Source organism: Streptomyces sp. NPDC045695 (assembly GCF_056432025.1).
Window position 1 is genome coordinate 57,672 of sequence record NZ_JBWKJU010000019.1, and the last position, 84,443, is coordinate 142,114.

Annotated in this window: 56 protein-coding genes, 3 pseudogenes and 1 riboswitch (1 of these 60 only partly in view); of the genes and pseudogenes, 32 read left to right on the forward strand and 27 right to left on the reverse strand. The window is 73.7% G+C overall.

What is annotated here, in order from left to right; genetic code table 11:
• Positions 1-2,775, forward strand: the 3' portion of a protein-coding gene (locus AC07DU_RS26735; RefSeq protein WP_479114060.1) for a polymorphic toxin-type HINT domain-containing protein. It extends 4,377 nt beyond the left edge of the window; the window shows 2,775 of its 7,152 coding nt (coding positions 4,378-7,152); its start codon lies beyond the left edge, outside the window; its stop codon occupies positions 2,773-2,775.
• A gap of 636 nt (positions 2,776-3,411) precedes the next feature.
• On the opposite strand, the pseudogene AC07DU_RS26740 reads toward AC07DU_RS26735, so the two are convergent.
• Both AC07DU_RS26740 and AC07DU_RS26745 read right to left on the reverse strand, forming a co-directional pair.
• Positions 3,412-4,183 (reverse strand): annotated as a pseudogene (locus AC07DU_RS26740) (site-specific integrase); the annotation flags it as partial.
• Positions 4,066-4,436: pseudogene (locus tag AC07DU_RS26745) on the reverse strand (replication initiator); the annotation flags it as partial. The pseudogenes AC07DU_RS26745 and AC07DU_RS26740, both read right to left, overlap by 118 nt.
• A 157-nt stretch (positions 4,437-4,593) precedes the next feature.
• On the opposite strand from AC07DU_RS26745, the gene AC07DU_RS26750 reads away from it, so the two are divergent.
• On the forward strand, positions 4,594-5,061 hold the full coding sequence (locus tag AC07DU_RS26750) for a hypothetical protein (RefSeq protein ID WP_479114062.1): 468 nt from the start codon (positions 4,594-4,596) through the stop codon (positions 5,059-5,061).
• Positions 5,062-5,189: 128 nt separating this feature from the next.
• Here AC07DU_RS26750 and AC07DU_RS26755 read toward each other — a convergent pair whose 3' ends face one another.
• Positions 5,190-5,612 (reverse strand): tyrosine-type recombinase/integrase, encoded by a 423-nt coding sequence (locus AC07DU_RS26755; protein WP_479114139.1) that lies wholly within the window; start codon positions 5,610-5,612, stop codon positions 5,190-5,192.
• 291 nt (positions 5,613-5,903) lie between these two features.
• On the reverse strand, positions 5,904-9,563 hold the full coding sequence (gene cobN / locus AC07DU_RS26760) for a cobaltochelatase subunit CobN (RefSeq protein WP_479114064.1): 3,660 nt from the start codon (positions 9,561-9,563) through the stop codon (positions 5,904-5,906).
• A 40-nt stretch (positions 9,564-9,603) separates the two neighbouring features.
• Positions 9,604-9,731, reverse strand: a riboswitch (cobalamin riboswitch).
• A 392-nt stretch (positions 9,732-10,123) separates the two neighbouring features.
• Between cobN and AC07DU_RS26765 the strand changes: the two genes are divergently transcribed.
• Genes AC07DU_RS26765 through AC07DU_RS26775 form a run of 3 tightly spaced genes read left to right on the forward strand, consistent with a single transcriptional unit; the run spans position 10,124 to position 13,579 of the window.
• On the forward strand, positions 10,124-11,425 hold the full coding sequence (locus AC07DU_RS26765; protein WP_479114066.1) for a cobalamin biosynthesis protein CobG: 1,302 nt from the start codon (positions 10,124-10,126) through the stop codon (positions 11,423-11,425).
• 4 nt (positions 11,426-11,429) lie between these two features.
• Positions 11,430-12,077, forward strand: a complete 648-nt coding sequence (locus tag AC07DU_RS26770) for a precorrin-8X methylmutase (protein WP_479028144.1) — start codon at positions 11,430-11,432, stop codon at positions 12,075-12,077.
• On the forward strand, positions 12,074-13,579 hold the full coding sequence (locus tag AC07DU_RS26775) for a precorrin-2 C(20)-methyltransferase (RefSeq protein ID WP_453372208.1): 1,506 nt from the start codon (positions 12,074-12,076) through the stop codon (positions 13,577-13,579). The genes AC07DU_RS26770 and AC07DU_RS26775 overlap by 4 nt, the downstream gene beginning before the upstream one ends.
• A 115-nt stretch (positions 13,580-13,694) precedes the next feature.
• Here AC07DU_RS26775 and AC07DU_RS26780 read toward each other — a convergent pair whose 3' ends face one another.
• The 3 genes from AC07DU_RS26780 to cbiE are packed head-to-tail and all read right to left on the reverse strand — an operon-like array spanning position 13,695 to position 16,501.
• On the reverse strand, positions 13,695-14,507 hold the full coding sequence (locus AC07DU_RS26780; protein ID WP_479114067.1) for a cobalt-precorrin-6A reductase: 813 nt from the start codon (positions 14,505-14,507) through the stop codon (positions 13,695-13,697).
• Positions 14,497-15,246 carry a precorrin-4 C(11)-methyltransferase gene (cobM, locus tag AC07DU_RS26785; RefSeq protein WP_453372210.1) on the reverse strand — a complete coding sequence of 250 codons (750 nt, stop codon included), beginning with the start codon at positions 15,244-15,246 and terminating at the stop codon, positions 14,497-14,499. Before cobM ends, AC07DU_RS26780 begins: the two co-directional genes overlap by 11 nt.
• Position 15,247: 1 nt before the next feature.
• Positions 15,248-16,501, reverse strand: a complete 1,254-nt coding sequence (gene cbiE / locus AC07DU_RS26790; RefSeq protein WP_479114068.1) for a precorrin-6y C5,15-methyltransferase (decarboxylating) subunit CbiE — start codon at positions 16,499-16,501, stop codon at positions 15,248-15,250.
• A gap of 144 nt (positions 16,502-16,645) precedes the next feature.
• Between cbiE and AC07DU_RS26795 the strand changes: the two genes are divergently transcribed.
• Complete coding sequence (locus tag AC07DU_RS26795; RefSeq protein WP_479028134.1) at positions 16,646-17,605, forward strand: oxidoreductase; 960 nt, start codon at positions 16,646-16,648, stop codon at positions 17,603-17,605.
• A gap of 55 nt (positions 17,606-17,660) precedes the next feature.
• Here AC07DU_RS26795 and AC07DU_RS26800 read toward each other — a convergent pair whose 3' ends face one another.
• Complete coding sequence (locus tag AC07DU_RS26800; protein ID WP_479114070.1) at positions 17,661-18,623, reverse strand: trypsin-like serine peptidase; 963 nt, start codon at positions 18,621-18,623, stop codon at positions 17,661-17,663.
• 228 nt (positions 18,624-18,851) lie between these two features.
• Here AC07DU_RS26800 and AC07DU_RS26805 point away from each other — a divergent pair, with 228 nt between their 5' ends.
• A complete protein-coding gene (locus AC07DU_RS26805; RefSeq protein ID WP_360901396.1) occupies positions 18,852-19,916 on the forward strand; it encodes a phosphatidylinositol-specific phospholipase C domain-containing protein in 1,065 nt (354 codons plus the stop codon).
• 80 nt (positions 19,917-19,996) lie between these two features.
• On the opposite strand, the gene AC07DU_RS26810 is transcribed toward AC07DU_RS26805, so the two are convergent.
• Positions 19,997-21,133 (reverse strand): DUF5937 family protein, encoded by a 1,137-nt coding sequence (locus AC07DU_RS26810; protein WP_479114072.1) that lies wholly within the window; start codon positions 21,131-21,133, stop codon positions 19,997-19,999.
• 98 nt (positions 21,134-21,231) lie between these two features.
• Between AC07DU_RS26810 and AC07DU_RS26815 the strand changes: the two genes are divergently transcribed.
• Positions 21,232-22,536, forward strand: a complete 1,305-nt coding sequence (locus AC07DU_RS26815) for an MFS transporter (protein ID WP_479114074.1) — start codon at positions 21,232-21,234, stop codon at positions 22,534-22,536.
• A gap of 55 nt (positions 22,537-22,591) precedes the next feature.
• Here the strand turns inward: AC07DU_RS26815 and AC07DU_RS26820 are convergent, their stop codons facing one another.
• Positions 22,592-23,122 carry a GNAT family N-acetyltransferase gene (locus tag AC07DU_RS26820; RefSeq protein WP_360901405.1) on the reverse strand — a complete coding sequence of 177 codons (531 nt, stop codon included), beginning with the start codon at positions 23,120-23,122 and terminating at the stop codon, positions 22,592-22,594.
• A 137-nt stretch (positions 23,123-23,259) separates the two neighbouring features.
• On the opposite strand from AC07DU_RS26820, the gene AC07DU_RS26825 reads away from it, so the two are divergent.
• From AC07DU_RS26825 to AC07DU_RS26840, 4 genes are all read left to right on the forward strand, one after another.
• On the forward strand, positions 23,260-24,567 hold the full coding sequence (locus tag AC07DU_RS26825; protein ID WP_479114076.1) for a hypothetical protein: 1,308 nt from the start codon (positions 23,260-23,262) through the stop codon (positions 24,565-24,567).
• Positions 24,564-26,603, forward strand: coding sequence for a VMAP-C domain-containing protein (locus AC07DU_RS26830; protein WP_479028117.1), 2,040 nt, complete (start codon positions 24,564-24,566; stop codon positions 26,601-26,603). Before AC07DU_RS26825 ends, AC07DU_RS26830 begins: the two co-directional genes overlap by 4 nt.
• 66 nt (positions 26,604-26,669) lie before the next feature.
• On the forward strand, positions 26,670-27,758 hold the full coding sequence (locus AC07DU_RS26835; RefSeq protein WP_479028115.1) for an AAA family ATPase: 1,089 nt from the start codon (positions 26,670-26,672) through the stop codon (positions 27,756-27,758).
• Positions 27,755-31,405 (forward strand): SAV_2336 N-terminal domain-related protein, encoded by a 3,651-nt coding sequence (locus AC07DU_RS26840; protein ID WP_479114078.1) that lies wholly within the window; start codon positions 27,755-27,757, stop codon positions 31,403-31,405. Before AC07DU_RS26835 ends, AC07DU_RS26840 begins: the two co-directional genes overlap by 4 nt.
• Positions 31,406-31,428: 23 nt before the next feature.
• On the opposite strand, the gene AC07DU_RS26845 is transcribed toward AC07DU_RS26840, so the two are convergent.
• Complete coding sequence (locus tag AC07DU_RS26845) at positions 31,429-32,373, reverse strand: ion transporter (protein WP_479114081.1); 945 nt, start codon at positions 32,371-32,373, stop codon at positions 31,429-31,431.
• A gap of 294 nt (positions 32,374-32,667) precedes the next feature.
• On the opposite strand from AC07DU_RS26845, the gene AC07DU_RS26850 reads away from it, so the two are divergent.
• From AC07DU_RS26850 to AC07DU_RS26895, 10 genes are all read left to right on the forward strand, one after another.
• Positions 32,668-33,267, forward strand: coding sequence for an acyltransferase (locus AC07DU_RS26850; RefSeq protein ID WP_479028107.1), 600 nt, complete (start codon positions 32,668-32,670; stop codon positions 33,265-33,267).
• 430 nt (positions 33,268-33,697) lie between these two features.
• Positions 33,698-34,864 (forward strand): hypothetical protein, encoded by a 1,167-nt coding sequence (locus AC07DU_RS26855; RefSeq protein WP_479114083.1) that lies wholly within the window; start codon positions 33,698-33,700, stop codon positions 34,862-34,864.
• Complete coding sequence (locus AC07DU_RS26860; RefSeq protein ID WP_479028102.1) at positions 34,861-35,631, forward strand: WecB/TagA/CpsF family glycosyltransferase; 771 nt, start codon at positions 34,861-34,863, stop codon at positions 35,629-35,631. The genes AC07DU_RS26855 and AC07DU_RS26860 overlap by 4 nt, the downstream gene beginning before the upstream one ends.
• On the forward strand, positions 35,631-36,887 hold the full coding sequence (locus AC07DU_RS26865; protein ID WP_479028099.1) for a nucleotide sugar dehydrogenase: 1,257 nt from the start codon (positions 35,631-35,633) through the stop codon (positions 36,885-36,887). The genes AC07DU_RS26860 and AC07DU_RS26865 overlap by 1 nt, the downstream gene beginning before the upstream one ends.
• A gap of 4 nt (positions 36,888-36,891) precedes the next feature.
• Positions 36,892-38,001 carry a non-hydrolyzing UDP-N-acetylglucosamine 2-epimerase gene (gene wecB, locus AC07DU_RS26870; protein WP_479028097.1) on the forward strand — a complete coding sequence of 370 codons (1,110 nt, stop codon included), beginning with the start codon at positions 36,892-36,894 and terminating at the stop codon, positions 37,999-38,001.
• Between the two features lie 60 nt (positions 38,002-38,061).
• Complete coding sequence (locus AC07DU_RS26875) at positions 38,062-38,817, forward strand: YveK family protein (protein ID WP_479114085.1); 756 nt, start codon at positions 38,062-38,064, stop codon at positions 38,815-38,817.
• Positions 38,814-40,277, forward strand: coding sequence for an oligosaccharide flippase family protein (locus AC07DU_RS26880; protein WP_479114087.1), 1,464 nt, complete (start codon positions 38,814-38,816; stop codon positions 40,275-40,277). The genes AC07DU_RS26875 and AC07DU_RS26880 overlap by 4 nt, the downstream gene beginning before the upstream one ends.
• Positions 40,274-41,359, forward strand: coding sequence for a hypothetical protein (locus AC07DU_RS26885; RefSeq protein ID WP_479114089.1), 1,086 nt, complete (start codon positions 40,274-40,276; stop codon positions 41,357-41,359). The genes AC07DU_RS26880 and AC07DU_RS26885 overlap by 4 nt, the downstream gene beginning before the upstream one ends.
• Positions 41,360-41,374: 15 nt before the next feature.
• Complete coding sequence (locus AC07DU_RS26890; RefSeq protein WP_479114091.1) at positions 41,375-42,178, forward strand: glycosyltransferase family 2 protein; 804 nt, start codon at positions 41,375-41,377, stop codon at positions 42,176-42,178.
• Between the two features lie 63 nt (positions 42,179-42,241).
• A complete protein-coding gene (locus AC07DU_RS26895; protein ID WP_479114093.1) occupies positions 42,242-43,219 on the forward strand; it encodes a hypothetical protein in 978 nt (325 codons plus the stop codon).
• Positions 43,220-43,241: 22 nt separating this feature from the next.
• Here AC07DU_RS26895 and AC07DU_RS26900 read toward each other — a convergent pair whose 3' ends face one another.
• Together AC07DU_RS26900 and AC07DU_RS26905 are read right to left on the reverse strand one after the other, a co-directional pair.
• The gene (locus tag AC07DU_RS26900) at positions 43,242-44,183 is read right to left on the reverse strand and encodes a glycosyltransferase (RefSeq protein WP_479114095.1); all 942 of its coding nucleotides are present in this window, start codon (positions 44,181-44,183) and stop codon (positions 43,242-43,244) included.
• A complete protein-coding gene (locus tag AC07DU_RS26905; RefSeq protein WP_479114097.1) occupies positions 44,171-46,276 on the reverse strand; it encodes an O-antigen ligase family protein in 2,106 nt (701 codons plus the stop codon). Before AC07DU_RS26905 ends, AC07DU_RS26900 begins: the two co-directional genes overlap by 13 nt.
• A gap of 74 nt (positions 46,277-46,350) precedes the next feature.
• Between AC07DU_RS26905 and AC07DU_RS26910 the strand changes: the two genes are divergently transcribed.
• On the forward strand, positions 46,351-47,091 hold the full coding sequence (locus tag AC07DU_RS26910; RefSeq protein ID WP_479114099.1) for a hypothetical protein: 741 nt from the start codon (positions 46,351-46,353) through the stop codon (positions 47,089-47,091).
• Between the two features lie 17 nt (positions 47,092-47,108).
• Here the strand turns inward: AC07DU_RS26910 and AC07DU_RS26915 are convergent, their stop codons facing one another.
• Genes AC07DU_RS26915 through AC07DU_RS26945 form a run of 7 tightly spaced genes read right to left on the reverse strand, consistent with a single transcriptional unit; the run spans position 47,109 to position 56,702 of the window.
• A complete protein-coding gene (locus AC07DU_RS26915) occupies positions 47,109-48,158 on the reverse strand; it encodes a glycosyltransferase family 2 protein (protein WP_479028074.1) in 1,050 nt (349 codons plus the stop codon).
• The gene (locus AC07DU_RS26920; RefSeq protein ID WP_479114101.1) at positions 48,155-51,454 is read right to left on the reverse strand and encodes a DUF4082 domain-containing protein; all 3,300 of its coding nucleotides are present in this window, start codon (positions 51,452-51,454) and stop codon (positions 48,155-48,157) included. The genes AC07DU_RS26915 and AC07DU_RS26920 overlap by 4 nt, the downstream gene beginning before the upstream one ends.
• Positions 51,455-51,486: 32 nt before the next feature.
• Complete coding sequence (locus tag AC07DU_RS26925) at positions 51,487-52,602, reverse strand: DegT/DnrJ/EryC1/StrS family aminotransferase (protein ID WP_479114103.1); 1,116 nt, start codon at positions 52,600-52,602, stop codon at positions 51,487-51,489.
• Entirely contained in the window at positions 52,599-53,378 is a 780-nt protein-coding gene (locus AC07DU_RS26930) for a NeuD/PglB/VioB family sugar acetyltransferase (protein ID WP_479114105.1), read from the reverse strand. Before AC07DU_RS26930 ends, AC07DU_RS26925 begins: the two co-directional genes overlap by 4 nt.
• Positions 53,375-54,562, reverse strand: a complete 1,188-nt coding sequence (locus tag AC07DU_RS26935) for a DegT/DnrJ/EryC1/StrS family aminotransferase (RefSeq protein ID WP_479114107.1) — start codon at positions 54,560-54,562, stop codon at positions 53,375-53,377. Before AC07DU_RS26935 ends, AC07DU_RS26930 begins: the two co-directional genes overlap by 4 nt.
• Positions 54,559-55,554, reverse strand: a complete 996-nt coding sequence (locus AC07DU_RS26940) for an NAD-dependent epimerase/dehydratase family protein (RefSeq protein ID WP_479114109.1) — start codon at positions 55,552-55,554, stop codon at positions 54,559-54,561. Before AC07DU_RS26940 ends, AC07DU_RS26935 begins: the two co-directional genes overlap by 4 nt.
• Positions 55,555-55,613: 59 nt before the next feature.
• Positions 55,614-56,702 (reverse strand): Gfo/Idh/MocA family protein, encoded by a 1,089-nt coding sequence (locus tag AC07DU_RS26945; protein ID WP_479028056.1) that lies wholly within the window; start codon positions 56,700-56,702, stop codon positions 55,614-55,616.
• Positions 56,703-57,030: 328 nt separating this feature from the next.
• On the opposite strand from AC07DU_RS26945, the gene AC07DU_RS26950 reads away from it, so the two are divergent.
• The 5 genes from AC07DU_RS26950 to AC07DU_RS26970 all read left to right on the forward strand — a co-directional run bounded on the left by AC07DU_RS26950 (position 57,031) and on the right by AC07DU_RS26970 (position 64,402).
• Positions 57,031-57,996, forward strand: a complete 966-nt coding sequence (locus tag AC07DU_RS26950; RefSeq protein WP_479114111.1) for a glycosyltransferase family 2 protein — start codon at positions 57,031-57,033, stop codon at positions 57,994-57,996.
• Positions 57,997-58,164: 168 nt separating this feature from the next.
• Positions 58,165-59,553, forward strand: a complete 1,389-nt coding sequence (locus tag AC07DU_RS26955; protein WP_479114113.1) for an MFS transporter — start codon at positions 58,165-58,167, stop codon at positions 59,551-59,553.
• Positions 59,550-60,563 (forward strand): TolB family protein, encoded by a 1,014-nt coding sequence (locus AC07DU_RS26960; RefSeq protein WP_479114115.1) that lies wholly within the window; start codon positions 59,550-59,552, stop codon positions 60,561-60,563. The genes AC07DU_RS26955 and AC07DU_RS26960 overlap by 4 nt, the downstream gene beginning before the upstream one ends.
• A gap of 159 nt (positions 60,564-60,722) precedes the next feature.
• The gene (locus AC07DU_RS26965) at positions 60,723-62,972 is read left to right on the forward strand and encodes a CHAT domain-containing protein (RefSeq protein WP_479114117.1); all 2,250 of its coding nucleotides are present in this window, start codon (positions 60,723-60,725) and stop codon (positions 62,970-62,972) included.
• Between the two features lie 11 nt (positions 62,973-62,983).
• Positions 62,984-64,402, forward strand: coding sequence for a lipase/acyltransferase domain-containing protein (locus AC07DU_RS26970; RefSeq protein WP_479114119.1), 1,419 nt, complete (start codon positions 62,984-62,986; stop codon positions 64,400-64,402).
• Positions 64,403-64,456: 54 nt separating this feature from the next.
• On the opposite strand, the gene AC07DU_RS26975 is transcribed toward AC07DU_RS26970, so the two are convergent.
• The 4 genes from AC07DU_RS26975 to AC07DU_RS26990 form a co-directional block, all read right to left on the reverse strand.
• Positions 64,457-65,272, reverse strand: a complete 816-nt coding sequence (locus tag AC07DU_RS26975) for a VOC family protein (RefSeq protein WP_479114121.1) — start codon at positions 65,270-65,272, stop codon at positions 64,457-64,459.
• A gap of 140 nt (positions 65,273-65,412) precedes the next feature.
• Complete coding sequence (locus tag AC07DU_RS26980) at positions 65,413-66,369, reverse strand: ABC transporter ATP-binding protein (RefSeq protein ID WP_360900816.1); 957 nt, start codon at positions 66,367-66,369, stop codon at positions 65,413-65,415.
• Positions 66,366-69,281 (reverse strand): hypothetical protein, encoded by a 2,916-nt coding sequence (locus AC07DU_RS26985; protein ID WP_479114123.1) that lies wholly within the window; start codon positions 69,279-69,281, stop codon positions 66,366-66,368. The genes AC07DU_RS26980 and AC07DU_RS26985 overlap by 4 nt, the downstream gene beginning before the upstream one ends.
• Positions 69,278-72,601, reverse strand: a complete 3,324-nt coding sequence (locus AC07DU_RS26990) for an FtsX-like permease family protein (RefSeq protein ID WP_479114125.1) — start codon at positions 72,599-72,601, stop codon at positions 69,278-69,280. The genes AC07DU_RS26985 and AC07DU_RS26990 overlap by 4 nt, the downstream gene beginning before the upstream one ends.
• Before the next feature lie 197 nt (positions 72,602-72,798).
• On the opposite strand from AC07DU_RS26990, the gene AC07DU_RS26995 reads away from it, so the two are divergent.
• From AC07DU_RS26995 to AC07DU_RS27010, 4 genes are all read left to right on the forward strand, one after another.
• Positions 72,799-73,599: an ABC transporter ATP-binding protein gene (locus tag AC07DU_RS26995; protein ID WP_479114127.1), complete on the forward strand. Its 801-nt coding sequence runs from the start codon at positions 72,799-72,801 to the stop codon at positions 73,597-73,599.
• Positions 73,600-73,725: 126 nt separating this feature from the next.
• On the forward strand, positions 73,726-79,578 hold the full coding sequence (fxsT, locus tag AC07DU_RS27000; RefSeq protein WP_479114129.1) for an FxSxx-COOH system tetratricopeptide repeat protein: 5,853 nt from the start codon (positions 73,726-73,728) through the stop codon (positions 79,576-79,578).
• 3 nt (positions 79,579-79,581) lie between these two features.
• Positions 79,582-80,865 (forward strand): CHAT domain-containing protein, encoded by a 1,284-nt coding sequence (locus AC07DU_RS27005; protein ID WP_479028021.1) that lies wholly within the window; start codon positions 79,582-79,584, stop codon positions 80,863-80,865.
• A 41-nt stretch (positions 80,866-80,906) separates the two neighbouring features.
• On the forward strand, positions 80,907-81,923 hold the full coding sequence (locus AC07DU_RS27010) for an alpha/beta hydrolase family protein (protein ID WP_360900831.1): 1,017 nt from the start codon (positions 80,907-80,909) through the stop codon (positions 81,921-81,923).
• Between the two features lie 135 nt (positions 81,924-82,058).
• Here the strand turns inward: AC07DU_RS27010 and AC07DU_RS27015 are convergent, their stop codons facing one another.
• The 3 genes and pseudogenes from AC07DU_RS27015 to AC07DU_RS27025 form a co-directional block, all read right to left on the reverse strand.
• The gene (locus AC07DU_RS27015; RefSeq protein WP_479114131.1) at positions 82,059-83,336 is read right to left on the reverse strand and encodes an NAD(P)/FAD-dependent oxidoreductase; all 1,278 of its coding nucleotides are present in this window, start codon (positions 83,334-83,336) and stop codon (positions 82,059-82,061) included.
• Between the two features lie 155 nt (positions 83,337-83,491).
• Positions 83,492-84,217 carry a response regulator transcription factor gene (locus AC07DU_RS27020; protein ID WP_479114133.1) on the reverse strand — a complete coding sequence of 242 codons (726 nt, stop codon included), beginning with the start codon at positions 84,215-84,217 and terminating at the stop codon, positions 83,492-83,494.
• Positions 84,214-84,443: pseudogene (locus AC07DU_RS27025) on the reverse strand (sensor histidine kinase); the annotation flags it as partial. The gene AC07DU_RS27020 and the pseudogene AC07DU_RS27025, both read right to left, overlap by 4 nt.

Below are 84,443 nucleotides of genomic sequence, written 5' to 3' on the forward strand. Positions count from 1 at the left end.
GGCGCGGAGACACTGACGTACGGGATCAACTCCGTCGGCAGCTTCACTTCGCTCGACGGCACCATCGGTTCTACGATGACGCCGTATGTCGTGGACATGCGCTACGACCCCTTCGGCAGGGCCATCCGCACCACTGTCGGTGACACCGGCCGACAAATCGTCTCGACCGTCGACTACGACGAGGCCACGGGCCGGCCGGTCCGGTCCACCCTCGACAAGCAGACCGCGGCCACGGCGAGCGTCGATGTACTCGACTACACCTACAACCGGGTCGGCCAGCTGACCTCGATCAGCAACACGCAGGACGGCACTGCCCGTGACCTGCAGTGCTTCACGACCGACTACCTCGGCCGGCTGACCCAGGCCTGGACCGACACCGGCACCACCACGACGGCGCCCCAGCCGAGCGTGCGCGGTATCGGCGGCTGCACCAACTCCACAGGGCCCAAGGTCGACGGGACCGGCAAGCCGAGTGTGGGCGGTCCGGCCCCGTACTGGCAGCAGTACGAGTACGACAAGATCGGGAACCGCACCAAGCTGGTGAAGAAGGACGTCACCGGCAACGCGGCCAAGGACACGACGGTCACCCAGACCTTCGGTGCCGGTCCCAACACGCCTTCCTCCGACCCGAAGACGGGCGGCGGCACGGGCGGTCCGCACGCGCTGATGGCCTCCACGCAGACCAGCAGCACGGGCACCATCGTCACCTCGTACACGTACGACGCGACCGGTAACACCGCCTCGATCACCAGCACTCCGGGAACCAAGACCCTGACCTGGAACGACCAGGGCAAGATCGACAAGATCACCGGTACCGGTGAGAGCGGTGGCACCAGCTACCTCTACGACACCGGCGGCAATCAGCTCATCCGCCGTGAGCCCGGTAAGACCACGCTCAACCTCGGCACCGACCAGATCACTCTGGACACCGCCACCACCAATGTCTCCAACGTCCGTACGTACGGTGCGCCCGGCGGCCTGTCCGTCACCCGCACCACGACCGCCGGCGTCTCGTCGCTCGCTTACCAGTCGTCGGACCACCACGGCACAAACGGCGTGCAGTTCAACGCCACGGACCTGGCCCAGGTCCGTCGCCCAGCGGACCCGTTCGGCAACGAGCGCGGCACCCCGCCGACGCCGGGGGCCTGGGCCGGAGACAAGGGATTCGTCGGCGGTACCAAGGAGAAGTCCACCGGCTTCACCCTCTTGGGCGCCCGTGAGTACGACCCCACGACGGGCCGGTTCATCAGCCCCGACCCGATCATCGACGGTGGCGACCCGCAGCAGTGGAACGCGTACGCCTACTCCAACAACGATCCGATCAACAAGTCGGACTCGACCGGCCTCAAGGTCTACTGCGACAACTTCTCCACCTGCGCCACGAACACCCACACGGGCAACACCAACGACGCCGCGGCGACGCAGTACAGCGGAAGCGGCAGCAGCAGCAACTTCAACCCCGTGGAGGAGACCACCCACGAGCTCAACAAGGCCAAGAAGAAGCGCGATGAACTGAAGTACGCCGTGATCGATCTGGTCATGGACCTGATCGGCTACAACGATGCCCGTGACTGCTTCACCAAGGGCGACGTCATGGCGTGCATCAACACGGCGCTCAATGCGGTTCCCTGGGGCAAGCTGGCCAAGGCCATCAAGATCGGCATCAAGGCCTTCAAGATCTACAAGGAGCTCAACAAGGCCTACGACGCGGTCAATGCCGCTGAGCGTAAGGCCTCCAAGGCCATGGAGGCCTTCACCAAGGCCAAGAAGGCCGAGGACGAGGCATCCGCTGCAGCGGCTCAGGCACGAAAGGCCGGGGACCAGAAAGCAGGGACCGAGACAGCCACCGACAGCGCCGGTACAGAATCCAAGGCCGGCAGAGGCGAGGCCGACGCCGAGGCGAGTGGCGGAGGAGCGGAAGCCCGTGCAGCCGACTCCGAGGCCGGAGCCGGGTGCTCCGTCAAGAGGAACAGCTTCCCCACGGGCGCACGCGTCCAAATGGCCGACGGCACGAGCAAGGCCATCGAGGACGTCCAGGTAGGCGACAAGGTCCTCGCCACCGACCCGCAGACCGGTGAAACCGAAGCCAAGACGGTCACGGCCACCATCACCACTCCCGATGACAAGGAGTTCACGGACCTCACTCTTACCGACGACGCGAACCCCCGCGGCCCGCCGGCCACCCTCACCTCCACCTCACACCACCCGCACTGGAGCGAGACCCGCCGCCAGTGGCTCGACGCCGGCGAATTCGCCGAGGGCGAGCAGCTCCGCCAGCCCGACGGCTCAACCCTGACCGTCCGGGCGACCCGCGATTACCCGCTCGCCGTCACCACGCACAACCTCACCGTCGACGACTTCCACACGTACTATGTGCTGGCTGGGGCCACGCCGGTCCTCGTTCACAATTGCGAGCTCAGCTACGGCGAAGCCTCAGAGAAGGCGAACCAGGCACTGGCCGCTAAGCTCGACGAAATGCACTCAACGATGTCTCGCTCCAAGATTCGTGAATTTGCAATGGGGTCTGCCGCTGTCGACCGGAAAACTGGGAACGTAGCAGTCGGCATGAAGAAGACCGGAGATGGCGCCTTCTGCGCGGAGGACATTTGTCGAGCCGATCTTGTCGCCAGAGGCGCGAATCCGGAAGACATCGTCTATAGCGTGCCGCTTCGCCCATTGAAGCGCACCCCTGCCCCTGTGTGTACGCGTTGCGAAAGTCGAACTACTCGTGATCAATTCGCTCCTGGAACCGAATGGGAGAGTGATCTAGGGTGAAATCGTCCGAAGAGTGGGATTGGGAATCCCTCACGACCCTGAGTGTTCCTTCGAACCAGCTTCGACAGCATCTTGGGCGACTGCTCGGGAGTGATGCAGAGGAGCGCAACCGTGCAGGCGGGCTGCTCTACTGTGAGGTCGCTAATCAAGGGCAGCTGTACAGTGCCGCTGCTCCGTGCGTCGACATCATCGCAGAGCACGTAGCATGCGGAGGGGACCTTAATTCAGACTCTGTAGCCTTGCTTGAATCGATCCTCAATGCCAGGTCTCGTGGACTCCAAGCACTAGTTAACGGAGTCTCAGTGGATGTTGCCGATTACTGCAGAAGAAGAATCCTTGATCTCCTTCCGGGGATTCTCCAGAAGGCTGATGGGGAGGATTTTGAGCTGTTCCGAGAGGTCTGCTTCCTGATTCCTCAGCTCGCCGATTCGTCGAATGAGGTTGTTAAGTTCCTCAGTAATTCGATCTCGCGATTCGAAGGTGAATTGCGACGCGTCTCCAGTGAGGCCTTGGAAGAGGCTGAGGAAGTTCTACGCGACGGGCATATGCCCTAATAGTGGCAGCAAGCGATAAGCCCCGCCGGGCATGTCCTGGCGGGGCTTATCCGTGGGGTGACGGCAGTAGCTGACGGCAACGTCAGCAGATGGGGAGAGCGCAGGGCGCCGGGTTGTCACCGTCATCGGGTTGGTTGGTGGTCACGGCGGGGTTGTGGAGTGTGCGGCCGAGGAGGTCGATGGCGTCGCGTTGGAGGCGGAGTCGGACGTGGGCGTAGACGGTGGCGGTGACGCCGATGTGGGCGTGGTCGAGGAGTTCCTTGATCACGACGAGTTCGACCCCCTGCTCCAGGAGCAGGGTGGCGGTGGAGTGCCGTAGGTCGTGGAGCGGATGCGGCGGAGCCCTGCCCGATCAAGGAGGGCGCGGAAGCTGCGATTGTGGTTCGCGGGATCGATCGGCCCTCCTGTCGGCGTGCTGAAGACGAGGCCGTTGTCCCTCCAGTTCTCCGCTGCCGCCTCTCGTTCCCCTTCCTGTACCTCACGGTGCTCCTTGAATGAGTGGATGCACTCGCCGGGGAGGGCGATGCGGGCTTCGGATGCGCGGGTCTGGTGGGCAGGGCGGTCAGCCCGCCGGTCTGGGTGCGCTGAAGGGTGCGGCGAATGCTGGCAATGCCGTTATGGAGGTCGAGGTATTCCCACTGGAGGCCGGGGAGTTCGCCCTTGCGGAGTCCGGCGCGGAGGGCGAGTTCGTACAGCGCGAACAGCCGGTCATTGCGGACAGCTGAGAAGCTGGCGGGCTGCAGGGAATTGGGCTCCCGTGAGGCAGGACGGTGGCGCCGCGTCCCTGGCAGGGGCGGCAGAGCAGGGCGCGGTCGAGAGTTCCGGAAGCGTCGGCGGATTTGGTGGCGTACTTGGCCACGTAGGCGGCGACGGCCTGGTCGGTCAGTTCGGCGTCGGTGCCGAATGCGGCGATCTCGCGTACGTCGAGTTGTTCGCCCCAGGCGAGTTCGTGTTCCCCGTTCGCTCCGACACGACGACTACACGGACGCGGGCGGCAGCAGCCCGGATGGCATCGGCGAGCAGGGTGACGGTGGCGGACGGCGGTGGGGACTGGGTGCCGCCGTTGGAGCCGTCGAGCCGGATGACGGCATGGAAGTGGACCAAGCCGGGCCGATTTCGAAGCGGCAGTGAAACGTCCCCTTCAGTTGACGGACGTTAAATTCCTGACCGTCCGCAGCTCAACGGGTGCTCCGGAAGCGGCATGTCTGTCCTGTCAGAGTGTCCTCGTACGTCGTGGTGCGACAGATCTATCGAGGTGAGAAGAATGCGCGAGCCGGAGATGGAGGAATTTCTCAGCTCGTTCGGCTGGGAGGCGGGTGGGGTGCGTCGTGAAACGGCTTCCATCATGGCAGGTCTGGAGCGTGTGGGCTTTGCCTCTCATGAGGAGTCGAGAAGCTTCTTGGGCGAGTATCTCGGCCTGAAGATCGACCACCTTCCAGCCCTAGTTATCGCTGGAGAGAGGATCTCGAGCTGGACGCATTTCGATCCGTCTGTCGTGTGCACCACCCGTGATTCGGACGTGGCTCGCCGATGCTCAGAGGTAGCTGGCGCGGATCTGTCTCCGATCGGAGTGGACAGCTTTCACCTGACCGTGTATTCGGGAAGTGACGGAAGGTTCTATGCGGGGTTCGATTCATCGGTCCTTCGGTATGGGGAAGATCGTAATGCGATGTTCTCGATGATGAAGGCTGGAGTCCGTCCAAGCCCATTCGGTGAGTGGACGTTGCAGTAAAGGCGATGCGTCGTCACCTTGCTGACCACTCGGTGGCGATGATTCAGAACCCTGAAGTAAGCGCGAGCCCTCATCGAAAGTGATGTCGATGAGGGCTCGCGCCTTTGAGGGCAACGCTGACGGCAACGTCAGCGGACGACGGTTTCGGCGGGCGGATCGTTGGGGTCGTCGTCGTTGGGGCCGAGTGGGTGGCCCAAAGCATCGATGGCTTGGAGGTGGAGTCGAAGTCGGTGGTGGGCGTAGACGCTGGCGGCGACGCCGGTGTGGGCGTGGCCGAGGAAATCAGTGAAGATGACGAGGCGGGCTCCTCGCTCCAGGAGCAGGGTGGCGGTCGAGTGCCTGAAGTCGTGGAAGCGGATGCAGCGCAGGCCGGTCTTGCGGAGGAGCGTGGTGAAGGTGCGGGTGAGGTTGGTCGGGTCAGTCGGTCTGACTGTGCAGTGGTGAACCCGTGCCGCGGTGGTGCCACGTGGTGCCCGCCGTCTCGCGCTCGCCAGCCCCGAGGACGCCTGCAGGGATCCTTTTCTTCGCCCTATGCGGATCTTGTCGAGCAGGCGGGACTTCGGGCTGCTCTCGTATCAATCACCAGCGAACGCCAGACCGACACTGGTGCCACCGCGAAGGGGGGAGAGCTGAGGCTCAGGCGTGGAGCGCGCGACCGTCGTCGACTTCGGGCAGTTGAAGTATGTGCGGTGGGTGCAGGCGCTTGGCGTGCTGTGACGGACCGGCAAGGGGTAGCGGGCCGGTTCGGTCGTGTGCTTGGGGGTGGGGGAGTCGGGCGCATGCGAAAGGCGTCCCCCTCCCCGTGGCGGGTGAGGGGGACGGCCTTGGGATGGTGAGCCGGCTTAGTCGGACTCGCCCTCGAGGTTGCCCTCCGTCTCCAGGTAGACCTGGCGGAGGGATTCGAGGATCTGGGGGTCCGGCTTTTCCCACATGCCGCGGGACTCGGCCTCCAGGAGGCGTTCCGCGATGCCGTGCAGGGCCCAGGGGTTGGCCTCCTCCAGGAAGGCGCGGTTCTCCGGGTCCAGGACGTAGGTCTCGGTGAGCTTGTCGTACATCCAGTCCGCCACCACGCCCGTCGTGGCGTCGTAGCCGAAGAGGTAGTCGACGGTGGCCGCGAGCTCGAAGGCGCCCTTGTAGCCGTGGCGGCGCATCGCCTCGATCCACTTCGGGTTGACCACGCGGGCGCGGAAGACGCGCGACGTCTCCTCGACCAGGGTGCGGGTCTTGACCGTCTCCGGGCGGGTGGAGTCACCGATGTACGCCTCGGGAGCCGTGCCGCGCAGGGCGCGGACCGTGGCCACCATGCCGCCGTGGTACTGGAAGTAGTCGTCCGAGTCCGCGATGTCGTGCTCGCGGGTGTCCGTGTTCTTCGCGGCCACGGTGATGCGCTTGTAGGCCGTCTCCATCTCGTCGCGGGCCGGGCGGCCTTCGAGGCCGCGGCCGTACGCGTAGCCGCCCCAGACGGTGTAGACCTCGGCCAGGTCCGCGTCCGTACGCCAGTCGCGGCTGTCGATCAGCTGGAGGATGCCGGCGCCGTACGTGCCCGGGCGCGAGCCGAAGATACGGGTCGTCGCGCGGCGTTCATCGCCGTGGGAGGCCAGGTCCGCCTGGGCGTGGGCCCGGATGAAGTTGTCGGACGCCGGCTCGTCGAGCGAGGCCGCGAGGCGGACCGCGTCGTCCAGCAGGCCGATGACGTGCGGGAACGCGTCGCGGAAGAAGCCCGAGATGCGCAGGGTCACGTCGATGCGGGGGCGGCCCAGCTCGGCGAGCGGGATGGCCTCGAGGCCGGTCACGCGGCGCGAGGCCTCGTCCCAGACGGGGCGGACGCCGAGGAGGGACAGCGCCTCCGCCACGTCGTCGCCCGAGGTGCGCATCGCGCTCGTGCCCCACAGGGACAGGCCGACCGAGGCCGGCCACTCGCCGTTGTCCGTGCGGTAGCGGGTCAGGAGGGACTCGGCGAGGGCCTGGCCCGTCTCCCACGCCAGGCGGGAGGGGACGGCCTTGGGGTCCACGGAGTAGAAGTTGCGGCCCGTCGGCAGGACGTTGACCAGGCCGCGCAGCGGCGAGCCGGAGGGGCCGGCGGGGACGAAGCCGCCGTCCAGGGCCGAGACCACGTGGGCGATCTCGTCCGTCGTCCCGGCCAGGCGCGGGACCACCTCACGGGCCGCGAAGGTCAGGACGTCCGTCACGGACTGCGGGTGGCCCGCCGTGACGGAGGGCACGGCGTCGAGGGACCAGTGCGCGTCCTCCATCGCCTGGACCAGGGCGCGGGCCTGCTCCTCGATGGCGTCCGCCGAGGTACGGGTGGCCGCGGACTCGTCGAGGCCCAGCGCCTCGCGCAGGCCCGGGAGAGCCGTTGTACCGCCCCAGATCTGGCGGGCGCGCAGGATGGCGAGGACCAGATTGACGCGGGCCGGACCGGTCGGGGCGCCGCCCAGGACGTGCAGGCCGTCGCGGATCTGGGCGTCCTTGACCTCGCACAGCCAGCCGTCGACGTGCAGCAGGAAGTCGTCGAAGCCGTCGTCGTCCGGGCGTTCGGCCAGACCCAGGTCGTGGTCGAGCTTCGCGGCCTGGATCAGGGTCCAGATCTGGGCGCGGATGGCCGGGAGTTTGGCCGGGTCCATCGCGGAGATCTGGGCGTACTCGTCCAGGTGCTGCTCCAGGCGTGCGATGTCGCCGTACGACTCCGCGCGCGCCATCGGCGGTACGAGGTGGTCGACCAGGGTGGCGTGCACGCGGCGCTTGGCCTGGGTGCCCTCGCCCGGGTCGTTGACCAGGAAGGGGTAGATGAGGGGGAGGTCGCCGAGCGCGGCGTCGGGCGCGCAGGACGCCGAGAGGCCGGCGTTCTTGCCCGGGAGCCATTCGAGGTTGCCGTGCTTGCCCAGGTGGATCATCGCGTCGGCACCGAAACCGCCGTCCTGCGCGCCCGCCTGGATCCAGCGGTAGGCCGCCAGGTAGTGGTGCGACGGGGGGAGGTCCGGGTCGTGGTAGATCGCGATCGGGTTCTCACCGAAGCCGCGCGGCGGCTGGATCAGGATCAGGAGGTTCCCGCGGCGCAGCGCGGCCAGGACGATGTCGCCCTCGGGGTTGGCGGAGCGGTCGACGAACATGTTGCCGGGGGCCTCGCCCCAGTGCTCCTCGACGCTCGCGCGCAGGTCGGCGGGGAGCTCGGCGAACCAGCGCTTGTAGTCGGCGGCCGGGATGCGGACCGGGTTACGGGCCAGCTGCTCCTCGGTCAGCCAGTCCTGGTCGTGGCCGCCGGCCTCGATCAGGGCGCGGATCAGCTCGTCGCCGTCGCCGGACACCAGACCGGGGATCTCGGGGACGGGGCCGAAGTCGTAGCCCTCGGCGATGAGCGTGCGCAGCAGCTCGACGGCACTGGCCGGGGTGTCCAGGCCCACCGCGTTGCCGATGCGGGAGTGCTTGGTGGGGTACGCCGACAGGACCAGGGCGATCTTCTTGTCGCGGCGGTCGATGTGGCGCAGGCGGGCGTGGCGTACGGCGATGCCGGCGACGCGGGAGGCGCGCTCGGGGTCGGCCACGTAGGCGGGGAGGCCGTCCGCGTCGATCTCCTTGAAGGAGAACGGGACGGTGATCAGGCGGCCGTCGAACTCGGGCACGGCGACCTGGGTGGCGGCGTCGAGGGGGGAGAGGCCCTCGTCGTTCTCCTCCCAGTTGCCGCGGGAGCCGGTCAGGCACAGGGCCTGGAGGATCGGCACGCCGAGCGCGGCGAGCGCGCCGGCGTCCCAGGACTCGTCGTCGCCGCCGGCGGAGGCGGTCGCGGGGCGGGTGCCGCCGGCCGCGAGCACGGTGGTGATGATCGCGTCCGCGGACTCCAGGGCCTGGATGAGTTCCGGCTCCGGGGTGCGCAGGGAGGAGACGTAGAGGGGGAGCGGCTCGGCGCCGTGGGCCTCGATGGCGTCGCACAGGGCGTGGACGAAGGCGGTGTTGCCGCTCATCTGGTGGGCGCGGTAGTAGAGGACGGCGACCTTGGGGGTGGGGGCGGCCGCGGCTGTGCCGGGTGCGGTGCCTGGGCTGTTGCCCGTGCTGGGTGCCGGGCGGTCCAGGGGGCCCCAGGTGGGGGAGGCGGCGGGCGGCTCGAAGCCGTGGCCGGTGAGCAGGACGGTGTCCGAGAGGAACCGGGCCAGCTGGTCGAGGTTGGCGGGGCCGCCGTGCGCGAGGTAGCCGTGGGCCTCGGCCGCGATGCCGATCGGGACCGTGGAGGCCTCCATCAGCTGGGCGTCCGGGGCCTGTTCTCCGGTGAGGACCACCACCGGGCGGCTCTGGCCGGGGGCGAGGAGGACGTCGAGGCCCTCCTGCCAGGCGCGGAGGCCGCCGAGGAGGCGTACGACGACCAGGTCGACTCCGTCGAGGAGGCCGGGGAGGTCGTCGAGAGGGAGGCGGGAGGGGTTCGCGAACCGGTACGGGACGGGGGCGTCAGCCGTGTTCGCGGCGCGAGCGCTGAGCAGATCGGTGTCGGACGTCGACAGCAGCAGGATCATGCGGCGGCAGGCCTTCCTCGGGGTTTCCGCGCCCCGGGCAGTGAGGACAGCGGGAGTTCCTGACTTGCCCGGCGGTGTGACTCTGCCGGGTTCACAGTGGCGGGACCGCGCCGGAATCTCACCGGGCTTCCTCCCATGTCGCCGTCCTCGGCGACGGCGGGCCGTGTGGTCCGCCGGAAGGTCATCTTAGGGCGTGACTTTGTGCGCCGTTGCCGGGGCTCTGTCGGCGGGGGTGGGGGTGGGGGGCGTGCCTTGGTTGCCGGGGGCTGGGGGGCTTTGGCCGGGGTGGCGCCGTGAGTGTCGGCGCGGCGCCGTTGCCGGGGCTCTGCCCCGGACCCCGCGCCTCAAACGCCGGCGGGGCTGGAAGTGGGGCCCGCGCCCTGGATGCCGGGGGCTGGAGGGGCCTTGCCCGGGGTGGCGCTGTGAGTGTCGGCGTGGCGCCGTTGCCGGGGCTCTGCCCCGGGCCCCGCGCCTCAAACGCCGGCGGGGCTGGAAGTGGTGGGGGGAGGGTGGCGACGGACACAGGTCGGGGGAGGGGAATCGTGGGTATGCTCGCCGCCATGCCCCAGCCCCCCTCCGCCGTATCGCGGGACGAACCCGTCATACGGGATCGCGGTGACGCATGCCCCGGTGCGCTGCGGCTGCACGCGGCGGACGACGGGTACCTCGCGCGCGTCCGGATCCCCGGCGGAGCGCTGACCGCGCGCCAGGGATCCCTCCTCGCGCTGGCCGCCGACCGGTTCGGCGACGGGCACCTGGAGCTCACCTCGCGCGGCAACGTCCAGGTGCGCGGCCTCGCCGAGGGCTGCGGCGTCGGGCTCGGGAAGCTGCTCGACTCCGCGGGGCTGTTGCCCGCGCCCGGTCACGAGCGGGTGCGCAACATCGTGGCCACGCCCGCCTCGCAGGACGTGCTGCCCTGGGTCCGCGAACTGGACCGGCTGCTGTGCGCGAACGCGCGGGTCACCGCCCTGTCCGGGCGGTTCCTGTTCGCCTTCGACGACGGGCGCGGGGACGTGGCCGCCCTGGAGCCGGACATCACCGTGCTCGGCCGGCCGGGGGCGGGGGAGCGGGCGCTGGTGCGCCTGGGGCCGGCCGCCGCCGGCGCCGTGGCCGTCGCCGCGCAGGACGCCCCGCGCGCCGCGCTGCTCGCCGCCGAGTACTTCCTCGACGCCGCTGACGCGGCCGGCACCCGGGCCTGGCGGGTGAGTGAGCTTCCCGGAGAACACGGCCTGGATGAAGGTGAGTTCGGCGAGAGGCTGGCCGCCGCCGGTATCGACGCGACGCGCGAGACCGCGGTGGACTGGCCGTACTGCCCGCCGCCCCAGCCCTGGGGCCGGGGCCCCGGCCCGCGCGGAGCCCTGTGCGTCCTGCCCCCGCTGGGGCGGCTGACCACCGAACAGTGGCGGGTCCTGGTGCGGGTCGCCGGCCACGGCGCCGGGCTGCGGATCACCCCGTGGCGCACCGTCATCCTGCCGGACGCCCCGCTCGGGGAGCCCGTCGACGGCCCGGCCCTGCTGGAGGCCGCCGGGCTGGTCGTGTCCCCCGACAGTCCCTGGCTGTCCGTCACCGCCTGTACGGGGCGCCCCGGTTGCGCGAAATCCCTCGCGGACGTACGCGCCGACGCGCGCGCCCTCGTGGAGCGGGCCCGGGGGCCGCTGCCCGTGCACTGGTCCGGGTGCGAGCGCCGGTGCGGGCACCCGCGGGGGACGCAGTGGGTCGACGTGGTCGCCACCCAGGACGGCTACCGGCTCTCCGCGCACGGGCGGGCCCTGCCGCACCAGCCGCACCTGCAAGACCTGGCGGCCGCCCTGACGGCCGCACGCGAGATCACCTCATCACCTCAGAGTCCGAAGACGCAGTGAAGAAATGAGCGAGTACACCGTGTTCGAGTACGAGAAGGACGGCGCCGCGATCTACCGCCAGTCCTTTGCCACGATCCGCGCCGAGGCGGACCTCTCCGGGCTGCCCGCCTCGGTCGCCCAGGTCGCGGTGCGCATGATTCACGCCTGCGGGATGACCGACCTCCCGCAGGACCTGGGGTACACCCCCGAGGTGGTGCTGCGCGCCCGCGCCGCGCTGGAGGCGGGCGCGCCGGTCCTGTGCGACGTCCAGATGGTCGCGAGCGGGGTCACCCGTAAGCGGCTGCCAGCCGGCAACGAGGTGATCTGCACCCTCTCGGACCCGGCGGTGCCGGAGCTCGCCGCGAAGATGGGCACCACCCGCAGCGCCGCCGCGCTCGAAGTGTGGCGCGACCGCGGCCTGTTGGAGGGCTCGGTGATCGCCGTCGGCAACGCGCCGACCGCACTGTTCCGGCTGCTGGAGATGATCGAGGAGGGCGCCCCGCGCCCGGCCGCCGTCATCGGAGTGCCCGTCGGCTTCATCGGCGCGGCCGAATCCAAGGACGCCCTCGCCGCCCATCCCTCCGGGCTCGACCATCTGATCGTGCGCGGCCGCCGGGGCGGCAGCGCCATCGCCGCCGCGGCCGTCAACGCCATTGCGAGCGTGGCCGAATGAGCAGCGTGACCGGCGACGCCAAGGGGCGCCTCTACGGGGTCGGGCTCGGGCCCGGCGATCCGAACCTGATGACCCTGCGCGCCGTCGAGGTGATCGGCGAGGCCGACGTCGTCGCCTACCACAGCGCCCGGCACGGCCGCTCCATCGCCCGCTCGATCGCCGCGAAGCACCTGCGCGAGACGCACATCGAGGAGCCGCTGGTCTATCCGGTCACCACCGAGACCACCGACCACCCCGGCGGCTACCAGGGTGCGATGGAGGAGTTCTACGAGTCCGCCGCCGCCCGCCTGGCCGTCCACCTGGACGCCGGCCGGACCGTCGCCGTGCTCGCGGAGGGCGACCCGCTCTTCTACAGCTCGTACATGCACATGCACAAGCGGCTCGCGGACCGGTACGAGACCGAGGTCATCCCCGGTGTCACCTCGGTCAGTGCCGCCGCCGCCCGGCTCGGTACGCCGCTCGTGGAGGGTGAGGAGGTCCTGACCATCCTCCCCGGCACCCTGCCCGAGGAAGAGCTCACCGCCCGCCTCGCCGCGACCGATTCGGCGGTCGTGATGAAGCTCGGCCGGACCTTCCCCGCGGTGCGCGCCGCCATGGAGAACAGCGGCCGGCTCGCCGAGGCCCGCTACGTGGAACGCGCCACCATGCCCGGCGAGCGCACCGGCGTCCTCGCCGACACCGACCCCGGCAGCGTGCCGTACTTCGCCGTCGCCGTGGTTCCCAGCCGCATCGGCAACCCGGGCAGCGTGCCGTCCGGTCCCGGCGAGGTCGTGGTCGTCGGCACCGGCCCGGCGGGCCCGCTGTGGCTCACCCCGCAGACCCGGCGGGCGCTGGCCGACGCCGAGGTGCTGGTGGGCTACACCACCTACCTGGACCGGGTCCCGGTGAAGCCGGGCCAGATCCGGCACGGCTCCGACAACAAGGTGGAGTCGGAGCGCGCCGAGTTCGCGCTCGACCTCGCCCGGCGCGGACAGCGGGTGGCCGTGGTCTCCGGCGGCGACCCCGGGGTCTTCGCCATGGCCACCGCCGTCCTGGAGGTGGCCGGGCAGGCCGAGTACAAGGACGTGCCCGTACGGGTGCTGCCCGGGGTGACCGCCGCCAACGCGGCGGCCGCCGCGGCCGGGGCCCCGCTCGGCCACGACTACGCCACCATCTCGCTGTCCGACCGGCTCAAGCCGTGGGAGGTCATCGCGGAGCGGCTGCGCGCCGCCGCCTCCGCCGACCTGGTGCTCGCGCTCTACAACCCCGGCTCGCGCAGCCGGACCTGGCAGGTCGCCCAGGCCCGGGAGCTGCTGCTGGAGCTGCGCTCGCCGCAGACCCCGGTGGTCGTGGCGCGCGACGTGGGCGGCCCGGCGCAGTCGGTACGGATCGTCACGCTCGCCGAACTGGAGCCGTCCGAGGTCGACATGCGCACGCTCCTGCTGATCGGCTCCTCGCAGACCCAGGTCACCGAGCGGGCCGACGGCTCGCGGATCACGTGGACGCCGCGCCGCTACCCGTGACCGGGTGGGGCGTTGCGGGACCCGTGGCCCGGGGCGGTTCACCGCCCCGGGCCACGGGTCCTTCCGCGTCGTCCGGCCTCGCGGGAGTGCGCCGGACCTGGGCGGCCTACGCGGCCTACGCGGCCTCCGCGAGCCAGCGCAGGGCGGCTGGCACCGAGTCCGCCTCCGGTACGCCCTGAGGGACGGGCGGACGGCGTACGACCAGGACCGGGATGTCCGCCTCGCGGGCGGCGGTGAGCTTGGGGGCGGTCGCGGAGCCGCCGCTGTCCTTGGTGACCAGGACGTCGATCCGGTGGCGGGCGATCAGTTCCCGTTCGTCGTCGAGGGTGAACGGGCCCCGGGCCAGGAGGGTTTCCAGGCGCGGCGGCACGGGCCCCGCCGGCGGGTCCACCGAACGCACCAGGAACCAGGTGTCGGTCAGGTGCGCGAAGGTGTGCAGGCCCATCCGGCCGGTGGTCAGGAACGCGCGGGAGCCGAAGCCGGGCAGCAGCTCCGCGGCCTCGGCGAGGGAGTCGGTGAAGGTCCAGTCGTCGCCCGGCTGCGGGCTCCAGCCGGGGCGCCGCAGCGCCAGCAGCGGGACGCCCGTGAGAGCCTCCGCCTCGGAGGCGTGGAAACTCATCCGCTCCGCGAACGGGTGGGTGGCGTCGACGACGTGGGTCACGTCGTGGCCGACGATCCAGCCCGCGAGGCCCGCGATGCCACCGAAGCCGCCGATGCGGATCCCGCCCGGCGGGAGCACCGGCGCGGTGACGCGGCCCGCGAGCGAGGTGGTCACACAGACCGAGGGGTCGGGCGCCAGCGCTTGCGCGAGCTGCCGGGCTTCCGTCGTACCGCCGAGGATCAGCACGTGGCGGGGCGGCCCGGGCTGGGCCCGCCCGGGGTGGGGCTGCACGCGGTGGGGCTGCCCCGGGCGGGGTTCAGCAGACATGCCGGTCCCGCTCGGGGGAGTACAGGTGGCTGTCGCGGAACTGCTCCGCGCCCAGCGTGCGGCCCACCACGATGACCGCGGTGCGGACCAGTCCGTGCTCCTTCACCTGGGCCGCGATGTCGGCCAGGGTGCCGCGCAGGATCAGCTCGTCGGGACGGCTGGCCATCGCCACCACCGCGACCGGGCACTGGGCGCCGTAGTGCGGCAGCAGCTCGTCCACGACCCGGTCCACGTAGCGGGTGGCCAGGTGCAGCACCAGCAGGGCGCCGCTGCGGCCCAGGGTGGCCAGGTCCTCGCCGGGCGGCATCGGGGTGGCCTGCTGGGCGATGCGGGTCAAGATCACCGTCTGGCCGACCGTGGGGACGGTCAGCTCCCGCTTCAGCGCCGCGGCGGCCGCGGCGAAGGCCGGGACGCCCGGGACCACTTCGTACGGGATCGCCGCCGCGTCCAGGCGCCGCATCTGCTCCGCGACCGCGCTGAAGATGGACGGGTCGCCGGAGTGCAGCCGCGCCACGTCCTGGCCCGCCGCGTGGGCCCGTACGCACTCGTCGATGATCTCGTCCAGGTTCAGCTGCGAGGTGTCGACCAGCCGGGCGCCGTCCGGGCACTCGGCCAGCAGCTCTTGCGGGACGAGGCTGCCCGCGTACAGGCACACGGGGGCGGCGGCCAGGGTCCGCGCCCCGCGCACCGTGATCAGGTCGGCGGCGCCCGGGCCCGCACCGATGAAGTACACGGTCATGTCAGAGATCCTTCTCGCTCGTCGACTTCGTCACTGACCACTGGGTGACCGCCATCGCCTGGCGCCAGCCCGTGAAACCGCCGACCGGCACGGCGTGCGCGACCGCCAGTTTCACCAGTTCGCCGCCGTGGCGCCGGTAGCGGTCGGTGAGGACGGCCTCCGACTCCAGGGTGACCGTGTTCACCACCAGCCGGCCGCCGGGGGCCAGCGCCACCCAGGCCGCGTCCAGCAGGCCCGGCGCGGTCAGCCCGCCGCCGATGAACACCGCGTCGGGGGCCGGGAGCGCGCCGAGCGCCTCCGGGGCAGCGCCCACCACCACGCGCAGGCCGGGCACGCCGAGGGCCGCCGCGTTACGGGAGATCCGCGCGGCCCGCTCCGGGACGCGCTCCACCGCCACCGCCCGGCACGAGGGGTGCGTGCGCATCCACTCGATGCCGATGGACCCGGAGCCCCCGCCGATGTCCCACAGGAGCTCGCCGGGGGCCGGGGCCAGTGCGCACAGGGTGGCCGCGCGGACGTGGCGCTTGGTGAGCTGGCCGTCGTGTTCGTACGCGGCGTCCGGCAGGCCGGGGGTCGCGCCGAGGCGCGGTGCGTCGTGGGCCGGGTCCCGGCGGCAGTCGAGGGCCACCACGTTCAGGGGGTCGCCGGGCGCGTGGTCCCAGCTGTCCGCACGGCCCTCGTACGCGTCCTCGCGCTCGGACCCGAGCTGTTCCAGCACCCGCATCCGGCTCGGGCCGAAGCCCCGCTCCCGGAGCAGAGCGGCGATCTCGCCCGGGGACGCCGCTCCGGCGCTGAGCACCAGAACCCTGCGTCCTTCGTGCAGCGCGGCCGCGATCCGGGCCACCGGGCGGCCGACCACCGTGATCACCTCGGTGTCCTCCACCGGCCAGCCCAGGCGGGCGCAGGCGTAGGAGACGGACGAGGGGTGGGGATGGACCACCAGGGCCTGCGGCCCGAGCTCCTCGGCGAGGGCGCGGCCGATCCCGTAGAACATCGGGTCCCCGCTGGCCAGCACCGCGATCCGGCGGCCGGCGTGCTCGGCCATCAGCTTCGGTACCGCCGGGCGCAGCGGGCTCGGCCAGGAGACGCGCAGGCCCGGGCAGGCGTCGGCGGGCAGCAGGTCCAGCTGGCGCGGCCCGCCGATCAGCACGTCGGCCGAGGCCAGCGCGGACCGGGCGGCGGCGGTGAGCCCGGCCCAGCCGTCCGCGCCGAGACCGACGACCGTCACTGGTATGGGGGGCGGTGCGGAGCTCACTGCGCGATACCTCGGGGACGGGAAGGGACAGGTGCGGACCCGCAGCCTACTGGCCTGCACGGACGAGCCCCGCTGCCGCCCCCGCTGCCGCCCCTCGCCGAGACCCGTCTACCCTCGGTAACCACCGCTCGTGAGGGAGTCGCCATGCCCGGCTGGAACGCCACGAACATCCCCGACCAGAGCGGCCGGACCGCCGTCGTGACGGGGGGCAACAGCGGGATCGGCTACGTCACCGCCCGCGAACTCGCGCGGCGCGGCGCCCGCGTCGTGCTGGCCTGCCGCAGCACGGCCCGCGGGAAGGCCGCCGAGGTCCGGCTGCGGGCGCAGGTGCCGGGCGCCGAGGTGGAGTTCCTCCCGCTGGACCTGGCCGACCTGGCCTCCGTACGGGAGTTCGCCGCGGCCTACGCGAAGCGCCGCGCGTCCCTGGACCTGCTGGTCAACAACGCGGGCGTGATGGCCCTGCCGTACGGGCGCACCGCCGACGGGTTCGAGACGCAGTTCGGGGTCAACCACCTCGGCCACTTCGCGCTGACCGGGCTGCTGCTGCCGAGGCTGCGGGCCGCCGGCCCCGGCGCCCGGATCGTGAACGTCTCCAGCGGCCTCCACGTCCTGGGAAGCCTCCGCGGCCACGACCTCGTCGACCCCGAGGCCCTGGGCAGCGGCGGCGGCCCGCACGGCTACCGGCGCTGGGCGGCCTACGGCCGCTCCAAGACGGCCAACCTCCTCTTCACGCACGAGCTGTCGCGGCGCTTCGCCGCCGCCGGCTCCACGATCACCGCCGCCACGGCCCACCCCGGCTACGCCTCCAGCAACCTGCACGCCGGAGCGTCGAAGCTGGAGGGCCCCAGCCTCACCTCGCGCCTGGCGGCGTTCACCAACGCCTTCGTCGCCCAGTCCACGGCCGCGGGCGCGCTGCCCACCCTGTACGCGGCCACCGCGCCCGGGGTCCGGCCGGACGCGTTCATAGGGCCGCGGTTCGGCTGGCGCGGAGCGCCGGTGCGGTCGCGGCGGGCCAAGTGGACCCTCGACGACAGGTCCGGCGAACTGCTCTGGGCCGCTTCCGAGAAGCTCACGGGCGTCTCGTACGGCTCCCTGCCGGGCTGAGCGGGGCTGAGCCGGCTGCTGCCCGTACCGGCTGCCGGACGCGCCCCGCCGGGACTTACTTGGTGGCGCGCTCGTACAGGGCCCGGGCCGCGTCGCCGAAGTAACTGCTGTACGAGGTCTCGTCGTCGCCGCCCCCGTCGCGGCCGCCGATCACCCCGATCAGCGTGCGCCGGTCGGTCAGCACCGGGCCGCCACTGGTGCCGTTGGGGACGTCCGCGCAGTCCAGCCGCACCTGCGTCGGCCCGGCCGCGACGGCGGTGTTGCGGCACTCCAGGGGCTGCTCGGATGAGTTCGAGTAGCCCACGAGCCGCGCCGGCGCGGGCAGTTCGGGCCGGAAGGCGATGGTCTCGGCCCCGGTGACGTCCTCCAGCCGCTGGCCCGGGTACCCGGGGCGGCGCAGCCGGACGAAGGCGATGTCGTGGTCGGGGTCCTGGTCCTCGGTCCAGCGCGGGTCCACGTCGATCCGGGTGGGCACCCAGACGCCGTACGGCGCCACGCCGTCCCGGTAGCCGGGGACGAAGGCGAGGTTGGTGCGGAAACCGTGGCCGTACACGCAGTGGGCCGCGGTGGCGATGAGGTCGCCGGCGGGGGAGTGGACCACGACGCCTGAGCAGTGGTGGTCCGGGTCGCCGTCGGTGCCGGGGGAGAAGAGCGCGCCGATCGCGGGCTCGGCGGCGGCGGGCCGGGCCTCCAGGGGGTCCGAGGGCTGCCACCCGGCGGACCGCCAGTCCACCGCGGCGCCCCCGTCGGCGAAGGCCTGGCCGTCCGTCGGCGGCTCCGCGTCCTCGCGGACGATCCCGTCGAGCACGGCGGCAGCCGTCTTGTCCGCGCGCTCGGGGTCCTGCTGGTAGGTGCCCTGGGACGCATCGCCGTCCGCGCGGTTGGCGGCGATGCCGCGCAGCTCCCAGGCGACGTACCCGGTGCCCGCGAGCACCACGGTGCACAGGAGGCCGAATACGACGGAGCCGCGCGCGGCCCGGCCCCGCTCCCGTCCCCGCCCGTGAACCTTGCTGACCATGTGGCACTCCCACCCCGCAGACACGTCCGACTCCTCGTTCGATGGGAGCGCGCCGTCCCGGGTTCCGGCTACGGGACGTGTCCGTTCTCACAACCCGCCCCCTCGCCCCGTGCACGTCACTGCGCGGCCTTCCGCTCGTCATCCAACTGGCTTACGCTCCACGCGATTTGACGTGCGCATGATCGAGTGGTCCAGCTGGCGGACGGCCACCTGGCTGACGGGAGTCGGATGATGAGAATACGGAACCGGGTGGCGGGCGCGGTGACCGCCGGACTGGCGGCCGTGGCCCTCGCGCTGGGCACGGCCCCGGCCGGCGCGTCGGCGGCCGCGACGGCAGCGGCCGTCGACGGTCTCCCGTACGCGGGATCGACCGGTGTCGGCGTGCACAACGCCTACGAGAAGGCCAAGTACCCCTACTTCGCGGACGCGTTGGACTCGGGCGCGGCCATGCTCGAACTCGACGTGTGGACCAACTTCTTCGGAAGCTCCTGGCGGGTCTCCCACAACAACCCGTTCGGCAACGACAGCAACTGCGAGAACGCCACCACCCCGGCCCAGCTGCGCACCAAGTCCCGCAACCAGAACCTGGCGGGCTGCCTCGCCGACATCCGCAGCTGGCACGACGCCCACCCGGGCCACCGGCCGATCGTCCTCAAGCTGGAGCTCAAGGACGGCTTCGCCGCGAACCTCGGCCGCGGCCCGGCCGACCTCGACGCGCTCGTGACCGGCAAGCTCGGCGACGCCCTCTACCGCCCCGGCCAGCTCGCGGCCGGACACCCCGACCTCGACACGGCCGCCCGCGCCGGGGCGTGGCCCAGCCGCGCCGCGCTGGCGGGCAAGTTCATCGTCGAGCTGATCCCCGGCACCGTGGAGGAGGGGAACAGCTCCGACACCCTGTGGACCGACCGCGAGTACGCCACCCACCTGCGCTCCCTCGCCGCCCAGGGCCGGCTCGGGCAGGCCGCCGCCTTCCCCGCGGTGCACCGGGCCGAGGCGGGCGACCCGCGCGCCCGCTACGCCGACGCCGGACTGCGCCCCTGGTTCGTGGTCTTCGACGGGGACGCGAGTGCGTACGCCGGGGGCTCGATCGACACGGGCTGGTACGACCGCAACCACTACCTGCTGATCGCCACCGACGCCCACAACGTCGCCCCCGCCATCGACGGCACCAACCCGACCGAGGCCCAGGCCCGCGACCGCCTCGCCTTCCTGGCCGGACACCACGCCTCCGTGATCTCCGCCGACTGGTACCCGCTGCCCCAGGTGCTGGCGACTGTGGTGCCGCGCGGTTAGTGCTGTGGCCGGAAAGGTTCACCGCGATGCGGGCGGTCGGGCCGGTCCCGCTCGCAGAGGTTCCGGCAGACCGGGCGCACTCAGCGCAGTACCGCCGCCAGCAGGTCTGTTCCCAGCGCCGTCAGATCGGGCAGGTTGAGGGTGTGGCGGACGTAGCGACCGCGCCGTCGGGCCGTGAGCAGGCCCGCCCGGCGCAGGACGGCGAGGTGGCGGGAGACCTCCGGGGGCGAGAGTTCCCAGGTGTGGGCCAGCTCGCCGGTGGTGTGCGGGCCGCGGGCCAGGGTGCGCAGCAGCCGCAGCCGTACGGGATGTGCGAGTGCCTCCAGCCGGAGTGTGACCGTCTCCAGCGGTACCGGCTCGGACGGACTCGGTTCGGCCACGGGGTACTGGACCACCGGGTGCCACCCGGGCGCGTGCACCGCCACCAGGTGCGGGCGGCCGAAGACACTGGGGATGAAGGTGACCCCGGTGCCGTGGGCGGCGGTCGACTTGTCCTGCAGCTTGTCCACGACGATGCAGTCGCCGTCCGGTGCCAGCGTGACCGCGCCGGAGACCGACGCGAGCGCCGCCCCGACGCCCTGGTGCCTCAACAGGTCGTTCTTCAGGCGCAGGTCGGTGGCGAGTTGCACGGCGACGCCCGCCCAGGCGGCGTCGAAGAAGGCCTCGGCGCACTGTTCGAGGGTCCGGCGCACCCGAGCCCGCACGGCGGCCGGGTCCGCGAGCAGCCGTTCCGCGAAGGCCTCCTGCCGCCCGCCGCGGGCCTGGGCCAGATCCAGGGCCCGCTCGCGCGCCCTCGGGTCGGTGAGCGGCGAGGGCGCTGACGACGGCGTCGACGGTGACGACGGTGACGACGGCGACTGCGACCGGCCGGCGGGATGGAAGCGGCTGCTGCCGCACGTGGTGACGAGCGCGGCCGTCACGTACGTCTCGTCGTCGAGCCGGTCCACGTCGTCCAACTCCTCCGCGAGGGTCGGCCGGGGCCGTGCGGGGATCAGGAAGTCGGCTTGTGAGGAACGCCAGAGGAACTCCGCCTCCCGCAAGCGCTCGGCCAACTCGGGCCGCAACCGGGCCCAGACGTCCCCGGCCCAGCCGGCGAGGTGCGGATGGTGTCCGGGTTCGGCCAGTACGTGCAGCATCGCGGTCAGCTCGGCCAGCGGGGAGGCGGCGAACCGCAGCCGCTCGGACGGCAGCCCGCTGATGTCGATCCTCAACGTCACCCCGTCATCATCACTGACCGGACGGTCGGCGACGGCGTCGGTTGACGATGTCCGTCAACCCACGTGCCCGGTCCGGCGGCCGAACGCACGGTGACGCCATGACCACCACCATCAAGATCCGGCTCGGCGCCCTCGTCCGCGCCTCCGGCGGCTCCCGCTATGCCGTCGCCCTGCTCGTGGACGCCCTCGGCACCGGCCTGCTGCGGCCCTTTCTGCTGCTCTACGGGGTGACGGTACTGAGGCTGTCCGCGCCGGCCACCGGCATCGCCATGACGGCCGGCGTCGTCGTGGGCCTGGTGTGCATGCCCGCGGTGGGGCGGTGGCTGGACCGGGGCGCACGCAGCACGGTCGTGGCAGCGTCGATGCTGGTACGAGTACCCGGCGTGGCGCTGCTGCTGGCCACCCCGGCGGGGCACGTCTGGCCGTTCGCGACGGCTGCGCTCTTCCTCGGCATCGGCAACCAGGCATGGCCGGCCGCCCACGCGGCGCTCGTGGCCACGGTCGCCCACGGCCGCGACCGCGACACCGCTCTGGCGGCGGGCCGCGCCCTGCGCAACGCCGGCATGGGCGCGGGCGCGCTCCTCGCCACCGCCTGCCTGGCGGGCGGCGCCACCGCCTTGCAGGCGCTGGCCGCCGTCACCGGGCTCGCCTATCTCACCGCGGCGGCGTTGGCGTGGTCGGTCCGGCTGCGCGCGCGACCGGCCGCCACCCGGGCCGAGGGGAGGGACGACGAGCCCGCCCCCCGGATGCGCGCGCTGTTGGCCGCCAACGTGGTCTACGCGTTCTGCCTCAACGTCCCCGAGATCGCGCTCCCGCTGGTCCTGGTGACACAGCTGCACGCGTCCCCGGTGTGGTCGGCGGCCATCTTCGCGGCCAACACGGTGCTGGTGGTCACCCTCCAGGTTCCCGTCACCGTCCTGATGTCCCGCTTTTCGCGGCGGACCGTGCTGGCCCTCGCCGGCGTGGTACTCGCCGTGTCCTACCTCGGCTTCCTGGCGGCGACCGCACTGGGACACGGCTGGGGCGCCCCGGCCGTCGCAGCGGTGTCCGTGCTCTGCACCCTCGGCGAGATCGTCTACGCCGGCAGTGCCACCGCGCTCGTCACCGTCCTCGCCCCGGCCCATGTCCTGGGACGCACCCTCGCCCGCTTCGAGCTCTCCACCGGCTTCGGCCTCGCGGTCTCCCCGGCGGTCATCACCGGCCTCGCCCCCCACGGCCCGGCCACGTTCTGGGGCGGCCTCGCGGCCGCGACGTTCCTCTCCGCCGGAGCCGTCGCCACCGAAAGGGATCGGGGAACGCGGCTCGACGGGCACGACCGGCACGACAGGCACGGACACCAGGAGCCCGGCATCCGTGCCGCCGGAGCCAGGCCGTTCCTCTCGGATCACCGGATCGTGGGTTGATGCGTGTCGTTGACTGACGCCCAGTGGGCCCGCATTGAGCCGCTATTGCCGCTCTCTAGCCGCCCGGCTGCGCACCCGGCCCGGGCGCGCGCCGTCGGGTCAGGACGCGGGTGGCGCTGCCGTCCTCCTCCCGCACGTCCCGGACGTGCACGAAGCCGATGCGCTCCAGCAGGGCCAGGGAGCCCGCGTTGGGCGCGGCCACGGTGGCGTGCACCTCGGTCAGGCCTAGGGAGTCGAAGCCGTACGCGACGATCGCCTCCGCGAGCTCCGTCCCGAGGCCCGATCCCCAGGCCTCGGGGGCCAGCGCGTAGATGATCTCGTGGCCGTCGACCTCGTCGGTCCGCTTGATCTCGGCGTGCCCGATCAGCCGGCCGTGGCGGCGCACGGCCCAGACGTCGAAGAGGTCCTCGGCGTAGACCTTCGTGAAGACCCGTCCGAACAGGGCGCGGTCCTCGGCCTCCGTGGTGGGGCCGTCCCCCATCCACCGGGACACGCGGGTGTCCTGGAAGAGGGCCACGAAGGCCTCCTCGTCCTCGGGGACGTACGGGTCGAGGACCAGGCGGGCGGTGCGCAGTACGGGGGTCACGAACGGCGAGGCTACCTGCCAGGCCGCGCGGGGCCCCGTACGGGCCCAGGGCTGAACTCGGCGTTCCGGGTCCCCGGTTCGCCCCGCGGCGCTAGGGTGCCGGGCGGGGGCGACTGCACGAGGGGGGCGGGCCTGCGATGCGTTTTCTCTTTGTCCACGGCACGGGGGTGCGGCGCGAGCGGCACGACAGGCTGTTCGCGCTGGTCCGGGAACGGCTGACGGCCCGGTTCCCCGAGGCGGCCGTCGAATCCTGCTACTGGGGCGACCGGTTCGGCGCGACGCTCGGCGCGGGCGGCCGGTCCGTGCCGGGCCTGCGGCCGCGGCCGCTGCCGCACGGCGCGCCGTACCCCGACGACGCGGGCACGGCGGACCCCGTCGACGCGGAGACGGCCGAGTGGGCGCTGCTGCTCGCCGACCCGCTGTGCGAGCTCAGAGTCCTCGCCGAAGCGGGCTGGGACCGGGCAGGGGGCGGAGCGGACGGCGTGGACGGACCGGACGACGACGCCCACGACGACGGCTTCGCGATGCCCGGCGTACAGCCCGCCGGCCAGCGCGTGCTCGGGCTGCTCGCCGCGTTAGCGCCCGCGCCGCCGCCCGACGGGGACGAGCTCGGCTCCCTGCTGCACACCACCGGCCTCGCGGCGGACTACCCCGCCGCCCTGGAGTGCGCCACCGGCTCCGCCGAAGCCGCCGGGGCCGCGGCCCGCGCCACCGGCGAACCGCAGGCGCGCGAGGTGGCCACCGCGCTCGCCCGGGCCGTCACCGCCGCCGCGCTCGCCCTGGCCGGAGCCGAGGCCGACTGCACCGGCGCCGAACGTGACCGGATCGTCGAGCTGCTCACCACCCGCCTCGGCGGCGACGCCCGGGTCCCCGGCGGCCGCGCGGCCGCCGTCCTCGGCCGGCTCGCCCTGCGGGTCACCACCCAGCCCCTGCTCAACGCCCGGCGCGGCGCCCTCACCGTCGGCGCCACCCCCGCGCTCGGCGACATCCTGCGCTACCAGGCCCGCGGCCACGGCCTGCGGGACTTCCTGCACGAGCGGATCGCCGCCCGCCCGGGGCCGACCGTACTCATCGGCCACAGCCTCGGCGGGATCGCCCTGGTGGACCTCCTCGCCCTCGCCGCCGCCCGCGGCGCGGCCGTCCCCGGGGCGCACCTGCTGGTCACCGTCGGCTCCCAGGCGCCGTTCCTCTACGAACTCGGCGCGCTGACCGCGCTGGAGCCCGGAGAGAAGCTCCCGCACGGCTTCCCGCGCTGGCTCAACGTCTACGACCGCCACGACGTCCTCGCCTACCTCGCCGGGCCCGTCTTCCCCGGCGATCCCCGCGTCAGCGACCACGAGGTCACCAGCCGGCAGCCCTTCCCGGCCTGCCACAGCGCCTACTGGAAACAGGACTCCCTCTACGAGCGGATCGAACAGGCGGTGGCCGAAGCGGAGATCGGGTGACCCCCGCCGACCTGCTGCCCCCGTCCCTCGGGCCGCGGCGCACCTTCGCGCTCGTCGCGGGGGTCGAGCGCTACGACATCAGCCACCGCTGGAACCTGCGCGGTCCGGCCCGGGACGCCCTGCGCTTCGCCCACTGGCTGACCGGGCCCGCCCAGGTCCCGCCGGGCAACGTCCGGCTGCTGCTGTCCCCGCTCGACGCACCCGAGTCCCTCGACTGGTCGCACTCCCCGGCCATGGCGGCCCTGCGGACGGCGCACCGGCCGGCCACCGAGGAGAACGTGAAGTCGGCGCTGCTCGACGAACTCCCGCAGTGCGACGGCGACCTGCTGTGGATCTTCTGGGCCGGGCACGGCTACCTGGGGCCGCGCCAGGAGCTCATCCTGCCCTGCGCGGACGCCCGTCCCGGCCAGATCAGACACCTCAACCTCGATTCGGCGCTGCGCTGGTGGCGGACCGACCTCGTCAAACAGCGCCGCTTCCCGCTCCAGGCCGCCCTCGTGGACTCCTGCCGGGTCGACGCTCCCCGCGACACCCGCTGGAACTTCGGCACCACCGATTACGGCGGCGGCAGTTCGGTCCCCGGACGGCGGCAGTTCCGGCTCTACGCCTCCCGCGAGGGCGAGGCCGCGCAGAACGACGCCGAGCGCGGCGCGGGCCGCTTCACCGAGGCCCTGCTCGGCGAACTGGGGCAGTGCTCCGTACGGGAGAGCGTCACCGGGCTGCCCGGCGCGGCGCGCAGCATCCACCGCACCTTCCAGGAGCGGCGCGAGCGCGGCGAGGGCTGGCAGCTGCCGCAGTTCGTCGTGGACCGGGACTGGGACGCCTGTTCCTTCCTCGGCCTGCCCGGCGAGGATCCGCTCGGGGCCCTCACCTGCCGGGCGGCCCGGCTCGACCAGCAGGCCTGGGACGGGCTCGGTGAGCTCTTCGAAGGCCGCGAGCTGCCGCGGTGCGCCTACGAGGCCTACGTCTGGGCGTTCAAGGTGGCCGGCTGCGCGGCCCCGGTGGGCGTCGGCCTGCCGTGCGACAGCCTCCTCGACGTGGTCCAGGACCTGGACGAGCGCCAGGGCGGGCGCGGTGGGATGCCGCTGGCCGTGCCCTTCGTACGGTTCCTCGCGGAGCGGGCCGCGGCGGGCGACGCGCCGTGGTCCGCGCGGCTGCGGGCCTGGGTGGGCGCCACCCGCGAGCGCCTCGCCCTGCCGGCGCTGCCCCCGCCCCCGCCGCCGCCGCGCCGCGCGGTCGTGCACGTCCGGCTGGAGACCCCACCGGGCGGGGAGCCGGGCTTCCTGGCCCGGATGTGGCTGCGGGGCGAACGGGCCGAGCACATATGGGAGTCGCAGGGGGAGCGCCTGCGGCTGGGGGGCGTACGAGAGGAGCTCGTACGGCAACTCGCCCTCCTCGGCGGGGAGCCGCACGGCGTCGTGGACCGCATCGAGTTCCACGTGCCGTACGAGCTGCTCGACGCCGACTTCGACCAGTGGCCGGTGCCGCGCGGCCGGGCCGGCAAGCACCGCGCCCTGGGCCTGCTCTACCAGGTGGTGGTGTGCTGCCCGGAGGAACGGGCGGACACCCGGGCCGAGTGGCACGCCAGCTGGCGCTGGCTGTGCGCCCGCGGCGGCCGGCACCCCGACGCCGTCCGGGTGGTGGAGGACGCCGAGGTCACGGACGCGCTCGGGATGGAGCTGGCGGCGGGGCCCGCGCCCGCCTGCGTCCTGGCGCACACGACGGCCGCCCCGGACGCCGGGCTGCTGGAGGCCGTACTCGAAGCGGGCGTTCCGGTCGCGGTCTGGCGGCGCGGGGGCGGCGTACCGGCTCCCGCGCTCCTCGACCTGCTGGCACCGGCCGGGGCGGACGGCCGCCCCGACCCCGGCGCACTGGACGTACTCGCCCTGCCCGCCCGCGTGCGGGAGGTGCGCCGGGCGGCCGCGGGGGCGGCCGCGGGATCCTTACGCGCCCCCCAACCACCGGCGGGGGCAGACCAGTTGGTGCTGTTGTGGGACGATCCCGACGACGCGCCGGGCCTGCGGTCCCTGGCCTGACGCACCTGACCTGCCGACCCCCGACCCCCGACCCCGACCCCCGATCCGTGACGGACGGCAACACCGATGATGGAGGCACAGGCAGTGGCGAAGGACTGGTGGCTGTACCGAGGGGCCGGTGAGGGCGCGGACCGGCGCGCACGCCTGGAGGCCGGATCCCCGCCGCCCTGGCGGGACTTCACCGGCACCCCCGACCCCGGGTACGCGCCCCCCGGGTGCGAGGGGCCGGCCTGGGAGCGCACCTGGCGGCGCGGCGAGGGCTACGTACCCGACGAGCCGGAGAAGGACGTGGTGAACACCGCCCTGCACCTGCGCCGGCCGCTGCTGATCACCGGAAGGCCGGGCGTCGGCAAGTCCACACTCGCCTACAGCATCGCCGCGGACCTGGGCCTGGGACCCGTCCTGCACTGGCCGATCACCAGCCGGACCGTACTGCGGGACGGGCTGTACCTGTACGACGCGATCGGGCGGCTCCAGGAGGCCGGGCTGGAGCAGCTGCGCACCCCGGGCGCCGTCGCACCGTCCGGCACCGTCCTCGCCCCAGCCTCCGCCCCGGCCCCCGCGCCCTCGATCTCCCGCTACCTGCGCCTCGGGCCGCTCGGCACCGCCCTGCTGGCGCAGGACCGGCCCCGCGTCCTGCTCGTCGACGAGATCGACAAGAGCGACATCGACCTCCCGGGCGACCTCCTCACCGTCTTCGAGGACGGCGGTTTCGTCATCCCCGAACTGGCCCGCCTCGCCCAGGAGGACCCCACCGTCGCCATCGGCACCGACGACGACCCCGACGCCGTCGTCCGGATCACCCAAGGCCGCGTCCAGTGCCGGTACTTCCCTGTGGTCGTCCTCACCAGCAACGGCGAACGCGACTTCCCGCCCGCCTTCCTGCGCCGCTGCGTCCGCCTCCATCTGGAACCGCCCGGACCGGAGAAGCTGGCCCGCATCGTGCGCCGCCGGCTGGGCGTCGACATCGAGGACAGCGCGGAGTACCAGGAACTCGTCCGCAGCTTCCTCGACCGCGCCGAGGACGGGGACCTGGCCACCGACCAGCTCCTGAACGCCATCCAGCTCCGCCTCGCCGGCGCCTGGTCGGCGGCCGGCGACCGCGACCGGTTCCTGGCCACCGTCATGCAGCACCTGAACGGGCCCTCGGTGTGATCGAGGAGCTGCTCGCCGCCTTCGCCGACGGCGCCGACGACAGCGGCCCGAGCCCCGGGATCGGGGCGGAGGAGATCGCCGACATCCTGTGGCTGGCGGCCCGGGTCGACGCGGGCCGCGAGGCCGCCGCGCCCCCCGCGCCCGCCACCGGCCCGGCGGGCGCGGGGCCACCGGAACCCGAACCCGGACCTGCGTCGCCCGAGGCCGGTCCGGCCCCCGACCCCTCACCCGCGCCGGGTGGCCCCGCGGGGGGCGAGAGCGCCGTACGGCTCTTCCCGGCGACGGTACGCGAGCCCACCGCGATACCCGCCGGCGCCGCCACGGGACTGCGGGGCACACCGCTGCGGCTGCCCCGGGCCGCCTCCCTCGACGACCCGCTCGCCCTGATGCGCTCCCTGCGCCCCATCGGCCGGCGCTCCATCGGCGGCCCGGGAGAGGAGCTGGACGAGCAGCTCACCGTGGAACGCAGCATCGAGCGCATGGTGGTGACCCCGGTCCTGCGCCCCGCCGAGAGCCGCTGGCTGGACCTGGCGCTGGTCGTCGACACGCACCACTCGATGCTGCTCTGGTCGGACCTCGTGGACGAGCTGCGCCGCGCGTTCACCCGCAGCGGGGTCTTTCGCGACGTCCGCACCTGGCAGCTGACGGGCACCGGCTCCGGCGCCACCCCGATGGTCACCCGCGGCCGCGGCGGACCGCCCCGCAACCCCCTGGAACTGGCCGACCCGGCGGGGCGCCGGCTGATCCTCGTCGTGTCCGACACCGTGGCGGAGGGCTGGCGCGAGGCACCCGCGCAGGGCGTGCTCCGGCAGTGGTGCGCGCACAACGCCGTGGCCGTCCTGAACGTCCTGCCCGAACGGCTCTGGACCCGCGGCGCCGTACGGCCGGCGCCCTTCGCCGTCCGCGCCGACCGGCCCGCGGCCGCCACCCGCTCCTGGCAGCAGGTGCCGGCCGTCCGCCGCGCCCGCCCCGGCCGCCGCCGCGCCGCCGCGGCCGTGGTCCCGGTGGTCGGCGTCGCTCCGGGCAGCCTGGCCCGGCTGGTGCGCGTGGTCTCCGGGGACGGCCGGTGGCGGCGGCTGGCCTGCCTGCGCCTGGACGCGGAGCCGGGGTACGTGAGCGCGGGGTCCGCGAGCCGCCCGGGCGAGCCCGCCCCGGGCGGCGGCGGGCGCAGCGCACTGGAGGCCGTGGAACACTTCCGCGCCCACGCCTCCCCGACCGCGCAGCAGCTCGCCGCCCACCTGGCCGCCGTACCGCTGACCCTGCCGGTGATGACCCTGGTCCGGCGCTCCCTGCTGCGCGACTCCGAACACGGCCACCTGGCGGAGGTCGCCCTGGGCGGGCTGTTCGAGCCGTGGGGGGCCGGACAGGACCCGGAGAACGTGGAGTTCGCGTTCCTGCCCGGCGTACGGGAGGCCCTGCTCGGCTCTCAGCTGCGCGGGGACGTGGCCGCCGTACGGGAACTGGTGCGCCGGCGCGTCTGGGAGTTCATGTCCCGCAACCGGGGCTCCGGCCCGGACTTCTCCGCGACCCGGGTCACCGGGCGACGGGACGGCCGCCGCCGGGTGGCCGACGGGGCCCTGCCCTTCGCGGCGAAGCCGCAGCCGCACGACCTGCCGGAGCCCGGCCTGCGCGAGCGCGTCGTACGGGTCCGCTACGACACCCTGCCGGAACCGCAGGAGGTGGGCACCCTGCTGACACCGCGGCTGGTGCTCACCGTCGGGGACGCGGCGCTCTCCCGGTCCACGGTCGCCTGGGTGCGGGCCGGTGACCGGGAGGTCCCCTGCCGCCCGGTGTGGTGGGACGACGCGGCGCCCCGGGTGTTCCTGCTGCTCGCCGACGAGGACCTGGTGGAGCGGCGTCCGGACCGGGATCCGGCGCTCTGGTCCGATCCTCTGGCCTGGTCGACGGCGGAGCCCGGCGCGGGCGCCGTCCGGCTCCGCGTCGACGGCCGCACGGACCAGGGGGAGCCGGTCGCGCTCACGGGCGAGGTGGTCCCGTACGAGGGGGCCCGCAACGGCGAGCTGGTGCGGCTCTCCGCCGAGCCGGAGAGCTGGACGCACTACCGCGGCGGCCCGGTCTCGGGCGACGGGCTGCTGACCGGCGTCGTCCACGGGGTCTGGCCCGACCGCATGGTGTTCCTGTCGGGCCGCGCCCTCCTGGAACAGCCGGGCTTCCGCGCGGCCCTGACCGACCACGCGCGGGCGCACCTGACGGCGGCCGCCGGGTCCGGGTCCGGCGACGCGGTACGGGAGGTGTGCCTGGCGGTACAGCCCGGTGACGCCGGCGCGTACCCGATCGGCGGTTCGCCGGACCAGGAGGTGGTCCACGTGCTGACGCGGCTCATGGGGGACGCCGGCGTGGCCGGGGAGCTGACCGGCGGGGAGGGCGGGCCGGTCCTCGTGCTGCTGGACGCGCCCGGCGCGCTGGCCAAGGCGGGCCGGCTGCTGTCCGAACTGCCCGGCGCGTGGGCCGCGTCGGGCGACCGGCGGACGGAGGGGCTGCAGCCCCCTCTCGGCGTCAGCGTGGCGACGGGAGCGGCGGAGGCCGTCCGGCTCGTCGAGCACCCGCAGTTCGTGGAGGCCGGCCGGCGGTCCGGGAGGTCACGCTCACCCCTCCTCGCGCTCTCCCGCCACCTCGGCGGGGACCTCGACGCGCTGCTGTCGCCCGGCGCGCTGAGCTCCCTGGGATCGCAGGCCTGGTTCTTCGACGGCGACTTCGCGCGGCTCGGACGCGCCCTGGTGGAGGCCGCCGGACGCCTGGACGAGGGTGTCAGCTGGCCGGCCTGCGGCCTCGGTGCGGCGCAGGCCGACCCTGCGGGGTGCACCGGCGTCCGGCTGACCGGCTACGACCACTGCCTGGCCCATGTGGAGGGCCCGGAGCGCAGGGCCTACCTCGGGACGATGAGGCACCTGCCGAGGGTGGACCTGCGGGGCACCACCTTCGAGGACGGGCTGCTCGGCGAGGTCCTGGGAGCCTTGAAGGAGCAGGAGTCGGGACGCGTCCTGCTGGGCGGGGCCGCCTTCGACCACGCGCGTTTCGTGGACGACTGGCCGGCCGTGCGGTCCACGTTCAGTGGCCGCAGTTCCTTTCAGTGTGCGGTCTTCGAGGGACGGGCAGGGTTCGAGGCGGCCTCGTTCGGGGGAGCGGTCTCCTTCGACGACGCGGTGTTCCGGCAGGGCGCCGCCTTCGACCGGAGCCGTTTCCATCGGGGGGCCTCCTTCCGGCGGGCGCGCTTCGGTGACGGCACCGGGTTCGTGCGGGCGGTCTTCGTGGAGGACGCCTCCTTCGCGCGAGCGGTGTTCGAGGGGGTGGCGGACCTCACCGGGATCCGGGCCATGGGTCCGGCGGACTTCACCCTCACGGCCTTCCGGGGGCCGGTCGCACTGGACACGGCCGACTTCTCCACCGCCGTGTCCTTCGCGCATGCGAGGTGGGAGCGAGAGCTGGTGGCCCGCGAGATCTCGTTCGGGGGGCCGGTGAGTCTGCGCCACGCGCGGTTCCGGGGGCCGGCGCGGTTCGAGGCCGTGCGCCTGGGGTCCGAGGCCGGTGGCGGGATGCCGTTCGGCGACGGGGCCGACCGCTGGGTCGTGCACCGCCGCGCGCCCGGCGCGTGGGACATCACGCTGGCGGACCCCGGCGGGGCCTGAGCCCGCGCCCCCGCGGCCCCTCGTCACGGCCCGCTGTGCGAGGCCTCCAGCCGGCGCGACGGACGGCCGTCGGCGGCGTCGAGGCCCGCCTCGATCTCGTCCAGGGCGCGGCGGGCCGTGGCGATCCGCTCCTTGACGTCCGCCGTTCCCGCGTCGGGGCCGTGACCGGGGCCGGGGCCGTGGGCGGGGCCCGCGGTGGGGGAGCCGGGCCGTTTGGGGTTCCGGTCGGCCGCCTCCTCGATCTCGCGCGCCTCGTCGAGGGAGTTGAGGACCACCCCGATGAGCACGTTCACCAGGACGAAGGAGGCGAGCAGCGCGTACGAGGCGTAGTAGACGATGCTGAGCCGGGAGATCTCCAGTCCGGCGCGGACCGCGTCGGTCAGGCCGTCGAGGGTGGTCAGCAGGAACAGGGTGAGCATGGCGCGGCCCACGGAGCCGTAGTGCCCGGGGTCGGAGCCGGCGAAGCAGACCCAGCCGACCATGGCGTACACGTACAGGACCAGCGCGCCGACGAACAGGAAGCTGGCCGTGCCCGGCAGGCTGCGGCCGACGGCGATCAGCAGGATCCGCAGGTGCGGCAGGAACCGGGCGGTGCGCAGGACCCGGGCCAGCCGCAGCAGCCGCAGCAGGGTCGCGTTCTCGCGTACGAGCGGGACGAAGGCCGAGGCCACGACCGCGAGGTCGAAGAGGTTCCACGGGTCGCGGAAGAATGCTTTCGGCCGGTCCGCGAAGGCGCCGAGGCGCAGCAGCATCTCCACCGTGAACAGGGTGAGGCAGCAGTCCTCCGCGGCCCTCAGCACCTGCTGGTGGTCGTGGGCGAGCCCGCTGTAGGTCTCGGCGCCCATCAGCGCCGCGTTGAACAGGATCGCGCAGAAGACGACCAACCCGAAGGCGGGCGCCTCCGTGGCCACCCGGCACCGGGCAGCCAGCTTCATCCGGCCGCGTCCGGCCGGCCTCGGGTTCGTCATCGTGCTCCTCCCACTCTCGTTCGCACTGCGGGCCGTGATCGGCCCGACCGTCTAACGCCCCACACGCGATCGGGTTTCACCACTTCTCGCACGGCAACGTGCCGATTCGGGCCCGCGGCGGGCGCGGGCGCTCACCCGCCGTCGCCCCAAGTGCGGTGGCCGCGAAGTCGGTTGATCCAGAGGTGGGGTGGGCCACGGACCCCTATGCTCGCTTCGTACTCCAGCACCCCGTACACACGTACACCCATAAACCCGTGCATCCGCACGCCTTGCGCACCGTAAGGGGACCGCGTCGTGAGTGTCCGCATCCAACCCTCCTCCCAGGTCGACGAGAGCGCCGAGCTCGGTGAGGGGACCACGGTCTGGGACCTGGCGCAGATACGGGAGGACGCCCGGCTGGGGCGGGGGTGCATCGTGGGGCGCGGGGCGTACGTGGGGCCCGGTGTGCGCATCGGTGACCACGTGAAGCTGCAGAACTACGCACTCGTCTACGAGCCCGCCGAACTGGGCGACGGAGTCTTCATCGGCCCGGCGGCGGTGCTCACCAACGACTTCTACCCCCGCGCCGTCGACCCGGACGGGCGGCTGAAGCGCGACGGCGACTGGGAGGCCGCCGGGGTCGTGGTCGCCGAGGGGGCCTCGCTGGGGGCCCGTTCGGTGTGCGTGGCCGGGGTGCGCGTCGGGCGCTGGGCCCTGGTCGCGGCGGGCGCGGTGGTGTCGCGGGACGTGCCGGACTTCGCGCTGGTGGCGGGGGTGCCGGCCCGGCGGATCGGCTGGGTGGGCCGGGCCGGGGTCCGTCTGCTGGAGAGCGGTGACGAGCCGGGGGTCTGGCGGTGCCCGCGCACCGGGACACTCCACGACGAGAAGGACGGCGGGCTCACCGAGCGAACCTGACGGAATGTCGGAGATATTCGGGCACCGGCATTTCCTCAAAACCGCAATCAACGAACATCCGTGGGCATACCGTGTCCCTGCACACGGGATCTGAGCGGGCAACAGGCCGTGTTCGGTGGGGGGTTGTGTACGACGAGGGCACCGCGGGCCATGCCGTGCGGCGCGGGTTCACCGTGCTCGCCGACACGTTCGCGCACGTGCGTGCCCCGGTCCGCGGCATCGCTGGGGGGTCCAGTGGCGGCCTCGGACGGCTCGTGTCACCGGCGTGAGGACGCCGCGGGCGCGGGCGCCGTCACGCGCAGTTCCCCTCCGCCGGGCGACGACCGCCAGGTCCGTCCGAGGAGCGATCAGAGGGGGTAGCCGTGATGGAGCCGCACGACTCGGACGCACGGGGTGCGCGCCGTACGCGGGAGGCCGGGGTGGGGACCCGATGACGACCGCACGATTATCCGCCCTGGCGGCAGCGGACCTGCCGCTGCACGCCCTCGCCGAGCGGCTGCTCGCCCTCGCCGAGGCGGGGCTGCCCGAGATGTACCGGCCGGACGCCGAGACCTTCGTGTTCACCCGGGCGGGGACCGTCTCGCCCGACGGAAGCCGCCGCCTGGAGCAGCGGGGCACGAGCACCCGGTACGCGGCCATCACCGCACTCGGGGCCCGGTTCCTGCCCGAGGAACGCCAGCGCGCCCTGTTCGGCGGGCGCAGTGCCGAGGAGTTCGCGGGGCTGCTCGTGGAGCGGCTGGCGGGGGTGGTGAACCTCGGGGACGCGGCCCTGATCGCCTGGGCCGCCGCCGAGACCGCTCACCCCAAGCTCTCCGACGCCCTGGACCGCGTGGCCGCGCTGGACGCGCCCGGACGTCCGCTGTACACGGTCGAGGCGGCCTGGGTGCTCTCCGCCCTCGTGGCCGCGCGCGCCTCCGTGGACGTGGAGGACCGCATCGCGCTCGCCCGCCGGCGGCTGTTGGCGGCCAGAGCCGGCAGCCCCCTCTTCGCGCACGCCACCGAGCCCGGCCTGGTGCCCCGCTACCGCTCCCACGTGGCCTGCTTCGCCGACCAGACGTATCCGCTGCAGGCGCTGGCCCGGCTGCACGCGAGCGGCGACGACCCGCAGGCCCTCGCGGCCGCCGACGCCTGCGCCGCCCGCATCTGCGCCCTGCAGGGCGACGGCGGACAGTGGTGGTGGCACTACGACGCCCGCCGCGGCACCGTGGTGGAGGGCTACCCCGTCTACAGCGTCCACCAGCACGCGATGGCCCCGACCGCCCTGTTCGACCTGGCCGAGGCGGGCGGCACCGACTTCGGCCCGGCGGTCCGCCGGGGGCTGCGCTGGATGACGGACGTACCCGAACTCGCCGGGCCCACCGGGGCCCCGCGCGAGCCGATGATCCGCGAGGACTACGGCGTCACCTGGCGCAAGGTCTACCGGGGCGATCCGAAGAAGGCCGTGCGCGCCGCCCGCGGGCTCACCGCCAAGGTGGTCCCGCAGGCCCGGCTCGCACCACTGGACCTGCTGTTCCGGCCCGGCTCGGTGGACCGCGAATGCCGTCCGTACGAGTTCGGCTGGCTCCTGTTCGCCTGGCTCGGGGGGCTGGCGCGATGACGAGACGACCCTCCCTCTTCGGGGTGTCGCTCGACGCCCTCACCATGGACGAGACCGTGCAGCGCTGCCTGGACGCGGTGCGGCGCGGTGAACAGATCGAGATCGGCATGGTCAACGCCGCCAAGCTGGTCAACATGCGGCGCGACCCGCGTCTCGCCGAGGCGGTCGCCGACTGCGACCTCGTCCTGGCCGACGGCCAGGCGGTGGTCTGGGCCGGCCGGATCCTGGGCGTCCGGCTGCCCGAGCGGGTCGCGGGCATCGACCTGTTCATGCGGCTGCTCGCCGCAGCCGAGGTGGCGGACCTCCCCGTCTACCTGCTCGGCGCCGAACAGAGCGTCCTGGAGATGATGCTCCGCCAGATCGCCGAACGCTTCCCCCGGCTGCGGGTGGCCGGCAGCCGCAACGGCTACTTCGGCGACCGCGACCAGGAGCCCATCGCCGACGCCATCGCCGGCAGCGGCGCCCGGTTGCTCTTCCTCGGCATGACCTCGCCGAAGAAGGAGATCTTCACCGCCGGCTACGGCAAGCGCACCGGCGCCCACGTGGTCCACGGCGTCGGCGGCTCCTTCGACATCCTCGCCGGCATCACCAAGCGGGCTCCCCTGGTCTGGCAGCGGATGGGACTCGAATGGTTCTACCGCACCCTCCAGGAGCCGCGCCGGCTCGGCAAGCGCTACCTCACCACCAACGCCGCCTTCCTCCTCATGACGGTCAAAGAGCTCGTCCACCGCACACCGTCCGCCGGTTCCGCGAACAGGAGTCACTGATGCGTGTCGTCGTCGTGGGGCAGGGTTACGTCGGGCTGCCGCTGGCCATCCGGGCCGCCGAGGTCGGACACCAGGTGATCGGGTACGACGTGGACGCCCGGCGGGTCAAGAGCCTCGCCGCCGGCGAGTCGTACGTGGAGGACGTCTCCAGCGAACGGCTCAACCGCGCGCTGGAGAACGGCAGTTACCGGCCCAGCGAACTGGCCCGGGACTGCGGCGGCTTCGACGTGGCGGTGGTCACCGTACCCACCCCCTTGCAGGAGGGCGCTCCCGACCTGCGCTACATCGAGGAGTCGGCGCGCACCCTCGCCCGGTTCCTGCGCCCCGGCGCCACGGTGGTGCTGGAGTCCACCACCTATCCCGGCACCACCGAGGAACTGTTCGCGCCGATCCTGGAGGACGGCTCGGGGCTCACCGCCGGCGCCGACTTCCACCTCGGCTACAGCCCGGAGCGCATCGACCCCGGTAACACCGTCTGGGGCTTCCAGCAGACCCCCAAGGTCGTCTCCGGCATCGACGCCGGCTCGCTGAAGGCCGTCGAGGCCTTCTACGGAGAGCTCGTCGACACCACGGTGCCGGTGCGCTCGCCCAAGGAGGCCGAGCTGGCCAAACTGCTGGAGAACACGTTCCGGCACGTGAACATCGCGCTGGTCAACGAGATAGCGATGTTCGCGCGTCATCTCGACATCGACGTGTGGCAGGCCATCGAGGCGGCGTCCAGCAAGCCCTTCGGCTTCATGAAGTTCACGCCCGGCCCGGGGGTCGGCGGTCACTGCCTGCCGATCGACCCCTCCTACCTGTCCTGGCGGGTGCAGCGCGAGCTCGGCCAGAGCTTCCGCTTCGTCGAGCTGGCCAACGACATCAACAGCCACATGCCCGAGTACGTGACGCGCCGCGTCATCGACGCGCTCAACGGCAAGCGCCGCTCGGTCAACGGCTCCCGGGTCCTGCTGCTCGGTCTCGCCTACAAGAAGAACACCGGCGACGCCCGCGAGTCGCCGGCGGTGCGCATCTCCCAGCTGCTCCTCGACATGGGGGCCAAGGTGCGCGCGGCCGACCCCCACGTGGTGGAGGACGTCACCGTGGACGCGCGCCTCGTCCGCGTCGAGCCCACCCGCAAGGAGCTCGCCGCCGCCGACGTGGTCGTCCTGCTCACCGACCACGACTCCTTCGACTACCAGATGGTCACCGAGCACGCGGCGTTCGTCCTCGACTGCCGCAACCGGCTGACCGGCCCGATGGTGGAGGTGCTCTGAGTCCATGACCCGGATCGTCTGCGTGGCCGGAGCACGGCCCAACTACATGAAGATCAAACCGGTGATGGACGCACTGGAGCGCCGGGGCGCCGAGGTGGTCCTCGTCCACACCGGCCAGCACTACGACGACTCCATGAGCGACGTGTTCTTCCGCGACCTCGGCATCCGCACGCCCGACCGGTTCCTCGGCGCCGGCTCGGGCACCCACGCCCAGCAGACCGGGCGGGTGATGGCCGCCTTCGAGCCGCTGCTCGGCGAACTGGCGCCGGACGCCGTCGTGGTGGTCGGCGACATCAACTCCACGCTGGCCTGCGCCCTGGTGACCGCGAAGGCCGGCCCGCTGCTGGCCCACGTGGAGGCCGGGCTGCGCAGCCGTGACTGGACCATGCCCGAGGAGGTCAACCGGGTCGCCACCGACCGGGTGAGCGACTACCTGCTGGCCCCCTCGCCCGACGCCGCCGCGAACCTGCGGGCGGAGGGCTACCGGGAGGACCAGATCCACGTCGTCGGCAACGTCATGATCGACACCCTCCTCGCCAACCTGGACCGGGCCAGGCGGTCGGACGTCCTGGACCGGTACGGGCTGACCCGCGGCGGATACGGCCTGGTCACCCTGCACCGGCCGGCCAACGTGGACGACCCGGTGGCGCTGCGCGGCCTGCTGAAGGCCCTGGGTGAGATCGCCGGCCGCTGCCCCCTGCTGCTGCCCGTGCACCCGCGGAGCGCCGAGCGGCTGGCCGAACAGGGCGTACCCGAGGGCATCCGCCTGGTGCCGCCCGCCGGTTACCTCGACTTCATCGCGCTCCAGGACTCCGCGCGCCTGGTGCTCACCGACTCCGGGGGCGTCCAGGAGGAGACCACCGCCCTAGGCGTGCCCTGCGTGACCCTGCGGGACAACACCGAGCGCCCCGTCACCGTCGAGGAGGGCACCAACGTCCTGGCGGGCACCGACCCGGAACGCATCGTGGCCACCGTGCACCGGGTGCTCGACGACCCGCCCGCCGCCCGCTGCCCCGCGCTCTGGGACGGTCGCGCCGGTGACCGCGTCGCCGAGGTCCTGCTGGGCGGCGGGGCCGCGAGCACCCGGCCGCGGCCCACCGACCTCGTCCCGTAGAACCGGACCGCTCTCCGCACCGAAATCCGCACCGCACTCCGCACCACGAAGGGGAAGACCATGGATCTCGCCGAGATCTGGCGGGTCATGCGCAGACGCTGGTACGTGCTGCTGCCCGGACTGCTGCTCACCGCGGCGCTGACCACGGGTGTGTACCTGCTGGTCCCGGTGCAGTACGTGTCGCAGAGCACCGTGACGCTGCTGAACTCGAAGAAGGCCACGGTGGCCTTCGACGGCAACCCCTTCCTGAGCACCCAGGCCTCGCTCACCGGCATGGCCGACGGCCTGGCCCGCAACCTCAACTCCGACGACTCCGTCGCCGACCTCAAGTCCCTGGGCGTCACCGGAACGCACGAGGCGAAGATCGCCGACAACGCCCAGGGGCCCTTCATGTGGCTGAGCGTCACCGGAACCGACCCCGCCGCCGTCCGGAGGTCGGACGAGATCTTCACCGCGTACGCGGAGAAACGGCTGCTGGAGTTCCAGACCCAGCAGTCGGTGGCACCCGAGGCCATGATCCGCATGGCCACCATCGTCCCTCCGCAGGAGCCGGAGGCGCAGACCAAGGCCAGGCTCCAGTACCTCGTCATGGCGGGCGCGCTCGGCTTCGTCCTCAGCGTGGTGGCCACCTTCTACGTCGAGGCGCGGCGCCGCCGGCCGCAGACGCCCGGCCGGCACCGGCCCGCCGCGGGCGAGGCCGCCGTACCGGGCCCGTACGATGTGGACGACGGCGGGGCGGAGACCGCCGACTCCTCGGACACCCCGCGCATGAGCGTGTCCCACGCGGCCGGTTCCGCCGCGGCCGGATCGCCGTGACGGGATCCGCGGCGGACACCGAGGCCACGCCCGCTGCGACGCCGCCCTCGCTGGGACGCAAGGTCGGCTCCGCCGCCAAGTGGAGCCTGGTCAACACGGTCGTCATGCGGCTCGGCAACTTCGCCACCGGCATCGTCCTGGCCCGCTTCTTCCTCGGACCCGAGGCCTGGGGCGTGTACGGGATCGCCCAGACGGTCCTGCTGGTCCTGCTCTCCGCGAACGAGCTCGGCGTCTCGCTGGCCATCGTGCGCTGGGAGGGCGACCCGCGCCGCTTCGCCCCGACCGTCCTCACCCTGAGCGCGGTCTCCAGCCTCCTGCTGTACGCGGCGCTGTTCGCCACGGCGCCCGCGGTGGCCGGCGTGCTCGGCTCGCCCGAGGCCTCCGGGGTCCTGCGGGTGATGTGCCTGTGCGTGGTCCTCGACGGGCTGTCCCAGGTCCCCGCGGGCTTCCTCACCCGGGAGTTCGCGCAGGGCCGGCGGATGGCGGTCGACGCGCTCAACTTCACCCTCAGCACCGGCGTGACCCTGCTGCTGGCCGTCGACGGCTGGGGCGCCATGAGCTTCGCCTGGGGTTCCGTCGCCGGCAACGTGGCCGCCCTGATCGGCTGCTCCCTGGCCGCCCCCGGCACCCTGAGGTTCGGCTGGGACGGCGAACAGGCCCGGGCGCTGCTGCGGTTCGGTCTCCCGCTCGCCGGGGCCAGCCTGCTGGCGCTGGGCGTCGTCAACGTGGACACCATGGTCGTGGGTTCGGCCCTGGACCCGCTGGCCCTCGGCTTCTACGTGCTCGCCTTCAACATCTCCGGCTGGCCCGTCCGCATCATCTCCGAAGCCGCCCGACGGGTCTCCTTCGCGGGCTTCTCCCGCCTGGCCGACTCGCCGCAGGCGCTGGCCGCCGGCTTCGGCCGGGCCCTCGGCGTCGTGGTGACGGCCACCGTCCCGCTCTGCGTCCTGCTGGCCGCCCTCGCCGCGCCGATCGTCGACCTCGTCTACGGCGAGCGCTGGCTGCCCGCCGCCCGCGCGCTGCCCTGGCTGATGGCCCTCGGCCTGGTCCGCATCGGCTGCGAACTGGCCTACGACTGCCTCGTGGCGATCGGCCGGCGCCGCTCGCTCATAGCGGTCCAGGGGCTGTGGCTCCTCGTCCTGATCCCCGCCCTCGTGGCCGGCGCCCGTACCGGCGGGATCGTCGGGGTGGCCCAGGGCCACGTCCTGGTCGCCGGCGCCGTCGTGGTGCCGGTGTTCCTCCTCGCCCTGCACCGCGGGGGCGTCGGCCTGGGCACGGTCGCACGGGCCTGCGCCTGGCCCCTCCTCGGCGGAGCGGTGATGGGCGCGGCGGTCCTCGGGCTGGAGCGCGCCCTCGGTGACGGCGTAGTCGCGCTCCTCACGACCGGCCTCGCCGCGACCCTCCTCTACGGGGTGTGCGTGCTGCCCGCGCGCGGTCTGCTGCGGGGTGCGCGGACGTGAGCCGGGACCGCAGGCGCAGGGCCGCCCGGCTGCTCACCGGGGTGCTGGCGGCCGTCGTACTCCTCCTGTGCCTGCCGGGCCCCACGGGGGTGAGCGAGCGCGTGGACGCGCCCTCCGCGACCCCGTCCGCCACCCTCCCGGGGACGGGCACCCCCGGACCCACGGCCCCCGCGAGCCCCACCGGCCCCCCGGGCACACCTTCCGCGGCCCCCTCCCCGGCGCCCTCGACGGGCGCGGGCGAAGCGTCGCCGGGCACCCTCGCCTGCGCCTCGCCCGGGGCCTGCGGATTCCCCGACGCGAGCACCACCGGCCCCCGGACCGCCCTGGAGCGGCACGACACCGGGAACATGTCCGTCAAGAAGGACGGCACCGTCATCAAGGGCTGGGACGTCCACGGCTCCCTGGACGTCTACGCCAACGACGTCACCGTCATCGACAGCAGGATCACCTCGGCCAACTGGTGGGGGATCAACCTGCGGCCCGGCTTCAGCGGACTGAAGGTCCTGCACACCTCCATCACCGCCGTGCCCGGCAAGGGCCCGGACAACGGAGGGGTGAACTACGCGGTCTCGAACATGGGCGGCAGCTCCATCGAGGTCGGCTGGTGCGACATCTCGGTGTTCGGCAACGCCCTGTCCATGGGCCAAGGGGACCTGCACGACAACTACGTCCACGACATCGTCGCCTTCCGCAACCAGGGCGGCGAATGGCAGCACACCGACGCCGTCATCAGTGGAGGCGGCAACAAGGGCCGCCTCGCCCTGCGCCACAACACCCTGCTGAACTCGACCCCGGTGGACCGCGGAGCCACTGCGGCCGTGGGCCTGTTCGCCGACACCGGGGCCGTCTCCTCCGTCGTCGTCGACGGCAACTGGCTGGCCGGGGGAGCGTACGCCCTCTACGGCGGCGGCCCCGGAGCCACCGGCATCGAGGTGACGGACAACGTCTTCTCCACCCAGTACCACCCGGGCGGCGGAGCCTACGGCCCGGTCGCCGCCTGGAACGCGGGCGGCGCCGGGAACGTGTGGCGGGGCAACCGCATGTCCGACGGCAGGCCCGTCACCCCCGAACCCACCGGCTGAGAAGGCGAGTCCACCATGTCCCGGATCGCGCGGGCCCCCTGGGAACTGCTCAAGCGGACCTTCGGCTGGCTGGTCCTCTTCGAGGCCCGGAACAAGATCCTGCTGGCCCCCACGGCCGTACGGCTGCGGTCCTTCGAGGGCGCGGAGACGGCCCGGCTGGGCGCCGCCCTGGGCCGGCCCCCGACGGCCCTGGTCGCCACCGTGATCGCCACCCACCGGCGCCCCGAGGCCCTGCGCGCGGCGGTCCGCTCGGCGCTGGACCAGACCGTCACCGACCAGGTCGTCATCGTCGTCGACGACGGCGCCGGACTGGGCGAACTACCCGAAGACCCACGGCTGTTCGCAGTGTCCCTCGCCCGCAACACGGCGACGGCCGGCGTCGTGCGCAACGTCGGGATCCGGCTGACGAGATCGCGGTACGTGGCCTTCCTCGACGACGACAACCTCTGGGAGCCCGACCACCTGGCCCAGGCCCTCGCGGCGCTGGAGCCGCCCGGCGGGCCCGACGCCGTCTACACCGCACTGCGCAGGGTGCTGCCCGACGGCCGCGAGAGGGACGTCCTGTCGGTGCCCTTCGACCGCCGGCGCGCCGCCCACGAGGCCTTCCTCGACACCAACGCCTTCGTCGCGCGCCGCAACCGCTCCCTGTACTTCAGCCGACTGCGCCGCACCCCCGAGGTGCTGCCCCGCGAGGACTGGGAGCTGGTGCGCCGCTACAGCCGCCGCCACGAGGTGCGCCACCTGCCCCGGGTCACCGTGCGCTACCTGGTCAACCCGGAGAGCTTCTGGACCGCCTGGGAGGGCCCCGGCGCCGCGTAGCGCCGGCGGGAAGGGTGCCTACGCTGGAAGGGGCTCGCCCATCGTCTCCAGCGAGGAAGACCGATGACCACGAAGCGCACCGCCACCAGGAAGAGCACCGCCACCGCTGTCGCCGTCGCCGCCGTGTGCCTGCTGTCCGGATACGCCCACGCGCCGGCCCCGGACGCCGGTTCCTGTCCGACCTCGCCGGCGGACAGCTTCTGGCGGGCGCCCGTGGACGCGCTTCCCGTGCACCCGCGCTCCGCCCAGTACGTCGCGTCGATCGGTGCGGAGGCACCCCTGCACCCGGACTTCGGGTCGGGGCTCAGCGACGGCCGGCCCTTCGGCATCCCCATCACGGTCTCGGACGCGCAGGTGCCGGAATCGACGGTCACCCTGGACTACGCCGAGGAAAGCGAGACCTCCGGGTACCGCATCCCGCAGAACGCGAAGATCGAGAACGGTCCGGCGAGCGACGGGGACCGGCACGTGGTGGTGTGGGACCGCGCCCTGTGCAAGTCCTACGAACTCTGGGACGCCCACCCGCAGGGCGGCAACGCCTGGCACGCCGGCTCGGGCGCGGTCTTCGACCTGCGGAGCAACCGGCTGCGCCCCGACGGGTGGACCTCGGCGGACGCCGCCGGTCTCGCCATCCTCCCCGGTCTGGTGCGCCCCGACGAGGCGGCGAGCGGGCGGATCGACCACGCGATCCGCATCACCGTGCCCCGCTCGGACCAGAGCTACGTCTGGCCGGCACGGCACCAGGCGGGCTCCGCGGCGGACCCGTCGCTGCCGCCGATGGGCCTGCGGTTGCGCCTCAAGGGCGCGGTGGACACCTCCCGGCTGCCCGCGCAGGCGAAGGCCGTGGCCGAGGCGCTCAAGACGTACGGAGCCATCGTGGCGGACAACGGCTCGGCCTGGTTCCTCTCCGGTGAGGAGAACGCCGCCTGGGACAACGCGCAGCTCGACGCCCTCAAGGGCTTCCAGGGATCGGACTTCGAGGCGGTCGACGCCTCCGGACTCATGCGGTCGCCGGACTCGGGCGCGGTCGCGCCCAGGTGACCGCGCGCCGGAACACCACCTCCTACGGCCCCGGCGTGGCGCGCAGCGCGGACGGGCTGGCCAGGGCCTTCGCGGCCGCCGCGCTGGCCGGTCGGCCGAGTACGGCCCGCGAGGTCTCGCGCAGCAGAACGGCCGCGCGGAAGGCGGCGGTGGCGGCGGCTCCGTGCCGACGCCCGTAGAGCCGTACGCGGTTGAGGGTCAGCAGGGACCACAGACGCGGCGAGACCCGCGAGTCCCCGCCGAGGTGGATGGCGGCGGCCGCGGGCTCCAGCCGGGTCAGGAAGCCGCGGTCGCGGGCCCGCAGACAGTACTCGGTCTCCTCCGAGTAGAGGAAGAACGACTCGTCCCAGGCCCCGCACGCCTCCAGGCACTCCCGGGACAGCGCCATCAGCGCGCCCGTCGCCCAGTCCACGACCGTCGCCCGCCCGTACGCGGCCGGGTCGGTGACCAGTTCGCTCCAGCGCGGGAAACGCCCGGCCCGGCGATTGCCCAGCACCGCCTCGCCGAGCGCCCGGGCCACGCTCGGCTCGCGGCGCAGCGAGTGCACGGGGGCACGGCCGCCCTCCTCGTAGAGCAGCGGGACGCTGATGCCCACCCGGCCGCCGCCCGGCGGGTGGGCGTCGAGCGCGTCCACGAGCAGCTCGGCGCAGCCGCGCCGCATCCGGATGTCCGGATTGCACACCAGGACCGCCCGGAAGCCGCCCTCCCACCCGGCGGCGGCGCCGAGGGCGGCGTTCACCCCGGCCGCGTAGCCGGCGTTGCGGCCGGTCTGCACCACGGTGGCGTCCGGGGCCAGGGAGCGGACCAGGTCCACGGTGCCGTCGGCCGAGTCGTTGTCGGCGACGACCAGGCGCCAGTCGAGCCCGGCCATGCCCTCGGGCAGGGAGGCGAGGAACTCCGGGAGCACCGGGGCGCTGTTCCAGGTGACGACGAGGACGGCTACGGGGCCGGCTACGGCGCCCACTGCCCGAGAACGGGCCGGGGAGGCCGGGACGCGGGCACGGTGGTCGGACGGCATGGGGACTCCACGGTTGCGGGCGTCGGCGTCGGCGTCGGCGTCGGCGTCGGTGTCGGTGTCGGTGTGGGCGTGCGCGTGGGCGTGGGCGTCAGCGCCGCGCGCCGGATGAAGCCGAGGCAGCTGCCTCCGGCGGCGATCGTCAGGAAGAACATCCCGGCGAACATCGGGAAGCTGAGGGCGTCGAAGGTGGCGCTGATGACCAGGGAGACGAGGGCCGAGGCGAAGAACGCCTGGCCCAGCTCCCGGTCCGACTCGGTGCGGGCCAGCCTGCGCACCGCGCCGCCCTGGTGCACGCCCGTGAAGAGGAGGACCAGCAGCGCGATCAGCCCCACCAGGCCCATCTCGGCCAGCGTCAGCATGTACTGGTTGTCGGTGAAGAAGAACAGCTCGGGCAGGAAGGTCCCGAAGCCCCGCCCGAGCAGGGGGCGTTCGTCGAGGTAGGGGACGATCGCGCTGTACTTCACGGTGCGCGCCTGGGTACTGCTGTCGGAGTTCGTCAGGAAGGAGCCGAACAGCGTGGTGATGGTGCCGATCAGCCCGGGGACGATGACCTTGAAGCAGGCCACCGAGCCCATCAGCAGACCGATCGCCGTCCACCGCCGCTGCGGCTTCCAGCGCGGCACCATCACCAGGACGACGATGAGCGCCCCGATGATGGAGGTCCGCGACACCGTCAGCGGCAGGGCGCCCCCCATCAGAACCACCGGCCCCCACCGGCGCAGCGCGCCCAGGTGCCGGCGTACCGGATCGAAGGCCTGCTGCACGGCGAAGGGGAGCAGGATGGCGAGCATCCCGCCGAACTCCAGGGGCTGGGCCGTGGTGGAGCGGGGGCGGGTGAAGGAGCCGCGGTCCAGCGTGGTGATCTGGGCGACGCTCGACTTGAGTCCCGGGATGCTGATCTCGTCGGCGATGTTCGTCGCGGTGAAGAAGTCGTAGTAGCCGATGGCGGCCACCACCGCCCCCATCACGACGGCCCGGCGCAGCAGTACGTCGAGCCGGGCCCGGTCCTGGATCCCGGCGGACACCAGCACCACCAGCGCGACCCAGACGAGCAGCGCGATCAGGCCGCGGTCGGCCCCCAGCACCTCCTTGCGCGAGCTGCCGCGGGTCGCGTTCGCGAGGTACGACGCCAGCACGGAGAAGGCCAGCAGGCACATCACCACCCGGGGCAGCCGGGTGCCGGGCGCCGGGCGGATCCGTCCGGTGAGCCAGGCCGCCAGGTACCAGAACAGGCCGAGCAGGGCGAACACGTTGGCCGGTGTCCCCACACCGCCCAGCCCCGGCAGGGTCAGGTTCGACGGGATGAAGAAGGCCAGCGCCAGGTATCCGGTGAGCACCGCGGTGGCGTCCAGCTGTCGGCCCCGCGGCCTCCTGTGCGGGCGCTCCCGGCGCGAGCCGGCCGCGGCCGCGGCCGCCGCCGCGCGCCTGCGGCTGCGGACCGCCAGCAGGGTCTCCGTGAGGAAGGAGAGGACGAAGGCGGCCGTGGTGCCCAGGATGACGACGCCCAGCACCTGCTGGTAGCGGCTCTTGAGCTGTGGCACCGGGGTCTGCGGTAGCACCACCGGCGCGCTCTGCACGAAGTACGCCGGCTCGACCTCGGCTGCGGCCTGAAGTGCGGTGAGCTGCTCCCCTGCGAAGGCGGTCAGCTTGTTCGTCTCGTCGAGCACCTTCGCCCGGTCGGTCCCGGTGACGGTCAGCGTCAGCATCGGCCCCGAGGTGTTGGCGGCGAACCCGACCGTATAGGGGTCGCTCACGCCGATGCCGTGCAGGTCCCGCGCCGCGTCGGTCCCCGACAGCGTCCTGATCAGTACGTCGGCGGTCACGACCAGCGAACCGCCGGCGTTCGAGAGGGGGTTGCCGAAGGCGGGGGCCAGTTCGGCCACCGCCGTGGAGTCGAGCAGCGCCACCGAACTCTGGGACTGGTACGCCACCGGCACCGACCGGTACAGGTGCGCGCCCGCGAGCAGACTGATCAGGGTCAGGGGCACCATCACGTACCAGCGGCGGCGCAGCACCGCGAATATCTCACCGATGCTCACGAACGCCCCCCGCGCCAGGGCTCGTTGAGGGCCGGTTTGACGGCGGGCCTACCCGCCTCCTGGGAGGATCGGTCATGACGGAAGGAATCCCCGTGTCGCCTGGTGAGTTGGTCCGCGCGCTGCGTCGGCGCTGGTACGTCCTGGTCGTGGCGGCCCTGCTCGCGGCCGTCGGAGCCCAGCTGGTGCTCCACCCCACCCGGACGTACCTGAGCACGGCGATCGTGGTCCTCAAACCACCGGTGACCGGCAACCAGCCGAACCAGCTCGCCAATCTCCAGCCGCCGCTCGCCGCCGTCTCCTACGCGGCGGTGCGACAGCTGGAATCGCCCGCCGGGGCGGACGAGCTCGCCGCGGCCGGAGTCCACGGCACCTACCGGCTCATCCCGCGCAACAGCGGGACCAGCGTCACCCCGCGCTACCTGATCCCCTCCTTGCAGATCCAGGCGGAGCAGTCCGACCCGGCCGCGGCGGACACGGCCGTACGGAAGATCATCGAGCTCTACACGAAGCACCTGTCGGACCTGCAGACGCAGCAGGAGATCCCCGAGCGCGCGCGGATGAGCGTGACCCTGCTGGTGGCGCCCACCGCGGTCGCGCAGACCGGCACCAAGAGCAGGGCACTGGCCGGGGCGGCGCTGCTGGCCGCCGTCGCCGGTGTGGCGGCGGCCCTGTGGACCGATCAGGTCCTGAAGCGCCGCGCCCGGCGCCGGCGCGCCGATGCCACCGCCGATGCCGCCACCGCCGCCGCCGACGCAGGCGCGGGTCCCACGGACGCCGGCGAGGCGCACGCGCCCCTCGCCGGGGCGTCCCGCTGAGGACGGGCGAGCGTCCATCAGATCCCTCGGCGCTTCCAGGACCGCCACCAGAGCCACTCGCGGCCCCGGTCCACGACGGCCGAGAGCACCAGCGGCTGGAGGTACGGCATGACGCGCGCACCGATGCGCCGGCGCCTGCGCAGCGCCCGGTACTCGGCCAGCGAGGTGTAGCCACCGGGCAGGCACTCGGCGGCGAACTCCACCAGCTCCTCGACCGGGACCACCGCCGTGCGCCCCCGGTCGTACGCGCGGTAGGCGCGCCGCAGCGCGTACCGGGCGAGCCGGGTGCGCGCGTCCTGCGCGAGCCGGCCCGGATCCGGCAGGAGGCCGGCGCACTTCTCCAGGACCGAGTCGAAGGCGACGAGGCGCTGACGCAGGTCGTCGAGCTGCCCGCCGAAGTCGGTGGTGGACATGTTGCCGCCGTGGACGCGGTAGAAGGCCTGGTCGGCGCCGCTGACGTAGCCCACGTCGGCGTGCGCCGCGAGCCGCATCCACATCTCGATGTCCCCGGCGTGCGGCAGCTGCGGATCGTAGCCCCCGACCTTGCGCTGGAGGCTGGTGCGCACGACCACCTCCGGTGAGGTGATGCAGCCGGTGCCCTCCCGGAACCGCCGCTCCAGCCACCACTGTCCCGGGTAGACGACCGACCCGGTGCTGCGGGTACGGGCCGCGGGCAGCGGCCCGCCGTGCCGGAAGCGAAGCGGCCGGCCGTAGCAGAAGCCCGCCCGCGGATGCGCGTCCAGCAGGGCCGCGGCGCGCACCAGGGCCCCCGGAACCAGCCGGTCGTCCGCCGAGAGCAGGGCGACGTAATCGCCGTCGGCCCACTCCAGCAGCCCCTCGTTGTAGGTGGCGATGTGGCCCTGGTTGCGCTCGTGGACCCGCACCTCGATCCGCGGGTCCGCGGCCGCCAGGGCCCGGGCGACGGCCGCGGAGTCGTCCGGCGAGGCGTCGTCGATGATCAGCACCCGGACGTCGACGCCCTCCTGCTCGTCCAGGACGCTCTTGACGCAGTCGGCCAGGAAGTGGCCGTACTTGTAGCAGGGGATCACCACGCTGACGGTGCTCACGGGCCGGTCACCTCCGAGGAGTCGGCCGACGGGGCGGCGGAGGGCGGGGTGGTGGTGAAGAGCGGCCCCACCCAGTAGTTCACCGAACCGAAGGTGTTCGCGGGGAAGGCCGTGGCCGCCCCGTACTTGTAGAGCCCGTTACCGGCGCCGGCGCCGCCGTCGGCCGGTGCCACCAGCGGGTAGGAGCGGTGCGCGCCGGTGAAGTAGCCGCCGTCCACGGAGTAGTTGCCGTTCGGCGCGTGGTAGGAGGCCACGTACGAGGTGCCCGCCGTGATCGGCACGGGGGAGGCGAACTGGAGCCGTTGCCAGCCCGTCAGCGTCTCGCTGCCGAAGGTGCCGGTGGCCAGCAGCGTGCCGCCGGCGGACCACAGGCTGCCGGTGTGGGTGCCCGTGTTGCCGGGGCCCTTGTAGAAGGTGACGCCGGTGACGTAGCCGTTCACCGCGGACTGGAAACGGGTGCCCAGCTCGACCGAGTTGGCGTCGTCGCCCACATTGGCGGTGCTCGGCGTCGCGGCGGCGCTCCACAGGCCACACGGGCAGTTCACCGTCGGGGGGCTCGCGCTGGTGGTGAAGTTCCATGTGACCGGCGCGGCCATGGCGTTGCCCCACAGGTCGGAGGCCTGCACGGACGCCGTGTAGGTGATGCTCAGCGCCAGCTCGCTGGACGGGGTGAAGGTGGCGCTGTTCGAGGAGCCGAGGACCTTGGTGCCCGGCACGGCGGCGCCGCCGGAGTCCTTCAGGGTGAACAGCAGGGAGTCCGCGTCGACGGCGCCGCTGAAGGTGGCCGTGAGCGCCGCGGTGATCGCGGTGCCGGTCGCCGCGGACTGCGGCGAGGTCGAGGTGACGGCGGGCGGTGTCGTGCTCGCGGTGGCGGTGTCCAGGACGGCGTCCACCCAGTAGTTGCTGCCGGAGGAGGCGGTGGCGGGGAATCCGCCCGTGGCGCCGTAGCGGTAGACGCCGTTGCCGCCGTCGGTGCCGCTCTTCAGCGCCGTGAGCGGGGCCAGCCCCGCGTCGCTCCCCGCGAAGGTGGTGTCGAAGGAGTAGCCGCCGTGAGGGGCGAAGTAGGAGGCGATGTAGGTGGTGTTCGCCTTGACCGGCACGGGGGAGGAGAAGTTCAGCTGCTGCCAGCCGGAGGCCGTCTCGTTGGTGAAGGTGCCGGTGGCCAGCCGCTGGCCGGTGCTGCTCCACAGGCTGCCCGTGTGGGTACCGGTGTTGGCGGGTGACTTGTAGAAGCGGACACCGGTGATCGAACCGGGCGCCGAGGAGCGGATCTTCGCGCCGAGCTCGACGGCGCTGCCGTCACCGGCGTTGACGGTGCCGGGCACGGCCGCCGCCGGCCAGACGGTGCAGGGGCACTGCTGGGGTCCGACGGTCAGCGCCACCGTGGTGGTGGCGCCGATGTTGACGCTGTCGTCCACCGCGCGCACCTTGATCTGCGCCGGGCCCGGGGCGGTCGGGGTCCACGTGTAGCTCCAGGAGCCGAGGCCCGTGGCCGCCTTCCAGGTGGTCCCGCCGTCGGTGGACACCTCCACGCGGGCCACCACGCCGCCGCCCGTGTCGGCCGCCGTACCGGTGATCGTGACGGGCCGCAGCGCGGGCACGGTGGCGTTCGCCGCCGGACTCGCGACCGTGACGGCCGGTCCGGCCGTATCGGTGGAGGCGCTCGCCGGGACGAGCACGGACTGCAGGGACCTGGGCTGGACGCCCATGTCGGCGAACACGTTCACCGTGGCCTGCTGCATCCGCTTGTCCTCGGTGACCACCGCGTCGTCCGGACTGCCGACGGGCATGTTGGTCAGGCCCCAGGACCACTGCACGGTGCCCGCGCCGAACACCAGCGCGCCCGAGGTCTGGTCCCGGAAGGCGACCAGGCTGTGCGTCGCGGTGCCGTTGCCGTAGGTGTTCCCGTAGTCGAGCAGGAGCTTGCCGTCGTCGATGTCCACCGTGGTGGAGGACATCCGGATCTGCCCGGCGGGCCGGGTCGCGTTCTCCACGTCGCTGTCCCACTCGTAGCCGAGCGTTCCGACGGGGAACGTGGCGGTCTGGGAGGGGGTGAGGTTCGCGACCGTGGTGCCCCGCCACAGCCGCAGCTTGGCGAAGGAGCCCGGCACGGTGATCGCGTCGCTGCGGTAGCCGTTGACGCTGAACATCGAGCCGGTCAGCTGGTTCTGCGGCTGGAAGGGCCGCCCGCCGGTGGCGCTGGCCGGGTCCATGAAAGTGCCCGTCCAGACCCCGCTCGGGTCGGGGACGCCGTTGGGCTGCGGGAAGGACAGCTTGGTCTCCTTGTAGGAGACCAGCGTCCGGTCGGCGGTGGAGGTGCCGTCGATGCTCGGGGCGAGGCGGGTCTTCCAGAAGACCTCGTTGCCGCTGAAGTACGTCTGGTGGACCCCGGCCCTGCGCGCGTTCAGCGCGTTCGTGAACTGCTCCTGGGTCCAGTACTCGTCGTGTCCCGAGGACATGAACACCTTGTGGTTCGCGAGCTGCGCACCGCGGGTGGACACGTCGATGCCGGACATGTAGCTCACGTCGTAGCCGTTGCGCTCCAGCCAGGAGACCATCTGGAACTCGGACCCGTAGATCCCGTTGTCCCCGCCGATGTCCATGGGCCGGTTGTAACTGACCTCGTACGCCCGCCCGTCCGGGGCGGGCCCGCCGCCGTCGTAGAGGTCCTGGCCGCCGTAGTCGTTGTACGCCTGCCAGGTCTGGTCGCTGGTCTGCACCACGATGTCGGAGTGGCTGGAGTCGTCGCGCACCACGAACGGGTAGGGCATCACGCCGTTGCCGTCCGCCTGGTCGAAGTTGACCACGTACAGGCCGGAGACCGCGTCGGACGGCACGGTCCAGGTGGCCGTGACCGGCCAGTTGCCGCAGTCGACCAGGCCGGTGGAGGCCTTGGTGGCGCAGCTGCGCGGGTGACCGCCCGGCAGGACGTTCGCCGGGTACGTCTGGGCGGCCTGGGCCGCGGTCGACTGGAGGCGGGCCCCGTCCCCCGCGTAGTGGCCGAGGCGGAAGACCGAGACGCGGTACGGCGTCGGTGACTGGATCTTGAACTGCACGGTGTCGCCGGGCCGGACGCTCGTCCGGGCCGGGAAACCCTTGATGTCGCCGTACGCGCTGGGTGCGAACCAGTCGGACATGGGCGTCCCCGGCTTGGAGTTCTCGCACACGATCGCGTTCGTACCGGGACCGCAGGGGTCGGCGGCACCGGCCACCGAGGCCGGCGGGAGGACCGTGGCCATCAGGGCCGCGATCACGGTGAAGAGTCCGTACCGGAGCAGCCTTGTCCGTCTGTTCATCTGGACCTCATTGGTTTCGCGTCAACAGGGCGTCAGCGCAGGGCGTCGGCGAGCGTGTCCACGACCCGCTTCTGCTGAGCGGAGGTGATCTGCGGGAAGAGGGGGAGGGAGAGCATCCGGTCCGCGGCCCGCTCGGCGTGCGGGAAGGCCCCGCGGCCGTGGCCGAGGTGGGAGAAGGCCGGCGTGAGGTGGACCGGGGCCGGATAGTGCACCCCCGCGCCGATGCCCTCCGCGTTGAGCTTGCCGACGACGGCGTCGCGGTCCGCGCCCGCCACCCGCACGACGTACAGGTGCCACACGTGCACGTTTCCCCCCGCGGTGACCGGCAGGGTCAGGCGTCCGGCCGCCGCCCATGGGCCCAGCAGCTCGTCGTACCGGGCGGCGGCGGCCCGGCGGGCCGCGTTCCCCTCGGCCAGCCGGGCCAGCTTCGCCCGCAGGACCACGGCCTGGAGACCGTCCAGCCGGCTGTTGAACCCGGCGACGTCGTGGCGGTACTTGGCGACGCCGCCGTGATTGGCGAGGGCCCGCACCAGATCGGCGCTCTCCTCGTCGTCGGTCACCACCGCGCCCGCGTCCCCGTACGCGCCCAGGTTCTTGCCCGGGTAGAAGCTGGTCGCGGCGATCCCGCCGCTGCCGGGGGAGCGGCCGTGCCGGGTCGCGCCCTGGCTCTGCGCCGCGTCCTCGACGACCTTGACGTGCGGCGGAAGGTGCGCGGCCAGCTCCGCGGTGGCGGCGCACTGCCCGTACAGGTGGACCGGGACCACCGCGCGGGTGGCCTTGCCGACCGCGTCCAGCGCGGCCTGCGGGTCCATCAGCAAAGTGTCGGGGAGGCAGTCGACCAGCACCGGCCGGGCCCCGATCCGGGCCACGGCGCCCGCGGTGGCGATGAAGGTGTTGGCGGGCAGCACCACCTCGTCACCGGCGCCGACCCCACTGGCGCGCAGGGCCAGTTCGAGGGCGTCGGTGCCGTTTGCCACGCCCACGCAGTGCCCGACCCCGGCGAAGGCGGCGTACTCGCGCTCGAACGCCCGGACCTCCTCACCGCCGATGAACGCGGTGCCGGCGAGGACACGGTCGAATCCGGCCCGTACCTCCCCTGCCACCTCGGCGTGCGCCGCCTTCAGGTCGACGAGCGGTATCTGGTTCATCTGACTCGGCTCTCCATCCGTGTCTCCGGCCGCAGGCCGGTCGTCTGCCCGTCGGTCCGCAGCCCGTCTGCCCGCAGCTCGTCGAGCGCAGGACCGTCCGCCGCGCGCAGCCGGCGGGCCGGGCTGCCGGCCCAGACCTCGCCCGGCGGTACGTCCCCGAGGACCGTGCTCCCCATCCCGGTCAGCGACCAGGCGCCGACCCGGGCGTACTCGCGGACCAGCGATCCCGCGCCCACGTAGGCGCCCCGCCCCAGCCGCACCCCGCCGCCGAGCCGTACGCCCGAGGCGAGCGTCGCGAAGTCCCCGACCGCGTCGTCGTGGGTGAGGACCACCTGCGGCATCACCGCCACGTGGGACCCGACCCGGACGGCGGCGGTCAGCACGCAGTGCGCGAGCAGCACCGAGCCGGTGCCGAGCGTCGAGGACCCCGACACGACGGCCGTGGGGTGGACCACCGTCGCGTACCGGGCCGCGGGCAGTCCCAGGCGCCGCACCAGCCGGGCCCGTACGGCGTAGTCCCGCGGGCTGCCCACGCACACCACCACCCGGGCGGCCGCCCGTTCGTGCACCAGCTCGCAGCCGCCCAGTACCACCGCCCCGTCCACGTCCCGGCCGTGCAGGGCGGGGTCGTCGTCGAGGTGGCCGGCGAGCCGCCACCGTGCGGGGCGGCCGCGCGCGACGTCCGCGGCGGCCACGTCCCGCACGGCCTGGGCGGTCTCCCGGGCGAACCCGCCCGCGCCGACGACCAGTAGGTCCTCGGTCAGGGGGGTGTTCATCCGCCCGCCTGGTCCCGCAGCACGGCCACCACCCGGTCCTGCTGGGCCTCGGTCATGGTGTGGAACAGCGGCAGGATCAGGGAGTCGCGGCTGATCCGCTCGGTCACCGGCAGCGGGGCCGCGCCGTGGCCCGCGTAGGCCGGCTCCAGGTGCGAGGCCATGATCCCGCGCCGGGCCGAGATCCCCGCCGCGCCGAGCACCGCGAGCAGCTCGTCCCGGCCGACGGGGAAGTCCCGGGACAGCAGCACCCAGTAAGACTGGAAGTTGCCCCGCCCGTGGGCGGGATCGCGGACCGGACGTACGCCCGGGACCTCCCGCAGCAGCTGCGCGTACCGGGCGGCGAGCGCCCGCCGCCGGGCCACGATCGCGTCCAGCTTGCCGAGTTGGACCAGGCCGACCGCCGCCTGGATGTCGGTCATCCGGTAGTTGTAGCCGACCTCCAGATAGCTTTCGACGATCGGCTTGGCGCTCGCGTGCCGCTGCGCGGCGGACACGTTCATGCCGTGCTCGCGCAGCCGGCGCAGCCGCTCGGCCCACCGGGCGTCGTCGGTGGTCAGCATGCCGCCCTCACCGGTGGTGATCACCTTGCGGGGGTGGAAGGACCAGGCGGCGAGCAGGGCGCCGTGGCCGACGGACTTGCCGCCGACCGTCGCGCCGATCCCGCAGGCGGCGTCCTCCACCAGCGCGAGGTCCCAGTCGGCGCAGGCCGCGCGCAGCGCGTGCACGTCCGCGGGCACCCCGCCCTGGTGGACGGCGAGCACCGCCTTCGTACGGGGCGTGCGGACGGCGTCGACGGTGGCCGGCGTCAGGTTGCCGGTGGCCTCCTCGACGTCCGCGAACACCGGCCGCGCCCCCACGTAGCGCACCGTGTTGGCCGTGGCGATGAAGGACAGCGAGGGGACGACCACCTCGTCGCCCGGACCGAGGTCCAGGGCGATCAGCGCCAGGTGGAGGGCGGTGGTGCACGAACTCAACGCGATGCCGTGCTCGGCGCCCACGCGCTCTGCGAAGGCCTGCTCGAACGCGGCGACCCGCGGACCCTGGGCGACCCAGCCGGAGAGCACCGCGCCGGCGGCGGCCTCGGCCTCCTCCTCACCCAGCCACGGCACCATGACCGGCATCCGGGCCGGCGGTACCGGATCCTGCGGTACGGGGTCCTGCGGTGCGAGACCCTGCGCACTCATCGGCCGGCCTCCCCGGCGGCCTCGTGGGCGGCGCGCTCGGCCCGCCACCAGTCGACCAGGTCCCGCAGCCCCGCGCGCAGGTCGATCCGCGCCGTGAAGCCGAGGCGCGCCGCGGCCGCCGAGGTGTCCGCGAGCCGGCGGGTCACCCCGTTCACGGTGCGGGCCGGACCGTGCTCCGGGACCAGGCCGTCCGCGCCCATGGCCGCCAGCAGGCCGTTCGCCAGCTCCAGCAGGCTCGTCTCGGTTCCGCTCGCCACGTTGAACACCTCGTCGGTCACATCCGACTCGGCGGCCAGCAGATTGGCCCGCGCGATGTCCCGGACGTGGACGAAGTCCATGGTCTGGGTGCCGTCGCCGAGGATCAGCGGCGGCTCGCCCGCGGCGATCCGCTCCATCCAGCGGATCAGCACCTCGGTGTAGAGCCCGTGGATGTCCATCCGGGGCCCGTACACGTTGAAGTAGCGCAGCGCGACGTAGTCCAGCCCGTACATCGCGTGGAAGCTGCGCAGCACGCCCTCGTTGAAGGCCTTCGCCGCCCCGTAGAAGGTGTCGTTGTGGTACGGGTGGTGGCGCTCGCCGGTCGGGAAGGCCTCGGCCAGCCCGTACACCGAGGCCGAGGACGAGGCGATCACCTTGCCCACCCCGGCGGCGGCCGCGGCCTCCACCACGTTGAAGGTGCCGTCCACCATCACCTCGTTCGCCAGCCGCGGCTCCTGCGCGCACTGGGTGATCCGGATGGCGGCGAGGTGGAACACCAGGTCGGCGCCCTCGGTCGCCTTGCGCACGGCGGTGACGTCGCGGATGTCGCCCTCGACGACCTCCACCACCCCGCTCGGCAGGGCGCGCGCCAGGTTGGCGGTCCGTCCCCGCACGAAGTTGTCGAGCACCACGACCTCGCGTGCCCCGTGGTCCACCAGCAGGTCCACCACGTGCGAGCCGATGGTGCCCGCCCCGCCGGTGACCAGAATCCTCTTGCCTCGTACGCTGCTCAACGCCCTGCCCCCACTGAGTCGTCCGTCGTCGTGCGTGCTGGCGGCCTGCGAAGGAACGGTCAACGTCCGGTGCGCAGTCCGACGACCGCGCCACGGAACTCCAGGCTCCGGGAGGCGGCTTCGAGGATGTCCAGGACCTTCAGGCCCGCCCTGCCGTCCGTCAGCGCGGGCCGGCCCGACCTGATGGCCCCGGCGAACTCCTCGACCATGCTGCGCAGCGCCTCCCTCTCACCGATCGCGGGCGCCACCATGTCGCCGGTCCGGTAGGAGACGAGCATGTCGCGGCGCTCGTCCGGGCCGATCTCCTGCGGGGTGCTCAGCTCCACGCCGCGGTCGAAGACGGACACGCGCTGGGTGGGGTTGAGGTCGTCCCACACCAGGGTGCGTTTGGACCCGCCGACCATGGTGGTCCGCACCTTCGTCGGGGACAGCCAGTTGACGTGCACGTGCGCGATCGCGCCGGTGCTCAGCTGGAGCGTCAGATAGGCCACGCAGGACTGCCCGGCCCCGATCGGATCGGCTCCGTGCGCGGCGACGGCGACGGGCCGGACGTGGTCCGGGAGGATGAAGTCGAGGACCGACAGGTCGTGGGGGGCCAGGTCCCACAGGACGTCGACGTCCTTCTGGACGAGCCCCAGGTTGATCCGTACCGAGTCCACGAAGTGGATCTCGCCCAGTTCGCCGGAGCGGACCATGTCCCGGATGCGGCCCACCGCCGGGGTGTAGCAGTACGTGTGGTCGCACATCAGGGTGAGACCGCGCTCCTCGGCCTCGGTCACCAGCCGCAGCCCGTCCTCGTACGTGGCCGCCAGGGGCTTCTCCACGAGGACGTGCTTTCCGGCGCGCAGGGCGGCCAGCGCGACGTCCAGATGGGTGCCGGCCGGGGTGGCCACGGCGACCGCCTGGACGGCCGGGTCGGCGAGGACCGCCGCGTAGTCCGAGGTCGCCCGCACCGTGGAGTACCCGCCGAGCACCTGCCGGGCCCGGTCCTCGTTCAGGTCGCAGAGCCAGTGCAGCCGGAACTGCGGACTGGACTGGAAGTTGCGGACGAGGTTGGGGCCCCAGTAGCCCGCGCCGACCACGGCGACGCCTAATCGCTCCGGCTGTCCGGCGTCCCGTCCGCCGTCGTTCACAGTGCTGGGCTTCACAGCGTTCCCCTTCCTTCCGCGCACGCCGACTGGCGTGTCGCCCCTCATGGCCGGGACGCGCGAGATGGAGGGGGAAAGCCGTCGGCGGCAGGCCGGGCGTCCGCGCGACCCGTGCATGACCTGCTCAACGGTGATGGCCCCCCACAACCGATGCTCTGCGTGCTCCGCGTACCACCCCCCGGACCTGCTGCGCGTTCCCCCCGGCAGCCGGACCCGTACCGCGTGCCGAATTCGGTCGGCGCCGCTCAATCTAGTCCACCGGGCCTACGCCGGGGCAGAGTTGACCGAATCGCCGGGAGCGGGTGTTCGACCCGTGCATACTGCCAGGGTGACCAGCATCGTGATACCGGCCCACAACGAGGGCCGGGTCATCGGCCGTCTCCTCGACGCGCTCCTGGCCGACAGCCCGGCCTCGACCTCCGCATCCCCGTCCGGTTCCGGTGTCCGTTCCGGTTCCGGGCCGGACATCGTCGTCGTGTGCAACGGCTGTACGGACGACACCGCCCGGGCGGCGGGCGCGCGGAGTCCTCGCGTACGGGTGGTGGAGATCCCGACTCCCTCCAAGCACACGGCACTTCGGGTCGGTGACGAGCACGCCCGCGGCTTCCCCCGGCTCTACGTGGACGCAGACGTCGTCCTCGGGGCCGCCGACGTCCGGATCCTCGTCGGCACGCTCGCGGGGAACCCCGAGCTCCTCGCGGCCGCCCCCGGGCGCGACGTCCCCCTGTCAGGCTGCGCCTGGCCGGTCCGGGCGTACTACCGGGTCTGGCAGCGGCTTCCGGCCGTCCGCGAGGGCCTGTTCGGGCGGGGGGTGATCGCCGTGACCGAGCCGGGGCACGCGCGGATCGCCGCGCTGCCGCCCCTCATGGCCGACGACCTGGCCGCGTCCCTCGCCTTCGGACCCGGGGAGCGGCGCGTGGTCGAGTCGGCCCGGGTGACCGTGCGTCCGCCGCGCACCTGGTCCGACCTCATCAGGCGGCGGATCCGCGCGGCGACCTCCTCCGCCGAGTTCGAGCGCTTCCAGGCGGCGCAGCGGGCCGCGGCTCCGTTGGGGGGCGAGGGGGAGCCGGGCCCGCCGGGAGCGTCGGGGCCGTCCGGGCCGGACGCGCCCGCACCGACCGCGCGCACCGGCGCGGCCGATCTGCGCGCCCTGGTACGGGAGCGGCCGAGCCTGCTGCCCGCGGTCGTGGTCTTCGTCGTCGCGGCCCTCGCCGCCTGCAGGGGGTCCCGCAAGGCCATTCGCGACGGGGACTACTCGACCTGGCTGCGGGACGAGAGCAGCCGGGAGGGATGAGCGGCCGCCACGACCCGGGACCACCGGCTCACCGGCCCCCGGGCGCGGACGAGGCCGGATCCGGCCCCCGGCGAGGCCGGATCGGCCCCGCCGTCGGCCCGTACAACGACTAGGGTTCCATCGCACGTTCGAGTGACTCAGTCCGTCGGCACCGGGGGGTTCCAGAGCATGTACCTCGCGGACCGCTCGCCGCCCGCGGGCGCGGAGAACGCGCCCGGGAAGCCCGGCTCCGTCCGGGTCCCCGCGGTCGCCCCGACCGTCCTCGCCCTGGGCACGGTCAGCCTGATCACCGACATCTCCTCCGAGATGGTCACCGCCGTCCTGCCCCTGTACCTGATCGCGGGTCTGGGCCTGAGCCCCCTCGGCTTCGGCGCGCTCGACGGCGTCTACAACGGGGTCAGCGCCCTGGTCCAGCTGACCGGCGGCCACCTCGCCGACCGGGTGCGCAACCACAAGCTGATCGCCGGCATCGGCTACGGCCTGTCCGCCCTGTGCAAGCCGCTGCTGCTGTTCGCCCACAGCCTGGGCCCGGTGGGCATGGTCCTCGCCCTGGAACGCACCGGCAAGGGCCTGCGCACCGCCCCGCGCGACGCCCTGATCTCCCTGTCCACACCATCGCGCTTACAGGGCCGCGCCTTCGGTGTGCACCGGGCCATGGACACCACCGGGGCGCTGCTCGGCCCGCTCGCCGCCTTCACGATCCTGAGCGTGGCGGTCGACGGTTACGACGCCGTCTTCGGGGTCAGCGCCTGTGTCGCCGTGCTCGGTCTCGTGGTGCTCGTGCTGTTCGTCCCGTCCGGCGGCGACCCCCGCCCGGTACCGAAGGACGGGGGCACGTCAGCGGTCTCCCGAGCGGCTCCCGTGGGCCTGCGCGACGCCCTGGCCCTGCTGCGCCTGCCCCGGCTGCGCGCCCTGGCGGGCTGCGCCGTCCTGCTCGGCCTCACCACCGTCAGCGACGCCTTCGTCTACCTGCTCCTCCAGCGCCGCACCGGCATCGGCGAGCAGTGGTTCCCGCTCCTGCCGCTGGGCACCGCCGCCGTGTTCCTGCTGCTGGCCGTACCCGCCGGCGCCCTGGCCGACCGGATCGGGCGGCGCACCGTGTTCCTCACCGGCCACGCCCTCCTGCTGGCCGCGTACGGCCTGCTGCTGTGGGCCCCGCAGGGACCGGCCCTGCCCTACCTCGTCCTCGCGCTGCACGGCGTGTTCTACGCCGCCACCGACGGCGTGCTGCCCGCCGCCGTCGCGGCCACCGTCCCCGCGCCGCTGCGGGCCACCGGCCTGGCCCTGGTCGGCACCGGCCAGGCGCTGGCGCGCTTCGGCTGCTCGCTGGCGTTCGGCGCGGCCTGGACGCTCTGGGGCACCGGCCCGGCACTCGCCGCCGCCGCGGCCGGCCTGCTGTGCTGCGCGACCGCGGCCGGCTTCGTACTGCGCCCGGCGGCTCCGGACAGGGCCGCGCTCCCCGACCCGGCGGCGGCGGACACCGCCACGCTCCCCGACCAGGCCCCGGACACCGCCGGCCTCCCCGACCCGACCCGAAGCCCGCGAGGAACCGAATGACCCGCTCCCGGCGCCTGCTCGTCCTCACACTGGCGGCGCTGCTGCTCGGGGGCCTGGCCTCCGTACTCGTGCTGCGCGCCGCCTCCCGCGCCGACCGGCCGGGGGCGGGCGGCCCGCAGGTCGCCGAGGGCGCCGTCACGCTCACCGCGCAGCGCCGGCTCGCCCTGCTGGGCAGCGGCCAGGGCCCGCACCGCGGAGCCCTGGCCTCGGTCCCGGCCGAAGCGCCCGACGGCGCGCGCACCGCTTCCGACCTCACCTGCCAGCGGTTCCACGCCGCCGCGGGCACCGGCGTGTGCCTGCGCTCCACGCCGGGCGCGCTGGCCCAGGACAACAAGGCCCTGATCGTCGACGCCGACCTGCGCACCGTGCGCAGCTTCCCCCTGGCGGGCACCCCCAGCCGGGCCCGCGTCTCGCCCAGCGGCCGGTTCGTCGCCTGGACCGTCTTCGTCTCCGGCGAGTCCTACGGAACTGCGTTCTTCTCGACGCGGACCGCGATCCTCGACACCCGTACGTGGAAACTCGAAGCCGATCTGGAGGAGTTCGCCGTCTCCATGGACGGCCGGGACCACCGCGCCCAGGACGTCAACTTCTGGGGGGTGACCTTCGCCGGGGACGACGACACCTTCTACGCGACCCTCAGCACCGCCGGCCAGACCCACCTGGTCAGGGGCTCGGTCTCCGGGCGCTCCGTCACCATCCTCGCGCAGAACGTCGAATGCCCGTCCCTGTCCCCGGACGGGACCCGCATCGCCTACAAGAAGCGGGTGCGCCCCGGAGCCTCGCTGTGGCGCGAACACGTGATGGACCTGGGGACGCTGCGCGAACAGCCGCTCGCGGAGAAGCGCAGCGTGGACGACCAGGCCCTCTGGCTGGACGACCGCACCCTCGCCTACGCCCTGCCCACGGACGGGGCCGTCGACAGCACGGACCTGTGGACCGTGCCCGCCGACGGCTCCGGAGCTCCCGCGCTGCTGGCCCCCGGCGCCTCCTCCCCGGCCCGCCTGGGCTGAGGCCGGGGGCGGCGGAATCCACCACTCTCGTGGTCCGCCACCCTCCTGGGCCGCCCGCCGCCAGAGGTGGCGGTCGGGGAACGGTGGGATAATCCGGTTGAGGGGACGGATGGGACGCATCCGTGAGGGAGAAGCCGGGCGACTCGAAGGAGGAGCGTGGTGAGCACTCCCGCCGCGCGCATCGCTGACCTGTTGGAGGACGTGCCGACGGCGTCCAACCCCGCGCCACAGTTTCCCGCGGCGCCCCAGGAGGAGGCACCCCGCACCGAAGGCCCCACCCTCGCCCTGACGGTGGTGTGGGGCGACCTCGTGGAGGCGAGCGCCGACCTGCACGTCACGGGGCACTACCAGTCGGTGGTGCCCGCCGCCGCGGAGCTCGCACTCGACCGCGCCATATCCAGCGAGTCCCGCCGGGTCATCACCGAGCACACCAAGCTCGGCTGGATCGACGCCCAGCTGGGGGAGGTCACGTACTTCCCCTGCAAAGCCGGCCCCGTACGCTCCGCCGCCGTCGTCGGCATGGGACCCATGGGCACCCTGACCGAACGCCGCGCCGTCCAGATGTACAGCTCGCTGCTCGGCGAGGCGGTCGGGCTCGGCCACGTCCGGACCCTGGCGACCGTGCTCATCGGCGCGGGCGCCGGGAATCTGACCGTGAACCAGGCGTCCCGCGCCCTCGCCGGGGGATTCGCCGGATACCTGGCGTCCCTGCCGGCCACGCCGCCGCCCCGGCTCGGCGAGATACTCCTCGTGGAGGTCGACCGGCTGCGCGCGGAGCAGCTCCTCCTGGGGCTGACCAAGGCGACCGAGAAGCTGCCGCAGTTGCGGATAGGCCCGGAGCTGGTCGAGGGCAGCGGCGGCCAGCTGTTCGCCCCCTCCGCGGCGGTGTACGCGCTCACGGCGCTGACGCGCCTCGCCCGGCCGGCCCGCCCGACGCCCGGCGGCGAGGCGAGCCCGGACGGCGAGGCGGCACGCGGCGGCGAGGCGGGACGCGGCGGCGAGGCGGCACGCGGCGGGGAGCCGGCGCCGGACGGCCCGGACCCGCCGCCCGGGGAGGACGCCCCGCCCGAGGAGGACGTCCTGCGCACCGTGCTGGCCGGCTTCGCCCCCCACATCCAGGGAAAGGTCCGCGAGCAGCTGGTCCAGCTGGCCGAAGTGGCGCGCACCGACCTGACGTTGACGGTCCGCGCGGCCGCGGAGGCCCAGGCCGACGCCCTGCCGGTCCGGATGTCCGTCCAGTCGGGCGTCGGCGGCCTGCGCTGGGCGGCCCTGACCGGGCGGGCCACCGTACCGGAACGGCTCGTCCCCGTGGACATGGACCTGCTGCGCGAGCTCGTGGACCGGCTGACGGAACCGACGGTCGAGGACGCGAGCGGACTGCCCGACCTGCTCTCCCGGTTCGTGGTGCCCCCGGACTTCCAGCGGCTGCTCACCGACGACGCGACGGTGCTGCTGGAACTGGACCACGACACCGCCTCCGTGCCCTGGGAGTTCCTGGCCGAGACCCAGCCGGCGGGCGGTGACCGGCGCGACCCCCTGGCGATCCGCACCCAGCTGTCGCGGCAACTGCGCACGCCCTACTCGCGGGTGCTGACCGAGGGGCTGGCGGACGGACAGCTGCGCGCCCTGGTGATCGGCGACCCGGGAGACCCGGAGAAGGGGTTCCAGCTCCCGGGAGCCCGCAGCGAGGCCCTCGCGGTCGCCACCCAGCTCAAGAACCTCGGGGTCAAGGTCACCCTCTTCGTCGGCGCGGCGAACTCGACCCGGCAGCCGGGCGTCGACCCCGCGCGACGCCTGGACGTCCTGCGGGTCCTGCTGTGCGGCGGCAACCACATCGTCCACTACTGCGGTCACAGCGACTTCGACGTCTCCGCCACCGGACGGCGCTCGGGTTGGGTCTTCGCGGACGGGCTCCTGACCGCCCAGGAACTGTCCCTGCTCGAACGGCCGCCCCTGATCGTCGTGGCCAACGCCTGCTACACCGCCCGGCTCGGCGGTACCACCGGCCCCGGCACACCGGACGCACAGCCCGGCATGGCGGAGCACACCCCGTGGGGCAACCCGCAGGCCGCACTGGTCCCGAGCCTCGCCGACGAGTTCCTCCGCATCGGGGTCGGACACTACATCGGGGCGGCCTGGCGCATCCCCGACGACCAGGGGGTCACCTTCGCCGAGCAGTTCTACCGGCACCTGTTCAAGGGCGGCACCGGCGAGGAGGCGCCGACGGTCGGCGGAGCCGTCCGCGCCGCACGCAGGAGGCTCTACGAGCGGCGCGCGGCGGGGCGGCAGTCGCCGGCCGGCGCACCGAGCCCGGAGCGGTGGAGCTCCTGGGCCGCCTACCAGCACTACGGGGACGGGGCCGCCCGGTTCGTCCGGCCCGACCCGGCCGACCGACCGGACACCGCCTAGGAGGTCTGCTCATGGCCAGGATCCCGATGGCCGACGTCGTCGTCCTGCTGCCCGGCATCACCGGAAGCGTACTGACCAAGGACGGGAAGGACGTATGGGCGCCCTCGTCCTCGGCGGTACTGGGCGCGCTGACGAGTCTGGGCCGCTCACTGGACTCCCTCCAGCTCGGGGAGGACGACTGGCACGTGGACGACCTCGGCGACGGGGTCTCCGCGCCCCGGCTGGTGCCCGACCTCCACACCCTGCCCGGCCTGTGGAAGATCGACGGTTACACGGCGGTCGAGCGGTTCCTGCTGGCGCAGTTCGACCTGACGGCGGGCGAGAACTACTTCCCCTTCCCCTACGACTGGCGGCGCGACAACCGGGCCGCGGCCCGCAAGCTCGCCCGGCAGAGCGAAACCTGGCTGACGGACTGGCGGACGAAGAGCGGCAACGCGGCGGCCCAACTCGTCTTGGTGGGGCACTCGATGGGCGGACTGGTCGCCCGCTACTTCGTCGAGGCGCTGGGCGGCTGGAAGAACACCCGGGCCATCGTGACCTTCGGTACGCCCTTCTACGGCTCGCTCAACGCCGTCGAGTTCCTCTGCAACGGCTTCCAGAAGCGGCTCGGCCCCTTCGAGCACGACCTCACCCGCCTCCTGCGCTCCCTGACCGCCCTCCACCAGCTCGTGCCCGTCTACAGGTGCGTGGACGGGCCGGACGGCGTGGCCCTCACCCCGGCCAACGCGGGACTGCCCGGCTGGCAGCCGCAGTGGAGCGACCATCTGAGCGAGTACTTCAGGGAGATGGAGAAGGCGGCCACCGAGAACCGGAAGGACCCGGCGTGGGAGACGAACCAGGTGATCTACCACCCCATCGTCGGCATGGACCAGCCCACCCGGCAGTCGGCCCGGATCACCGACCACAAGGTCGAGACCCGGATGACCCGTTCCGACCTCGACGAAGGCGGCGACGGAACGGTACCCAAGCTCTCCGCCGCCCTCTCCGGCACGGAGGACGCCCGCACGTTCGTCCCGCAGAAGCACGGCAGCCTGCAGAACCACGGCGCGATGCTCGACCACCTGAAGGGCATCCTGCAGTCCCTGCACGACGTGCGCATCGACGACCTGCGCGCCACCGTCACCACCTGGTTCAGCTACCTCGGTGACGACCTCTACCTGACCGGCGAACCCGTCGTCTGCGAGATCGGCGCCCACAGCGCCCTCAGCGAGGGCGAACTGCCCGAGGTGCCGGCCCGCCTGTCGGTCACCGAACGCACCACCGGCCGACCGGTGCTCGACCGCGCGATCACCGTCCCCCGGGAGCGGCAGCGGTTCGAGATCGGCGTGCTGCCTCCCGGCACGTACGACCTCCTCATCAGCGCCAGCGCCGACACCGCCCCCCTGTCCGACGTCTTCCTCGTATCCGGCCCGGACGGCACCGACGGCTGAACCGCCCGGCGCGGTCGGCCACGCGGGCCGCCGACGGGTCGGGTGGGGGCGGGGTCACGCCGAGGGGGAGTGGTCCAGGGTGAAGAGGCCGCCGTCCGGGTCGCACACCGTCACGCGCTGCCGGACCTCACCCGAGCCGGTGGTGTGCGGGGCGTCCGGGACGATGCTGCCGCCGTGCTCCAAGACGGCCGCCTTGGCCCGCTCCAGGTCCGGGACCTTGAAGTGGACCAGCCAGTGGGGGCGCAGCTGGGGCCTTTCGGCCGCCGCCTCCAGCGGGCCGCTGTTCAAGCGGGCGACGGCCTGGCCGTCGCCGCGCCGCAGGACGACCTGGTCCTCCTCGTAGGAGACCTCGCAGCCCGCGTCCCCGGTGCCGGAGGCGTCCGCGCCCCACTCCAGGACCTCCCCGTAGAAGACGGCCGCGTCGAAGGCGTCGCGGGTGTGCAGCTCCACCCAGGCGGGGGCCCGGCCCTCGCCGACGCGCCACTCGGAGAGGACCTCTCCCTCCCAGAGGCCGAAGGCCGCGCTCTCGGGGTCGGTGGCGAGGGCCGCCCGGCCGCGCGGCGGGTAGGAGACCGGGCCCACCCCGACCGTGCCCCCGCGCTCGCGGACCCTGGCCACGGCCGCGTCGGCGTCGTGGACCGCGAAGTACACCGTCCAGGCCACCGGTGCGAAGGGTCCCCCGCTCGTCGCTCCGATCCCCGCCACCGCCACGCCGTCCAGCTCGGCCACCGAGGAGGCCCGCCCGAACACGCCGCGCCGGAAGCTCCAGCCCAGCACCGCCCCGTAGAAGCGCTCCGCCGCCTGAAGATCGCGTGCCAGCAGGCTCAGCCAGCACGGCGCACCCAGCACGTCCGCTGCCACGAGCACCATGGCGGCCTCCTTTCGCCACCGCGTTGCGCGATGCGACGCCCACTACCCCGTACCGGCGTCTTCCCGCCTGGTGACGGGCCCATGCACGCGGTCCGCGAGGCCCCTCCGGACGGCCCTCAGCTCCCCTCCGGACGGCCCCCTCAGCTGCGGTCCGGGCGCAGCTCGATGTGGTCCGGGGCCAGGTCGACCGCCACACGGTGCTCCATGCCCAGGGCCTCCAGGAACTTCGGGGGGAGCTGCACGCGCCCGGAGCGGTCCAGGACGACGTACTCGCGTTCGCTGATCGATTCCTCGCCGTGCTCGTCGGTGACCAGGCGGCGCAGGACCTCGCTGCTGGTGCGGCCGTCGCGGATCGCCACCGTGCGGCGGACCTCGCCCGCCACCATGGCGTCGTGCGTGACGATCACCACCGTCACGCCGAGCTCCTTGTTGACCGTGCGGAAGGTCTCGAAGACCGCCGCGGCCGTCTCCGAGTCCAGTTCGCCGGTGGGTTCGTCGGCCAGCAGCACCTTGGGGTCGTTGGCCATCGCCACGGCGATCGCGACGCGCTGCTGCTGCCCGCCGGACAGTTCCGCCGGTCGCCGGTGCGCCAGGTCGCCGATCCCGAGGGCGTCCAGGATCTCCGCGACCCGGGCGGAGCGCCGTGCGCCCGCGCCGCGCCGCGGCCGGTCGCCCTTCAACTGCATCGGCAGCGCCACGTTCTGGGCGGCCGTCAGGAACGGCAGCAGGTTGCGGGCCGTCTGCTGGAAGACGAACCCGACCGCTTCGCGCCGGTAGCGCAGCCGGTCCCGCGCCGACAGCTCCAGCAGGTCGTAGCCGGCGACCGCCGCGCTGCCCGCCGTCGGGACGTCAAGGCCCGCCAGGATGTTCAGGAGGGTGGACTTGCCACTGCCCGACGCACCCACCAGGGCCACCAGGTCGCCCTGCGCGACCGTCAGCTCCAGCCCCTGGAGGGCCTGCACCTCGATGCCGTCCGTGCTGAAGATCCGCACCAGGCGGTCGCAGGCGATCGCGGCGTCCACCGCCGTGCTGCGGGGCTCCACGGCGGCGCTCGCCCGGCGGCGCAGCTCCTCGTACGTCGGCTGGTCGCTGTTCAACGCTGGTCTCCCGCTCTCAACTCGGTGGTGATCTGCCGCCGCCCGGAGGTCGCCGCCTCGACGAGTACGGCCGCGGCGACCAGGGCGGCCAGGCCCAGGGCCTGGGTCAGTACGGGCCACGCCGTCAGCCGTACGCCGGTCGGCACGCGCGTGCCCACCAGCGTGGACAGGTCCAGCGCCGGGCCCAGGAGCGCCACCGCGGCCGCCGCCACCCCGGCGCCGCCCAGCGCCGCGGCCACGGTCTGCGGCAGCGTCTCGGCGAGGATCAGCGCCACGCCCTGGCGACGGCGAAGGCCCATGGTGCGCAGCCGGGCCAGCAGCGCCGCCCGTTCGGGGACGGTCCGCATCAGCGTCAGCAGGACCGCCAGCAGCGCGAAGCCGGCCGCCGCGGCCACGGAGGCCCAGAAGAGACGCTGCGCCGAGCGCTGCAGCGGATCGGCGCCCAGCTCGGCGACGACGTCGGCGCTGGTGCGCACCGGATACACCTCGTCGGCGGGCTGCGCCCCGGAAGCCGGAGGCTGACCCGCGGCGGGAACCTCCGTCGTGGCGGTTGGGGCCGCCGTGGCCGCCGGGGCCGGCGCGGTCTGCGCCGCCGGGAGCGCGGCACGGACCAGCGCGCGCAGCCGTTCCCCGTCGGGGGAACCGAGGCCGAACCACCGGTTCGGCCGGTCGGCGCCGATGAGGGCCGTCGCGGGGCCCGACGGCAGGACGACGGTCGCGGCGTCCCGAGCCGGACGGGCCGGCGTGCAGTCGATCACGCCGGTGACCCGGGCCCGCAGCTCGCGGCCGTCGCCGGGCCGCAGCACGTACGTGTCCTGCGCGCCGGCCCGCCCCGCCAGGCCGGAGCTGACCAGCGCGGGCACCGGCGCGTCGGCCGGCTGCGCCGCGCCGCCGGACAGCAGACCGGGGTCGAAGGAGCCGCAGCCGAGGGCGCGGGACAGCTCCGCGTACGCGGCCGGCTCGGCGACGATCACGGTGACCTGGGTGGAGCCCTTGGGGCCGCCGAGGAGGGTGGAGTCGTGGTCGATCCACAGCGGTACGGACGTCCGTACGCCCGGCAGTTCGCCCGCGGCCTTCGCGAGGCCGTCGGGGAGCAGGGCCTTGCCGTACGCGGAGATCGTCGCGTCGCCCCCGACCGTCAGCCGGGCCACTGCGAGCCGGGAGGAGTCCACCGACTCCAGTACGGCCGCCCCGAAGCCCCCCGTGGTGATGGCGAGCAGCAGCGCGACCGTCGACAGGACGGACGGACCGCTCCGGCCGCCGACGGGTCCGGTGCCCCGGGTGCCCGAGCCGCGGGCGGCCCGCGCCAGCCCGAGGAAGCCGACCAGCCCCGAGCGGCGCCCGGCCGCCCGTGCGAGCAGCCCGGTCGCCAGCGGCAGCAGCCGGGCCAGCAACAGCCCCCCGCAGAGGGCCAGCAGCAGGGGAGCCGCGACCAGCAGCGGGTCCGGGTCCTCCCCGGCCGGAGCGACCCCGCGGCGGCGGACCTCCAGCACGGCTGCGGCGGTGGCGGTGAGCACGAGCAGCTCGGCCACGGGCCTGCGCCACCGCCCGGCCGGGCGCCGCGGGGACAGCATCACGGCCGCCCGTACCGGGAAGGCCAGCAGCGCGATCAGGGCGACGGCCGCGGCCGAGACCAGCGCGGGGGCGAGCCGGGGGGTCGGCAGCAGCAGCACGGCGAGCGCGGTGGCCGCGGCGGCCGCCGGGAGCGCCGTGACGGCGCCCTCCCCGACGAGCCGGCCGACGATGCCGGCGCGAGAGCCGCCCCGCGCCAGCAGCAGTCGCAGCTCGGCCTCGCGGCGGTCCCCGGCGAGCGCGCCGGCCAGGCACAGCACGACGAAGGCGACGCCGCCGACCCCGGCGGGCCCGATCGCCGCGAGCGGCGCGGCGGCCTGGGTGCGGGCGTGGGCCTGCTCCAGTAGTTCGGGCAGCCACGAGGTGGTCCGCAGCCGCTCGCGACGGGTCTCGAAGGTGAGGGCGGCGGCCGTGGGACCGGCCACGTACGAGGCGATCTCCTCCTTCGTGGCGTCCAGCCGGTCGGCCCGCAGCGTGCCGACGTCCACCGGGAGGCGCCAGAAGTCCTCGGCTTCGTGGCCCCAGAGGTGCATCCGGTCGAGGTCGCCGGCGCCGAGCAGGGCGTCGGCCTGCCACAGGTAGCTCTCCCCGAGGAATTTCTTGCAGGCGCGCGGGACGCAGTCCGCGTTCACCCAGACGTCCGCGGTCTTGTCCGGGACCGCGTAGAGGCCCATGACCTCCACGGACGCGGCGCCGCCGGTCAGGGGCGCGCTCCTGAGCACGGACCCGACGCGGGCGCCGATGGTGTCGGCGGCCTCCTTGGACAGGGCGACCTGGAGCGGCGGCTCGTCCGCGCCGGCCCCGGCGGGCCGGGGGTCATCGCTCGGCCAGCGCCCCTCCACCAGCTTCACGTGGTCCCGCGCCTGCTGGATGTACAGGAGGGACATCTCGGGCGCGAGGCGGTGCGGGCGGGACAGTTCCGGATTCAGCAGCGGCTGGCGCTTGGTGGTCCGCGTGCCGTGGACGACCGCGTCGGGGTCGACGCGGAAGGTGTTCCCGGTACGGGCCAGGAGGCTCTTCAGCGTCTGGTCCAGGGCCCCTGCGCTCTGCCCGGACGCCGGCGCCGGCGCGCTCACCTGAAGGCTGGTGCGACCCGCTCCGGTGTGCTCCAGGAAGGACCGCAGGGCCTGGTCGGCGCCCCGGTCCTGGGCCCGCGGCAACGCGGCGGCGAGCAGGACCGCGACGAACGCCAGCGCGGCGGCGAGCAGGGTACCGAGCGGGGCCGCGCGCAACCGGGTCCGGACCCACGGCGCGGGCCGCGGGCGGGGGCTCGGGCCGGACGGCGGGTTGGTGGACCGCGGGGTGGTCGACCGCGGGGTGGCGGGCGGCGGGGTGGTCACATCTCCTCCACGGGACGCAGCCGGCCGGCGATGTCGCGGCCCCGGGGGCCGCTGAGCGCGGCCGACAGCAGGGGAACCACGGCGATGGCGGCGGCCGTCAGCACGATCTGCGCGAGCGACATGTCCACCCGTACGGGCGGGAACGGCCGCCCGGCGGCGGGAGTCAGCACGATCAGGGGCGCCATCAGGTGCACGAGGGCGACACCCAGCCCCGCCCCGACGGCGGCGGCGACGGCGATCAGCGCCCCGCCCTCGGCGGCGGACGCCAGGGCCAGCGACCGGCGCGGTGTGCCGAGCGCGAGCAGCACCGAGAACTCCCGGCCGCGCACGCGCCGTTCCGCGGCGGTGGAGGTCGCGAACCCGATGGCCGCCAGGACCGCGCTGGCGAGGGCGAGGGCGATCAGCGCGCTCTGCGAGCCGGCGCTCAACGGGTCGTCGAGCAGGCGCGCGGTGATCTCCTCGCGCAGCTGGACGCGTTCGGTCCTGCCCCCCGCGCGCAGCTCGCCCGCCGCACGGGCCGGGACCGGGTCGGCGGCCGAGGCGGCGGGCAGCCACCACTCGGTGGGCGCGACCGGCTGCTGACCGGAGGACTCCAGCAGGAACCGGCCGAGCGTGCGCAGGTCGACGGCGAGCGCCGTCCCTCCGGCCACGGGCAGGGAGTCCACGGCGGCGGTGATCCGCATCGGGACGGACGCGCCGTCCAGAGTGACGGGGACCGTCGCGCCGACGGAGGCGCCGATGGACCGCAGGTAGCGGGTGGTGGCGACGGCCGGGACCGCGGCGGCGGGCGGCGCGGAGGGTGTCGGGAACAGGACGGCGGTGACACCCTTCTCGGTGCCCGCCCCGCCCCGGAAGCGCAGCCGCAGCAGATCCGTGGACCCGGCCGCGAGGGGCGAGGGTACGGGTGCCCACTGGGAGCCGGGCCCCTGCGCGGGGGCCGCGTGCCAGCCGCCGGTGCCCGCGGGCGGGGACACGGCGACCGGTACGGGCGGCCCGTCCACGGCCTCGGAGACGGCGATCCGGCGCAGGGTCAGTTCGCTGCCGTCGCCCGGGGGCCCGCCGTCCCCGGCGTAGGACAGGCGTATCCCCGCCAGCGTCAGCGGGGTCGCGGCCGAGCCGACCGGGGCGCCGGTCAGAGCGTCCAGGAGGAAGGGGAGGGTGGCGTCGCCGCTGGTGGGCAGCGTGACCGCGGGGGTCCCGTAGGTCGCCCCGAACCGGTCGCGCAGCAGCAGGCTCACGGCCGCCCAGCTCGTCCCGGCGGACCGCAGTGTCACGTCGAGGTCGATGCGGCGGGGGGAGCCGGGCAGCGCGACTCCGGGGCCCTGCCCGGCGGCGGTGGCCGCTCCTGCCGCTCCGGCGGCCGCCGGAGCGTGCGGGTCACCCCCGGCGAGAGGGGCGAACAGGTCCCGCATCTCCCGGCCGCCGCGCAGGTCCGCGCGCAGCGGTACCTGTTCGGCCGCCTTGGCGGCGTCCAGCGCGACGAGGTCGGCGACGCCCCCGCCCGGCAGCTGCTGCTCCCGGCGGGCCACCGGAATGAGGCGCTCCGCGCCCGGCAGGGCCCCGTACCGTCCGCCCTGTCCCATCGGGGACATGCTGCTCCCGGAGATCCGCAGGCCGCCCGCGGTCGCGAAGTCGGCCTGGTCGCGCTGGGACGCGGACCAGGCGGTGTGCTGACCGAGGGCCAGGATCCCGCTGGAGACGGCGAGTACGAGCAACAGCACGGGCCCGGTGGCCCGGCCGGGCCGGCGCGCGAGCTGCCAGCCGAACAGGGCGGGGCCCAGGCTCCGGCCGCGCGCCGCCAGCCGTCCCCCGGCCCGGGCCGCGAACGGCAGCAGCCGAAGGACCAGCAGCGTGCCGCCGCACAGGGCCAGGGCGGGGGCGGCGACCAGGACCGGGTCGATGCCGAGCCCGCCGCCGACCGGGGTGTCGGGCGCGGTGGTGTCCGTACCCCCGTACTGCGACAGCTGCTGGTAGCCGAGGACGGCGAGGACGACCACGGCGAGGTCAACTCCGGAGCGGGCGGCGCCCGTCACCAGGGCCTGCCGGCTGCCCACGCGGCGCAGTACGGCGGCGGAGGCGCCGCGCAGGACGGAGGGCAGGGTCGTCAGCAGGACGCAGGCCACGGCGCAGCCGGCCGCGACCGGCCACACCAGCCAGGTGTCCGGGATCTCCAGGTGGACCCGCCCGAGCGGCCCGATGCGGGCGAACAGGCGCAGCAGGGGCGGGGTGAGCAGCGGTGCCAGGACGGCCGCGGGCAGGGCGAGCAGCAGCGACTCGGCCGCGCTCAGCGCGCCGAGGCGCCGGCGGGAGGCGCCGCGCGCGGTGAGCAGGACGCGCTCGGGCTCCTGGCGGACGGTCAGGATGTGTGAGACGAGGAGCAGCGCGGCGGTCGACAGGACGGTGAGCTGGAGGGCGCCCATCATCAGGGTGGACCGGGCGACGCGCATGCCGGAGTTCAACTCGCCGAGCAGCTGCGGCAGTTCGGTGGTGACCCGGAGCGAGGTGGCGTGTTCGAGGGAGGCGGCCGCGGGGTTCGCCGCGGTCCGCACGGCCTCGGCCTCGGACGCGCGGATCGTGCGCAGGCCCGGGGTCAGCAGGGTGAGCCGGTAGTCCTGGAGGAGGCCGCCCGTCGTGAAGGCGCTGTCGTCCACCAGGAGCGGGCCGTAGGTGGCGAAGGTGTTGCCCTGGATCTCCCGGCCGCCGAGCGGGTCGAGCCGCCAGTACCCGGCGTCCGGATCGGCGGCCCGGTACACGCCGGTGACCAGCACGGTCAGCGGGGGTCCGTCGAAGCGGTCGTCCAGCCGGAGCGGTGCGGGCAGGGCGGACTCGGTCAGGCCGAGACGCGCCAGCGCGGCGCGCGGGACGGCCACCTGCGTCGGCGCCGCCGGGGCGCCGGCGCCGACCGCGGGGGCCGGACCGGGCCACTGGCCGGCGAGCAGGTGTACGCGGTCGCGGCTGAGCGCGGCGAGCAGGGTCAGGTCGGCGTCGCGGCCGGAGGCGGCCGTGCCGGGGAGCCCGTAGGAGCGGCTGCGGGCCACGCTCTCGGAGGCCACCGGCAGCCGCCCGAACACCTCGCTCGCGAAGGCGCGGACCGCCTCGTCGTCCTTGGCGCGGGAGGAGGCGGGATGGCCGCTGGTGACGACGACGGCAGTCCGGGGCTGTTCCGGCCCGGTCAGGGCCCGCCGCAGCCCTTCGTCCCCGACGCCGCGGGTGAAGGCCGTCAGCGCGGTGAGAGCGGTCGCGGTGATCAATACGGTGAGCAGTACGGCGACAGCGAGCGGCCATCGCCCGCGCAGTCGGCGCACGACGAAGCCGAGCACGTGTTGAGTTCCTCCCCCGTCCGGACCCTCGGTACCGGATAGCGGACGATGTTTTCAGATTTGATCGATGGAGGGAAGGGGCTTGCGTGAATGGTGCGACGGATGCGCAAATGCGATCAGAAGGTTGCGGCGCGCGGAATGCGCGGCACCCGGCCCCGGGGGCACCCGGCGGACAACTCGACGGGGGAGCACGGACCATGAAGGATCATCAAGAAGCCGCGCCAGGCGCATCGGCCCCACCGGCCACATCGACTGCGACGACTGCGCCGGGGCGCGGGGGCGACGGCACGCCGATCGTGGTCGTCGACGACGTGCACCACAGCTTCGGCCGCGGACCGCAGGCCGTCCACGCCCTGCGCGGCGTCTCCTTCGAGGTCCGCCGCGGCGAACTCACCGCGCTCCGCGGCCGGTCGGGCTCCGGCAAGACCACCCTCCTGAACCTCGTCGGTGGGCTCGACACCCCGACCGGCGGCCGGATCACCCTCGACGGCACCGACCTGGCGGCGCTGGGCGAGCCGGACCTGCTCGCCCTGCGCCGCGACCGCATCGGCTTCGTCTTCCAGTCCTTCGGCCTGATCCCCGTCCTGACCGCCGCCGAGAACGTCGGCGTGCCCATGCGCCTGCGCCGCGTCCCCGCCAAGGAACGCGAGGAACGCGCCCGGACCCTGCTCGCCCTGGTCGGCCTCGCGGACCACGCCGAGCAGCGCCCCGGCGAACTTTCCGGCGGCCAGCAACAGCGCGTCGCGGTGGCCCGCGCCCTGGCCAACGACCCCGACCTGATCATCGCGGACGAACCCACGGGCCAGCTCGACTCGGAGACCGGCCGGTCGATCATGGAGCTGCTGCGCGCCGTGGTGCACAGCCAGTCCGTCACCGTCCTCGTCGCCACCCACGACCCCCACCTGATCGAACTCGCCGACCGGGTCGTGGAACTGCGCGACGGCCGCATCCACGCCCCGGCGGATCACGGGGGGAGCACCGCGCCGCAGAACCCATGACACCACGTCAGGCTCCTCGTTAGTATGCCGAGGGGAGTGCGTTCGTGGAGCCCCGCCGGCTTCGAGGAGCCCTGACGGCTTCGACGCCCTGACGGCTTCGGGGACGAGCGCGGCAAGGGGGGCCATGTGATCACGGCTGAGCGGTTACACCAGTGGAGGGCGGCCGAACAGCCCGACTCGGACGTCCTCATGGGGCGCCGCTCACAGGCGCCGGCCGAAGCCAACGGCAACCCCCACACGGAGCGCCGGGCCAGCGTCCCGCCCGAAGCCGTCGCCGCCGCCACCACGATCGACGCCCCACCGGGCATGGACAACCTGCCGCTCAGCGGCACCGAGACCTTCGTCGGCCGGACCGACGACGTGGCGAGCATCGAGCGGGCCCTGCGCCTGGGCGAGGGGATCATCACCCAGCCGCAGACGCTGCACGGCCTGGGCGGCGTCGGCAAGACCTCGCTCGCCCTGCGGTACGCCCGCACCCACCGGACCGATTACACCCTCGTCTGGTGGATCGTCGCCGAGAGCCGCGAACAGGTGGACGCCGCCCTCGCCGACCTCGCGGTCCTGCTCCACCCGAGCTGGGCCCTGCGCGCACTGCCCGACCAGCAGACGGAATGGGCGATCCTCTGGCTCCAGTCGCACGACGGCTGGCTCCTCGTGTTCGACAACGCCGAGAGCCCCGCCGACCTCAACCCCTACCTCGGCCGCCTCCACGGCCACGGGCACCAACTCGTCACCAGCCGCCGCGCCGACGGCTGGCGCGAGGGCGCGCAGGCGCTGCGCATCGACGTGCTCGCCGCCGAGCCCTCGGTGAACCTGCTGTGCCGCCTGGCGATGCCCCACGGGGAGCCGACCGCGCAGCAGATCCGCGAGGCCGACGCCCTGGCCACGGAGCTCGGCCACCTGCCCTTGGCGCTCGCGCAGGCGGGCGCCTACCTGCGGCACAACCGCATGACCTTCGCCGCGTACCGGGCCCTCCTCGCGCAGGCCCCCACCAGGGTCCTGGACGCCGCCGGTCGCGGAGAGGACGCCGACCGCACCATCGCCCGGATCTGGCGCACGACCTTCCGGACCCTGGAGCGGACCGCCCCACTGGCGGCCACCCTGCTCCACACGCTCGCCTGGTACGCCCCCGAGGCCGTGCCGCTCGCAGCGCTCTCGGTACCGCTGGACACGCGGCCGCGCAGCGCGCGGGTAGCCGCGGTCCGCACGGCCCTGCGGCTGCTCGCCGACTACAACCTGATCACGCTCACCGACCAGGACGTCACCGTTCACCGGCTCGTCCAGACCACGCTGCGCAGCTCCGTCCCGGCGTCCGGCCCGGCGCACGCCAGCGGCCGCGCCTCCCTGCTGAGGACCGGCCGTGAGTGGGCCGAGGCGGCCCTCGTGCAGGCGTTGCCCGAGGGGCCGCGCACCGAGGGCCCGGTCCAGGCACGCTGGCAGGAGATCCTGCCCCACATCCAGGCCCTGGCCGCCGCCGCGCCTCCGCCCGGCCGGCCGCCCCGCGAGGAGACCGTCCGGCTCTACGAACGGGCCGCACGGGAGCTCATCGAGCGCGACCAGAAGACGCTCGCCGTCACCCTGATGGAAGCCGTGGTCGACGGCCTCACCCAGCTGCGGGGGCCGGACGCCCCGGCCACCCTCGACAGCCGCGACACCCTCGCCGACGTGCAGAGCACGGACGGCGACCCCCAGAAGGCGGTGCAGTTGTGCCGCAGCCTGATCGCCGACCGGGCCCGCCTGCTCGGCCTCGACGATCCCGCCACCCTCGCCACCCGGCACACCTACGCGTACGCGCTGCGCAAGGCCGGCGACCACCAGGTGGCGGTCCGCGAGTTCGAGGCGGTCGTCGCGGACCGCACGCGCGTCCTCGGCCCGGACCACCCCGACACGCTCGACAGCCGCGACGGCCTCGCGTACGCCCGCCAGACGGCGGGCGACCACCGGCGGGCCGTCGCGGACTACGAGGCCGTGGTGCGCGACCGTACCGCCCTGTCCGGTGCCGACGCCGCGCCGACGCTCGACAGCCGCAGCAGCCTCGCCTACGCGTGCCTGGACGCCGGAGACCACCAGCGAGCCGTTCTGCTGTACGAGGAGGCGATCGCCGACCGGGCCCGCGTCCTCGGCGCGGATCACGCGGATACCCTGACCAGCCGTGGCTGGCTCGCGCACGCCCACCGGGTGGCCAAGGACTTCGCCGCGGCGATCGCCGCACTGGAGTCCATCGCCGCGGACCGCGCACGGCTCCTGGGCGCGGAGCACCCCGACACGATCGGGACCCGGGCCGACCTCGCGTACGCACGCCAGTGCGCCGGCGACGCGCGGCGGGCGGTGCGGGAGCTGGAGACGATCGTCGCGGACCGTGCGCGCGTCCAGGGCCCCGACCACCGGGCCACCCTCGACGACCGCGAGAAGCTGGCCTCCGCCTCTCGCGAACTGGGCGACCACCAGCGCGCGATCGCCCTGTACCGCGAGGTGGTGGCCGACCGCACGCGGATCCAGGGCGCGAGCCATCCGGCCACCTTGAAGACGCGCGACAGCCTCGCCTTCGCCCATGGCGCGGCCAAGGAGTACGCGCGGGCCGTGCGGCTGCTCAAGGCGCTGGTGTCACGCCGCACGCGCACCCAGGGCGCCGACCACCCCGCCACCCTCGACGCGCGCGACAGCGTGGCCTACATGTACCGCAAGGCGGGCGATTACGCCCAGGCCATGGCGTGGTGCGAGCCGGTCGTCGCCGACCGCGCGCGGGTGCTGGGCGCCGACCATCCCGACACCCTGGACAGCCGCAGCGCGCTGGCGTACATCCTGCGGCTCGCGGGACGGTTCGACGCCTCCGTGGCCGAGTTCACCGCCCTGGTGGCGGACCGCACCCGCGTCCTGGGCCCCGATCACACGGCCACCCGCGGTGCGCGGATCGGCCTCAACTACGCGCGCGACCTGGCCGGTGACGTGGCCGGAGCCCTCGCCGGTTTCGAGGAGCTCCTCGCGGACCACACCCGGGCACTGGGGCCCGACCACCCCGACGTACTGAACATCCGGGCCTGGCTCTCCTTCGTGTGCCGCCGCGCGGGCGACCACCGGCGGGCCGCGGCGCTGGACGAGCGGCTCATCGCGGACCGGGTGCGCGTCCAGGGCCCCCGGCACCCCGACGTGTTCGACGCCCGCGAGTCCCTGGCGCTGACGTGGTGCGACGAGGGAGACGCCCGCCGGGCCGCGGAACTGCTCGCGGAGCTGGCCGAGGAGCGCGAGCAGGTCCAGGGGCCCGACGACTCGCGCACGCTCAAGACCCTCGACAACCTCGCCGAGGCCTACCGCAAGGCGGGGGACCACCACCGCGCCGTCACCCTGTTCGAGTGGCTCGTCGAACGGTCCGCGCGGGTGCGCGGCGCCGATCACGTCGACACCCTGCTGTGCCGCAACGGGCTCGGTTTCGCCCTCCAGAGGGCGGGGCGGTACGCGGAGGCGGTGCGGGAGTACGAGGCGCTGGTCGCGGACCGCACACGGGTCCAGGGGGCCGACCACGCGGCCACGCTGGTGTGCCGGTCGAACCTCGCCTACGCCTGCCGTGACGCCGGTGACCAGGCCCGTGCCGTCGCCCTGTACGAAGAGCTGGCCGAGGACTGCCGCCGGGTGCACGGCGCCGACCACCCCACCACCTTCCGGGTGCGGCTGGACCTGGCCCTGGCCCGCGGGGCGGCCGAGCAACACGATCGCGTCGGCCCGCTGTTGGAGAGCCTGCTGAGCGACCAGCTCCGCGTACGGGCCGCGGACCACACGGACACCCTCCTCACCCGGGAAGTGCTGGCCGGGACGTGGCTGGCCTCGCGCCGGTACGCCGACGCCCTGCGGGAGTACGAGGCGCTGGTCGCCGACCGCACCCGCATCCAGGGCGCGGACCACGCCGCCACCCTGACCAGCCGCACGAACATCGCCCACACCCACTGGCAGGCGGACGCACCCCGCAAGGCCGTCGACGTGTTCCGGCGGCTGATCACCGACCTGACCCGGATCCACGGCCCCCGGCACCGGCGGGTCCTCGGCGTCCGCCGGGATCTGGCCGGTGCCCTCAACGCGGCCGGTGAGCACCAGCGGGCGGTGGAGCTGTACGAGGAGGTACTGGCGGACCTGGTGGGGATGCAGGGAGCGGACCACGTCGACACCCTGCTGTGCCGCAACGGCCTCGGTTTCGCCCTTCAGCAGGCGGGGCGGTACGGCGCGGCGGTGCGGGAGATGGAGACGCTGGTCGCGGACCGCACCCGGATCCAGGGCGCGGACCACGCGGCCACGCTGGTGAGCCGGTCCAACCTCGCCAACGCGTGCTGCGACGCGGGCGACCCGGCCCGTGCGGTCGCGCTGTACCGGACGGTGGCCGACGACTCCCGCCGGGTGCACGGCCCCGACCACCCCAGCACGCTCCGGGCACGGCAGCAGCTGGCCAACGCCCATCGCATGGCCGGCTCCTACCCCCGTTGCCTCGCCCTGTACGAGGAACTGGTCGCGGACCGCGGCAGGGTCCTCGGCGCGGACCACACCGACACGCTCGCCACGCGGCAATGGCTCGCCTTCTCGCACCGGCACGCCGGTCAGTACCGGCGGTCCCTGGAGCTGTACGAGGAGGTGCTGGAGGACACCGTACGGGTGCTGGGCGCCGAACACGTCGACACGCTGGCGTGCCGGGGCGGACTGGCCATCACCCGCCGGCTGCTGGGGCAGTACGGGACGGCGCTGCGGGAGGCCCAGGCGCTCGTCGCGGACCGCCGGCGGATCCAGGGCGCGGACCACCCCGACGCGTTGACGAGCCGCTCCAACCTGGCCCTCGTCTGCCGGGAGGCCGGGGACCACGCCCGGGCCGTGACGCTGTACGAAGAGCTGGTCGACGACTGCCTGCGGGTGCACGGCCCCGGCCACCTCGACACCCTGGACGTCCGCAGCGCGCTGGCCCTGTGCCTCGCCACGCTGCCCGACGGCCCGTCCGACGACGCGGTCTCCCGGTGCGAGCGGCTGGCCGACGACCACGTCCGGGCGCTCGGAGCCGATCACGAGGAGGCCCTGGCCAGCCGCGAGCGACTGGCTTACGCGTGTCTGCTGGCGGGCGACGCCGACCGTGCGATCGCCCTGTTCGAGAGCGTCATCGCCGACCGTTCGCGGATCCTCGGCCTCGGCCACCCCGACACGCCGCGGGGCGTCGGCGAAGCCCACCAGCGCGGGCCGGGCGCGCTGGCCACCGTGATGGCGTACCGGGACCGCATGCAGGACCGCAGCCACCCCACCGCCGTCGACGCGCTCGCCCGTGCCTACGGGGAGGCGGGCGACTGGGAGCGGGCGGTGGCGCTGTTCGCGGCGATCACCGACGGGCGCGCGCAGGTCCTGGGGGAGACGCACCCCGACACGCTGGAGAGCCGCACCGGCCTGTTCCTCGCGCGCGCCGCGGCCGGCGCCGGCGACGGCCCCGTGGCGGGCGCCCGTCTCACGGCGGCCTGGGAGAGGGTGCTGGGACGCGACCACCCCCGGCTCCGGGAGGTACGGGAGCGGCTGGCCGCGTCCCACCCGTCGTGGACGGTGCGGTTACGGCTGCTGGCCGACGAGGTGAGCGTCGGGGCGGCGGTCGGCGTCGAGGTCCGCCTGGAACGGTCCGGGGAGCGGGAGACCGGGCGGGCGGGGTCCGACGAGCCGCGGGCGCGGACGGAGCAGCCGCCCGGACAGGCGGGGCCGTCGCCGTCACAGCCCCTGCCCCTGCTGCTCCTGGTGGCCGCGACCCGCTCGGCGGCGACGGTGGAGCCCGCGGTCGCCGAGTACGTCTCGGGAGGCCGGCCCGCCGTCTTCGTCTTCACGGCGTCCGAGCCCGGCGAGCACCGCCTGCGGCTCACCGTGTACGACCGGGACATGGGCGTCGTACTCCAGGACGTGGAAGCCGGCATCGACGTGACGGCGGACGACGGTTCCCATGACGCGTGCGACGCACGTGGCCGCAGGAGGAAGTGAGCAGTGACCCGAGAGCTCTCCGTGGACGTGCTCCACAATCCGTCGCTCGATTTCACGGCGCTGCCCCCGCGCCAGCGCCGCCCCGACAGTCCGGTGCGTACCAAGCCGCCCCTCGACCTCGTGGTGATGCTCCGCCAGCACAGCCCCGAGCGGCTGCACTTGTCGGCCTTCCGCACCTCGCAGCGCACTCCGTACCACGGCACGCCGAACGCCTACCTCACCGTCTCCGGGGGCGAACTCCTGCGGGCAGCGGCCCGGTTGCGCAGCCTTTGGAGCAGCCGGCTGGTCCACTACCAGCCGCTGGACGCGGACGGCATGCCCGCGGGCGGTCACCCCTTCAGCGACGAGGTGGACCTGTCGGCGCACGCCGAGCTGTCCCACCGTCTGACGCAGGAGCTCGCCGACGAGGGGCAGTACCTCCTGGAGCGCCTGCTGGAGGGAACGGACCGCGCGATGACCGACCTGCGCGCCTTCCTGGTGGGCACGCTCACGGGGGAGGAGGGGCTGCGCGTCTCGTTCGACTCGGACCTGCACCTGCCGTGGCCGATGCTCGCCGTCCCGCCGCCCGAAGGGGCCCCGCTCCTCCAGGGGTTCCTCGGCTACCGGCACCAGGTCGAGCAGACCGGTGCGCAGGCCTTTCCCCGTACCCAGCGCGAGGTCCTGGCCCGTGCGCTCCCCGTCACCAGCCTCAACACCGACGTGATGCTCGACACCGTCGGCCGGGCCCCCGACGTCCGCAAGCTGCTGGAGGAACGCTCCCAGCTGACGGTGCGGACCGACTCGGAGGAGCTGCTGGGCGATCTCGCCGCGCCCGTCCTGCACGACGACGTCATGTACTTCTGGTGCCACGGCGCCTTCGTGGAGAACGGATCGCCCCACCCCCACCTGGCCGTCAAACTCTCCGACAGCCAGCCCATCGACGCCGATCTGGTCCTGCTCAAACGCCGTCGGCACACCGCGTCCGGCGACGCGCTCTTCCGCCCCTTCGTCCTGCTCAACGCCTGTCACACGGGTCAGACGGCTCCGGAGCCCGGGATGAAACACCTCGGCGCGGCGCTGGTCAACCTGGGGGCGGACGGGGTCATCGGGCCGCAGTTCGACATACCCCAGATCTTCGCCTCCGAGTACGCCCTGGAATTCCTGGACCGCTATCTCAGCGGGGACAGCACGGCGGGGGAGATCACTCTGGGGCTGGTCCGCTGGTACGCCGACCGCTTCCACAACCCGCTGGGCCTGGCCTACTCGGTGTACTGCGGCATCGACAGCAGACTGGAGAAAGCACAGTGAAGCAGCCCCCGCGGCCCCCGCGGTCTCCGCAGCCTCCGGCGGTGACGCCGACCGTCGTACACCTGGACGAGAAGGGCAGGCTGATTCCGGCCGGGGCCTCGGCGCCCGTCCGCCCCGATCGGCTGGCCGAGTACCTCGCCCGCGAGGTGCGCATCCCGGAACGGGCGAGCGACGTGTACGTCTACGTGCACGGCTGGCAGACCCCCGCGCACACCGCGGCGCGCAGTGCGACCCGGTTGCTGCGCCAGGCCCAGGAGCTGACCGCCGCACGGCCGGACCTCTACCCCGGGCTCGCCGCCGGGTACCGGCCGTGGTGCGTGGTCGTCTGCTGGCCGTCCTCCAGCCTGCCGGGCCCCGCCGGCTACCGACGGATCCGGGAACGCGCGCACGCCATGAGCAAGCCGGGGACCGGACAGGCCGGCCACGTCCTGGGCCATCTGCTGGGCTACCTGGACGCGCACCGGACGGATCCCACCGACGCCGCGGTGCTGCGCAACCGCAACGGGCAGTACCTGCACCTGCTCGGGCACTCCTTCGGCGGACGGTTCCTGTGCGAAGCGGTCCAGGGGGCGGCCGATACGCCGTCGGGGCCCCGGGTGCTCGGCTGGCGCAACCCGGCCGACCCGCGACGGCCGTTCACGGTGGACAGCGCCCTCGTCTTCCAGATGGCCGCGCCGCGCAACAGCTTCGACACGATGTTCCCCGCACTGTTCCCCACGGACGAGCGGCCCGCCGCACCTCTGCAAGGACCGCTCGTCCTGACCCACTCCCGGTGGGACCGGGCCACCGGTTTCTGGCACCTGAGGGCCGAGGGCGCTCCCGGAATCGGCCACTCCGGGGTGGGCACGGCCCCGGTGCCGCAGTACTCCACGCGGATGCTGACGGTCGACGAGCCGTACACGCGCCGCCTGCTCGACCACCGCATCGTCAACGTCGACGCCGACTGGCGCTTCCGGGGCAGCCGGGTGAGCCGCCTGTCCCCGGCGGGCTCGCACTCCGACTTCCACCACCCCGAGTCCGCACACCTGCTGGCGAGCCTCGCGTCCCTCTCCCGCTGACCGACCGCGCGTCCCGCTGACCGGCCGCGCCTCGCGCTGACCGACCGCGCGTCCCGCTGACCGGCCGCGCCTCGCGCTGACCGGCCGTGCCTCCCGTTCGCCGGCGCCTCCCGTGCGCCGGCGACCCGTCGGAGCTCAGCGGCCGTCCGCACCGCCCGCTCGCGCAGGCGCTGCGCGATGCCTGAGGTTGACGGCCGAAGCCCGGGCCAGGGCCACGGGGTTCAGGAAACGGAGCGGACCGATCAGGCGGGATCCGAACCGGTGCATGTGGCGCGCCAGCGATGCGTCGCGCGCCGCCGCCGAGAACATCAGCCGCTCCACGGGATTGAACGGACGAGACGTGGCGAAGTCGGCGGCCAGCTGCTGGTGACCGCGCAGCCGGCGCCGGTGCGTGCGTGCGTACACCGCGAGCGCCCCGTCGAGGTCGCCCCGACCGGCCGCGGCCGGGGCGACCGCCTCTGCCAGCCACTGCGCGGACTTCAGGGCCCACCCGCATCCCACCCCCCACAGGGGGTCGCCGGTGAGGGCGGCGTCGCCGATGAGGGCGAGGCCCGGGGCGGTCGGCCGGCGGCTGTGGAGCGGGTAGTCGACCAAGCCGATGATCTTCGTGATGCGCTCGGCGGAGTCGATGGCCGGCGCGTCGGGCAGGGCGCGGACGAAGGCGAGGAAGCTGCCCTCCAGGTCCTCCCGGAAGGCCGGCAGCCGCTTCTTGTCGGGAAGCACGGCGACGACCGTCACCCCGTCGTCGTTGGGGAACGCGTAGGCCATGTCGGGTTCGAGGAACCAGGTGTGGGCGCTCTGGCCGGGCAGCGCAAGGCCGCGGAAGTGCGCGAGGTAGCCGAACCGCCCGTTCTCGTGCAGTTGGGCGGGCACCCCGGCCAACTTCGCCACGGCCGAGTCCTTGCCGTCGGCGCCGACCACCAGCCGGGCCCGGATCTGCCGATCGCCCTGGCGGGTCGAGGCGCGCACTCCCACGGTCCGCCCGGCCTCCCGGATCAGCCCGTTCACCTGGTGACCGAGGAGCAGGTCGACGCCGGGGGTCTGCGCCGCATGGGACCGGGTCAACGGATCGAGGGTGCTGCGCCGGATGTTGTACGCGTACGGGAGCTCGGGACCCTCCGGCGCCGCCCTCGGCTCGATCCAGCCCCAGCGGGTGTACCAGCGGGCCGTGTTGCGGACGGCTCCCGCCTTCTCCAGGGCGGGTATGAGGCCGAGCCCGTCCAGCACCGGGTAGGCGTTGGCCGTGAGGGAGTGGGTGCACAGCACCTTGTACGCCTCGGGGTCCGAGCGGCGTTCCAGCAGGGCGACGCGGACACCGCGTCGAGCGAGCAGGATGGCCGCGGCGCTGCCGGCGAGGCTGGCTCCGCTGATGACGACGTCGTAGTCGTGTCCCGCGCTCTCAGGGTCGGTCATGCGCTGATCGCTCCTTCGGGGTGGCGTGCCGTTCCTGGAATGGTGCAGAGCCACTGCTGTCAGGTGCATGACGCATTGTCAAGCGGGGTGACCGGCTGACGCCTGCTCAGGCGCACCGTGGTCCGATGTCCCGACGCCCCCTGCGCGGAAGCCGGTCAGCCGGCGAAGCCCGGGACCACGAGACCGGACTCGTACGCGATGACGACCGCGTGGGTCCGGTTCTGCGCGCCGAGCTTGGTCAGCACGCTTCCGACGTGGGTCTTGACGGTCTCCAGGCTCACCGTGAGGGACTGCGCGATCTCCGGATTGGACAGCCCCGTGGCCATCAGGCGCAGCACCTCCTCCTCCCGGCCGGTCAAGGCGGCCCGCGGCAGGGCCTCGGCGGAGCCCAGCGGGCGGGGGGCGACCATGCGGCCGAGCGCGGCCGGGAAGAGGACCGCTTCACCCGCCGCCACCACCCGGACCGCCTCGGCGATCCGGCGGACCGGGAGGCGCTTGAGGACGAAGCCGCTGGCGCCCGCACTGAGGGCGGCGGTGACGTATCCGTCGTTCTCGAAGGTGGTGATCACCACGACCTTCGGCGGGTCGGCCGCTTCGGACAGGAGCCGGCGGGTGGCGTCGATCCCGTTGAGGCGCGGCATCCGGACGTCCATCAGGACCACGTCCGGCCGCAGGCTGCCCGCCCGTTCGACCGCCTCGATGCCGTCGGCGGCCTCGCCGACCACCGTGATCCCCGGCTGTGCGGAGAGCAGCATGCGCAGGCCGCTGCGGGTCACCTCGTCGTCGTCCGCGATCAGCAGGGTGACGGCGGGGCCGGTGACGGCTGCGGGGCCCGTGTCCGCGGTGCCGGCCGTGCCGTTCCCCGCGTCCGATCCGCTCACGCGGCCCCCCGTACGGGCAGCTGGACGGCGAGGCGCCAGTGGTGCGGTCCGTCCGGGGCGGAGTGGAATTCGCCGTGGAGCAGTCGGACGCGTTCGGCCAGTCCGGACAGGCCGTGGCCGGAGGTCGGGAAGGTACGCGTGCGTGCGCCGGTTCGGTTGATCACGGTGAGGGCCAGTCCGTCGGGGGTGGCCGTCACGTGGACCTGGATGGGGTCGCCGGTTCCGT

Bases quoted from the DNA above. Each gene is read 5' to 3' on its own strand.
- AC07DU_RS26750 (WP_479114062.1), top strand. From the start codon at position 4,594: ATGCGCGAGCCGGAGATGGAGGAATTTCTCAGCTCGTTCGGCTGGGAG.
- cobN (WP_479114064.1), bottom strand. From the start codon at position 9,563: ATGATCCTGCTGCTGTCGACGTCCGACACCGATCTGCTCAGCGCTCGC.
- AC07DU_RS26765 (WP_479114066.1), top strand. From the start codon at position 10,124: ATGCCCCAGCCCCCCTCCGCCGTATCGCGGGACGAACCCGTCATACGG.
- AC07DU_RS26770 (WP_479028144.1), top strand. From the start codon at position 11,430: ATGAGCGAGTACACCGTGTTCGAGTACGAGAAGGACGGCGCCGCGATC.
- AC07DU_RS26775 (WP_453372208.1), top strand. From the start codon at position 12,074: ATGAGCAGCGTGACCGGCGACGCCAAGGGGCGCCTCTACGGGGTCGGG.
- AC07DU_RS26780 (WP_479114067.1), bottom strand. From the start codon at position 14,507: ATGTCTGCTGAACCCCGCCCGGGGCAGCCCCACCGCGTGCAGCCCCAC.
- cobM (WP_453372210.1), bottom strand. From the start codon at position 15,246: ATGACCGTGTACTTCATCGGTGCGGGCCCGGGCGCCGCCGACCTGATC.
- AC07DU_RS26795 (WP_479028134.1), top strand. From the start codon at position 16,646: ATGCCCGGCTGGAACGCCACGAACATCCCCGACCAGAGCGGCCGGACC.
- AC07DU_RS26800 (WP_479114070.1), bottom strand. From the start codon at position 18,623: ATGGTCAGCAAGGTTCACGGGCGGGGACGGGAGCGGGGCCGGGCCGCG.
- AC07DU_RS26805 (WP_360901396.1), top strand. From the start codon at position 18,852: ATGATGAGAATACGGAACCGGGTGGCGGGCGCGGTGACCGCCGGACTG.
- AC07DU_RS26815 (WP_479114074.1), top strand. From the start codon at position 21,232: ATGACCACCACCATCAAGATCCGGCTCGGCGCCCTCGTCCGCGCCTCC.
- AC07DU_RS26825 (WP_479114076.1), top strand. From the start codon at position 23,260: ATGCGTTTTCTCTTTGTCCACGGCACGGGGGTGCGGCGCGAGCGGCAC.
- AC07DU_RS26835 (WP_479028115.1), top strand. From the start codon at position 26,670: ATGATGGAGGCACAGGCAGTGGCGAAGGACTGGTGGCTGTACCGAGGG.
- AC07DU_RS26845 (WP_479114081.1), bottom strand. From the start codon at position 32,373: ATGACGAACCCGAGGCCGGCCGGACGCGGCCGGATGAAGCTGGCTGCC.
- AC07DU_RS26855 (WP_479114083.1), top strand. From the start codon at position 33,698: ATGACGACCGCACGATTATCCGCCCTGGCGGCAGCGGACCTGCCGCTG.
- AC07DU_RS26860 (WP_479028102.1), top strand. From the start codon at position 34,861: ATGACGAGACGACCCTCCCTCTTCGGGGTGTCGCTCGACGCCCTCACC.
- AC07DU_RS26865 (WP_479028099.1), top strand. From the start codon at position 35,631: ATGCGTGTCGTCGTCGTGGGGCAGGGTTACGTCGGGCTGCCGCTGGCC.
- wecB (WP_479028097.1), top strand. From the start codon at position 36,892: ATGACCCGGATCGTCTGCGTGGCCGGAGCACGGCCCAACTACATGAAG.
- AC07DU_RS26875 (WP_479114085.1), top strand. From the start codon at position 38,062: ATGGATCTCGCCGAGATCTGGCGGGTCATGCGCAGACGCTGGTACGTG.
- AC07DU_RS26890 (WP_479114091.1), top strand. From the start codon at position 41,375: ATGTCCCGGATCGCGCGGGCCCCCTGGGAACTGCTCAAGCGGACCTTC.
- AC07DU_RS26895 (WP_479114093.1), top strand. From the start codon at position 42,242: ATGACCACGAAGCGCACCGCCACCAGGAAGAGCACCGCCACCGCTGTC.
- AC07DU_RS26910 (WP_479114099.1), top strand. From the start codon at position 46,351: ATGACGGAAGGAATCCCCGTGTCGCCTGGTGAGTTGGTCCGCGCGCTG.
- AC07DU_RS26920 (WP_479114101.1), bottom strand. From the start codon at position 51,454: ATGAACAGACGGACAAGGCTGCTCCGGTACGGACTCTTCACCGTGATC.
- AC07DU_RS26925 (WP_479114103.1), bottom strand. From the start codon at position 52,602: ATGAACCAGATACCGCTCGTCGACCTGAAGGCGGCGCACGCCGAGGTG.
- AC07DU_RS26930 (WP_479114105.1), bottom strand. From the start codon at position 53,378: ATGAACACCCCCCTGACCGAGGACCTACTGGTCGTCGGCGCGGGCGGG.
- AC07DU_RS26935 (WP_479114107.1), bottom strand. From the start codon at position 54,562: ATGAGTGCGCAGGGTCTCGCACCGCAGGACCCCGTACCGCAGGATCCG.
- AC07DU_RS26955 (WP_479114113.1), top strand. From the start codon at position 58,165: ATGTACCTCGCGGACCGCTCGCCGCCCGCGGGCGCGGAGAACGCGCCC.
- AC07DU_RS26960 (WP_479114115.1), top strand. From the start codon at position 59,550: ATGACCCGCTCCCGGCGCCTGCTCGTCCTCACACTGGCGGCGCTGCTG.
- AC07DU_RS26970 (WP_479114119.1), top strand. From the start codon at position 62,984: ATGGCCAGGATCCCGATGGCCGACGTCGTCGTCCTGCTGCCCGGCATC.
- AC07DU_RS26975 (WP_479114121.1), bottom strand. From the start codon at position 65,272: ATGGTGCTCGTGGCAGCGGACGTGCTGGGTGCGCCGTGCTGGCTGAGC.
- AC07DU_RS26995 (WP_479114127.1), top strand. From the start codon at position 72,799: ATGAAGGATCATCAAGAAGCCGCGCCAGGCGCATCGGCCCCACCGGCC.
- AC07DU_RS27015 (WP_479114131.1), bottom strand. From the start codon at position 83,336: ATGACCGACCCTGAGAGCGCGGGACACGACTACGACGTCGTCATCAGC.